This window comes from Saccharibacillus alkalitolerans, from assembly GCF_011090185.1.
In the GTDB taxonomy this organism is placed as follows: domain Bacteria; phylum Bacillota; class Bacilli; order Paenibacillales; family Paenibacillaceae; genus Saccharibacillus; species Saccharibacillus alkalitolerans.
This window is the reverse complement of the sequence record NZ_JAAFGS010000001.1, coordinates 57,672-173,014: the sequence shown is the minus strand read 5'-3', so window position 1 is coordinate 173,014 and position 115,343 is coordinate 57,672. Positions and strand designations below refer to the sequence as shown.

97 protein-coding genes, 1 tRNA gene and 2 riboswitches (2 of these 100 cut by a window edge) are annotated in these 115,343 nt (G+C 58.0%); of the genes, 22 read left to right on the top strand and 76 right to left on the bottom strand.

The window, feature by feature from the left end:
- The 9 genes from GYN08_RS00720 to lepA form a co-directional block, all read right to left on the bottom strand.
- Window positions 1-970, bottom strand: the 5' portion of a protein-coding gene (locus tag GYN08_RS00720) for a DHA2 family efflux MFS transporter permease subunit (RefSeq protein WP_166271551.1). Its footprint begins 557 nt before the window's first position; the window shows 970 of its 1,527 coding nt (coding positions 1-970); its start codon is at window positions 968-970; its stop codon lies off the left edge, out of view.
- Window positions 951-1,409, bottom strand: a complete 459-nt coding sequence (locus tag GYN08_RS00715; protein WP_166271549.1) for a MarR family winged helix-turn-helix transcriptional regulator — start codon at window positions 1,407-1,409, stop codon at window positions 951-953. Before GYN08_RS00715 ends, GYN08_RS00720 begins: the two co-directional genes overlap by 20 nt.
- A 1,401-nt stretch (window positions 1,410-2,810) precedes the next feature.
- Entirely contained in the window at window positions 2,811-3,938 is a 1,128-nt protein-coding gene (dnaJ, locus tag GYN08_RS00710) for a molecular chaperone DnaJ (protein ID WP_166271547.1), read from the bottom strand.
- 161 nt (window positions 3,939-4,099) lie between these two features.
- Entirely contained in the window at window positions 4,100-5,947 is a 1,848-nt protein-coding gene (gene dnaK, locus GYN08_RS00705) for a molecular chaperone DnaK (protein ID WP_166271545.1), read from the bottom strand.
- A gap of 123 nt (window positions 5,948-6,070) precedes the next feature.
- Window positions 6,071-6,661: a nucleotide exchange factor GrpE gene (grpE, locus tag GYN08_RS00700; RefSeq protein ID WP_206023562.1), complete on the bottom strand. Its 591-nt coding sequence runs from the start codon at window positions 6,659-6,661 to the stop codon at window positions 6,071-6,073.
- A gap of 170 nt (window positions 6,662-6,831) precedes the next feature.
- Window positions 6,832-7,860, bottom strand: coding sequence for a heat-inducible transcriptional repressor HrcA (hrcA, locus tag GYN08_RS00695; protein WP_166271543.1), 1,029 nt, complete (start codon window positions 7,858-7,860; stop codon window positions 6,832-6,834).
- Between the two features lie 166 nt (window positions 7,861-8,026).
- Window positions 8,027-8,497 (bottom strand): N-acetyltransferase, encoded by a 471-nt coding sequence (locus tag GYN08_RS00690; RefSeq protein ID WP_166271541.1) that lies wholly within the window; start codon window positions 8,495-8,497, stop codon window positions 8,027-8,029.
- 362 nt (window positions 8,498-8,859) lie between these two features.
- A complete protein-coding gene (gene hemW / locus GYN08_RS00685; protein ID WP_166271539.1) occupies window positions 8,860-10,050 on the bottom strand; it encodes a radical SAM family heme chaperone HemW in 1,191 nt (396 codons plus the stop codon).
- 293 nt (window positions 10,051-10,343) lie between these two features.
- The gene (gene lepA / locus GYN08_RS00680; protein WP_166271537.1) at window positions 10,344-12,158 is read right to left on the bottom strand and encodes a translation elongation factor 4; all 1,815 of its coding nucleotides are present in this window, start codon (window positions 12,156-12,158) and stop codon (window positions 10,344-10,346) included.
- Between the two features lie 241 nt (window positions 12,159-12,399).
- Between lepA and rpsT the strand changes: the two genes are divergently transcribed.
- Window positions 12,400-12,675, top strand: coding sequence for a 30S ribosomal protein S20 (gene rpsT, locus GYN08_RS00675; protein ID WP_166271535.1), 276 nt, complete (start codon window positions 12,400-12,402; stop codon window positions 12,673-12,675).
- A 223-nt stretch (window positions 12,676-12,898) separates the two neighbouring features.
- Here rpsT and holA read toward each other — a convergent pair whose 3' ends face one another.
- The 7 genes from holA to leuS all read right to left on the bottom strand — a co-directional run bounded on the left by holA (window position 12,899) and on the right by leuS (window position 23,418).
- Window positions 12,899-13,918 (bottom strand): DNA polymerase III subunit delta, encoded by a 1,020-nt coding sequence (gene holA, locus GYN08_RS00670; RefSeq protein ID WP_166271533.1) that lies wholly within the window; start codon window positions 13,916-13,918, stop codon window positions 12,899-12,901.
- A gap of 233 nt (window positions 13,919-14,151) precedes the next feature.
- Window positions 14,152-15,588: an anti-sigma factor family protein gene (locus tag GYN08_RS00665; protein ID WP_166271531.1), complete on the bottom strand. Its 1,437-nt coding sequence runs from the start codon at window positions 15,586-15,588 to the stop codon at window positions 14,152-14,154.
- Window positions 15,589-16,134, bottom strand: coding sequence for an RNA polymerase sigma factor (locus GYN08_RS00660; RefSeq protein WP_166271529.1), 546 nt, complete (start codon window positions 16,132-16,134; stop codon window positions 15,589-15,591).
- A gap of 361 nt (window positions 16,135-16,495) precedes the next feature.
- Window positions 16,496-19,237: a ComEC/Rec2 family competence protein gene (locus GYN08_RS00655; protein ID WP_166271527.1), complete on the bottom strand. Its 2,742-nt coding sequence runs from the start codon at window positions 19,235-19,237 to the stop codon at window positions 16,496-16,498.
- Window positions 19,238-19,241: 4 nt separating this feature from the next.
- On the bottom strand, window positions 19,242-19,844 hold the full coding sequence (locus GYN08_RS00650; protein ID WP_166271525.1) for a ComEA family DNA-binding protein: 603 nt from the start codon (window positions 19,842-19,844) through the stop codon (window positions 19,242-19,244).
- Window positions 19,845-20,232: 388 nt separating this feature from the next.
- Window positions 20,233-20,748, bottom strand: a complete 516-nt coding sequence (locus tag GYN08_RS00645) for a deoxycytidylate deaminase (RefSeq protein ID WP_166271523.1) — start codon at window positions 20,746-20,748, stop codon at window positions 20,233-20,235.
- Between the two features lie 213 nt (window positions 20,749-20,961).
- Entirely contained in the window at window positions 20,962-23,418 is a 2,457-nt protein-coding gene (leuS, locus tag GYN08_RS00640) for a leucine--tRNA ligase (RefSeq protein ID WP_166271521.1), read from the bottom strand.
- Between the two features lie 512 nt (window positions 23,419-23,930).
- Between leuS and GYN08_RS00635 the strand changes: the two genes are divergently transcribed.
- A complete protein-coding gene (locus tag GYN08_RS00635) occupies window positions 23,931-25,007 on the top strand; it encodes a HEAT repeat domain-containing protein (RefSeq protein WP_166271519.1) in 1,077 nt (358 codons plus the stop codon).
- Between the two features lie 408 nt (window positions 25,008-25,415).
- Here the strand turns inward: GYN08_RS00635 and GYN08_RS24015 are convergent, their stop codons facing one another.
- From GYN08_RS24015 to GYN08_RS00595, 8 genes are all read right to left on the bottom strand, one after another.
- On the bottom strand, window positions 25,416-26,279 hold the full coding sequence (locus GYN08_RS24015) for a methyl-accepting chemotaxis protein (protein WP_166271517.1): 864 nt from the start codon (window positions 26,277-26,279) through the stop codon (window positions 25,416-25,418).
- Window positions 26,280-26,367: 88 nt separating this feature from the next.
- A complete protein-coding gene (locus tag GYN08_RS00625) occupies window positions 26,368-27,087 on the bottom strand; it encodes a hypothetical protein (RefSeq protein ID WP_166271515.1) in 720 nt (239 codons plus the stop codon).
- A complete protein-coding gene (locus GYN08_RS00620) occupies window positions 27,084-27,974 on the bottom strand; it encodes an ATP-binding cassette domain-containing protein (protein WP_166271513.1) in 891 nt (296 codons plus the stop codon). Before GYN08_RS00620 ends, GYN08_RS00625 begins: the two co-directional genes overlap by 4 nt.
- 190 nt (window positions 27,975-28,164) lie before the next feature.
- Window positions 28,165-29,733, bottom strand: coding sequence for an ABC transporter substrate-binding protein (locus GYN08_RS00615; protein WP_166271511.1), 1,569 nt, complete (start codon window positions 29,731-29,733; stop codon window positions 28,165-28,167).
- Between the two features lie 135 nt (window positions 29,734-29,868).
- On the bottom strand, window positions 29,869-30,789 hold the full coding sequence (locus tag GYN08_RS00610; RefSeq protein ID WP_408015037.1) for a carbohydrate ABC transporter permease: 921 nt from the start codon (window positions 30,787-30,789) through the stop codon (window positions 29,869-29,871).
- 18 nt (window positions 30,790-30,807) lie between these two features.
- A complete protein-coding gene (locus GYN08_RS00605; protein ID WP_166273052.1) occupies window positions 30,808-31,746 on the bottom strand; it encodes an ABC transporter permease in 939 nt (312 codons plus the stop codon).
- A gap of 293 nt (window positions 31,747-32,039) precedes the next feature.
- Window positions 32,040-33,113 carry a LacI family DNA-binding transcriptional regulator gene (locus GYN08_RS00600; RefSeq protein ID WP_166271509.1) on the bottom strand — a complete coding sequence of 358 codons (1,074 nt, stop codon included), beginning with the start codon at window positions 33,111-33,113 and terminating at the stop codon, window positions 32,040-32,042.
- A gap of 187 nt (window positions 33,114-33,300) precedes the next feature.
- A complete protein-coding gene (locus GYN08_RS00595; RefSeq protein WP_166271507.1) occupies window positions 33,301-34,083 on the bottom strand; it encodes a helix-turn-helix domain-containing protein in 783 nt (260 codons plus the stop codon).
- A gap of 122 nt (window positions 34,084-34,205) precedes the next feature.
- Between GYN08_RS00595 and GYN08_RS00590 the strand changes: the two genes are divergently transcribed.
- Both GYN08_RS00590 and GYN08_RS00585 read left to right on the top strand, forming a co-directional pair.
- The gene (locus GYN08_RS00590; RefSeq protein WP_166271505.1) at window positions 34,206-35,177 is read left to right on the top strand and encodes a glycoside hydrolase family 43 protein; all 972 of its coding nucleotides are present in this window, start codon (window positions 34,206-34,208) and stop codon (window positions 35,175-35,177) included.
- Window positions 35,178-35,366: 189 nt separating this feature from the next.
- Window positions 35,367-35,440 (top strand) — tRNA-Pro (locus tag GYN08_RS00585).
- A gap of 79 nt (window positions 35,441-35,519) precedes the next feature.
- On the opposite strand, the gene GYN08_RS00580 is transcribed toward GYN08_RS00585, so the two are convergent.
- The 5 genes from GYN08_RS00580 to GYN08_RS00560 form a co-directional block, all read right to left on the bottom strand.
- The gene (locus GYN08_RS00580) at window positions 35,520-37,496 is read right to left on the bottom strand and encodes a methyl-accepting chemotaxis protein (RefSeq protein ID WP_166271503.1); all 1,977 of its coding nucleotides are present in this window, start codon (window positions 37,494-37,496) and stop codon (window positions 35,520-35,522) included.
- Window positions 37,497-37,907: 411 nt separating this feature from the next.
- Window positions 37,908-40,064, bottom strand: coding sequence for an HD domain-containing phosphohydrolase (locus GYN08_RS00575; RefSeq protein WP_166271501.1), 2,157 nt, complete (start codon window positions 40,062-40,064; stop codon window positions 37,908-37,910).
- A 44-nt stretch (window positions 40,065-40,108) separates the two neighbouring features.
- Window positions 40,109-40,420, bottom strand: a complete 312-nt coding sequence (locus GYN08_RS00570; protein ID WP_166271499.1) for an STAS domain-containing protein — start codon at window positions 40,418-40,420, stop codon at window positions 40,109-40,111.
- A 31-nt stretch (window positions 40,421-40,451) separates the two neighbouring features.
- On the bottom strand, window positions 40,452-42,527 hold the full coding sequence (locus GYN08_RS00565; protein ID WP_166271497.1) for a FapA family protein: 2,076 nt from the start codon (window positions 42,525-42,527) through the stop codon (window positions 40,452-40,454).
- 29 nt (window positions 42,528-42,556) lie between these two features.
- The gene (locus GYN08_RS00560) at window positions 42,557-43,687 is read right to left on the bottom strand and encodes a PP2C family protein-serine/threonine phosphatase (RefSeq protein ID WP_166271495.1); all 1,131 of its coding nucleotides are present in this window, start codon (window positions 43,685-43,687) and stop codon (window positions 42,557-42,559) included.
- 196 nt (window positions 43,688-43,883) lie between these two features.
- Between GYN08_RS00560 and GYN08_RS00555 the strand changes: the two genes are divergently transcribed.
- The gene (locus GYN08_RS00555; RefSeq protein WP_166271493.1) at window positions 43,884-44,024 is read left to right on the top strand and encodes an SEC-C metal-binding domain-containing protein; all 141 of its coding nucleotides are present in this window, start codon (window positions 43,884-43,886) and stop codon (window positions 44,022-44,024) included.
- Window positions 44,025-44,114: 90 nt separating this feature from the next.
- Here GYN08_RS00555 and GYN08_RS00550 read toward each other — a convergent pair whose 3' ends face one another.
- Together GYN08_RS00550 and GYN08_RS00545 are read right to left on the bottom strand one after the other, a co-directional pair.
- Window positions 44,115-44,654 carry a chromate transporter gene (locus GYN08_RS00550; protein ID WP_166271491.1) on the bottom strand — a complete coding sequence of 180 codons (540 nt, stop codon included), beginning with the start codon at window positions 44,652-44,654 and terminating at the stop codon, window positions 44,115-44,117.
- An 18-nt stretch (window positions 44,655-44,672) separates the two neighbouring features.
- Window positions 44,673-45,320, bottom strand: a complete 648-nt coding sequence (locus GYN08_RS00545) for a chromate transporter (protein ID WP_328802192.1) — start codon at window positions 45,318-45,320, stop codon at window positions 44,673-44,675.
- 289 nt (window positions 45,321-45,609) lie between these two features.
- Between GYN08_RS00545 and GYN08_RS00540 the strand changes: the two genes are divergently transcribed.
- Window positions 45,610-46,797, top strand: a complete 1,188-nt coding sequence (locus GYN08_RS00540) for an ROK family protein (RefSeq protein ID WP_166271489.1) — start codon at window positions 45,610-45,612, stop codon at window positions 46,795-46,797.
- A 155-nt stretch (window positions 46,798-46,952) separates the two neighbouring features.
- On the opposite strand, the gene GYN08_RS00535 is transcribed toward GYN08_RS00540, so the two are convergent.
- Window positions 46,953-47,828 (bottom strand): helix-turn-helix transcriptional regulator, encoded by an 876-nt coding sequence (locus tag GYN08_RS00535; RefSeq protein WP_166271487.1) that lies wholly within the window; start codon window positions 47,826-47,828, stop codon window positions 46,953-46,955.
- A gap of 188 nt (window positions 47,829-48,016) precedes the next feature.
- Between GYN08_RS00535 and GYN08_RS00530 the strand changes: the two genes are divergently transcribed.
- Both GYN08_RS00530 and GYN08_RS00525 read left to right on the top strand, forming a co-directional pair.
- Window positions 48,017-49,993: a glycoside hydrolase family 127 protein gene (locus GYN08_RS00530; RefSeq protein WP_166271485.1), complete on the top strand. Its 1,977-nt coding sequence runs from the start codon at window positions 48,017-48,019 to the stop codon at window positions 49,991-49,993.
- A 314-nt stretch (window positions 49,994-50,307) separates the two neighbouring features.
- Window positions 50,308-52,890, top strand: coding sequence for a beta-L-arabinofuranosidase domain-containing protein (locus GYN08_RS00525; RefSeq protein WP_166271483.1), 2,583 nt, complete (start codon window positions 50,308-50,310; stop codon window positions 52,888-52,890).
- A gap of 124 nt (window positions 52,891-53,014) precedes the next feature.
- On the opposite strand, the gene GYN08_RS00520 is transcribed toward GYN08_RS00525, so the two are convergent.
- From GYN08_RS00520 to GYN08_RS00505, 4 genes are all read right to left on the bottom strand, one after another.
- Window positions 53,015-53,989 (bottom strand): glycoside hydrolase family 43 protein, encoded by a 975-nt coding sequence (locus GYN08_RS00520; protein WP_166271481.1) that lies wholly within the window; start codon window positions 53,987-53,989, stop codon window positions 53,015-53,017.
- 39 nt (window positions 53,990-54,028) lie between these two features.
- Window positions 54,029-54,886, bottom strand: coding sequence for a carbohydrate ABC transporter permease (locus GYN08_RS00515; RefSeq protein WP_206023591.1), 858 nt, complete (start codon window positions 54,884-54,886; stop codon window positions 54,029-54,031).
- 25 nt (window positions 54,887-54,911) lie between these two features.
- The gene (locus GYN08_RS00510) at window positions 54,912-55,805 is read right to left on the bottom strand and encodes a carbohydrate ABC transporter permease (RefSeq protein WP_166271479.1); all 894 of its coding nucleotides are present in this window, start codon (window positions 55,803-55,805) and stop codon (window positions 54,912-54,914) included.
- A 99-nt stretch (window positions 55,806-55,904) separates the two neighbouring features.
- Window positions 55,905-57,239 (bottom strand): ABC transporter substrate-binding protein, encoded by a 1,335-nt coding sequence (locus GYN08_RS00505; RefSeq protein ID WP_166271477.1) that lies wholly within the window; start codon window positions 57,237-57,239, stop codon window positions 55,905-55,907.
- 539 nt (window positions 57,240-57,778) lie between these two features.
- Between GYN08_RS00505 and GYN08_RS00500 the strand changes: the two genes are divergently transcribed.
- Window positions 57,779-58,741 carry an ArsR/SmtB family transcription factor gene (locus GYN08_RS00500; RefSeq protein WP_166271475.1) on the top strand — a complete coding sequence of 321 codons (963 nt, stop codon included), beginning with the start codon at window positions 57,779-57,781 and terminating at the stop codon, window positions 58,739-58,741.
- A 105-nt stretch (window positions 58,742-58,846) separates the two neighbouring features.
- Here GYN08_RS00500 and GYN08_RS00495 read toward each other — a convergent pair whose 3' ends face one another.
- Both GYN08_RS00495 and GYN08_RS00490 read right to left on the bottom strand, forming a co-directional pair.
- Window positions 58,847-59,584, bottom strand: a complete 738-nt coding sequence (locus GYN08_RS00495) for an SDR family oxidoreductase (protein WP_166273049.1) — start codon at window positions 59,582-59,584, stop codon at window positions 58,847-58,849.
- 33 nt (window positions 59,585-59,617) lie between these two features.
- Window positions 59,618-59,878: an Atu4866 domain-containing protein gene (locus GYN08_RS00490; RefSeq protein ID WP_328802183.1), complete on the bottom strand. Its 261-nt coding sequence runs from the start codon at window positions 59,876-59,878 to the stop codon at window positions 59,618-59,620.
- A 235-nt stretch (window positions 59,879-60,113) separates the two neighbouring features.
- Here GYN08_RS00490 and GYN08_RS00485 point away from each other — a divergent pair, with 235 nt between their 5' ends.
- Window positions 60,114-61,064: an AraC family transcriptional regulator gene (locus GYN08_RS00485; RefSeq protein WP_166271473.1), complete on the top strand. Its 951-nt coding sequence runs from the start codon at window positions 60,114-60,116 to the stop codon at window positions 61,062-61,064.
- 42 nt (window positions 61,065-61,106) lie between these two features.
- Here GYN08_RS00485 and GYN08_RS00480 read toward each other — a convergent pair whose 3' ends face one another.
- From GYN08_RS00480 to GYN08_RS00470, 3 genes are all read right to left on the bottom strand, one after another.
- The gene (locus GYN08_RS00480) at window positions 61,107-61,967 is read right to left on the bottom strand and encodes a carbohydrate ABC transporter permease (protein ID WP_235945795.1); all 861 of its coding nucleotides are present in this window, start codon (window positions 61,965-61,967) and stop codon (window positions 61,107-61,109) included.
- A 112-nt stretch (window positions 61,968-62,079) separates the two neighbouring features.
- Window positions 62,080-63,042 (bottom strand): ABC transporter permease, encoded by a 963-nt coding sequence (locus GYN08_RS00475; RefSeq protein WP_408015036.1) that lies wholly within the window; start codon window positions 63,040-63,042, stop codon window positions 62,080-62,082.
- Between the two features lie 99 nt (window positions 63,043-63,141).
- Complete coding sequence (locus GYN08_RS00470; RefSeq protein ID WP_166271469.1) at window positions 63,142-64,761, bottom strand: type 2 periplasmic-binding domain-containing protein; 1,620 nt, start codon at window positions 64,759-64,761, stop codon at window positions 63,142-63,144.
- A gap of 343 nt (window positions 64,762-65,104) precedes the next feature.
- Between GYN08_RS00470 and GYN08_RS00465 the strand changes: the two genes are divergently transcribed.
- Together GYN08_RS00465 and GYN08_RS00460 are read left to right on the top strand one after the other, a co-directional pair.
- The gene (locus GYN08_RS00465; protein ID WP_166271467.1) at window positions 65,105-65,962 is read left to right on the top strand and encodes an AraC family transcriptional regulator; all 858 of its coding nucleotides are present in this window, start codon (window positions 65,105-65,107) and stop codon (window positions 65,960-65,962) included.
- Window positions 65,963-66,056: 94 nt separating this feature from the next.
- Window positions 66,057-66,254, top strand: coding sequence for a DUF6199 family natural product biosynthesis protein (locus tag GYN08_RS00460; RefSeq protein WP_166271465.1), 198 nt, complete (start codon window positions 66,057-66,059; stop codon window positions 66,252-66,254).
- Window positions 66,255-66,361: 107 nt separating this feature from the next.
- Here GYN08_RS00460 and GYN08_RS00455 read toward each other — a convergent pair whose 3' ends face one another.
- From GYN08_RS00455 to GYN08_RS00400, 12 genes are all read right to left on the bottom strand, one after another.
- Window positions 66,362-67,138, bottom strand: a complete 777-nt coding sequence (locus GYN08_RS00455) for a class I SAM-dependent DNA methyltransferase (RefSeq protein ID WP_166271463.1) — start codon at window positions 67,136-67,138, stop codon at window positions 66,362-66,364.
- Between the two features lie 87 nt (window positions 67,139-67,225).
- Window positions 67,226-68,140: a CvfB family protein gene (locus GYN08_RS00450; protein WP_166271461.1), complete on the bottom strand. Its 915-nt coding sequence runs from the start codon at window positions 68,138-68,140 to the stop codon at window positions 67,226-67,228.
- Entirely contained in the window at window positions 68,137-68,484 is a 348-nt protein-coding gene (rsfS, locus tag GYN08_RS00445) for a ribosome silencing factor (protein ID WP_166271459.1), read from the bottom strand. The genes GYN08_RS00450 and rsfS overlap by 4 nt, the downstream gene beginning before the upstream one ends.
- A gap of 3 nt (window positions 68,485-68,487) precedes the next feature.
- Entirely contained in the window at window positions 68,488-69,108 is a 621-nt protein-coding gene (gene yqeK / locus GYN08_RS00440; RefSeq protein ID WP_166271457.1) for a bis(5'-nucleosyl)-tetraphosphatase (symmetrical) YqeK, read from the bottom strand.
- Window positions 69,080-69,682 (bottom strand): nicotinate-nucleotide adenylyltransferase, encoded by a 603-nt coding sequence (locus GYN08_RS00435; protein WP_166271430.1) that lies wholly within the window; start codon window positions 69,680-69,682, stop codon window positions 69,080-69,082. Before GYN08_RS00435 ends, yqeK begins: the two co-directional genes overlap by 29 nt.
- Window positions 69,683-69,735: 53 nt before the next feature.
- Window positions 69,736-70,026, bottom strand: a complete 291-nt coding sequence (yhbY, locus tag GYN08_RS00430) for a ribosome assembly RNA-binding protein YhbY (RefSeq protein ID WP_166271428.1) — start codon at window positions 70,024-70,026, stop codon at window positions 69,736-69,738.
- A 70-nt stretch (window positions 70,027-70,096) separates the two neighbouring features.
- A complete protein-coding gene (gene aroE / locus GYN08_RS00425; protein ID WP_328802173.1) occupies window positions 70,097-70,972 on the bottom strand; it encodes a shikimate dehydrogenase in 876 nt (291 codons plus the stop codon).
- A 31-nt stretch (window positions 70,973-71,003) separates the two neighbouring features.
- Window positions 71,004-72,128 carry a ribosome biogenesis GTPase YqeH gene (gene yqeH / locus GYN08_RS00420; protein WP_166271426.1) on the bottom strand — a complete coding sequence of 375 codons (1,125 nt, stop codon included), beginning with the start codon at window positions 72,126-72,128 and terminating at the stop codon, window positions 71,004-71,006.
- The gene (locus tag GYN08_RS00415) at window positions 72,125-72,652 is read right to left on the bottom strand and encodes a YqeG family HAD IIIA-type phosphatase (protein WP_166271424.1); all 528 of its coding nucleotides are present in this window, start codon (window positions 72,650-72,652) and stop codon (window positions 72,125-72,127) included. The genes yqeH and GYN08_RS00415 overlap by 4 nt, the downstream gene beginning before the upstream one ends.
- A 105-nt stretch (window positions 72,653-72,757) precedes the next feature.
- Window positions 72,758-74,995, bottom strand: coding sequence for a transglutaminase TgpA family protein (locus tag GYN08_RS00410; protein ID WP_166271422.1), 2,238 nt, complete (start codon window positions 74,993-74,995; stop codon window positions 72,758-72,760).
- Window positions 74,992-76,257, bottom strand: coding sequence for a DUF58 domain-containing protein (locus GYN08_RS00405; RefSeq protein WP_166271420.1), 1,266 nt, complete (start codon window positions 76,255-76,257; stop codon window positions 74,992-74,994). Before GYN08_RS00405 ends, GYN08_RS00410 begins: the two co-directional genes overlap by 4 nt.
- A gap of 3 nt (window positions 76,258-76,260) precedes the next feature.
- The gene (locus GYN08_RS00400) at window positions 76,261-77,217 is read right to left on the bottom strand and encodes an AAA family ATPase (RefSeq protein ID WP_166271418.1); all 957 of its coding nucleotides are present in this window, start codon (window positions 77,215-77,217) and stop codon (window positions 76,261-76,263) included.
- Between the two features lie 307 nt (window positions 77,218-77,524).
- Between GYN08_RS00400 and GYN08_RS00395 the strand changes: the two genes are divergently transcribed.
- From GYN08_RS00395 to GYN08_RS00385, 3 genes are all read left to right on the top strand, one after another.
- Entirely contained in the window at window positions 77,525-78,598 is a 1,074-nt protein-coding gene (locus GYN08_RS00395; RefSeq protein WP_166271416.1) for a M42 family metallopeptidase, read from the top strand.
- 116 nt (window positions 78,599-78,714) lie between these two features.
- Window positions 78,715-78,972: a helix-turn-helix domain-containing protein gene (locus GYN08_RS00390; protein ID WP_166271414.1), complete on the top strand. Its 258-nt coding sequence runs from the start codon at window positions 78,715-78,717 to the stop codon at window positions 78,970-78,972.
- A gap of 228 nt (window positions 78,973-79,200) precedes the next feature.
- The gene (locus GYN08_RS00385; protein ID WP_328802168.1) at window positions 79,201-79,956 is read left to right on the top strand and encodes a YwaF family protein; all 756 of its coding nucleotides are present in this window, start codon (window positions 79,201-79,203) and stop codon (window positions 79,954-79,956) included.
- Here GYN08_RS00385 and GYN08_RS00380 read toward each other — a convergent pair.
- From GYN08_RS00380 to GYN08_RS00375, 3 genes are read right to left on the bottom strand one after another with little or no spacing between them, the layout of a single operon-like run.
- Window positions 79,953-80,738 carry an SDR family oxidoreductase gene (locus tag GYN08_RS00380; RefSeq protein ID WP_166271410.1) on the bottom strand — a complete coding sequence of 262 codons (786 nt, stop codon included), beginning with the start codon at window positions 80,736-80,738 and terminating at the stop codon, window positions 79,953-79,955. The two genes, GYN08_RS00385 and GYN08_RS00380, sit on opposite strands and share 4 nt — an antisense overlap.
- 53 nt (window positions 80,739-80,791) lie before the next feature.
- Entirely contained in the window at window positions 80,792-80,917 is a 126-nt protein-coding gene (locus GYN08_RS23905; protein WP_268952831.1) for a hypothetical protein, read from the bottom strand.
- Between the two features lie 18 nt (window positions 80,918-80,935).
- The gene (locus tag GYN08_RS00375; RefSeq protein WP_166271408.1) at window positions 80,936-82,738 is read right to left on the bottom strand and encodes a glycoside hydrolase family 13 protein; all 1,803 of its coding nucleotides are present in this window, start codon (window positions 82,736-82,738) and stop codon (window positions 80,936-80,938) included.
- Between the two features lie 247 nt (window positions 82,739-82,985).
- On the opposite strand from GYN08_RS00375, the gene GYN08_RS00370 reads away from it, so the two are divergent.
- Window positions 82,986-83,987 (top strand): Gfo/Idh/MocA family protein, encoded by a 1,002-nt coding sequence (locus GYN08_RS00370; RefSeq protein ID WP_166271406.1) that lies wholly within the window; start codon window positions 82,986-82,988, stop codon window positions 83,985-83,987.
- A 1-nt stretch (window position 83,988) separates the two neighbouring features.
- The gene (locus GYN08_RS00365) at window positions 83,989-84,981 is read left to right on the top strand and encodes an AraC family transcriptional regulator (RefSeq protein ID WP_166271404.1); all 993 of its coding nucleotides are present in this window, start codon (window positions 83,989-83,991) and stop codon (window positions 84,979-84,981) included.
- Between the two features lie 179 nt (window positions 84,982-85,160).
- On the opposite strand, the gene pulA is transcribed toward GYN08_RS00365, so the two are convergent.
- The 3 genes from pulA to gcvH form a co-directional block, all read right to left on the bottom strand.
- The gene (gene pulA / locus GYN08_RS00360) at window positions 85,161-88,283 is read right to left on the bottom strand and encodes a type I pullulanase (RefSeq protein ID WP_166271402.1); all 3,123 of its coding nucleotides are present in this window, start codon (window positions 88,281-88,283) and stop codon (window positions 85,161-85,163) included.
- A 311-nt stretch (window positions 88,284-88,594) separates the two neighbouring features.
- Window positions 88,595-89,458 carry an SDR family oxidoreductase gene (locus GYN08_RS00355; RefSeq protein ID WP_235945685.1) on the bottom strand — a complete coding sequence of 288 codons (864 nt, stop codon included), beginning with the start codon at window positions 89,456-89,458 and terminating at the stop codon, window positions 88,595-88,597.
- Between the two features lie 198 nt (window positions 89,459-89,656).
- Complete coding sequence (gene gcvH / locus GYN08_RS00350; RefSeq protein ID WP_166271400.1) at window positions 89,657-90,046, bottom strand: glycine cleavage system protein GcvH; 390 nt, start codon at window positions 90,044-90,046, stop codon at window positions 89,657-89,659.
- Between the two features lie 246 nt (window positions 90,047-90,292).
- Window positions 90,293-90,419, top strand: a riboswitch (glycine riboswitch).
- A 3-nt stretch (window positions 90,420-90,422) separates the two neighbouring features.
- Window positions 90,423-90,536: riboswitch (glycine riboswitch) on the top strand.
- A gap of 127 nt (window positions 90,537-90,663) precedes the next feature.
- Between gcvH and gcvT the strand changes: the two genes are divergently transcribed.
- The 4 genes from gcvT (at window position 90,664) to def (ending at window position 95,576) form a co-directional block, all read left to right on the top strand.
- Window positions 90,664-91,848, top strand: a complete 1,185-nt coding sequence (gcvT, locus tag GYN08_RS00345; protein ID WP_166271398.1) for a glycine cleavage system aminomethyltransferase GcvT — start codon at window positions 90,664-90,666, stop codon at window positions 91,846-91,848.
- The gene (gene gcvPA / locus GYN08_RS00340; RefSeq protein ID WP_166271397.1) at window positions 91,845-93,200 is read left to right on the top strand and encodes an aminomethyl-transferring glycine dehydrogenase subunit GcvPA; all 1,356 of its coding nucleotides are present in this window, start codon (window positions 91,845-91,847) and stop codon (window positions 93,198-93,200) included. Before gcvT ends, gcvPA begins: the two co-directional genes overlap by 4 nt.
- Window positions 93,197-94,717 (top strand): aminomethyl-transferring glycine dehydrogenase subunit GcvPB, encoded by a 1,521-nt coding sequence (gene gcvPB, locus GYN08_RS00335; RefSeq protein ID WP_166271395.1) that lies wholly within the window; start codon window positions 93,197-93,199, stop codon window positions 94,715-94,717. The genes gcvPA and gcvPB overlap by 4 nt, the downstream gene beginning before the upstream one ends.
- Before the next feature lie 265 nt (window positions 94,718-94,982).
- Window positions 94,983-95,576 carry a peptide deformylase gene (def, locus tag GYN08_RS00330; protein WP_166271393.1) on the top strand — a complete coding sequence of 198 codons (594 nt, stop codon included), beginning with the start codon at window positions 94,983-94,985 and terminating at the stop codon, window positions 95,574-95,576.
- Between the two features lie 412 nt (window positions 95,577-95,988).
- Here the strand turns inward: def and ptsP are convergent, their stop codons facing one another.
- The 13 genes from ptsP to GYN08_RS00270 all read right to left on the bottom strand — a co-directional run bounded on the left by ptsP (window position 95,989) and on the right by GYN08_RS00270 (window position 110,697).
- Entirely contained in the window at window positions 95,989-97,701 is a 1,713-nt protein-coding gene (gene ptsP, locus GYN08_RS00325; RefSeq protein WP_166271391.1) for a phosphoenolpyruvate--protein phosphotransferase, read from the bottom strand.
- A complete protein-coding gene (locus GYN08_RS00320; protein ID WP_166271389.1) occupies window positions 97,694-97,969 on the bottom strand; it encodes an HPr family phosphocarrier protein in 276 nt (91 codons plus the stop codon). Before GYN08_RS00320 ends, ptsP begins: the two co-directional genes overlap by 8 nt.
- 143 nt (window positions 97,970-98,112) lie before the next feature.
- Window positions 98,113-100,179, bottom strand: coding sequence for a glucose-specific PTS transporter subunit IIBC (gene ptsG / locus GYN08_RS00315; RefSeq protein ID WP_166271387.1), 2,067 nt, complete (start codon window positions 100,177-100,179; stop codon window positions 98,113-98,115).
- Between the two features lie 296 nt (window positions 100,180-100,475).
- Window positions 100,476-101,312, bottom strand: a complete 837-nt coding sequence (glcT, locus tag GYN08_RS00310) for a glucose PTS transporter transcription antiterminator GlcT (RefSeq protein ID WP_166271385.1) — start codon at window positions 101,310-101,312, stop codon at window positions 100,476-100,478.
- A gap of 99 nt (window positions 101,313-101,411) precedes the next feature.
- Window positions 101,412-102,263 carry a YitT family protein gene (locus GYN08_RS00305; protein ID WP_166271383.1) on the bottom strand — a complete coding sequence of 284 codons (852 nt, stop codon included), beginning with the start codon at window positions 102,261-102,263 and terminating at the stop codon, window positions 101,412-101,414.
- Between the two features lie 250 nt (window positions 102,264-102,513).
- Complete coding sequence (locus GYN08_RS00300) at window positions 102,514-104,094, bottom strand: flotillin family protein (RefSeq protein ID WP_166271381.1); 1,581 nt, start codon at window positions 104,092-104,094, stop codon at window positions 102,514-102,516.
- A gap of 1 nt (window position 104,095) precedes the next feature.
- Window positions 104,096-104,635: a protease gene (locus tag GYN08_RS00295; protein WP_166271379.1), complete on the bottom strand. Its 540-nt coding sequence runs from the start codon at window positions 104,633-104,635 to the stop codon at window positions 104,096-104,098.
- Window positions 104,636-104,794: 159 nt separating this feature from the next.
- On the bottom strand, window positions 104,795-105,121 hold the full coding sequence (locus tag GYN08_RS00290; protein ID WP_166271377.1) for a hypothetical protein: 327 nt from the start codon (window positions 105,119-105,121) through the stop codon (window positions 104,795-104,797).
- A gap of 44 nt (window positions 105,122-105,165) precedes the next feature.
- On the bottom strand, window positions 105,166-105,297 hold the full coding sequence (locus GYN08_RS23900; RefSeq protein ID WP_268952830.1) for a hypothetical protein: 132 nt from the start codon (window positions 105,295-105,297) through the stop codon (window positions 105,166-105,168).
- Between the two features lie 113 nt (window positions 105,298-105,410).
- Window positions 105,411-106,574, bottom strand: a complete 1,164-nt coding sequence (locus GYN08_RS00285) for an iron-containing alcohol dehydrogenase (protein WP_166271375.1) — start codon at window positions 106,572-106,574, stop codon at window positions 105,411-105,413.
- Between the two features lie 142 nt (window positions 106,575-106,716).
- A complete protein-coding gene (locus GYN08_RS00280) occupies window positions 106,717-108,393 on the bottom strand; it encodes a UDP-glucose--hexose-1-phosphate uridylyltransferase (RefSeq protein ID WP_166271373.1) in 1,677 nt (558 codons plus the stop codon).
- Window positions 108,394-108,417: 24 nt separating this feature from the next.
- The gene (galE, locus tag GYN08_RS00275; RefSeq protein WP_166271371.1) at window positions 108,418-109,404 is read right to left on the bottom strand and encodes a UDP-glucose 4-epimerase GalE; all 987 of its coding nucleotides are present in this window, start codon (window positions 109,402-109,404) and stop codon (window positions 108,418-108,420) included.
- Window positions 109,405-109,521: 117 nt separating this feature from the next.
- Entirely contained in the window at window positions 109,522-110,697 is a 1,176-nt protein-coding gene (locus GYN08_RS00270; RefSeq protein WP_166271369.1) for a galactokinase, read from the bottom strand.
- A 167-nt stretch (window positions 110,698-110,864) separates the two neighbouring features.
- Here GYN08_RS00270 and GYN08_RS00265 point away from each other — a divergent pair, with 167 nt between their 5' ends.
- Entirely contained in the window at window positions 110,865-111,746 is an 882-nt protein-coding gene (locus GYN08_RS00265; protein ID WP_166271367.1) for an AraC family transcriptional regulator, read from the top strand.
- 182 nt (window positions 111,747-111,928) lie between these two features.
- On the opposite strand, the gene mgrA is transcribed toward GYN08_RS00265, so the two are convergent.
- From mgrA to GYN08_RS00245, 4 genes are all read right to left on the bottom strand, one after another.
- Window positions 111,929-112,933 carry an L-glyceraldehyde 3-phosphate reductase gene (gene mgrA / locus GYN08_RS00260; RefSeq protein WP_166271365.1) on the bottom strand — a complete coding sequence of 335 codons (1,005 nt, stop codon included), beginning with the start codon at window positions 112,931-112,933 and terminating at the stop codon, window positions 111,929-111,931.
- 94 nt (window positions 112,934-113,027) lie between these two features.
- Window positions 113,028-113,783, bottom strand: coding sequence for an NAD-dependent protein deacylase (locus GYN08_RS00255; protein ID WP_166271363.1), 756 nt, complete (start codon window positions 113,781-113,783; stop codon window positions 113,028-113,030).
- Between the two features lie 82 nt (window positions 113,784-113,865).
- Window positions 113,866-114,648: an HAD family hydrolase gene (locus tag GYN08_RS00250; protein ID WP_166271361.1), complete on the bottom strand. Its 783-nt coding sequence runs from the start codon at window positions 114,646-114,648 to the stop codon at window positions 113,866-113,868.
- An 85-nt stretch (window positions 114,649-114,733) separates the two neighbouring features.
- Window positions 114,734-115,343, bottom strand: the 3' portion of a protein-coding gene (locus tag GYN08_RS00245; RefSeq protein WP_166271359.1) for an alpha/beta fold hydrolase. It continues 224 nt past the right edge of the window; 610 of the gene's 834 nt are visible here — the last part of the coding sequence; the start codon falls outside the window, past its right edge; it ends in the stop codon at window positions 114,734-114,736.

Here is a 115,343-nt window from a genome sequence, read left to right as displayed (position 1 = left end):
TGATGCCCATCAGGATCGCGCCCGGCAGCAGCATCAGACCGGATTCGACCGGCGTGAAGCCGCGGACGCTCTGCAAATACAGCGGAAGCAGAATCATGCCGGAGAACAGAGCCATCGTCGCGATGACGTTAATGACGGTCGTCAGCGAGAAGACGTCGTATTTGAACACGCGCATTTCCAAAATCGGGATATCCGATCTCAATTCGCGGATGACGAACAACAGCAGCGCCAAAGCACCGATTGTGAGCGTCCAGACGACCTCGGCAGCGCCCCAACCTTCGGAACCCGCTTGGCTGAATCCGTACAGGATGCCGCCGAACCCGATCGTCGACAAAATGACGGCCAGCACGTCGAGCTTAGGCCGCGACGTTTCCGTCACGTTGCGCATGAACAGCACGCCCAGAATGATCGACAGAACGCCGAACGGCAGAATCAGATAGAACAGGTAATGCCAATCGTAATGTTCGACCATCCAACCGGACAGCGTAGGACCGATCGCCGGAGCGAAGATCATGGCCACGCCGACGAGTCCCATGGCGGAACCGCGCTTTTCGATCGGGAAAATGGTCAGGATCGTAAACGTCATCAGCGGCATCAAGATACCGGCGCCCGCGGCTTGAACCATGCGACCTGCCAGCAGAATGCCGAACGTATCGCTGAATGCGCAAAGAACGGTACCGAGCGTAAATAAACTCATTGCGGTGATAAACAGATTTCTCGAGGTAAAGCGGGCCATCAGGTAAGCCGTTACCGGTACCATGACGCCGTTGACGAGCATGAAGCCCGTACTCAGCCATTGAATGACGGTCGTCTCGACTCCGAGGTCCTTGGCCATCGTAGGCAGCGCCACGTTCAGCAGCGTCTGGTTCAGCAGGGCGACGAAAGCGCCGATCAGCAGAGCGACCAGAATCGGACCTTTTTTGAGGGTTTGAATGTCTTGCACGGCAGTTTTACTCATGGTGGTTTTCATCTCTCACTTCTTCTAGTTTTTTGATAATTTTGCGGTGTGCCCGAAGCATCGCCTTCACTTCTTCCGGGTCCAGGTCATTGAGACCGGACAAGTAACTGCGATAAGCGTCATCCGCTTCTTCCAACACCTGTTTGCCTTTCGGCGAAAGCTTCAACACGAGCGCGCGCCGGTTATGAACCGGTCGTTCGCGTATGACCAACTCGGCTTTGACCAGACGGTCTATTACGCCGCTGACGGTACTGCTTCCGAGCCGCATATTTTCCGCCAGTTCGCCGAGCCCGATCTCGGGACGATCGCGCAGCGCCTTCAACGTCATCAGCTGAATGCCCGTTACGCCGAACCGGCACGACATTTCCGACATCAGTTGAAAAAAGAGCTGTTTCACTTCGCGGAACGAGTCGACAATCTCATGCAGTTCAATCTCTTTGTTCGTGTTCAAGTGTATCGCTGTCCTTTCTCACCGCCTGAACGTTCTCCTGCGAAATGTTCGCATGTAAATATTTCGTGTACGAATAATTATACTGCATATTTTTTCTGTGTCAAGATTTACATACAACATTTCTGAAAATACGCGCAGGATTTTCAGTGCTTCGCTCCGGTTGTTTTCCTCTCGGGAATCGGTTCGATTCCGCGAGTAGAAGGAAAGCCAAAAGTCGCTCAGCCCTGAAAATCCTGCGCCCTCCCGGTAGGGAGGCAGGCGGCCCCTCCTTCCGGGCCGCCTAGAGGGAGGGCAGCGGCTTCGCCGGCCGCAAGAGCCGATGGCAGCGGCTTCGCCGACCGCAAAAGCGAATGGCGGCGGCTTCGCCGACCGCAAAGGCCAATGGCAGCGGCGAAGTAAAACTTAAAACGGCGAGCAAGAAACTTCTCAAAAATAAAACAGCCGCTCGGCAGAAGCCGAAGCGGTCGGAAATCACAATCAATAAAATTAGTGGTATTTTATATTTAAGCCGGACGCAAAATTCTAATCGTATTTAGCCGAAAAAAGTCGCGTTTAAAAAATAGCTGCATAGAAGCAGTTATTTTCGCCAAAAAGCGAGTTAACGACAAAATAAGTGCGTAGGAGCAGTTATTTCAATAAATTCAGAGGTTTAAGGCGGAAAAAAGTAGAATTAAGTGCTCATATGCAGTTAATCTCTGCAAAAACACAAAAAAAGCCAAAATAAGTGCGGCTGCGCATCTATTTTGGCTTTTCATTTGGACTAAAGGACGCCGGGGCTTCAGAACAGACAAAGCGAACAATCTTCAAGAAAGCCTGACCCATCAAATTCGTCTGTCGAATACCGTTCGCCGCAAGTTCGCTTTATAGGAGACACGAAGCTATCCGTTTTCGGGCCGCGCTGAACCCGCCTTGCCGGGGCAGCGGTGCCGCTATCGGGTCCGCTTCGCGCAGCACGACTGCACCGTCCCACCCCCGCTTCGCTTTGCCCCTTCATAACACGGTTGTCCCGCCGGCTTTCTGCCCCGCCATACCCCCGCTTGGCTTTACACCTCGGCAGCCATGCTGCCGCGCTGCCGCGCTGCCGCTCACTCCACCTTCCACCCCCAGACTCGCCGGGAGGGTGGAAGGTTCCCGGGCCGTCCGTGACGGCAGCTTGCGCCGGGAGAGAACTCCCCTCATCCAATCGACAACTTCAAAAGCAGCAAAAAGCGCCGGAAAGTCCATACGGACTTTTCGGCGCTTCGCGAAAGGGCTGAAGCCGTTCTTAGATTCGGAAAAACACGATCCGCGAAAGCAAACGTGAACTTCCTCTTCCGATTTTGCGGATCAACTGCCTTTTTTCGGTCAACCGCCTCTTTTTCGATCAGCGGCTTTTTTTTCGGTCAACCGCCTCTTTTCCGATCAGTCGCCGCGAAAAGCGCGCTTCATCTTGTCGAAGAAGGACTGGTCCTGCTCGTGCGTATGCTCGCCGCTGAGGCCGGAGAACTGGCGCAGCAGGTCTTTCTGCTCGTCGCTCAGCTTGCTCGGAGTCACGACGACCACTTTGACGTGCTGGTCGCCTTGTCCCGTTCCGCGCAGGCGGGGAACGCCTTTGCCTTTCAAACGGAAGTACGTGCCGGTCTGGGTGCCGGCCGGGATCTTCAGTTTGACCTTTTCGGTCAGCGTCGGAATTTCGATCTCGTCGCCGAGCGCCGCCTGAGCGAACGTCAGAGGCACTTCGCAGAAGATGTCGTCGCCTTCGCGGTCGAAGAACTCGTCCGCTTTTACCCGGATGACGATGTACAGATCTCCTGCCGGGCCGCCGCGCAGGCCGCCGTCGCCTTCGCCGGTCATGCGCAGCTGCGCGCCGTCGTCCACGCCCGCCGGAACGCGGATGTGTACTTTACGCTGTTTTTTCACATGGCCGCTGCCGCTGCACGTCGAACATTTTTCCTTGATGATCTTGCCGCTGCCGCCGCAGTTCGAGCAGGCTCTGCGGTTGACCATGCGGCCGAAAGGCGTGTTTTGCACGACTTCCTCCTGCCCGCTGCCGTGGCAGACGGAACAAACTTCGGGCTGCGTGCCCGGCTTGGCGCCGCTGCCGTGACACGTGTCGCAGCTTTCGGTACGGGGAATGTTGATGTCCATTTCTTTGCCGAAGACCGCTTCCTTGAACTCCAGCGTCATCGTGTACTGCAGGTCGTTGCCGCGCTGCGGCGCGTTCGGGTTGCGGGTTCTGCCGCCCCCGCCGCCGAAGAACATGTCGAAAATGTCGCTGAAACCGCCGCCGCCGAAATCTCCGCCGCCGAAACCGCCGAAGCCCTGATTCGGGTCCTGGTGGCCGTACTGGTCGTACTGGGCACGCTTCTGGCTGTCGCTCAAGACGTCGTAGGCCTCTTTGACTTCCTTGAACTTCGCTTCGGCATCGTCCGCCTTGTTGACGTCCGGGTGATACGTGCGCGCCAGCTTGCGGTAAGCCGACTTGATATCCTGATCGCTCGCGCCCTTTTCGATGCCGAGCACCTCGTAATAATCGCGCTTGTCCGCCATCGCTGCACTCCAACTCCTTTATGCTGAATAATCGTTCCTTTATAACCCAAGAAAAGGGAAGCCCGGTCCGGGATGACCCGGCCTGACCTCCCCCAGCCGGCCCGGCCGTCTCTGGACGGACGGGCACACATGCTATTCACGTGAATCGCCGCTGGCGGCGATTAGTCTTTCTTGTCTTCGTCCACGACTTCGTAGTCGGCGTCGACCACGTTGTCGCGGCCCTGCGAGGAAGCCCCGGCTTCCGGACCGCCGGCTTCCGCGCCTTCGCCGGCAGCGTTAGCCTGCTCGTACAGCTTCACGGACAGCTGCTGAATGATCTGCGTCAGCTCTTCGGTCGCGGATTTGATTTCGTCCACATTGTCGCCTTCCAGCGACTTTTGAACTTTCTCTTTGGCCGCGTTCGCTTTTTCGATCTCCGAAGCGTCGACTTTGTCGCCCAGGTCTTTGATCGTTTTGTCGACTTGGTATACGAGCTGATCGGCGTTGTTTTTCGTTTCGACCAGTTCTTTGCGCTTTTTGTCTTCTTCGGCGTGCATTTCGGCATCCTTCATCATCTGTTCGACTTCCGCGTCGCTCAGGCCGCTCGAAGACGTGATGGTGATCTTTTGGCTCTTGCCCGTGCCTTTGTCGGTCGCCGATACGTTGACGATGCCGTTGGCGTCGATGTCGAACGTAACTTCGATTTGCGGCACGCCGCGCGGCGCCAGCGGGATGTCTCCCAGCGTGAAGCGTCCCAGCGTTTTGTTGCCGGCCGCCATTTCGCGCTCGCCCTGCAGGACGTGGATCTCTACGCTAGGCTGGTTGTCGGCATACGTCGAGAACACCTGCGATTTGCTTGTCGGGATCGTCGTGTTGCGCTCGATCATTTTCGTGAATACGCCGCCCGCCGTTTCGATACCGAGGGACAGAGGCGTTACGTCGAGCAGAACCACGTCTTTGACGTCGCCTGTCAGGACGCCCGCTTGAACGGCCGCGCCGAGAGCGACGACTTCGTCCGGGTTAACGCCTTTGTGCGGATCTTTGCCGGTCAGCTTCTTGATCGCTTCCTGTACGGCAGGAATACGGGTCGAACCGCCGACGAGAACGATCTTGTCGATGTCGTTCGAGGACAGGCCCGCATCTTTGAGCGCCTGACGGGTCGGAGCGAGAGTGCGCTCAACGAGCGTCGCCGACAGCTCTTCGAATTTCGCGCGGGTCAGGTTGACTTCCAAGTGCTGAGGCACGCCGTCGACCATCGTGATGAACGGCAGCGAGATCGTCGTCGTCATAACGCCCGACAGTTCTTTCTTCGCTTTTTCCGCCGCGTCTTTCAGACGCTGTACGGCCGCTTTGTCCTTGCTCAGGTCTACGCCCTGCTCTTTTTTGAATTCGGCTACCAGGTAGTCGATGATGACTTGGTCGAAGTCGTCGCCGCCCAGGTGGTTGTCGCCGCTCGTTGCTTTAACTTCGAAGAAGCCGTCGCCCAGTTCCAGGATCGAGACGTCGAACGTACCGCCGCCGAGGTCATAGACGAGAATCGTTTGATCTTCGGATTTTTCCAGACCGTAAGCCAGGGCCGCGGCCGTAGGCTCGTTGACGATCCGCAGCACTTCGAGGCCCGCGATTTTGCCCGCGTCCTTCGTGGCTTGGCGCTGCGCGTCGTTGAAATAAGCCGGAACGGTAATAACCGCCTGCGTCACGGATTGACCCAGGTAAGCTTCGGCGTCGGATTTCAGCTTTTGCAGAATCATGGCCGAGATTTCCTGAGGCGTATAGTCTTTGCCTTCGATCGTTTCTTTGTGCGTCGTGCCCATGTGGCGTTTGATCGACGCGATCGTGCGGTCCGGGTTCGTGATGGCTTGGCGTTTCGCCGTTTCGCCGACGATCCGCTCGCCGTCTTTTTTGAAGCCTACGACCGAAGGGGTCGTACGCGCGCCTTCCGGGTTAGGGATGACGACGGCTTCGCCGCCTTCCATAACGGCTACGCAGGAGTTGGTGGTGCCAAGGTCGATACCGATTACTCTACTCACAGTGAATATCCTCCTCAAAAGGTACGATTGATTTTAAAGTTGCGATATATGGACGCGTTTCTCCCATGTTTCGGGTTCTACGCTCTATCATAACGGTTTGGGGCGCGTTTTCAAACTCGCCGGTCAGCCGCTGACTTTTACCATGGCCGGACGAAGCACTTTATCTTTCAGCATGTAGCCTTTTTGAAGCTCTTCGACCACGATGCCTTCTTCGTACTCGTCGCTCTCCACCTGCATGACCGCTTGATGGAATTCCGGATTGAAAGGCTGTCCGACCGTCTCCATCGCCGTCAGGCCTTCCGCCTGCAGCACGTTCTCGAACTGGCGGTGGATCATCTCCACGCCTTTCACGAACGATTCGGAGCCTTCGCCTTCGGGACGGGTGTCCAGAGCGCGGCTGAAGTTGTCGATGACCGGAACGAGCTCCGTGATCAGCTTGGCCGAAGCGTACTTGCCCAGTTCTTCCTTTTCGCGGATGGTGCGCTTGCGGAAGTTGTCGAAGTCGGCCTGCGAGCGCGCAAGACGCTGCATATAGTCTTCGGACTGCGCGGTCAGCGCGGCAATTCGTTCCTGCAGCTGCTCTACGCTCATATCGGAAGTCGAAGCCGCTCCCGCCTCCGCTTCTTCCGTCGTTTCTCCGGCTGTTTGTGCATCCTGCTGTTCTTCCGTGATTTCGGCTTCCGTTTCCGGATGGTTCGATTGTTCTTGACTCAAGATGCGTTCACCTCCTTGTATGGATCGCACGGGTGCTTATCGGGCTTCTGGCCTCGCAAGTCTTTACCCGTAAAAATAATAAATACCTCGGCGCATGCGCAAACGACGCGCGGCCTGGACGAATCCGCGCCTGCATCCGGCGCCGTCCGGATGACGGGAACTTCGGCCGGCTACGCGCCGTAACGCCCCGTCAGCGCGCGGCTCATGGCGCGCGACAGCAGATCGAGCGTGCCGATTACCTTCGCGTACTCCATGCGCGTGGGGCCGAGAATACCGATCGTGCCGAACGATTCCCCTTCGAGCGAATAGGTCGCCGTGATCAGGCTGCAGTTAACGAAAGCCTGATGCACGTTCTCGCTGCCGATTCGTACCTGAATCCCTTTGTGTTCGGAGTTCAGCAGACGCGTCAGCGTGGGCGTCTCTTCCAGCAGATCGAGCACGGTCTTCAGCTTGCCGATATCCTTGAACTCCGGCTGGATCAGCATATTGGTCGTCCCGCTGAGGAACACCTTCTGATCCTTGCCGGCGGCAAGGGCGTCGTCGAGCAGCTGCATCAGCTTCTCGTAATGATCCGCATGACGCTGGATTTCCTGCCCGATTTCCGAATACAGCCGCGCTTTCAGCTTATGCATGGGCACGCCGGCCAATTTGGCGTTGAGCAGGTTCGCCATCACTTCCATATCGGAAGCGGAGACGCCTTCCGGAATCGTAACGGTCTTGTTCTCGACTTCGCCGGTGCTGGTGACAATGATGGCGACCGCCGTCGTCTCGCTCAGCGGAAGCAGCTGAAAATGGCGCAGCGAGGTATTGAACATTTCCGGTCCGAGCAGAATCGACGTATAGTTGGTCATCGTCGCCAGAATCGTTCCGGCATGCTGAATGACTTCCTCCACGGCGTTCAAATTCTCGGCGGCCAGCTGTTTGAACAGTTTTAAATCTTCCGCTTTCAGCGGATTCAAAGGCGCCAGATGATCGACGTAATATCGGTACCCCTTATTGGAAGGAATCCGCCCCGCCGACGTATGAGGCTGTTCCAGAAAACCCAACTCTTCCAAATCCGCCATTTCGTTGCGGATGGTTGCCGGACTGAAAGCCACATCGCCCCGCTTGGAGATGCTGCGGGACCCTACCGGTTCGGCAGAACGGATGTAGTCGTCCACAATGGCGTTCAAAATCATGCTCTGACGTTCGCTTAACACGAGATCCCCTCCTGTCCGGATCGATAAGAGTCCATCGGAACCTTCTTCCGTTAGCACTCTATTCAAATGAGTGCTAAACTCTACTACAAAAATACCAAACCGGACTCCGCATTGTCAAGTTCGGTTTGGCGGGTATGCGCGTTTTTCGACGTTCGGATTCGGACGCTCAGCCGATCATTTTGAGGACGGCGATTTCGTCGCAGCGATCGCGCTTGGGACAGTGAATGCAGTCGGTCCAGACTTTTTCGGGAAACACGTCCATCGGAACGACGGTAAAGCCGTTTTTTACGAAAAACGAAACTTCGTACGTCAGCGCCATGATTTTCGGGATGCCCTGTTCGATCGCGAGCTCGATCAGACGGTCGACCAGTTTGGAACCGACTCCCTTGCCCTTGTTGCCTTCCATAATGCCGAGCGAGCGAATCTCCACGAGATCCGGACCCAGCAAACAGAGCGAACCGCATCCGATGACCTTTCCGTCTTCCTCCGCCACGACGAAATTATCGATCTGGCGCCGCAGCACCTCCCTGGAGCGCGGGAGCATGATCCCCCTGCGGGCATATTCTTCTATCATCAAATACAGCGGTTCTACGTCTTCCAGGTTTGCTTGTCTGCATACAACGGTAACGGCGGGCATCGGCCGTTCACCTCCCTATTTCGTTCGCGACGCATGCGCGCCGGATTTTCGTTCAAGATTTGGATTGGATAAATATACATCAATGCGCATAGTTTTTCAATACCTTTACACAGGGAAAACAAATTTTTTTGGCGTTTTCACATCCGACGCGCATAGAGCTTTGTTTACCCGTTCTTTCGCCTTCGTAACAGCAGGAAAGCAGGATAAAAGACGGCGAAGCGGCCAAAAAAACAGGTAAAACGCAAAAAAAAGACCGGCTTTCGCCGGTCCTTCCGTCCGTTATTCGATTGTCTTTTATTCACCGGACCGCTCCCTCCGGCGCTCTACCTTCCGGCCGGACTCGAGTTTCTCGTTCGGAACCGTTACGCGCCCACCGTCAAATAACCGATGAATTCGCCGAATACGTCATTTCCGAACAAAATTCCTTTTTCGCTCAGCTTGTACCCTTCGATGTCGGTCCGGCGCTCGATCAGCCCGAGGTCCGTCATTTTTTTGAGCGGCGCGGCGAACATGTCTTCCACCGGCACGCCGAATTGTTCGCGGAAACGCCCGCTCTCCATGCCGTCCAGCATGCGCAGTCCGACCATCATGAAGTCTTCCATCGCTTCCTCGCGCGGCACTTCGAATTCTTCGAGCCTAGGCAGCCCTTTGAACGCGGCTTCGTTGTAAGGGTTCACGCCTTTAACGTTGATGTGCCGCTTGCGGCCCACGTATCCGTGCGCGCCCGCGCCGAACCCGTAATAATCCTCGTTTTTCCAATACGTGATGTTGTGGCGGCTTTCTTTGCCCGGCTTGGCGAAGTTGCTGATCTCGTACTGCTTATAGCCCGCGCCCCGCATCCGGTCCATCAGCAGCCTGTACATCGCCAGCTCGTCGTCTTCGCTCGGAAGCGGCAGCTTGTTTTTCTGAAACAGGGTATGGAACAGCGTGTTTTCTTCGACTTTGAGACTGTAAATGGAATAATGCGGCAGCCCGAGCTCCAGCGCTTTCGTCACGCTCTCGTCCAGCATCTCCACCGTCTGGTTCGGCAGGCCGAACATCAAGTCGATCGACAGATTGTTCAAGCCGGTCTTCTGCGCATTTTCCAGCGAGCGGTATACGTCGTCCGTATTGTGGATGCGTCCGATCTCGCCGAGCAGCGTATTCTGAAACGCCTGCACGCCGAAGCTCACCCGGTTCACCCCGCCGTCCTTCATAACTTTCATCTTGTCCAGGTCGGTCGTACCCGGGTTCGCTTCCATCGAAAATTCGATGTCGTCGGCCCAGTTCGGGAAGTGCTTGCGCACGGAACTCAGGAAAAAGGCCATTTCGTCCGGCTTGAGCACGGTAGGCGTGCCGCCTCCCACGAAAATGGTCTTGATTACGCCCGGCGGCGTGATCGCCACGGTCTGCTCCATCTCCCGATCCAGCGCCCGCAAATAATCCATCACCGGCTGGTCTTTGAGCACATAAGAGTTGAAGTCGCAGTAAAAGCATTTGTTGGTGCAAAACGGAATATGGATATAAACGGCTTCCGGCGCCTTGGCCGGGATCCGAGTGTGTTCTGTCGTCATGGTAAAGCCTCCTAGTACCTGTATAAGGCGCGGCGTCGGGCGAGAGGCGCTGCGGAAAAAGCGAACTTCCGCCGATGCCGTACGTACACGTTTGGATAGATAAAACAACGGCCTGGCGCTGGCTGCGCTTCTTCTTGAATCGACATCAAGTTTTATGGCGGCTTACGCGAAATTTCCGATAATCTTCAAAAAGGAAAGCCGCGAAACGGCTTTCCTGAGTCAGTCGCTTAAAATTAAATTCCAGAATACCGAAGCGGCACCTGCAGTCTTAAGCCTCCGAGCGAAAAAGAAGCTTATTCGTCCAGCTTCAATACCGCCATGAACGCTTCCTGCGGCACTTCGACGTTGCCGACCTGCTTCATGCGCTTTTTGCCTTCTTTCTGCTTCTCGAGCAGCTTGCGCTTACGCGAGATATCGCCGCCGTAACATTTGGCGAGGACGTTTTTGCGCATCGCCTTGACGGTCTCGCGCGCGACGACTTTCGTGCCGACGGACGCCTGGATCGGCACCTCGAACATCTGGCGCGGAATCAGCTCGCGCAGCTTCTCGCAGATGACGCGGCCGCGCTGGTAAGCGCGTTCCCGGTGCACGATGAACGACAGGGCATCGACCTGTTCGCCGTTGAGCAGAATATCCATTTTGACCAGATTGGACTTGCGGTAGCCCGAAACTTCGTAGTCGAACGAAGCGTATCCTTTCGTGCCGGACTTCAGCTGGTCGAAGAAGTCGTAGACGATTTCGGACAGCGGAATCTGGTACGTCAGCGTAACGCGGGTCGTGTCCAGATATTCCATGTTCACGAACTCGCCGCGCTTGTTCTGGCACAGCTCCATGACCGTGCCGACGAAGTCGTTCGGCACGATGACCGACGCCTTGACGTACGGCTCTTCGACGTATTCGATGCGGCCCACTTCCGGGTAGTGCGACGGGTTGTCGATCGAAATTTCGGAACCGTCGGTCAGACCCACTTTGTAAATAACGCTCGGCGCGGTCGTGATCAGGGCGATGTCGAACTCGCGCTCGATCCGCTCCTGGATCACGTCCATGTGCAGCAGGCCGAGGAATCCGCAGCGGAAGCCGAAGCCCAGCGCGCTGGACGTCTCCGGCTCGAACGTCAGGGAAGCGTCGTTCAACTGCAGCTTCTCGAGCGCTTCGCGCAGATCGTTATAATCCGAAGACTCGATCGGGTACAGGCCGCAGAAGACCATCGGGTTGATCTTGCGATAGCCCGGCATCGGTTCGAGCGTCGGGTTTTTGGCATCCGTAATCGTATCGCCGACGCGCGTGTCGCCGACGGTCTTGATGCCGGCCACGACGAACCCGACGTCGCCGACGTTCAGTTCGTCCACCATCGTCATGCGCGGCATGAACGCCCCGACTTCGATAACTTCGAACGTCTTGTCCGTGGCCATCATTTTGATTTTGGAGCCGGCTTTAATCTTGCCGTCCAGCACGCGGATATACACGATGACGCCTTTGTACGGATCATAGTGGGAGTCGAAAATCAGCGCCTTGAGCGGCTCGTCCGGATTGCCGGTCGGCGCCGGCACCTTCTGCACGACCTGCTCCAAAATTTCCTTGATGCCGATGCCCGCTTTGGCGGAAGCCAATACGGCGTCGCTGGCGTCGAGCCCGATGACGTCCTCGACTTCCTGCTTGACGCGTTCCGGCTCGGCGCTCGGCAGGTCGATCTTGTTGATGACCGGCAAAATTTCCAGGTTGTTGTCCAGTGCCAGATAGACGTTCGCCAGCGTCTGCGCCTCGATGCCCTGCGCGGCGTCGACGACCAGCAGCGCGCCTTCGCACGCGGCCAAGGAACGCGACACTTCGTACGTGAAGTCGACGTGTCCCGGCGTGTCGATCAGGTTCAGCAAATATTCTTCGCCGTCGTCGGCTTTATACGTCAGCCGGACCGCCTGCAGCTTGATCGTGATGCCCCGCTCGCGTTCGAGCTCCATCTGATCGAGCACCTGCTCCTGCATCTCGCGGGAAGTCAGAGCGCCCGTATATTCGAGAATCCGGTCGGCAAGCGTCGATTTGCCGTGGTCGATATGCGCTATAATGGAAAAGTTCCTTATTTTCTTCTGTCTTGCCGCAATGTCAGTCATTCCTTACCTCCGCCTCGATTTAAGACTCGATTATACAAGCCGAATCAATCCATACATTATAGCAGTTGGGAGAAATCCCAGCAATCCCGCAGAAGGGCGAAACATGCCCCGCAAGCCGATTTTGCAAAAATAACCTTCTAAAATATCGCAGAACGGTTGCTTTTTGAGCGCTGTCATGCTAAGATACTTTAAGTTGTGAAACTTTCGATGTTTCGTATATGCTTTACAGGAGGTGAATGCAATGCCTAATATCAAATCCGCCATCAAACGCGTAAAAACGAACGAGAAACGCCGTGCGCTTAACGCTTCGCAAAAATCCGCACTTCGCAGCGCAGTAAAAACCGCTACGACAGCGCTGGAAAGCAATGATGTGGAAACTGCACAAGTTGCAGTTAAGAACGCTTCGCAAAAGCTGGATAAAGCCGTAACTAAAGGCCTGATCCACAAGAACGCGGCAGCGCGCAAAAAATCCCGTCTCGCTAAAAAAGCGAACGCCCTGAAAGCTGAACAAGCCTAAGGTCTTCGCACTTTGCGATATAACACCACTTATGAAACCCCGAAATCCGCGAGGAGATCGGGGTTTTTAAGTTTTTCGGCAGGTTCTTCGCCCGGGCGGCAAAAGACTGCGTCCGCCGCGGCATCTCCCCTGCTTGATCCGCGGGGCGCAGGCCCGAAAAGCCGGAAGCTCGTTCGCCCCGGCTTTCTTGAGTTCCCGTTCCTCTTCTTCTCTTCGACCGCGTTCAAACTCCGAGCTTCAGCAAAAACATTTCCAGCCCGAACACCTTATCGACCGCGCCCGTCTTGATTTCATGGTCCAGTTTGGCGATCGAAGCCAGAATGCCCCGCAGCCTCGCCGTATCGAAACGCCGCGCTTGTTCGGCCGCGATCTTGACGGCGTACGGATGCAGGCCGAGCTGTCCGGCCATCTGCTGCTGCGAATAGTTTTGCCCGGACATTTCTTTGACCTGAAGCATGATGCGGAATTGGCGGGCGATCAACGACACGATCTTGATCGGCTCTTCGCGCTGCTTCAGCAGGTCGTAGAATACGTTCAGCGCCTGCTGAAGCTTCAAGTTTGCAATATGCTCGACGAGGACGAACACGCTCTGCTCCGTCCCGATCGCCACCAGCTTCTCTACGTCGCTCGCCCCGACCGTCCCTCCGCTGCCCGCGAACAGCGACAGCTTTTCGATCTCCGCCGACAGCGAGCCCAGCGAGGTCCCCGCCCGTTTCAGCAGCGCATCCACCGCATCCGAACCGATCGACACCGAATTTTTCCCGAACTGCTTCGTTACCCACCCGGACAGTTCCGTCTCGCTCATCGGCGCAAAAGACAGAACCGGAGCCGCCGCTTTGAACGCTTTGACCACTTTTTTGCGTTCGTCGAGCTTCTCCGCGTAGGCGAGAAAGACGAGTACGCTGTAGTCCGCCGGATTGCCCAGATAATCGAGCAGCTTTTCCACTCGATGCTCGACCTTCGCCGATTCCTTGCCTGCCGTAAAAAGAGCGCTGTCCCGCACGACGATCAGCTTGCGTTCCGCCAGGAACGGCGCCGTCTCCGCTTCCTCGACCACCAGTTCCACCGGCGTTTCGGCCAGGTCGTAACGCGCCACCGCGAATGCCCGCTGATCTTCCGCGATCAACTCGTTTTCCAGCATCGCGACGAATTCCTTCATTCTATATTTTTCGGTTCCGTAGCAAAGATACAAGGGCGATACTTCTCCCCCGCGAATTTGCTTGACCGCCGTTTTTAAATCCATAGTCCTTTTACCTCTTTCCGTTCTGCCCTCCGCCTGACGCATCGGGCGCTTTGAACGGAGCGGCCGCTGGGGCCGTACTTCTCCGCCGTTACCATTGTACCGGATTGCGGCGAAAAAGACACCCGGTAAGCGGAAAGCGAAACGGACGAAAAGCAAAAAGACCGGCCAGAGGCGCCCTTTGTCCGCCGGCGGCGGCACTTCGGACGGTCACGGACCGGTCTTCGGTTCATTTTTTATTTTCCGCCCTGTTCGAGCGTCGTTTCTTCGACTTTCCATGTTCCCTGTCCGGTCGTTCCGTCCGGCTTGGCCAGATCGTACGTAAACGTCTTGCCGTCGGCGGACCATACGCCCCCGATCACGTCGCCGTCCACCTTCCGGTTTCCAAGCTCTTTCGTGCCGCTGCCGTTAAGAAGCTTCAGCACGTTTCGGGAGTAAGTGACCCGATAAGTGCCGTTCGGCGACTTCCATTCGGAAGGAGCAACCGTCAACCCGTAAATTCGGCTGTCCGCCTCCCGGTTCTCCGCGGATTCCGAACTTCCTTCTCCTTGCCCGGCACTCTCCTCGGACTTCTGTGCAGGATCTTCTTCAGAAAAAATTCCCATGCTCTCGTTCGGCAGGGCTTCTTCGTCCGAAGCGGACGGCGGGGAAGCGGATTCCGGAGCCGGATCGGTCGCAGCGTCTTTTTTCTCCGTCCCCTTCGGTTTGGCGTTCGCCGAAGAATCCGGCTTTTTTTCGGTTTTCGCTTCGGATTTTGCTTCGGGTTTTGCTTCGGGTTTCGTTTCTGTCTTTTCTTTCTGCGTCTGCGTATTTCGGGCAGTTCCGTCCTGGGTGCCGCCTTCGGACTCCTGCGACCGGTTAGGGTCCGCCGAGTCTCTCGGCGTCTCTTTGCTCGAAGGCCCTTCGGATTTCGAACCGGAAGCATCCGAACGTCCGCTTTCGCTCTTGCCGGACGGCTGCGGCACGGACGACTCTTCCGGCGGCGCCGGAGTCGGTTCGGCCGTGTCCGGCGAATCGGCTTCCGTTCCCGGCCGGGTTTGAGTTCCGCCCTGCGCCGGCTCGCTATCCGGTTCCGCTTGGCGGCTGCCGGATTCCGTATTGACGTTCGGCTGGATCGCCTTCGCTTCCGTGCTCGGATCGGTTCCGTCCGCCGCCGCATCGCTCTCCGTCTCCGAACCCGCCGAAGGCACAAGCGTATCGTCCGTCGTGCTCGTAACCGCCGCGCCGGTCGTCATTTCCGCGTTCGGCATTTCCTTCGGTTCGTAAGTGGCGACGAAAATGCCGAGCACCGCAGCCGCAACGGCCGTGCCGCCGACGGTACGCCCGAGCGCCGAGCGCCAGAAAGAAGCCGGTCTGCGCCGATTCGGCGCTTCTTCTCCGAACATCCGCTTGCTTTCCATTTCGGACAGCATCTCCGGCGCCGCCTTCGGTTCGGCGGCGTTCGCCGCACGGTTGATTTCGTTCAGGCGCGGCAGGATCGAATCGACCAGACTGATCGGCGGCTGCACGTCGGGCAGCGATTCCAGCTTATCGGATAACCCTTTAAGGAATTCGAAATCTTCTCTCGCTTCCGGAGAGTCGCCGAGATGACGGAACAATTCTTCCGTTTCTTGTTCGCTGAGGTCATGGTCGAGGTAACGGTTCATATATTCCAGCGCTTCTTCGCGTCTCATCTACAGCGCACCTCCTTTCTGATAATCTTGCAGCAGCTGCTGAAGCTGGCCCCTGGCTCTGAACAGATACGATTTTACCGTATTCAGGGGCAGATCGAGGCAACCGGCGATTTCGTTGTACGACATATCCTGCACGTACCGCAGGACGACGACCGTTCGGTGATGCTCCGGCAGGAGGTTGATCGCCCGGTCGATATCTTCGCGGGTGTAGGCCCGCATGACTTCGCCTTCGACGCTGTCGTGCCCTTCGAACACCATTTCATGCTCTTCGATCGACACCGTAGGTTTTACGCGTCTGAATTTGTCGATACAAATATTCGTCACGATTCTCTGCACCCAGGTCTTGAACAGCGCTTTTTCTTCGTAGGAACCGATTTTCGTGTAAATGCGGATCAGCGCTTCCTGGGCTGCATCCATCGCGTCCTGTTCGTTGTTCAGCGTATAATAAGCCGTCTTGTACACGGCCGGTTCAATCTCTCGCAATAGGGTGATGAGAGCGTCGCGATCGCCCGATTGAGCGGCTCTGATGAGTTCCTGCTCGACCACTAAGGGTCCCCCTCTCTTGCACCTTTTCAGACGAGTCTTCTCTCCGAAAGGTTGCGTTCTTTTTCTCTTTTCGTAAAAAAATTGTTTCAAATTAGGTTGAGCGCTTTCTCTCTGCTGTCCGAACCGCCGGGTGCCGCCATTCCCGGTCCGAAGCATATCTCCAACCAGTCTACCAGAAACGCATTTGGGAGTCATCTGCTTGCCGCCTCCGCAGTCTCCCTTATCTTATATAAAACGCAAAAAGCTCCCTTCTCTCCGAAATGCGGGAAAAGGAAGCCCGGGCCCTTCAAGGAGCGTGACGCATCCGGGGTACGGAAAGAAGGTGTTCCGGCAGCTTTCCGAAGCATCATTATGCGAAAGTCTACTCGGCTTCGCCCCGGCGCCGGTTTTTCGGAAACGCCGAAGCGCCGTCCAGCTTCGTTCTGACGCGCAGCGGCTCTCCCGCCGGCGAATGGATCTGGATCTCCCCGTCGAGATCCGTTCGCCGAACGGCCGAACCGGCTTGTTCCAGGCGCTCGATGATCCCTTCGTTGGGATGGCCGTATGTATTTTTCGCTCCGACGGAGATCAGCGACAGCTTCGGCGACCAGCGGCTTACCCAATCTTCGGTAGACGAATGCTTGCTGCCGTGGTGGCCGACTTTAAGCACTTCCACCGCCTCGCCGTCCCCTTGTTCGTCCAGACGGGCCAAGATTTCCTGTTCCCCGCTCTCGCCGATGTCTCCCGTAAACAAAAAGGAGTGCCCGTTCATGCCGAGTTTGAATACGACCGAGTATTCGTTCTGCTGCTCCAACTCGGGCAGCCGGCCGGCGAACGCTCCGGACGGATTGAGAAATCGCAGTACCGTCCTGTCGTCGGGGCGCCAAACGTCGCCGTCTTGCGGCGCATAAATTTCCGCTCCTCCCCGCAGCGCCGAGAAGAGCAGCTTGTCCAGATCTTCGCCGCCGCTTCGGGTGCCGTTCATGATGAAGCGGTCGACCGGAAGCTCGTCCAGCACGGCAAGCAGCCCACCGTAATGATCGCGATCCCCGTGCGTCAGAATGACCGCGTCCAGACGATGCACGCCGCGCTTTTTCAGCAGCGGCACGACGATGTCCCGCCCCACCTCGTAAGGATCGAGCCGGCGGCGCCACTCCTGGCCGGGACGCTCGAACGTTACCGTGCCGCCTCCGTCGACCAGCAGATGCCTGCCGGACGGCGTCGTAATCAGGATGGCGTCCCCTTGGCCGACATCCAGCATCTGCACCGAGCCCGCCGGATCGGGGCGGGGATGATAGGCGGCCGCGAGCAGAACGGCGAGCAGAGCGAAAGAGGCGGCGGCAAGCGGCGGCCGCATCCGGTTCCGGCGGCTGTCCGGCAGGGCGCCGTAGCGCACGGAGGGCGCGTAAGGCTCGGCAGCGCCGGAGCGGCCGAAGCGCGCGCGCAGAGCGGGCGCGCCGGGCTGCGGCCCGAGCGGCGCCGTGTCGCCGCCGGGGCCGGGAACGGAGGCGGAGCTCCGCGCCGCCTCCCCGCTCTGCCCGTCCGCCCGCGCGGGGGCGGACGAACCGGGATGCCGCGCGCTCCGCAGCGCGGCGAGCAGGAAGATGCCGCCGAGCAGGGCGGCATAATAGAGCGCGATCCAGGCGGGCGACGGCGACGCCCAGACGGTACGCGCCCAGCGGAAGGAGCCGCCGCCGTCCGCGCACCAGAACACGGCGGCGTTGACCAGCCGGACCGGATAGGCCGCCCATCGGGCGCCTTCCATCCAGAAAGTTCCCAGAATCAGGGACGCCGTGCCGAGCGGGATCGAAACCAGGCTGATCAACGGCACAAGCAGCAGATTGGCCGCCACTCCGAGCAGCGGATACTGGTTGAAGTAGTAGATGCCGAGCGGAAACGATACGAGGTCGGCAACGAGCGAAATGGCCGCCGCTCCCGATACGGCCTTCGGCAGGAAGAACAAAATGCTCCGCATCGGACGGACAAGCAGAATAATGCCCGCCGTCACGGCAAAAGACAGCTGGAAACTGACGGCCGTCAAATAATAGGGGTCCCACAGCAGCATCAGCAGGGCGGCCAGGCACAAAATATGCAGGCCGTCCTTCAACCAGCCGCGCCTTGCGGCGTATAAACCGATCATGCCCATCAGTCCCGCACGAACCGCGGACGGCGACGAACCGGTCAGCAGGACGTAAGGCGGAATGGAACAGAGCGCGGCCGTAAGGGCGGTTTCTTTGGAAAGTCCCGATCTGCGCAGAAGAAGCAGTACCGCTCCGACATACAGCCCGACGTGCATTCCGGATATGGCCAGCACATGCGTCATGCCGAGCCTTACGAAGTTCGTATACGTGTCGGGATCGAGCCCGTCTTTCAGGCCGAGGAGCAGGCCCTGCATGTATCCGGCTCCGATGCCCGGATACAGCTCCGCCAGCTTATCCGCAAGACCGGCCCGCAGCTCGTCGTTCCGGCGCAGCAGGAGCAGCCCGTCCGCCGCGGCCTCTTCGGTCTCCACGCTCGAAGCGCCGGCGGCTTTTGCGACCCAATGAATCCGTTTGTTCCTTAAATAGGAGCGGTAATCGAACGCCCCGAAATTCCGGGCTCCCGCCGGAAGTTCCAAGTCGCCCGATACGACCAAGCGATCGCCTCTTCCCCATTCCGCGGCTTCCCGCCGCTCCGACTCGGCCGCCAGCTTAACGCGCACGACAATGTTTTCCGCCCGCCGCAGCTCGGCGAACGAAGCTCCGTCTCCTTCGGAACCGGCGGCGCGTTCCGTTCGCAGTTCGAACATGGCCAGGTCTCCGTCGATTTTGGCCGGGCCCGCCATCGTTCCTTGCAATCTTATGCCGGCATATCCGCCTTCGACCGGATCGCCCAGCACTTCCGGCAGCACGGACGCGTTGCGCGCATCGCGGAACGCTCCGTAGCCCGCCGCCAGCCAAATCGCGAGTCCGAAAACAAGCAGCGCTTTGCCCGAAATCCGGCAGAAGGAAGAGACCGCCAAGAGCAGCAGCGTCAAAGCCGCCAACACGGCGGCCATGCGCAGGCCTTCGTACAGATGAGCCGCAGCCGCTCCGCCTATCCAACAGACCGTGAATGCGACCAGAGGTCTTCGATTCGTTCCCATCGGGCTACAGCGCCAGGTCCGGCAGCATTTTTTCCAGCATCTTGGGACCGATTCCTTTCACTTTGACGATATCCGTCACGTCGCGGAAGGGGCCGTGCTGCGCCCGGTAATCGAGGATGGCCTGCGCCTTCTTCTCCCCGATTCCCGGCAGTTCCATCAGCGCGGCCGCGTCGGCGGAATTGAGCCGAATCTTCCCCTCGTCGGCCGGCGGGGAAACGGGTTCGCCGGAATCCGCCGCCGGTTCAGCCTCGGAGCGGCCCGCCGGCAGCGCGGAGCCGGTTCCGCCCGCCGGCGCAGAAGCGATTTCTTGAACGGCGGTTTTCGCCTCGGCGTCCGCTTCTTTTTTCGCGCTTGCCGTGCCGGATGCTTTTTTCGGGGCATGGTCGGATTCCGCGATTTTTCGCACGTCATTTTTCGGATTTGCCGCTTCCTCCTTCCTGCGGTCTTCCTGCGACGCCGTACCCTCGCTGGCGCTCAAGACCTGCTGTATTTTGGCGTTCAACGGTTCCCAAGGGCCTCCTTCAGGCTCCGTTCCTCCCGCGAACAGCAGCACTCCCGCTCCCAAAACCGCCGATAAGCAGCCCGCCCACAGCCATTCTTTCTTCATCTGCTTCGCCTCCCGAATAAATTCACTCTGCAAATTCGTCAGCCGCCCGCCAATCCGGTTGGCCCGCTTCCCGTTGTTTCCGCTATGCGGCGTCCTGCTCGGCGGTCAGGCTTCGACGCCCGAGACGGCTCAAGCGCCCTCGAACCGTCTTTTTGCGACGCAAAAAGGCCCCCCGTCTCTAGCGCATAAATCGCTAGGGACGAGAGGCCGTGCTTCCCGCATGTTCCCCTAGTGGACGGCCGTGCGTGCTTCGCCCGCCGTCTACTGGTTCATCCGGTAACGGGGATGAGCCGCTGTCCATAAGAACAGAGCAGTAATTGCCGATTGCCTCCATTATAAGAAAAGCACCCGCTTGAAGTCAACGTCTCTAAAATGCTTGAACCGATTCTTACGATACGGGTTCCGAAGCCGGGGTCGGCGGCCGGTAATGCCCGACTTCGCGGAATACGATTCCTTTTTGCGCCATCATCGCATGCACTTTGCCGCTGTCCTTCGGATAGGCCCGGCAGAAGACCACTTCCGTGATACCGCTGTTCGCCAACATGTTGGCGCAGGTCCAGCAAGGCTCGTCCGTAACGTATACGGTCGAGCCTTCGCGGTCGGCGCGGTCGGTAAACAGCAGCAGATTCTGCTCCGCATGGATAGTCCGGACGCAGCGCTGCTTTTTGACGACCTTCTCCTCGCCGCCGCCTTGGACCAGCTCGTATTCTTCGGCGATCATGCAGCCCGCCTCCGAGCAGTCCGGCACGCCCATCGGAGCGCCGTTATAGGCCGTTCCGAGCAGCTTTTTTCCCTGCACCAGCACCGCTCCCACCTGACGCCTCGGGCACTGCGAACGCGTCGACACCATGAAGGCGATATCCATAAAATACGTATCCCAATCTTTGCGCGGATTGCTTCCCATCCCGATCCCCCCGTGCTTCCGTAATCGACCGATCGCATGCCGCAGCGAAACGAACGCGCCCGCGATCGTGCTTTACTCCCCGCCGAAAACGCCGGACGTCGGCCGCTCCGCCGGCAAGCTCCCGGAACAAGCAAAGGGGAGACGGGCAAAGTCCGCCTCGCCTCCCGCTTTTCCCGCATGCTTGCCCGCAGCCGGTTCCGACCGTCTCCCGCGTTAGTTCGCGACGATGTTGACCAGCTTGGCCGGTACGGCGATCACTTTGCGGATCGTTTTGCCGGCCAGAGCGTTCTGCACGTTTTCCAGGCTCATCGCGTGATCTTCCAGCGCCTTCGCGTCCCAATCTTTCTGAACGTTGCTGCGCTGCACGATCTTGCCGTTTACCTGCACGACGATCTCGACTTCGGATTCCGTCGTCCAAGCTTCGTCGAACTGCGGCCATGCGGCATAGGTCAGGCTGTCCGTGCGGCCCATTTTCTCCCACAGCTCTTCGGCGATATGCGGCGCCAGCGGAGACAGCAATTGAATAAAGGCTTCCATCGCTTGACGAGGCAGCTCTTCCTGCTTATAAGCGTCGTTCGTGAAGATCATCAGCTGGCTGATCGCCGTGTTGAAGCGCAGAGCTTCCATGTCTTCCGTCACTTTTTTGACCGTCTTGTGCCAAGTGCGCTTGAATTCGTCCGTACCGGCTGCCGTATCCGAAATTTTCGCGCTCAGGCCGCCGTTATCGTCGACGAACATCCGATATACGCGTGCCAGGAAGCGATGCGCGCCCTCCACGCCGTTCGTATTCCACGGCTTGGTCGCTTCCAGCGGTCCCATGAACATTTCGTAAATGCGCAGCGTATCCGCGCCGAACTCGTTCACGATCTCGTCCGGGTTGATGACGTTGCCGCGCGATTTGCTCATTTTTTCGTTGTTCGGTCCCAGAATCATTCCCTGGTTAACGAGTTTTTGGAACGGTTCTTTCGTGCTGACCACGCCGATATCGTACAGCACCTTATGCCAGAATCTCGCGTACAGCAGGTGCAGCACCGCGTGCTCCGCGCCGCCGATGTAGAGATCGACCGGCAGCCAGTAGTCCAGCTTTTCCTTGGAGCACAGTTCGTCGTCGTTCTTCGGATCGAGATAGCGCAGATAGTACCAGCAGCTTCCCGCCCACTGCGGCATCGTATTGGTCTCGCGGCGCGCTTTCATGCCCGTTTCCGGATCGATCGTGTTGACCCAATCGGTCGCGTTCGCCAGCGGCGATTCGCCCGTGCCCGACGGCTTGATCTCGTCCATCTCCGGCAGCAGCAGCGGCAGGCTCTCTTCCGGCACCGCCTTCATCGTTCCGTCTTCCAGATGGAGGATCGGAATCGGCTCGCCCCAGTAGCGCTGGCGGCTGAACAGCCAGTCTCTCAGACGGTACGTCGTTTTGCCTTCGCCTTTGCCGCTTTCCTCGAGCCACTGGATCATGCGCGCGATCGCGTCTTCCTTGTTCATGCCGTCCAGGAATCCGGAGTTGACGTGCTCGCCTTCGCCCGTGTACGCTTCCTGCTCGATGTCGCCGCCTTTGACGACTTCGATGATCTGAATGCCGAACTTCTTGGCGAATTCCCAGTCGCGGGTATCGTGGCCCGGAACGGCCATGATCGCGCCGGTACCGTAAGCGGCCAGCACGTAATCCGCGATCCAGATCGGCAGCTTCGCTCCGTTCACCGGATTGACCGCGTAAGCGCCCGTGAACACGCCGCTCTTGTCCTTGTTCAGATCCGTACGCTCCAGATCGCTCTTATGCGACGCTTTCTCCTGATACGCTTTGACCGCTTCCTTTTCGTGCTCCGTCGTGATGGCGTCCACCAGCGGATGTTCCGGCGCCAGCACGCAGTACGTCGCGCCGTACAGCGTGTCCGGACGGGTAGTGAAGACGGTGATGTTTTCGTTCGTGCCTTCCACCTGGAACGTCACTTCCGCGCCCTTCGACTTGCCGATCCAGTTGCGCTGCATATCTTTCAAGCTTTCCGGCCAGTCCAAATCTTCCAGATCGTCCAGCAGGCGGTCGGCATACGCCGTGATTCTCAGCATCCACTGGCGCATCGGCTTGCGGATGACCGGATGGCCGCCGCGTTCGCTCTTGCCGTCGATGACTTCTTCGTTCGCCAGCACCGTACCCAGAGCCGGACACCAGTTGACCGGAATTTCCGCCACGTAAGCCAGATCGCGCTTATACAGCTGCAGGAAGATCCATTGGGTCCATTTGAAATATTCCGGGTCGGTCGTGCTGATCTCGCGATCCCAGTCGTACGAGAAGCCGAGCGACTTGATCTGGCGGCGGAAGTTGTCGATATTTTTCAGCGTGAATTCGCGCGGATGGCCGCCGTTGTCGATCGCGTACTGCTCCGCCGGAAGCCCGAACGCGTCCCAGCCCATCGGGTGCATGACGTTGAAGCCCTGCATCCGCTTGTAGCGGGAAACGATATCCGTGGCCGTGTAGCCTTCCGGGTGGCCGACGTGCAGCCCCGCGCCGGACGGATACGGGAACATGTCCATCGCGTAAAACTTCGGCTTGCCGTGGTCCATGTCGTCCGTTTTGAACGTTTTTTCCTCGTCCCATTTCTTCTGCCATTTCGGCTCGATCGTCTGTGCGCGGTAGCCCTGCGAACCGGCTCCCTGCTCGTTTCTTTCGCTCATCGTCATCTGTCCCTTCGCTTCTGAAATCAAAAAAGCCTCCCGCCCTCCGGCGTTATAAACGCCAGGGACGAGAGGCATTGCTTCCCGTGGTACCACCCTGATTAGCGGACCGAATCTGATTCTTCCGCTCACTCAAACATCCGATATCGGGGATGAGCCGATGCGGCTGAACGTCTGCCCGCCGTAGTCGGGGCCGCCGTCTGTCCGCATATCTCCGAGGCGAGTTCGCGCAGGGTTCGCTGCCGGGCTCGCACCAACCGCCGGCTCTCTTGAAAACGTCCGCTGCCTACTGCTCCTCATCATCGACGAGTCTGTCTTCTTTTTCGCTTGCAATGCCCCTATTATATAGAAAACGAAAGACAAAAGTCAATGACTCGGCGCCTTGGCGTCTTAAGCTGTGGTATACTGATAGGCGCTCCCGGTCGCGTGCGCAAGCCGGACCCTGTCCCCGCCGCCGCGCCGGAAGCCGCATAGGCATACGCCCTTTTTATCGACAAGGAGGAATCCAATCCATGTTTACCCCTGAACAGGTCAAACCGTTTATCACGCATGCCGACCCTCTGGTCAGCAACGCGGCGATCCGCTTTTTGGCCGAGACGTATAAATACCCGCAGGATATTTCCGCGCTGGTTCTGGAGAAGCTCGTATCGGCCCCGCACAAGGAAGACGTCTACCTGCACCTTGCAGGCGCCTTTCCCCAGACCAAGGTTACCGTTCAGGCGATGCTGCATCTGCTGAATGCCGGCTTGGTAACGGGCAACGCCCGCGTGTTTCTGTCCCGCATGCTGCTCGGCAGCGACCCGGAACTGCTGAAGCCGGTGCTTCCGCAGATCAAGACGCTGGACGAAGATTGGTACGAAGAGGCGGCGGAGCGCGTGCGCGTCTCTGACCTGAGCAGCGAAGATGTACTGCGTCTTTTTAATGAAGAAACGCGGAAGAACAGCGGGCTAGACTACGGCGATATCGACTACGACAAGCTTGACTTCCTGTTGAGCGAATTGATCGAACGAGAGCTGCTGCAGCCGCGCGAAACGATGGACGAGCTGCAGGATCTGTACATGAAAGAACCGGAATCGATCCGCACGATCTATCTGATCCAGGCCGCCAGCAAGCTGAAGATCGCCTACGTGCTGCCGCTGCTGTACGATGCCCTGAAATCCGACAACGATCTGCTCGCCGAACAGGCCGCGGACGCCCTGGTACGGATGGGCAGCGACGAAGTGATCGAGTATCTCGTCAAAATGTACAACGAAGAAACCGACGGCTTCCTGCTGCTGGCGATCGCCGACGTATTCGCGCGCATTCTGCTGCCTTCCTCCGAAGAAGCGCTGATCGCGCTGCTGGAAAAGGAAGATCATTTTACCCGCATCGCCAAGCTGGCCGACGGTCTCTGCCGCCTCGGTTCCGAGAGCGCCGTTCCGGTCGTGCAGGAGCTGATCAAGATCGGCTACGACAAGGACTACGTCGAGCTGAAAGAATCGATCTACGTCAGCTGCGTCATGCAGGGCCGCGCTCTGCCGGAACTCGATCAATGGCGCCGGGAGATCGCCGAAGAGGACGAGGCCCGGGCGAAGAAGCTGCGGGGCTGACCCTGCCGCTTCGCCAAACTTATTATCCGCTGCAAAAAGCCGCTTCCCAAGGGAAGCGGCCAACTTGTCGAGAAAGTCCAGCGTAGCTAGAAGCGAGAAGACGGAGAGAGAAATTCAGTGAAGGAACGATAGTGTTCGCCTTTGAAATCGGGAAAACTCTGCTAAAATTCGATCTCTTTTCCCGATTTCAACACGCGACCTACAGCCTTTCGAAGAAAGGCACATCGGAAGCATACGCTAACGAATTTCTCTCGGAGTCTTCTCGCTTCCCGCATATACGCAGCTTTCTCGACAGCCTGAGCCGCTTCCCAAGGGAAGCGGCTTTTTGTATTCGCCAGAAATGTCCTTTCGCACGCTGTGCCCGAGACGCGAACGTATTCCGCCCCGCAAAGCGGACGACTTGCCGCTCTACAGCAGCTTGGCGATCGCTTTGATTTCTTCGGCCGATTCCGAAAACTGCTCCATCGAAGCCGCGATCTCCTGCGTGACGGCCGCCTGCTGACTGCTCTGGATCGAGCAGCGGCCCAGCGTGTCGTCGAGATTGGTGATCCGCTTGCGGATCGAAGACAGGATGCTTTCGATCTGGCGCGCCGAACTCGCGCTGGATTCCGCCATCTTGCGGATTTCCTGCGCGACGACGCCGAATCCCCGCCCCTGCTCGCCGGCATGCGCCGCTTCGATCGCGGCATTGATGCCGAGCAGCGTCGAATTTTCCGACACTTCCCGAATAAAAGACAAAATTTCGTCCGTCTGCCGGAGTTCGGCTACGACGCTGTGCCCGATCTCCTGCAGTTCGGCGATCTCCGCGGCCAGCTCGGTCGCCGTGCCGGCAATCTCGTCCGTCGCTTTGCGAATCTGTTCGGAACTGAGCACGAGATGTTCTGCCGCCCCGTCCAGCACTTCCTGGCTGCGCAGGCTGATCCCCAGCGTCAGCACGCCGGCCGGACGCCCGTCGGGCATTTTCCCGAGCGGCTTGGCTATCGACTTAAACGCCGCTCCGTATACTTCGGCCCCGATGCGGCCGCTGAACGTCCGCCCTTCGTCGAGCGCCCGGCGAATGCCTCCCTGCGGCGGAATCGGCGCCCCCGGTTCGACAGGAAGATGAATTTCTTTGCCCGGCAGATGCGCACGGAATTTCTCCTGATCCGTCAGCGCGAACATGACGTCGATCGGGAACAGTTCCTGCACAAGCGGCAGGATCAATTCAAAAGCCTCCTTTAAACGTTCGATGTCTTCCGTTCCCTGCTGTTCTTTCAATTGTACTGTGCTCATAATGCTCGCCCCTTTCCTCAATGCTGCGAATATAGCATTTTACGGCGAACTTGTATGCGCGCTTTGTCGCAGCGTTTCCGGAAATTTTCTACTCCCCGGGATAATCCAGCCTGCGCCGCCGCAGCACGAGAAGCAGAGCTCCCGCCGACAAGCCGGCATACAGCAGAACGGCGCCGATCGGCAGCCACTTCTCGCCGAGCGACAGATCTCCGTAGTACGTCAGCGCATGCAGCGTCAATTGAACGGGCGGCAGGATGTAGGTAAGCCAATCCCATCCTGCGGGCAGCGCGTTTCCGATTCCTCTCGCCCCGAATGCCAACGCGATCCAGAGGACGAGTCCGAACATCGCGTAAAAGCGGGACTCGAACAGCTTGACCGTGAACCAGCCGGCGATCGAGATGCCGAGGCCGGCCAGCACGGTATGGTACAGCACACCCATCCCGAGTTCGCCGGGCATCGGCATGCGGTCGAATGTGCCGAGCAGCACGGGATAAAAGACGGCCAAGACACCGAGCGCCGAAGCAAAAGCCCAGGCATACAGCAGTTTTGCTGCGCTCAACCGCACAAGACTGCGGGCATGCAGCATCGTCGCCATCTCCTGATTGGCGGCTTCGACGTCGATCATCAGGCTGCCGATCGCCGCTCCGGCGACGAACAGCATGGAAGACGTGAACGCGTAGCTGTCCATGACCGGATTGCCGTTCGTGCTGTAAATAAGCGCGAGGATGGCCGCATAGATGACCGTCGGCGCTCCGTAGCGGTAAGAGCGGATGAAGCACCGGTGCAAATATTCCAGAAGCGCGATCATCCTCTCTTCTCCTTTCGTCTAAGCGACAATACCGTGCCGCCGGCAGCCCAAAAATTCTGCATGAAGACTTCGCAGCCGCCCGAAGGAATCAGGCAGCGCAGCGCATTGCCTGCTGCCTGCCACTGCACATCCGGAAACTGTTCGCCCAGCGCCGGCCGTGCTTCTTCGGACAGCAGGCCGTCCAGCTCGTAGAAAATAGGGTCCGTCTCCTCGTCCTCCGCGCCGGCCGCGTCTTCGCGAACGAGTACTCCGCCGCGCAGCCGGTAAGTGGCGCTTACCGCTTCCCAGGACGGAAGCGGATCATGCAGCGCCGTCACGATCGCCGTGCCGCGCGCCCGCAGACCGTGCAGCAGCGTGAGCAGCTTCTCCGACGAATCGGTGTCGAGCCCCGAAAACGGCTCGTCCAGCAGCAGCAGGTCCGGCTCGCCCAGACAGGCCTGCATCAAGTTGACTTTTTGCAGCATGCCTTTGGAATAATGGATCAGCATCGACGAACTGCCCGCCGGCAGATCCAGCAGGACATGCAGCTCTTCGATCCGCTCTTCCAAAGCCGTGCGAGGCATCCCGGCGATCCGTCCCATATGGGTCAAGTATTCGTTCGACGTCATGCGCAGCTTCGGCAGCCGATCCGGCGCGAAGCCGACACGCAGGTCTCGGCTGCCCGGAACGACGCGTCCCGAGCTGGCCGGAATGATGCCGGCCGTCATCTTGAGCAGCGTGCTTTTGCCGGACCCGTTCCCTCCGCGGAGGATGACGCTTTCTCCCTGCCGCAGTTCCAGCGAAATGCCGTCCAGCACCCGGCGCGCGCCGTAGCTGCGGCCGGCCGCCTGCAGCGCGATGACCGGGTCCGCGCCCTGTCGGCGGCGAATCTTTTTTTGCATAACCATGGACATCTCCACCTCCTCTTCCATCTTACGGCAAGGAGACAAGCATTTCAAAAAAGCCCATTGCGGGAATAAGTCTTCATAGCGTTTTTCGAAAACCGAAAAAGCCCCGGCTTCCCGTATGGGGAGCCGGGGCCGTCAAGGCCGCATCCGTTCTCGGGCGGCGTTTCCGCGCCGAAGAACGGTCTCATTTTCACTGCTGCGCTTCCATCTTCGCCTTGTATTCGTCGAGCTGCTTTTGCAGTTCGGCTTTGACCTTGTCGTAGCCGGCCGTCTTCAGCTTATCGCGGAATTCTTCGACCGCCTTGACGGGATCGTCCACCTTGCCGAAGTTGAGCGCCGGACCGAGTTCGCCCGTTACCTGCGAGATGGCTGTCAGCTCGCTTTCGACCGGCGTCTTGTCGAACACGAATTGTCCGTACGGATAAGGAATTTTGATCTTGTCGTACTCCGCGTACAGGTCGCCGATCTTGTCCCAGGTCGTATCGCTCGGAATTTCGAACTTGTCGACCCGGCCGCCCCAGAAGTCGGAGTAAAATTGGTCGCGGGTCTCGTCGTAACCTGCCGGACGCGTCCGCTTGCCGTCCTTGATTTCGTACTGCACGCCTTCGATGCCGTAGTTCAGCAGATGGTAGATCTCTTCGTTGTTGCGGATCAAATCGTACGCCATCAAGGCGCGTTCCGGATTTTTGCTGTGCGCGCCGAGCGACGTGCCGCCGTGCGTGATCGACAGTTCCGTCAAGTTTTTGCCGCCCGTCATGTTGAACGGGAACATCTGCAGCTCGGAACCCGGCTGCGCCTTGTCCATTTCGACGCGCAGACCGGAGAACGTCTGCGTATGGTGCTGATCCAAGCCCGACAAACCGGCTTTAAGCGCGACGCGGTTGTCGTTTTTGTTGTTCAGGGCGTCTTCGCGCCAGAAACCTTTGTCCGCCCACTCCTTCATCAGCTTCGCGTAATCGAGCATTGTATCGCTGAATACCGGCTCCGCGACGGTATATTTCTCGTCGTTCGATTTCGCCGTGAAGACCGGCATATAGCCTGTCGAGATCGGCAGCTCCAGATTGTCCGTATAGGATTGGACGTAGCCGCCCCAGGTCTGCGCGCCCGAAGCCATGTCCCACGGAATGACGTCCGGCTTGTTGTCCTTGATGTACTGCAAATACTGCCCGATTTGCTCCCAATTCTTGATCGGTTCGGCGATGCCGGCCTCCTTCGCCCAATCGCCGCGATAGAAGAAGCCGTGGTTGACCCACTGCGTGTAATCGTTTTCAGGAATGAGAACGATCTTGCCGTTGTATTTGCTTTCGTTCCAGTCTTCTTCCGAAACGGACTTCCACGTCTCCGGCGCGTATTTCGGCAGCAGTTCGTCGAGATTCGTGAACGCCCCGCGCTGCGCGTTGGCCCACGTATCGAGCCAATCCGTGCCGATCGTGATCAGGTCGACCGGTTCGCCGGACGCCAGCAGCAGATTGTATTTGGTCTGCCAATCCGCCCATTCGACCCATTTCCATTCCAGCTCGGCGTTGATTTTTTCCTTCATGATCGCGTTGACCTTGTCCATCACTTTCTCGAACTGCCCGTTCGTCGGCTTGTCGCCGAGCACCACGTAGCTGATCTTCACGAACTTCGACGTATCCGGCGTGCCGTCGGCGTTCGTTCCCTGCGCGGACGATCCGCCCGACCCTCCGCCGCACGCCGTCAGTGCGATCAGCAGCACCGCGCTAAGCAGCGCGGCCATGCTTTTTTTCCATCTCGACATTCGTATACCCCCTCGGAATAATGTGGGATGTCCCAAAGCGTTCAAACCGGCCGGCTTACGGCACGCCGCCTTGCGGCGGCGTTCCCGGCGCGGAGCGGCGAAATGCCGGCGCGCCTTATGTGACGGAAGCGGCGATCAACCTTTGACCGCGCCTACCGTAATGCCCTTGATGAAGTAACGCTGCACGAACGGATAGAACAAGATGACCGGCCCCGTCGCGATGACGGCGATCGCCATTTTCATCGTTTCGATCGGAACGTCGCTCAGCGGCACGTTCGAAGCGGCGGCCGAGTTCCGAATGGCGTCCGCCTTGGTCACGACGTTATACAAATACAGCTGGAGCGGCCGGTACTGCATGTCCGCGGACAGGAACAGCATGGAGTTGTACCATTCGTTCCAGTAGCCCAGAGCGATGAACAACCCGATCGTGGCCAGAGCCGGCGTCGTCATCGGCAGAATCAGCTTGACGAAGATGGTAAAGTCCCCGGCTCCGTCGATCTTCGCCGATTCGGTAATCGCATGCGGGATGGAGCGGACGAAGCTTTTCATCATGATGATCAGAAACGGGCTGAGCAGCCCGGGCAGCAGCACCGCCAGATAGTTGTCCTTCAAATGCAGGTACTGGGTGATCAGCAGGTAGAACGGCACCAATCCCCCGGAGAACAGCGTCGTAAAATAGATGAAGAACGAAATTTTGTTGCGGAACAGGAAGTCGGGACGCTGAAGCGCGTAGCCCGTCATGGCGACGATGAGCAGGCCCACGGCCGTGCCGACTATCGTGATGCCCATCGTCACGGCGTAAGATCCCAGAATCTGTCCCGGATTCTCCAGCACGATTTTATAGGCGAACGTGCTAAATTCCTTGGGCCAAAAATTGAATCCGTACTTTTTGACGGCCGCTTCCGATGTCAGCGAGGTACCGAGCACCAGCAGGAACGGAAGCAGGCAGCACAGGGCGAACCCGCCGATGCAAATGTAGCTGATGCCCCGGATAATGAGGCCGCTGCGGTCCGTCGCTCTCCGGCTGCTTTGCGTTTTTTCGTCTATCATGTCCATCGCATACCCCTCCTCTGCTTAAAAGAGCGAATTTTCCGGCGACAGCTTGCGCACGAGCCAGTTGGCGGTCAATACGATCGCGAATCCGAACAGCGACTGGTACAGGCTGACCGCGCTGCCCAGCGAGAAATTGAAGTTGGTCATCAGCGAGCGGAACACGTAAGTCTCGATGATATCGGTGGTGGCGTAGAGGGCCGTATTGTTCGCGCCGACCAGGTTGTAGATCAGGCCGAAGTTGCCTTTGAGGATGCCGCCGAGCGAGAACAGCAGCAGGATGATGAAGGTCGGCTTCAACCAGGGGAGCACGATATGGCGGATGCGCTGGAAGGCGTTCGCCCCGTCGATCTCGGCCGCTTCCACGATCTCGTTGTCGAGGCCCATGATGGCGGCGAAGTAGACGATCGAACCGTAACCGGTCGCCTGCCAGAGGTAGGTGAGCACGATGATGAACGGCCAGGCGTTCGGGCTGGTATAGACTTTGAGCGGCTCCATGCCGAGCGACTGCAGGATGCCGTTCAGCAGACCGTAGTCGTAGCTGAGGATATTGTAAGCGATGAGGCCGATCAGGACGGCGGAGATGAAGTGCGGCAGGAACATGAGCGTCTGCGAGACTTTTTTGAACCACTTGCCTCTCAGTTCGTTGAGCAGCACCGCCACCGCGATCTGCAGCACGTTGCCGAGCAGGATGAAGGCCAGGTTATACGCGACGGTATTGAACGTGAGCCTCCACAGATCGCCCGTCATGACGAGGAAACGAAAATTTTCGAAGCCCACGAAAGGACTGCCGAAGATCCCGTCGGAATAGTTGTACTTGATAAAAGCGAGATACAGTCCCGGCATCGGCAGATACGCAAAAACGACGAAAAACGCGACGGCAGGCAGACACATAATCAGCAGCGTGCGGTTGTTTTTGAACTTCTTCCACCACGATCCCGTCCGCTTCTCGGCATGTTCCATGCTCGCTTCTTTCTCGGTTAACACGGACAATCCAATCCCTCCTCCTCAGGTCGGCACAGCAGATGCGAAATGAAACCGATTACATTTTAACTGCGACAAATAGGGAACCTTTTTCCCGGCTTATGCGTGCTTCTCATACCGATCATACGAGTTTAGGCGATAATCCCGAGCGGTTCCCTGGTTTGCGGCGAATTGCAGTGAAACCCGTTTCATTCTCAAACAAAATGTAAGGGCTTTCTTTTGACAACAGAATAATCCTAGTTTCCGGCGATGTCAATCCTTTTCGCAAAAAATCAAGCCCCCGGAACATCCGGGGGCGGCGCGGTCGTTTCCCGTACGATCAGCTCCGGGACGATTGATTGAAGCGCCGGAACTTTTTTTCCGGCGATCATTTTATCGAGCGTTTTCGCGGCTTGGCGGCCGATTTCCTGCGATTTGAGCGAGACGGTCGTCAGCTCGGGAATACTGTAGGTGGCCTGCGGAATATCGTCGTAACCGACGATCGACAGCTCTTCCGGCACGGCGATGCCCGCGCGGTGCGCCGCCTTCAGCGCTCCGATCGCCAGCAGGTCGTTCAAGCAGAACATGGCCGTCGGGCGGCGCTTCATATTCAGCAGCCGGGCGGCGAATTCCTGCCCTTTTTCCACGGAAAATCCTTCGGTCAGCGTCCATTCCCTGCGTACCGCGAGTCCCGCGTCCTTCATCGCCGAACGGAATCCGGACAGCCGCTGCTGGGTATTGCTCATCTTCGCGTAGCCGCCGATCAAGGCGATATCCCGGTGCCCCAAACCGATCAAATGCTGCACGGCAAGCTGCGCGCCCAGCTTCTGGTCGGCGGACACCCGGTTCAGCTTCGTTTTCGGCAGACTTCCGTTGAGCAGCACGATGGGGACCCGCTTGGCGAGCTCCTCCACTTCCCTCGCCAGCTCGGGGTCGGGTTTGGCCAAATCGACGCGGCCGCCGATCATGACGATGCCGTCGACCTGCTTTTCCATCAGCAGTCCCAAATACTGCGATTCCCGCTCGTACTGGCGATCGTAGAGCCTCTGATTCTCTTCGTTCGTGGAAATCGTGTCGCATAAAAAATACGTATAGCCGAGCCTGCGCGCTTCGGAGTCGAAGCCGGACAGCACCTCGGGGAAAAAGGGATTCGTGATATCGGGCAGAATGAATCCGATCATGCCGGTCTCCTTGCGCGTCAAGCTGCGGGCCAGCGCGTTCGGCTGAAATTGATGCTTGTTCATCAGCGCGACGATCCGGTCCCTCGTTTCCTTTTTGACGGGCGCGGTATTGTTCAGCACTCTCGATACGGTAGCTACCGAAACATTGGCTTCCCTTGCGATATCGTATACGGTTACCGGTCGCATCTTCTATTCCTCTTTCCCCGTGGATTTGTCCACTCGATGGATTGTTTTCATGAAACAGGTTTCATTCTGGCTTCGATTATACGCGCCGCGCATACCGGAAGCAATTGGAAGCTGTCCGCGCCGCGAAACCTTTTCTTTCTTGCTTGGGAGATTGGCGATGCTTCGGTTATTTTCCGGTCTGCCGAATTTACCTTACGCTCTTCCTGTAAGCGCCCGGCGTCATGCCCGCGAACTGCTTGAACTGACGCATGAAATGGGTTTCGTTGTCGTACCCGCACAATCTGCCGATCTCCCCGACGGAACGCTTCGTGCTCCCGAGCAGATACTGGGCATATTCCACGCGGCCGCGAATCATATCCGTAAGAACGGAGCAGCCGAACAGTTCTTTGTACAAGTGCTGAAAATACGACTTGCTCAAATTCAACCGGCCCGCCAGTTCCTCCACCGATACCCGGGCATCCGGCGAACCGTACAGCTCGCCGCGCAGGCGGGACAGCATCTCCGCGTAACGGTCGGTGCGGGCCGGCACGGACCGCCTCGCCAGCGCGTTGCCGAGTTTCGTGAACAACCCGCGCAGTTCCAAATCGACGATGCGATCGCGATACGGACCGAGTTCCCGCTCCGCCCGCCGCAGTTCGAGCATATGCCGCGGCACGAGCGACGGATCGGAGGCCCGGATCAGCCGGTCCGTCGGAAAATCGAGCTGCCCGAGCAGTTCGTCCAACTCTTCCCCTTCGCAGTGAAACCAGTCGTTGACGAAAGGCTTTTCCAGGTCCCGGTACGCATGCGGCGCGCTGGGCGAGAACAGGATATACGAATTCGGCTCCGCCTGCTCCAGTCGGCCGTCCACCCTGATCTCCGCCCGCGAACGGAAAAACACGAACGCGTAATTCCCCGCGCCCCGCGGGCGCTCGATCTCGATTCCTTCGCGATGCGCAAAGCGGCATCCGCAGCCGATCAGCCGAATCATCGCCTTCCTCCTCCCTATACGTTCGAGCACGATCCGTCAGTTTTTAACCAGTATAATTCATTGTTCTTCGCTTCGGCAAACGGCTATACTGGGAGCGATATTTCCCGAAGGAGCTGAACGGATTGGACGCTTATCTTTTCGTGCATTTCAAGGAAAAAACGACGCCGGACGGCGAGCAGGTCTATTTTGCGCTCAGCCGGGACGGATTTCACTGGGAAGCGGCAAACGGCGGGCAGCCGATATTGGAAAGCACGCTCGGCGAGCGGGGCGTGCGCGATCATACGATCGTTCGCACCGACGAAGGCAAGTTTTACCTTCTCGCTACCGACCTCAGCCTGGCCAATTCTTTTCGCGGCAAATATAAAGGGGATTGGGCGAATATCGGAACGGGCGGCAGCAAATGCCTGTCCCTGTGGGAATCCGACGATCTCGTAAACTGGTCGGCGCAGCGGCTGATCGAACTCGGCGACGAGAATTTCGGCTGTCTCTGGGCTCCGGACATTATCCGCGATCCGGGGGAAGGCGACTACGTCGTGCACTGGTCGTCTTCGCACGCTTCCAACGGCTACGGGCCGAAAGCGATCTATTATTCGCGCACCCGGGACTTCGAACGTTTCACGGCGCCCGAGCTGCTGTGCCGAAAATCCGACAGCGGCATTATCGACTCCGCGATCTACGAAGAAGACGGCTTCTTCTATCGCTTCCTCAAGAGCGAGGCCAATCCCGAGACGCTGATCTTGGAAAAAGGAAGCTCGATCACCGGAGACGATTATGTGCGCGTTCCGGCGTTCGATGAAGAAATGGCCAAGCTGCAGCAGGGCGTATACGAAGCGCCGACCGCTTTCCGGCTGCCGGACGGCAGATGGTGCCTGATGTTGGACTTTTACGGCGTACAGGGCGAAGGTCAGGGCTACGTTCCGTTCATCGCGGATTCGCTGGCGGAAGGCCGTTTTATTCGCTCGGACACAAGCTTCGGTTTTCCGTACGGCTTCAAGCACGGAACCGTGCTGCGCATTACCGAAAAAGAATACGGGCGAATAGAAGCACGATACGGCGCAGGCTCGATCCCGGCCGCAGCGAACGAAAACGTTTAGCCCGCGGACACGACTGGCCGGGCGAATGCTTCGTCCCGAATCTCCTCCGTATCGACGGCTGCGAGCCGCGCGTAAATTCCTTTCGACCGGACGCCTTTACGGGCAGCCCGGTCTTTTTTTGCGCAAAAAAAGATATTGACACCAATTTAGCTCGAGCGTATAATCTATTTTTGTAAGAAATCACTTCTTCGAGACGTAGCTCAGCTTGGTAGAGCGCTTGCTTCGGGAGTAAGAGGCCGCAGGTTCGAATCCTGTCGTCTCGATTCGAAGAAACACAAAAATCGCGGTCCATGCGGACCGCGATTTTTTTATGCTTTTTATTGGCGCAACGCCGGAGGACGTTTAGACTTTAAAACGTCCCACCGTCTGCTGCAGCTCCTCGGCCATCGAACTGAGCGCCGTCGAAGAAGAGCTGATTTCTTCCATTGCCGCAAGCGTTTCCTGCGCGGCGGCGGCGATTGTCTGCGTACCGGCGGAAGCTTCGTCGGCTACGCCGGAAATCCCGTCGATCGCCTGCATCATCGTTTGAGTCCCCTGCGAGATCGCCTGCGAGCGGTCGAACACGTCCTGAATCTGCTCCGTAACCAGTACGACGGATTCGCGGATTTCTCCGAAGATTGCCTGCGTCTGCGTAATGACGCCGATCCCGTCTCCCACTTCTCGCGTTGCCGAATCTACGGATCGCACGACGCCTTCGATGTCCTGCTGGATCCCGCCGATTAGCTCTTCGATCTGCTTGGTCGACTGCGACGACTGCTCCGCCAGCTTACGTACTTCGTCCGCCACGACCGCGAAGCCTCGGCCCTGTTCGCCGGCACGCGCCGCTTCGATCGCGGCGTTGAGCGCCAGCAGATTCGTCTGGCTGGAGATGTCGTGGATCACGCGAATGATATCCCCGATCTGTTCGGATCTCTGTCCAAGACCCTGCACCACTTGGGAAAGGGAGGTAACCGTATCCGAAATGGAGTTCATCTGCTCGATCGCGGTTCCGACCGAACGCCCGCCTTCCTCGGATTTGACCGACGTATCGGCCGCGGTCGCGTATACCGCCTGCGCGCTCGCCGCGATCTCCTCGACGCCGGAAGCGGTGGCCCGTCCGGCTTCGCTCGACGATCTCGCCTGGAGGCTCTGGGCATCCGCTCCTTCGGCCATATCCTGGGCGTAGCCGGCAATCTGTTCGGTCGCCCGAGTCGTCTGCTCCGAGCTCGCGGCCAGCTCTTCCGAGGAAGCCGCCAACTGGTTGGTCGTATCCGTGACGCTGACGATTACTTCGCGAAGCGAATCGACCATGCGGTTAAAGCTTTGGCCAAGCTGCCCCAGTTCGTTGCTTCCCGTATACTCCACCTTTTGCGTCAGGTCCCCGCTTCCGATTACCGCCGTCGTTTTGTTGAGCGAGCGCAGCGGAACGAGAATGGAACGGATGACCGGGAAGGCAACTGCCGTCCCTCCGAAAAGAGCGACAATGATAACGATCAGGGTCGTATTCAGCACGCCCGAAGCGGCTTCTCCGAATTCCGACGTATACAGGGTTCCGGCGATTTTCCAGCCTGTCAATTCGTTCGTCGCGAACACAAGCTGCTTCTGCGAACCTTCGTACTCGTACCGAAATTGGCCCGAGTCCGCGGTATAGACTTGATCGTAATAGTAAGCGTCGGGCGCTTTGCTGCCGGCTTTTTGTGTCGGGTGATAAACATACTTCTTCTCGCCGTCCAAAATGTAAACATAGCCTTTTTCGCCGATTTTGACGTTTTTGGCAATCTCTTCGATCTGGTTCAGCGCCACGTCGACGGCCGCCACGCCGCGTCCGTCGCTCGTCGCTTTCGAGAAAGTGACGACCAAGTTGCCGGAAGCGCTCGATACGTAAACGGGACTGACGGTTATCTTGTCTTTGGCCTCTAAGGCCGCGGCATACCAAGGACGGGTTCTGGCATCGAAGTCCGCCGTATTTTTCATGCTGGAAGGCGAATTGATATACAGGCCGCTTTCCGTGCCGATATAAGCCAGTTCCGCTTCCGGATGTGCCTCTTTGTATAAATCCAGTTCTCGCGATACCTGCGCGCTGATACCCAGGTTTTGTCCCGAGGGAGCGTTCACGGAGCCGAGTTCCACCGAGTTGGCCAACAGATTCACTTCCTGCTCTTTGGCCTGAACGAATTGCTCGATCGCCGCGTTCAACAGCTCGACGCTGCTGTCCGCTTTCCGAATCACTTGATCTTCTACCGTGCGCGCGGCTTCGCCGTAAGCGAAGTATCCGATCAGTACGCTAGGAATAAGCAGAACCGCGACAAAAGAAGCGATCAGTCGAAACCGGATAGACATGTTTCTCAGCGAAAAGCTGCGGTTTCTTTTATTTCTCTCTCTTTTTCTCAAAAAAATCGATCCCCTCGCTTGATTGATAAATACACGGCTGTTTACAGACCTGACCCGTCTATTTAAACAGACAAATAAGTATATCGACGAAAAAGGCAGGGATTGAATAGCCATTCTTCATTTTCAGGCAATAATATTAACGAAAACGTTTATGAAATTCCAAAACCCTTCAACTTCGTTTGTTTTTTCGGTTTAGTCAGGTTTTTTATTTCGAATTTTTCATATATTGATTTTTAATTTTTGCTTCATTTGAAGTCGAAGATTGCAGACGCCATCTTTGACGCACAATAAAAAAGAACGAGCCCCGACTCGCTCTTTCCGATGTTTTCTTTTTCGTCTTCCTGCACATGTACAGTTAGGCTAGGACGGAATTTGCGATGACGACTCAAAAAGAGCTCTGCCGCGGCTCCCGTTCGCCCGTCCCGAAATTCCGTCAAATTCCAGCAGCAGCCGGGTGCCGTCCGAGTCGGTGTACAGAAAAATCCGATCCGTGGAAGCATACATGAGACCGAATCCGCGTCCGAGCGAACGCTTGCTGCTGTACCCCGAAACGACGAACGTTTTGGGCAGATCGTGCAGCGCGATGCCGGAACCTTCGTCGCGCACGAAAATTTGCAGCACGTTTTCGCGCGCGAACACCGTCACTTCGCCGCCCAACGCATGCTTGAGCATATTCGTCGCGGCTTCGGATACCGCCAGTTTGACCTGCATAAGCCGCTTGGGGTCGCCCGCCTCCATATAACTTGCCGCCAAGTCGCGGCTGCGTCCGATATCCGCTTTCCCCGCAACCGTTACGCTGTCCAATCGAGCCCCAAGACGCGCAAGCAGCTCTCCATCCGTCTCGCACAGCCGTACCCTTCCTTCGGACAGCGCGGATATGATTTCGCGGTACGCGCTCAGCGTCTCCGTACGCAGACGCTCCCGATAGGCGAGTGCCGGCGTAATGTCCGTCAGCGCGATCCGAACCTCTCGGTTCTCCGGATAAAAATGAGCCTCATACGTTCGGCTCTCGCAGGATAACAGCTCGTAGAAAGAAGTTTGATCGGCTTCCGCGCGGCGGGCCAACCGTACGATGGGAGCTTCCAGTTCCGGCTGCTCCAACCCGTACAGCAGGCCGTCCGCGCCCAGCTTCAGCATGGTGCTCAGGCCGACAAAGGAGCCTTGTTCTTCGGCCAATACGGCACGCGCTTCTTCGGCCTGTTCCGGCAGGGTAGACCTCTTGTTTCCATTCTCCTGCAGCGGGCCCGACACTAATCCTCTAAGCTCCAGCCGCTCTCGAGCAGTCTGCACGAAATGGAGATCGACCTGCGCCGCCAGAGCCGGATCGATTTCGCGGCCGGACAGCTTGGCGACGTAGGCGCATACCGCTTGATCGTCGCCTTCGCGTCTGAGCAGATGATCGAGCCGGCTGCTCAGCGCCAGGATGCGCGATTCGTAAGGAATGTTTTTTCCGCGCAGTCCCGCCGGAAATCCTCGGCCGTCCCAACATTCATGATGGTGCCGGACCCATAACGCCGCCCGGTCGTCTTCGATCAGCGTCCGGACGATCTCCGCGCCTTTCTCGCTGTGGGAGCGATATTCGTCTTCTTCGGACAATGAGAGGGCACCCCGTTTGGTGAACAAATAAGCGGGCAGCGCCGATTTGCCGATGTCGTGCTGAATCGCGGCCTGGATGAACACCCGCTTTTTCTTTCGCGGATAAGACAGCCGTTCCAACAGATGATCGGCAATGACGCCGGTCCGGATGCCGTGCCCTTCGAGATCGGGCGACAACCGCGACTCGAACAGCAGGCTGAAACGTTCGAATGTGCGGCGCCAGCCGGCGACCTCCCTGATATACACACCCGAGAAATACAAAATGAAAAACAGCAGCAGCCCCGTGTAAATCAGATCGCCCAACATTTCTTTTTCCAGCAGGTTGCGCAGAAAATGCGGAATGACAACGACGCACAGCAAAATCGGCACAAGCGCTTCCTTCAATCGTTCCCGGACGCCCGACAGCAGCGCCTTGCCCGACAGCATCTTGCGCATGCCGGCATCGAGCGGAAGTCTCACCGCTTCGAACATCAGCGCGGCGGCGGCGGCCTGCGCATAAAGCGGGGCGTCCGTCCATACGGCATGCAGCCCCTGAAGCGCGAGCGCCGCTCCGCAGGTGCTGAGCGTATAGATACCGAGGCGGACCAGCCAGCGAACGGGATCGAACGACGCCGGGCGAAACCCGCACTGTCTGGACTCATTGGCCAGACAGCTGATGAACACGCCCAGCAGCGCCGTGTAGAGGCCGAAACCGATCAATAGGGACAAAAATCCGATCAGGCCGGCACCGAACTCTTCTCCGCTGATCAAACGGATCGGAAACAGGTCGAGCAGCAGCGTCAGCAGCAGAATCGGCAGCATGTGCATCCAGGACACCTGCCCGGCTCCGACGGCAAGAATCGCCCCGTAAAGAAACCCGGCCAATGCCCAAAACGGATAAGGCGCTTTTTTTCCGTTTGCCGCATTCGGTGGTATATTCAAGCTCATCGGTTCCTTTCATATGGAATGGCCGGACGGGAGATCGCTCAGTCGAAGGCTTCCTCGCCGAGAATTTCGCGAATCTGCAGCAGCTCGAACACTTCCATGACCTCGGGACGCACGTGCTCGATCTTGACGGAGCGTCCTCTTTCCCGCAGTTCGTCGACCGTGCGAATGATCAGTCCGATGCCGGAAGAGTCGACGAAATACACTTCGCCGAAATTCAGCCGGATATTCGGATATTCCGAAACGGCGGGCAGAATGTCTTCTTCCAGCACCTCGCCGCTTTCGATATCAAGGTCGCCTTCGAAAATAACGACCGCTTCGTCTTCGTTTCTGTTGATCTGGTAAGCGAACATGCGGTTCCTCCTCTTTTTTGAACATGACGACTTAGAACAGCAGCAGTTCTCCCGAAGGATCGAGCCGGGCATGCACGTTCGACGCCGCCTCGACAAACTGGAACGAGCGCCTTCCGATTTGGACGACCGTTCCTTCCATCACCCTGCCTGCGCGAATCGCGGACGTTTCCGACACCTGCAGCTTCGTCGCCGCGCCGCCCGGCGCGCCGACTTCCTTGACCTTCATGCCGCCGGCCGCAAAGTACATGCCTCCCCGCAGCGTGCCTCCCGCCTCCAAAGCGCCCTGACAGTAAATCGTCGAATTGTATCCGCCCTTGGCCGCCCGGACATTGCCTCCGCAGTATACGTGGCTGTTCTGCACATACTGCAGGTCCGCAAAGACCGTCTGGTCTCCGGCGCCGCAGAACGATTCGTACAGCTCCAACGTATGCCGGCGAAAGCGCTCCAGTTCGGCTTCGTCGCGGAATCCGCCCTGCCGCAGATCGAGAAATCCGCTTCTGAGCCGGTTGGCATACCCATTCCATTCCTCGTCGAGCTGGGCTTCGTTTTTGGCGGCCTGCTCGGAGAAGCGCATGAGCACCGCATGAAATCCTTTAAATTTACCGCGAAGAAGGACGCTCAGCAGCGTGCCCAGGCCCGTCTGCTTCAGGTCGTTCAATTTGAATGCGGCCGTCCGGCCGAGCTGCTCGATCGCCGACTGCAGAAGCTGCGTCTGCACCGAGATTTCCAGCAGCAGCGGTTCGATCTGGTCAAGAAACTCGTTTCGTTTGCCGACATTGACCTGGGCACCGATCACGCTGCCCGAAGCGATCAGCGAATAAGAAGCATCAATGACCGCCGAACCGACCGGCCCCCGGATCGCGATGCTGCCGAAGGCCTCGACTTTCATGCCGTTTTGGACGCCGCCGGAAATTTCCACATCGCCGCGAAAACGGATGTTGCCCGATTTCAAATCGACGTCACTCGTATGAGATAGCTTCGGCATGACGGAGACATGGACGCGGAACCCTTGATGTTTGAGCTTCGGCATGCCGGGACGGAGCGCCACTACCCGTCGACCGTCCTCCGTCACGGAAGCGCCTTCACCTGCCGCCAGCACGATCGATTGGACAGGCCGCGGCTCGATCGGACGATCGAACAGATCGCGGCCGGGACGGCCGGGACGCGCCGGCAGCGTGCGAACCAGCACTTGGCCTTCGGCGACCGTCGGAAACTGTACGACTTCGCGATAGTCGATCGTGCCGTCTTCGCGGCTTTTCGGACTGAGACGCTTCGTTTCGACTTCGAAATTGGTCTCGAATTTGCCGTCCGCCCCTTCCTCCGCCGGGGTGCCTTCCGCCACTGCGAAAACGCCCGAATGCTCCGAGGCGCAGGCTTCCGCGATCGTTTCGCCGCGAATGCCGTAAACGACGCCCATTTCTTTCAGCCGGCCTCTTACCGCGGCCGCATCGATCGGCAGAAATGTCCGGGTCTCCGAGACCGGCACGATCAAATGCGGCTGCGGCAGGCAGTCCATCAGCTTGTATCTGCGTTCGAAGCCCGGACGAACGTGCAGATCGGCGCGCAGCAGCGATTCGTCCAGTTCGATCCGCCATACCGGTTCTTCGACCAGAGGTTCCTCATCCAGCTCCAGCTCGTCTCCCGGAGCGAGCGGCACTTTCCCTTCGACCCGTGCGCCGTTCTTATACAGAGTCGCACGCAGCGGCGGCGTCAGCATCGGCAGCCGGCTGCCCGGCGCCCGGATCCGAAAACGGCCGTCTTGGATGCCGACTTCCCCCTCCTGCATATCTTGGACAGTCGGCCTTTCGCCAAGACCGCTCCCGCCTAGTCCGTCATCCGACTTTTCGTAAGTTTTTGCGGAAGAAAAATCTGCGGATACGGAGGCTTTTACGGCCGCCGCGGTTCTCGCCTTGTCCTCTTCTTTTTGCTCAGGCTCCGTCACGCTTACCTTAACCACGGCAAGGCGGGCGCCGATTCCCAGCACGCCGCGGCCGCCCGGTTCCAAAATTTCGATTTGTACCGATTCCCTGGAGACGGAGAGCAGATGCAGCGCTTCTTCGACGGCGGCTTCGGGGTTTTTGGCTCTTGTGATAATGGTTCTTTTCATAAGGCGTCATCCTTTCCGCTATGTCCGCTTCAGTTCAATTGAATGGACACGATGCAGACGTCGTCATTCTTGTCCCGGCCGAGCACAGCCAGCTTTTCGGTAAATCGATCGTTGGGCAGATATCGGATTCGGGAAGCGTAGGTTTCCAAATGCTTGATTCCTTCGCGGATCGACCGTCTCGGCGTTTCGACCAGTCCGTCGGTGTACAGCAAAATTTTGCCCGGACCGTCGTAGCGGAATATGCCGCCCGCACCGTCGATCGTTTTGCGGACGCCGAGCGGAATGCCCGTATTTTCCAAATGCTTCGCGGGGCGGTCCGTTTGAAAAAACAGCCCCGGGGGATGACCGGCGTTGAAATAACGGATCTCGCGGGCTTCCTGGTCGATCAGCAAATAAATAGCCGTCAAATAGATGGAACCCCGGCTGCCTCCGAATAAGCTGCACACCTGCTTGTTCAGCTCCCGGCAGACTTCGGACGGGTCCGTGATGCTCTTGACCATGCCGGACAGCAGAGAGCGAACCGACATGCTGATGAGCGCGGAGGACAAGCCGTGTCCGGCCACGTCGATCAGCATGACTCCGCAGCGTCTCTCGTCGATTCTCGTCCAGTAGAACATGTCGCCGGACACTTCGTCCGACTGGATGTACTGCGCGTGAATCTCGATGCCCGGTTCGATCAGCGGCGCGGGAAGCACCGTCTTCTGAATCCGTTTCGCCAGCTGCAGTTCTTTGACGAGACCCGCTTCGCGGCTTTTGCGAATGTCGGTTTCTTTTTTGAGCCGAATCGCCGACTGTACGCGCGCAAGCAGCTCGTACTCGGGGGCCCCTTTTTCGATAAAATCCATGCCTCCGGCCCCGAATGCTTCTTTAAAATGCCTGCGATCGCCGGTAAGAAAAATGATCGGCAGATCAACGTAAGGGGCGCAGGCCTTAATCAGGCGGCACGCCTCGATTCCGTCCATATCCGGCATGACGATATCCAGCAGAATCAAGTCGAATGCGGCGGCTTTACGAGGAATCCGGCCTTCGCTCATGCCAAGCCGTTCCAACGCGTCTTCCGCCGAAGAAGCCGTCTCGATCTCCGAGTAGCCGGCCTCCGACAGCACCTGCTTAAAATAAGCCAGGTTCATCATCGAATCGTCGACGATCAGTATGCTCATGTTGTCTCTCCTTCGGCGTCATAATCGCATTGACTGACTTGCTTATAGGCAAAAAGAGCTAAGCTGCTTTACCTATATCATCGACGTAAGAAACCCGATTGTTGAGCGGATTCCCCCTTTTTACGCAAAAAAAGGACTCCGCAGCCGCTCCGGCCCCAATACCCAAGGACGGGATTATTTTTGCGAAAGTTACCGAATGCTTTACGCCCACGCCGAAGAACGCATGCGCGAAGTCGCCGGGAGGCTGATGCGGCAGATGAACGTCAAGCGTCCGGGACGCAATGAACCGTGCTTGTGCGGAAGCGGACGCAAAGCGAAAAAATGCTGCGGCGTCTGAAGAATTCATGCCAAAAAAGCTTATGGAAAAGCCTCGATTTCCCGGAAAGGAATCGAGGCTTTTCGTATTCGTACAGATAGACGGGCTCGTTCAAAAAATGACGATTCCGGCAGCCGCGGACGCCAGAATCACCGCGAACGGATGCCATTTATATTTGACAATAGCGAACAGACATCCTCCGCAAATCAGCAGCGTCCCGAAGGTCTGCCAGTTGAGAAGTTCTCCGATTTTCGAATGATGGCCGAAACCGAAGTTGATCGCCGCGTAAACGATCAGCGCGGTGACGATCGGTCTCAGCCCGTAAAACGCGGAACGGACCCCGAGGCGGTGCTGAAGCTTGATAAAAAAAGCGGCGAGCAGCATGATCAGCAGCAGGGAAGGCAGCACGATGCCGACGGTGGCGACCAATGCGCCGGGGATACCGGCCTGCCCGTAACCGATCAGCGTCGCGCTGTTCGTGGCGATCGATCCCGGCGCCATCCCGGACAGGGAACCGATTTCCTGAAATTGTTCGACTCCGACCCAGCCTTTGTTCTCCACTTCGCGCTGGATCATGCTCATCACCGCGTATCCTCCGCCGAAGGCTATGCAGCCGACTTTAAAAAAAAGAACGAAAAGTTCCCAAAGCATAAACGTCCACCTTCGATCCTAAATATAATATTCCGGCATCATAGGCTCCTGGTCGTCTTCTCTGCGTTCCGGTTCCGTCCGTACTTCCATGTTTCTCAATCTGCGGATCCACACGGCAGCCATGCCGACGATCGGACCGCCGAGAATCAACCAGACGGAATGCAATCCCGTGAACAACAGAACGGCCACGGAGGCAGCGGCCAGAATCCAGGTAATGCTGTCGAACAGCGAAGAACGCATCATTTTCCAGGCGGCCACAAGAATCAGCGCGACAACGGAGGCATGAACGCCCTGCAGCGCGGCTTCTACCTTTGCATTCTCCTTGAATGCCGAATAAGTCAGACTCAGCATCAGCACGATCGCCAGCGTAGGAAGCGTAATGCCGATAACGGCCGCCAAAGCGCCAAGCACGCCTCCCAACCGGTAACCGATAAAAGCGGCCGAGTTGACGGCTACTCCGCCGGGCGCCGAACCGGCAATCGACACCATGTCCCCCATTTCCTCGTCGTCCATCCACCCTTTTTTATGCACGATTTCGCGTTCGATCGTAGCCAGCATCGCATATCCTCCGCCGAAGGTAGAGGGTCCGATTTTTAGAAATACCGCAAAAATTTGTCCGATCAGCTTGAACGGAAAGGTTCCGTTCGTTCTCATTGCCAATTTCACGCGCGTTCGCCTCCCGCCGCAACTCAATTTACCGATAACCTGTAACTGTCACCTTTATTATAACACGTTAATTTCATTTTGGATTTAAGTTTATGTATCTTTTGCGTTCATTTCAAAAAAACTTTGAAAAACATAATTATTCGATCCTTTGAACAGCGGTAAAATAAAAGTAAATTCCTTTTTGAGATTAAGTTAATTATTCCTATGCTTTTAATGTGGAAAACAAAAAGTCATTCCCTTATAATGAGACGAACCCGACTTATCGACTCGGAAATGGAGAGGTCCAATCATGATTACCCGTACGCAATTTTCGATCAAAAAAGAAGTTTATCGGCGCATTCTTCATCTCGGCACGGTATCGAAAGCCGATTTGATGAAAGACTTCCCTATAACCAGCAGCAGCATGACGAGGCTTCTCGACGAAATGACCAACCAAGGCATGATCCGAATTTCGGGTCTGGGCAGTTCCACGGGCGGCCGCAAGCCGATCCTGTTCCAGACCAATCCGTTTTACCGGTACATATTAGGTCTTGAAATCTCCCGAATTTATTCGACTATGGGTCTTTACGATATGCATTTGAACCTGCTGGAATCCAAACGTTGGAAAATGGATCAGCGGATGACGCCGGAAAATCTGGTCGAATCGGTCGGGCAGGAAGCCACGCAATGGCTTGACGAAAAAAATCTGACGACGAAAGACATACTCGGAATGGGCGTAGGAGCGGTAGGTCCGCTGGATCGTTCAAGAGGGATCATCAAAAGAGCGGAGTTTTTTCAAGCTTCCGGCTGGAGCGGAGTCCCGATACGCGAACTGCTCGAGAAACGCTTGAACGTTCCCGTTCGAATCGATAACGGTTCCAACACGGCTCTGCTCGCCGAACATTGGGCCATGCGCGGCAGCGAAATTCGGCATCTGCTGTACGTGCACGCGGGAATCGGCATACGGGCGGCCATGATGTCGGACGGCAGATTGATTCGGGGCGCGGTCGATCCCGAAGACGCCGTCGGACAAATGGTGATCGACACCGGCGGTCCGAGATTGGAAGAGCGCGGGAATTACGGGGCTTGGGAAGCGTTCGTATCCGTGCGGGCCTTGGAAAAACGCGTCCAAGCTCAATTAAAGCTGGGACGCGGAGGAATGCTTCGGGACCGAAACCCGGAAGAGCTTCGTTTTGCGGATTTGACCGAAGCCTTGTCTGCCGGCGACGCGTTCATGCGCGAACAATTTATCGAAAGCGCCGCCTATCTGGGCATCGGGCTGGCCAATCTGATCAATATTTTGCATCCGGAATGCATTGTTCTGGGCGGTCCGCTGGTCGAAGCCGGAGAGTTGGTGTACGAGACGGCGATCGAAATCGCGCAGAAGAATCTGTCTCAGACGCAGGATTACTCTCCCCTCTTCTCGCGCACGAAGCTTCAAGGCAACGCGGTCGCGGCCGGCGGCGCGTTTATGCTGATGAACGAGTTGGAGTTCTAAGCAGATCCGCACGCATTCTTGCGTGCCAAAAAAGACGCCCTCCGCAAAGGAGCGTCGGAGTTTCGAGAAACCCAGCTCTCCAAACGGAGAGTGGGTTTCTTTTGCGTTTTGTATCTCTTTTTTCCTCGGCCGACAGATTCAGCCGTGTCCGCGCATCACCGCATATGCCGCTGGCGGAACCTCAGCGGCGAGATGCCGAATCGCCGGGCGAAGCGGCGCGAGAAATAAGCCGCGGTCTCGAATCCGACCCGCTCCGCCACCGCCGCCACGGAAGCTTCCGTCCGCAGCAGCAGAAGACGGGCCTGTTCCAGCCGATACTCCTCCAAGTATTCCATCGGGGTCATTCCGTTCACCCTTTTCATGCACCGGGTCAGGTAATTATAGTGAAAATGCAGGGCCTCCGACAGCGAAGCGCCGGTCAGCGTCTCCGCGTAATGCGAGCGGATATAACGCTCGGCCCGTTCGGCGACGCTCTCCGCCGGGCTGCCCGAAGGCTCGCGCCGGCGAAGATCGAGCGAGCGCAGCAGTTCCTCGAACAGACGCTGACGCTCCCATACCGCGCCCGACAAGTTTCGCTTCTCCAGGCGCAGCAGCCGTTCGCCTTCCCCGCTTCCACCCGGCGCGCCGGGCAGCATTCCGAACTGCGGCAGGCGAATCGTGTACGCCGCCGTGCCGTACGCCGACGCGTGAAGTTCCCGGTCCGCGAAAGTCGGCTCCGACCCGCCCGCCGCTCCCCATTCTCCCAGCGCGCGGAAATGAATCCAGACAAAAGCCGTTTCTTCCTCGCAGGGTCGTACCGAATAGTGGTAGCGATCCGGCAGCAGAAGCAGCGTCCGGCCCGCTCCCACTTCCCACCGCCGCTCTTCTTCCCCGATAAACAGCGTTCCCCGCTCGACAAGAATCAGATCGAACATGCCGAGGTCCCGTCTGTTCGGATGGGCGTCGCCGGGCGCGTAAACGGTTCTGCCGCATCCCATGAAATAAGGGAAAGGCGGAGCGGCCAAATAAACGACAGGTTCACCATGCTGCATCTCCTCACTCCTTCCTCATCTTTTCGAAAACGTATTCCCAAGTGTGAAATCGGACAAAAAATCGGGGTATTTCATGAATCGCCGCTTCTTATTGTAAGGAATATAATGAAGCTGTACCAGGCTCAAATCGCGCACTTCGCCAAAAGCCGCGAACAAACGCGAATTCCATATCCGAAGGGAAGACGTCCATGAATCCGATTCCGAATAAAGCCTCCTCGCCGACAAGCGTCAGACTGAACGATCCGTTCTGGTCCCGTTATACCGATCTGGTGCAGAACGTGGTTATTCCGTATCAATACGAAGCGATCCACGACCGTGCGCCGGGCGCGGAACCGAGCGGAGCCGTCCGGAACTTCCGCATTGCCGCCGGGCAGGCCGAAGGGGAATTCGTCGGCTGGGTGTTCCAGGACAGCGATCTCGCGAAATGGCTCGAAGCCGTAGGCTACTCGCTTCAGATCCGCCGCGACGCCGAGCTCGAACGCCGCGCGGACGAACTGATCGAACTGATCGCGGCGGCCCAGCAGCCGGACGGTTACCTGAACACGTATTTTACGATCAAGGAGCCGGGCAGGCGATGGACCAATCTGACCGACTGCCACGAACTGTACTGCGCCGGCCATATGATCGAAGCGGCCGTCGCTTACTACGAAGCGACGGGCAAAGACAGGCTGCTTCAGGTCATGAAGCGCATGATCGACCATATCGAGACGGTATTCGGTCCGGAAGAAGGCCGGCTGCGCGGTTACGACGGCCATCAGGAGATCGAACTGGCGCTGGTAAAATTGTATAACCTGACCGGCGAGGAGCGCTACTTGAAGCTGGCCGCCTTCTTTATTAACGAACGCGGCCAGGAACCGAATTTTCTGATCGCCGAATGGGAGCGCCGGGGACGACGGGGACACTTCAATCCGAACGTTCAGGAAAAGCTCGACGTCTCGTATTTTCAGGCGCATATGCCGGTACGCGAGCAGTCCGAAGCGATCGGCCACGCCGTACGGGCCGTCTATATGTATACGGCGATGGCCGACCTGGCCCGGCTGACCGAAGACGCCGAACTTGAAGCCGCGTGCCGCCGGCTGTGGCACAACGTTACCCGGACGCAGATGTACGTAACGGGAGGTATCGGCTCGACGCATCACGGCGAGGCGTTCACGTTCGACTATGATCTGCCGAACGATACCGTCTACGCGGAGACGTGCGCGTCGATCGGCTTGATCTTTTTCGCCCAGCGCATGCTGCTGCTCGAACCGAAAGCCGAATATGCGGATGTGATGGAGCGCGCGCTGTACAATAATGTCCTCGCTTCCATGGCCCAGGACGGCAAGCATTATTTTTACGTCAATCCGCTGGAAGTCTGGCCCCAGGCCTGCTCCTGCAACCCCGGCAAGCATCACGTCAAGCCGCAGCGTCAGGCTTGGTTCGGCTGTGCCTGCTGCCCGCCGAACGTGGCGCGGCTGCTGACGTCGCTGAACCGCTACGTCTATACGCAGCGCGGCGATACGCTGTATGCCAATCTGTACATCGGCAGCGAGCTATCCGCGGAGCTCGGCGGAAATGCCGTTACGCTCAAGCAGCAGGCCGAACTCCCGTGGAGCGGCTCGGTGCGATTCGAAATCGGCACGGACCGGGAGACCGAGTTCGCCCTGGCGCTGCGTCTGCCGGCCTGGTGTCCGGAGATGACCGTATCCGTCAACGGCGAAGCAGTGAATTTCAGTCGGCACGAACTGCGGGACGGTTACCTGCCGCTGCGGCGCCGCTGGCAGGACGGCGACGTCGTCGAAGCGGTCCTGACGATCGAAACGCGGCTCGTTTACGCAGATCGCCGGGTGCGCGCCGATGCGCACAAAGCCGCCATTCAGCGCGGACCGCTCGTGTACTGCGCCGAGAGCGCCGACAACGCCGAGCCGATCGCCGCCCTTCGCCTGCGGCAGGATGCGGCATTCGCCGAACGTTCGGCTGCCGGTCTGCCGGGCGGGGCTGTCGCGATCGAGACGGACGCTTTCCGGATCGCCGCGGACGAAAAGAACGGGGCGGGAACCGAAAGTCTGCTGTACCGGACCGAACCGCCGCGCCTGGAATCCGCGAAGCTGACGGCGGTTCCGTATTACTTATGGGGCAACCGGGGGTCCGGAGAAATGGCCGTATGGCTCATGGCCGGCCTATGATGCGCCACGGCGGACCGCCGAAGCGGCGGAAGCGTTGTCCGGCTTTCGATAAACTGACTTTTTGACACCTTTCCATTCCGACCAACCTTACGTTTCGGCGAAAAAAAAGCCCGATATATGCGGTTTTCTAGCATGTTTCGGGCTTTTCTCCTGACTATGCCCGGCAATTTACAGGAACAAAAATCTAACGTTTTTACACTTATTCAAACGTTGCGCCATTTACTCGTCCGCCTGCCGCCGATAAGCTGGGAATACGCAGGGAAATTTGCATCCCGGCTTGTTTCCATCAACTTCGAAGATCGGAGAGAACTGCCATGTCCATCGACTTTATCGCATCGACGGCGCTGCTGGACGATTATCCGCTCGGCCGCGTACGGATCGACGACGCTTATTTGCAGAACGCTTTTGCCAACGAAATTCGCTATTTGAAAAGTTACGATATCGATCGCCTGCTCGCCGGATTCCGCGAGACGCGAGGCCTGCCTCCGCTCGCGGACAAATACCCCGGCTGGGAGAACACGGAGATTCGCGGCCATACGCTGGGCCATTATCTGAAGGCGCTGGCTCAAGCATACGCCGTATCGAACGACGCCGAACTGCTCGAGCGATTGAACGAGCTGCTCGGCGGGTTGGCCGAATGTCAGCTGGAAAGCGGCTATTTGTCCGCTTTTCCGGAAGAGCTGTTCAACCGGGTCGAGCGCAGACAGCCGGCCTGGGTTCCCTGGTACACCATGCATAAGATCGTGGCCGGCTTAACCGCCGCCTTCGAATGCGCCGGCAGCAGTCTGGCGCTCGAGCTGGCTTCCCGTCTCGGCGACTGGATTGCCGCACGCACGGCGGCCTGGACGCCGGATGTTCAAGCCGCCGTCCTGTCGGTCGAATACGGAGGCATGAACGACTGCCTATACGACCTCTACAAGCTGACCCGCAGCACGGATCATCTGGACGCCGCTCATCGCTTCGACGAATTGTCGCTGTTCGGTCCGGTACGCGAAGGACGGGACATTCTGACCGGCAAGCATGCCAATACAACCATTCCGAAATTTCTCGGCGCGCTGAACCGCTACCGGACACTTGGCGAAAGCGAGCGCTTCTACTTGGAGGCGGCCGAAAGTTTCTGGTCCATGGTCGTCGAACATCACAGCTATGTCACCGGCGGCAACAGCGAGTGGGAGCATTTCGGCGAGCCCGACAAGCTGGACCGCGAGCGCTCCAACTTCACGGCGGAGACGTGCAATACGTACAATATGCTCAAGCTGTCGCGCGAGCTGTTCAAGCTGAGCGGCGATCCGAAATACGCCGACTTTTACGAGAACACGTTCCTGAACGCCATCTTGTCTTCGCAGCATCCGCATACCGGCATGACCATGTATTTCCAGCCGATGGCGACGGGGTATTTCAAAGTCTACAGCTCGCCGTTCGAACATTTCTGGTGCTGTACCGGTACCGGAATGGAAAGCTTCACCAAACTGAACGACAGTGTGTACTTCCGCGCCGAAGACGGCATCGTCGTCCATCAATACATCTCCTCCGAGCTCGATGCCGAGGAATTCGGTCTCAAGCTCACCCAGCGCTCCGCTCTGCCGGAATCCGATACGGCGGTCTTCGCCGTGTCTCTTACCCGCCCGCAGACCCGCCGGGTGTCGCTGAGCTTCCGTCTGCCGGAATGGCTGGCGGGCGAAGCGCAGCTGACGCTGAACGGAGCGCGCGCCGAGTACGAAGCGCAGGGCGGCTTCGCCGTCGTCGACCGCGTCTGGAGCGACGGCGACGAGCTCGAGCTGCGCCTGCCGATGACGCTGCGCGCGATCGGACTGCCGGACGCGCCGCGGGCCGTCGCGTTCAAATACGGCCCGGTCGTGCTCAGTGCCGGACTCGGCCGCGAAGACATGACCGAGTCCGCCACCGGCGTCGCGGTCAGCGTGCCGACGCGAAACATGCTCGTCAAAGACTTTCTCACCGTAAGCGGCAGCCCCGACGAATGGTTGAACGCGTTCCCTTCCAACTGGGAGAAGCGCGGCCGCAAGCTGGAATTCGTTCTCAAAGGAACCGACGAGGACGATCGGCTGGTGTTCACGCCGCATTACAAGCGGCACGGCGAACGATACGGCATTTACTGGCGAATCGTCGAAGCGGATTCTCCAGAGCTGCAGCGCCATATTTTGGAACGCAAACGCAAAAGCCGCGCGGAAGACGCCACCGTCGACAGCCTGCCGGTCGGCAACGACCAATACGAACTCGAGCACGGCATTCGCGGCGATAAAACGTTCGTCGACGTCTGGGACGGCAGCACGACCCGCCGCGCCGAAAGCGGCGGCTGGTTCGGCTATACGCTTAAGGTTCGTCCGCACGAAGAGCAGGTGCTCGAAGCGACCTTCTTCTCCGGCCACCGCGGAGACCGCCCGATCACGATCGAAGCCGGCGGTACGGTAATCGCCGACGGCGTCCCGCCGTCCGAAATCCCGCGCGGCTTCCATACTCACCGTTATACGCTGCCGGTGGAACTGATCGGCGGCCGGGACTCGCTGGATCTCACCTTCAAGGTTCCCGGCGAAGAAACGGGCATTTTCGAAATTTTGCGTACGATGACTCCGTTCGACGGCGATCCGTCGCTGCGCAGGCTGGAGTTCGATAGCGGTACGCTGAATGCTCCGTTCGAGCCGTCCCGCATGCGCTATACGCTCCGCGTTTCGCCCGATACGGACAGCCTTTCCTTCCTCGCTGTCCCGGCGAAAAAAAACGGGCTGGTGTACGCGGACGGCATCCTGATCGAAGATTCGCTGCGCCGAAAAATCCGGCTGCAAGGCGATGTCACGCTTCTCCGTCTGACGGCATTGGCCGAAGATCACGAAACGGCGCGGGATTACGTCATCGAGATCGCGCGCGGCGCCGGCGTCTGAGCGGAACGGCTTGCCAGGCCTTTTCCCGCCGGTCTCGGATCCGACAAAAAAAAGCTCTTCCCCATCTCCCGATGGCGAAGAGCTTTTTTTCGTAAACCCGTTCCTCACGGTCTCTTTTATCCCCTTAATCCTGCTGCATGACCGGCGTATCGGCTGTCGGAACCCCGAAGTCCGGCATGCCGTCTTCCTTCCAAGTAAAAGCCTTTACTCTCGTATGCCGGTTGGGATCGTACAGCGGGTCGCCGACAATCTCTTTGTAGCTTCGCGCATGATAAACGAGCAGGTCCTCCCCGTCTTCTCCCGTCGTGAAGCTGTTGTGTCCGGGGCCGTACTGGCCGTTCTCCTCGCTCGTGCGGAATACCGGTTCCGGCAGCTTGGTCCACGAGGCCGGGTTCAGCAGGTCGGCGTCTTCGTCGGCATAGAGCAGTCCCATGCAATAATTGAAATCGGTGGCGCTGGCCGAGAAGGTCATCCAGATCCGGCCCCCGCGCTTCAATACGGCCGGTCCTTCGTTGACGAGAAAACCGATCTTTTCCCAGTCGTATTCGGGCGTCGAGATCATGGCCTGCGGCCCTTTGAGCGTCCAACCGTTTTCCATTTCCGAGATGTACAGATTCGAGTTGCCGGGAATATTCGGGTCTTTTTGCGCCCAGACGTAATAGCGTTTGCCCAGGTGTTCGAACGAAGTCGCATCCAGCGCGAACGATTCCCACGCCGTCTTTATCTGTCCTTTCTCCGTCCATTGTCCTTCCAGCGGATTGTCCGACTCGTTCTCCAGCACGTACATGCGGTGATCGAACAGCCCCTCGTCGGTCTCCGTCGTGTGCGCCGCCGCAAAGTAGATGTACCATTTTCCGTCCATACGATGCAGCTCGGGGGCCCAGATATTCGCGCTCATGGGACCGCTCTCGCGCTTGCGCCAGACTACGACCGGATCGGCGTCGCGCAGTCCTTCGAGCGTCGTCGCACGCCGCAGCTCGAGCCGATCATATTCGGGAACGGAAGCGGTAAAATAATAATAACCGTCGTCATGCTTGTAAACAAAAGGATCGGCCCTCTGCTCGATCAGGGGATTGGCATACATTCTGGATACGTCCATCGTCATCGCTCTCCTTGCCCGGTAGGAATTAAAGGAAGTTCAACCTTTTACGGCACCGGCGGTCATCCCGTCGATGAAATACTTCTGGAAGGCCACGAACAGAATAAAGATCGGAATAATCGAGAAAAACGAGCCGACAATCAGCAGATCGTAGTTGTTGCCGTACGGCGTAAGCAGCGTTTTAAGGCCGATCGGCAGCGTATATTTGCGTTCGTCGCTGAGTACCATGAACGGCCACAGAAAGTTGTTCCAGCTGTTCATCCCGTTCAGAATGGCCATCGCCGCGAAGGACGGCTTCATGATCGGCAGGATCAGCCGCAGATAGATGCCGTATTCGCTTGCTCCGTCCACGCGGCCCGCCGCGATAATCTCTTTCGGGATGCCGCTGAGGTACTGACGGAAAAAGAAGATCGTCGCGGCGCTGGCGATACCCGGCAGCACGATCGCGGAGTAAGTGTTCATCATGTGCAGGTTAAAGATCAGCGTGTACAGCGGAAGAAGCAAAATTTCGAACGGCACCATCATAATGAGCAGCACGCAGATGAACAAGAAGTTTTTCCCTTTGAACTCGTAAGCGGAAAATCCGTAGGCGACCGTCGCGCTTATGAACAGCGTAAGCGCCACCTGCACGACCGTCAGCAGCAGCGAGTTGAAAAACCAGGTGAAATAGGCATGCTGTCCCGTAAACAGATAGGTGTAGTTGTCGAAACTCATGACCGACAGGTCGAACTTCAAGTTCAGTCCGTAGCGAATCAGCTCTTCTCCCGGTTTGAAAGAGGCCAGCGCGATGGCGTAGAACGGAATCAGAATCAGCGCGCACAGCAGCGTAAACAGAACGAACAGGCCGATTTTGAGCGGCAGGCCCTTTTTCACCCGGATCGCCGAGCCTTCGTTCATTTTCAGCGTCGCTTCTTTTTTCATGTCAATCCTCCTTCTTGAACATGCCGGAGAAGGCGAGCTGGATCATGTTGATCGTCATCGCCAGCACCAGAAGCACGATGCCGACAGCCGCGGCATAACCGAGATTGCTCTTCTCGATGCCCTGGCGGTACAAATAACCGACGATCGTCAGACCGATGTTTTTCGGGGAGTTGTTGCCGTTCCACAGCATCAAGCTTTCGATAAACATGGCCAGGCCCGCGTAGATGCTGATCGTCAGCACGTAGATCGACGTCGGTTTAAGCAGAGGCATGGTGATCATGCGGAATTTTTGCCAGGCCGAGGCTCCGTCGATCGAAGCCGCCTCGTAATAATCGTCCGGAATATTTTTCAGACCCGACAGGAAGTACAGCATGTTGACGCCGAGCCAGCGCCATGTCGCCAATGCCAGCAGAGCGATAAAGCCCGTAACCTGGCCTTTGAGGAATTTGACCGGGTCGATGCCGAACCAACCGAGGAAGCTGTTGATCAGCGAGCCGTCCATTTCTCCGAACATCAGACGGAAAATGGTACCGGCGACGACGACCGAAGTCAGCGCCGGGAAGAACAGCGAGGATTTGAAAAATTCGCGGCCCCACATGAGCTTGCTGTTAATCAGCACGGCGAGCAGCATCGGCAGCGGAATGAGAATCAGCAGCGTACAGATCATGTAAACGGCGCTGTTCATGACCGCTTTCAAAAATATGGTATCGCCCAAAAGCTTGGTATAATTGTCCAGTCCGATCCACTGCGATTCCTGTCCCAGCGAGATTTTCTGGAAGCTCATGCTGACGGAACTTCCCAGCGGATAGACCCAGAAAATCAAAAAAACGAGCACGAACGGCATCACGAAAACGTAAGGAGCAACCTTCTGTGAATAAAGGAATCTTTTTATCATCGCTTTGCACCTTCTTTTAAACGGTCTCCCGCACGGCCGCTATCGCCCGAAAGCGATGCGGCCGGCGGGAGACCCGTCAGGATGGAAAAACGCTTCGCGTTACTGAAGTTCCTGCTCGATCTGCGCCTGGGCGTCGTCGAGCGCCTGCTTGATGTCTTTGCCGTCCTCGAATATCTCGTTGAGCGTGACGGTGCAAAGCACGTTGTTGATCGTCGGCGAAGCCGGAACCGACTTGACGTATTTGATTTCGTCGCGGATTTCGTTCAGGACGTCGAACGGATTGTTTTTGAAGTATTTCACGAATTCGTTTTCCGGGTCATGGGTCACGTCTTTCATGTCCCATACTTTCATGTTGACCGGGTCGAAGCCCAGCGTTTTCCAGATTTCGATGTTCGCGTCTTCGGACAGTTTGGCGTAAGCGAGGAAGTCTTTGGCCAGCTGCACGTCTTTGGCCGTCTTGGTGACCACCGTGCCGGTACCGCCGCCGCCTACCGAACGCGGCATGCCTTTTTCGATAACCGGAAGAGGCGCGATAGCCACTTTGCCGGCGAGATCCGGCATGTAGTTCGTATAGCGGGACATCATCCAGAGCGGCATGAAGGCGGTTGCATAGCTGCCGGAGTTATATTCGCCGTAAGCTTCTTCCGTATCCGGCTGTCCGCCTGCGATCGTGGCGATCACATTGCTGTCCTGCAGATCTTTGAGCACCTGCAGTGCTTTGACCATTTCCGGCGAGTTGATCTTCGGATTGCCGCTTTCGTCGGTGAAGTCCGCCCCCTGCTGAGCCAGCAGCATCGATTCCTGCCATGCGGCGCTGGTATCGGCGGTTCCCATATATTTGCCCGTTTTTTCGTAGACCTGTTCGCCGGCTTTTTTGAAGTCGTCCCAGGTTTCAATCTTCGTGTAGTCGACGCCGGCTTCTTCGAGGATTTCCGTATTGTAGAAGGCGACGGAAGCGCCGACGTGCGTCGGGATGCCGTAATTTTTGCCGTCTTTGCTGTAAATGTCGATGCGGGATTGTACAATGGTATCACGGTAAGGATCGATGACGTCGTTAAGCGGTTCGAGCTGAGGAGTGCCTTTGAGGAAATCCGGGAACTTGCCGAGCTCGATATCGGCGATGTCCGGCGCGCCCGTACCCGTCTGCAGGGCGATCGACAGTTTGTTGTGCATATCGTCGTAAGGCATAACCGTTACGTTCAGCTTGATCTGACGGTCCGGATTTTCTTTATTCCACTTTTCGAGCATTTTCTCGAAGTGCTTGCCGTGCAGTTCGACGAATGTCCAGTAGGACAGCTCCGTGGCATTTTCGCCCGCTCCGGCATCGATGACCGACTTCTCGCCGCCCGATGCGTTGGTCGACGAATTGCCGCATCCCGCCAGCGCCAGCAGAAGCGCACATAGCGTCAACACGATAAATCCTTTTTTCATCATTTTAGACCCTCCCGATTAGGTTTTATCCTTGTTTCATCGCGGTCCGCGCGGCTGAAAGCAGCCTTGTCTGCTGGAAGTATTATGTAGAGGATATGGAGTCAGCAGTCTTGCGGCCCAATATTCTTCCTGTCCTTCAAACCCCATTGCCGGTCCGTGCTCTGGATGTGCGAAAAATTTCTCCCCTTTCTTTTATTTCAGTATAACTTAAAACAATTTATGTTATACTGAATGTATCCGCTTACAGGAATAAAATAGCACACCTTTTGAATGCTGTAAACAGAAAAATCTAAACCTTTTTAGCTTAACCTAAAGCTTTATTTGCACTTTTCGTTCGAAATGTCTTGATTTTTCGTCGTTCGATTCTTTCGTTTTGCTTTACTCTATTTTGAATGAAATCGGTCTTTTTTACGCTTGAGCTTTTAAAAAATCATTTTCTCCTACTTTTTTTCTCCAATTTTTCTTTTTAACCGCCTTTAAGTTTATAATAAGTTAAAACACTAAAACGTTTCAGGCATTCCTTGGAAGGAGAGAAATCGCTTATGATTTATATCAAGGATTTGAGGAGCGGAATCGATATTTTTAAAGCTTTGAGTTCGGAGATCCGTCTGCAGATTTTGGAACTGCTGGCCAACAACGAAGAATTAAATCTGAACGAGCTCGCCGGCAGGCTGAATCTCAGCAACGGGGCCATTACCCTTCACGTCAAGAAGCTGGAAGAGTGCGGCCTGATCGAAATTCGGACCGCGGGCGGCAGACACGGCATTCAAAAGCTTTGTTACCTCAATAAAGACAAATTGATGGTCGATCTCAAAAGCAAGGATGCGGATAATCTGTACGAAGTCGAAATCCAGGTCGGTCACTACAGCGACTACAAAGCGCTGCCGACCTGCGGGCTCGCGACCAAAGACAGCATCATCGGCGATTTCGACGATCCGCGTTATTTCGCCGATCCGCAGCGCATCCATGCGGAGATCATCTGGCTGGCGGAAGGCTTTCTCGAATATCGCATCCCCAATTACCTGAAGGCCAATCACAGCTTCCGGGAAATTCAATTCTCGCTGGAGCTCGGATCGGAAGCTCCGGGATTCAACAACCATTATCCGTCCGACATCCATTTTTCTATCAACGGCATCGAAATCGGAAGCTGGACCAGCCCGGGAGACTTCGGAGACGTCAGGGGAACGTTCAATCCCGATTGGTGGCCGCCGCACCTCAACCAGTACGGCATGCTGAAGCTGATTCGGGTCAACAGCGAGGGCAGCTTTATCGACGGCTGCCGAATCTCCGACGTTACGCTGGAAGATATTCGGCTCGACTACCGCAGCGAGCTGACTTTCCGGATCGCCGTAACGGAGCAGCCGCCGAACAATCGCGGACTGACGCTGTTCGGCCGCCACTTCGGCAACTATGCGCAGCATCTGCTCGCCCGCGTCCTGTACAATGTGCATGAAGGCGAAGTGTCTCCCGCTCAGGAGGCGGCCGAGCCGCTTACGGCGAAGTAAAGAAGCGCCCATTCGCTGCCGCTGCCGACGCAAACCGCCGCAAAACCCGAGAAAGGGCTGCCGAGATCACCTCGGCAGCCCTTTTTCGGAGTTTGCGTACATGTCTTAGCCCGCGTCTTTGGCGGGACGAACAACCAGTTCGTTGACGTCGACGCCCGTAGGCTGGGAGACCGCGTAAGCGATCGCTTCCGCGATAGCCTGCGCCGGCAGCGCCACGCGGCGGTATTCCCGCATCGCCGCGCGGGCATGTTCGTCGGAAATGCTGTCCGCCAGCTCCGATTCCGTCACGCCCGGGGAGACGAGCGTAACGCGTATTTCTTTTTCCGTCTCCATGCGAAGTCCTTCCGAGATGGCCCGGACCGCATACTTCGTGGCGCAGTATACGGAAGCGGACGGCGTTACTTCATAAGCGCCGATCGAAGCGACATTCACGAACTGTCCCCCTCCGGCTCGGCGCACGGCGGGCAGGCCGGCCGCTATGCCGTGCAGCACGCCGCGAATATTGACGTCGATCATCCGATTCCATTCGTCGACTTTTCTTTCTTCGAGGTTGGAGAGCGGCATGACGCCGGCATTGTTGACGACCGCGTCGATCCGCCCGAACGATTCTTCGGCATGCCGGACGAACGCTTCCATTTCCTGCAGGTCCGTGACATCGAGCTTGCGGTACTCCGCGGTGCCTCCTGCCGAACGAATTTCGGCGCTCAGCGTTTCCAGACGTTCCGTTCTTCTCGCCCCCAATACGACTTTCGCGCCGCGTCCGGCCAGAAGCCGAGCGGTCGCTTCGCCGATGCCGCTGCTCGCTCCCGTAATCAGAACCACTTTTCCTTCGATTCCTTGCATCTGCCGATTTGTCATATTCTTCGTCCCCTCTCCTTAACGTTCCCGATAAAAAATCATGCCTGCATGGTACAGAACGTCGTCCCGGAATTCCCCGTCCGCCGTAAATCCGGTGTCATCCACGTAATCGATGATAGATCCCCGAATGCTGTAGCTGCCGGTATAGGCGCTTTTCCTGTTTCCCCGCGCTTCGTCGTAACGTCCGTTCGGCAGCAGTTCCTGACGAATCCGTCCGTCCGCCGTCACCCACATTCCGACGTAAGCATGCGCCCGATCAAACCGATCCGCTTTGTTCACCCTGCATCCTCCTCTCGTTCTTGCTTCTTCTTCATTATGAGCGCTCGAGTCGACGGAACGGTAGAACGATCGGCGCAAAGAATTGCCCGTTTCGCGCAGCGCGCTTCGAAGAGAACGGAATTTATCGTATAATCGAGAAAAAACCGCGCGACAACAAAGATCGGCATCCGCAGCCGGATGCCGATCTTGGTCTCTTGCCGCTCCGTGTTAAAACCATCAATCAAGGAGGATGCCCATGAATGCCGAATTCCCCGTTTCTTCCCGTTCTCTCGCAAAGCGGGAAGAATTGGCCGGGCTGATTGCCCGGTTCGCCCGAACCGACGGTACGCACGCTGCCTGCTTTCCGCCGCTCTCGTTGATCCGCGCCTCCGGGGAGACCGCTCCTTTCCACACGGTCTATGAACCTTCCATCTGCCTGGTTGCGCAGGGGAGCAAGCTGGTGCTGCTGGCGGACGAGACTTATCGCTACGGACCTTCCCAATATTTTGCCGTATCGGTCGATCTGCCGATCTCGGGCCGGATCATCGAAGCTTCGGCGGAGCGGCCGTATCTGGCCGTCCGGCTTCGGATCGAACCTCAGCAGATTCTGGAACTGATGAGCGAGGCCGATAAAAGCGGCGCAAGCGGCATGTCCCGTACACCTTCAGCACGCGGCATTTACGTGAACAGCGCCGGGGAAGAACTGCTGGATGCTTTTCTTCGGCTGCTTCGAATGCTGGAAACGCCCGAGGATCTTCCCGTGCTGGCCCCTATGGCCGCGCGCGAAATTTTGTATCGCGCGATGCGCGGCGACCAGGGACAGGCGCTGCGGCAGATGGCGCCCGGGGCGGGCCGCGCCGCTCTCGTCGCCGAAGTGATCCGGCGGATCAGGGAGACGTACAACGAGCCTCTCCGCATCGGCGAATTGGCCGAGGAAGCCGGCATGAGCCCTTCCTCGCTGCATCGCCACTTCCGGGACGTGACCGCCATGAGTCCGCTTCAATTCCAGAAGCAGCTCCGTCTCCAAGAAGCGCGCAGAATGCTGCTGACCGAGCCCGTACAGGCCGCGGAAGCGGCTTTCCGAGTCGGGTACGAGAGTCCGTCGCAGTTCAACCGCGAGTATGCCCGCCTGTTCGGCATGCCTCCGCTCAGCGATATTCGCAGGTTAAAGTCGCTTCCTCCGGAAGAGTGGGCGGGAGAAGCCTGAAGCTTCCCGCTTCCGTCCAGCCGGCCGCCTTCAAGGTTTGAATCAGCCTTTGACCGAACCGATCATGACGCCTTTGTCGAAATATTTCTGAATGAACGGATAGACGAGCAGGATCGGCAGCGTCGAGACGATGATAACCCCGTATTTGACCTGATCGGCGTACTGCTGGGCGTAACCGCCCGAAGCTCCGCCGGAGCCCGCGCCCTGGGAGAACACCTGATTCGACAGCAGAATGTCGCGCAGCACGATCTGCAGCGGCTGCAGATCGTTGCTGCGGATATAGATCAGACCGGTGAAAAAATCGTTCCAGTGCGCCACCAGGTAATACAGCCCGATTACCGACACGACCGCCTTGGACAGCGGCATGACGACCGAGCCGAAATAGCGGAAATGCGAGCAGCCGTCCATCGACGCCGCTTCGTACAGTTCTTTCGGAATGGAACTTTCGAAAAAGGTTCGCGCGATGATCAGGTTGTACACATTGACGCTGAACGGCAGGATGAACACCCACATCGTGTTGATCAGATGCAGATCCTTCATCAGCAGGTAGGTCGGAATCAGACCGCCGCCGAAGAACAGCGTCAGCACAAAAGCGAACATCAGAAAGCGTCTGGCGCGAAATTCGGGTCGGGACAGCACATAAGCCGCCGGCAGCGTGAACAGCAGGTTCACCGCCGTGCCGAGTACGGTATACAGAATCGTATTGCCGTAACCGGTCCAGATGCGCTGATCTTTGAAGATTTCCGAATAGCCGAAAAAGCTGATATCTTTCGGAAAAATCGTAACCTGCCCCGTCGAGACGAGTGTCGAATTGCTGATCGAGGCGATGATGACGAAATACAGCGGATAGACGATGCTGAGAATAATCAGCAGGCAGAAGGCGAAAATGAACGCGTCGAACATCCACTCTCCGACATTTCGCTTATGCGCCGCCGTTTTTTGTTTTTTTTGCACGAGCTGCATCAGGATGACGCTCCTTTCTTCGCGAACCGGCCGCCGACCACGATACGCGCGGCTACCATAGGCTCGTTTCGGACGTCTTTCTCGCGATCAGGTTCATCGTATAGAGGAAGAAGAAATTGATCAGCGTGTTGAACAGCCCGATCGCCGCCGAATAACTGAACTGGTTGCTTACGATCCCGATCTTGTACACGTAAGTCGCGATGACTTCCGAGACGGGCAGGTTGAGCGAATTCTGCATGAGGAAAATTTTCTCGAATCCGGTGCTGAGCACGCTGCCCATGCTGAGCACGAACAAGATGATGATCGTCGGGATCAGCGCTGGAATTTCGATATTTCGAATGGTCTGCCAGCGGCTCGCGCCGTCGATCTTCGCGGCGTCGTACAGCTGCGGATCGACCGTGGACAGCGCCGCCAGGTAAATAATGCTGTTCCAACCGCAGTGCTGCCAGATCTCCGAGAGGACGTAAACGGGCACGAATGTCGAGGTGGAACCGAGCAGATTGACGTCGCCGAGTCCGATCGACTGCAGCAGATGGCCGATCACGCCGGAGTTCGGCGACAGCAGTACGTTCAGCAGGCCGACCATGACGACGATCGAGATGAAATGCGGCAGGTATACGGTCGTCTGCAGCGTCTTCTTGGCTCTCTTCCAGCGCAGCTGATTGATGAGCAGCGCCAGAATGATCGGAGCCGGGAAGCTGAGCACGACCGTCGAGAGACTGATGACGACCGTGTTTTTCATCAAGTCGGCGAACTGGTAGCTTTCGAAGAACTGCTTGAAATAAAACAGCCCGCGCCATTCCCCGCCGGTCAATCCCTTGGCGAAGTTATAGTCGCGAAACGCGAGCTGGATACCGTACATCGGAATGTAGTTAAAAATAAAAATGACGACGATCGCCGGGAAAATCATCATCCACAGCTGATAATCCCGTTTGAACGTGTTCAGCACCGTCGGCTTTTTGCGTTTGTAAGGCCGCAAATTGACCGGATGCTCGTAAGGATTTTTCGGAACCATAGGCAGTTCGCTCCTTTCGCGAAACCGGAGGCCGCCTCCGGGCTGCGGGCGACGGCTTCCCCGATTCAAAATATCGATTCAAAGCTTCCGGCCAAACGGTCACTTTTTGCTCATGTAATCGTCGTAGTACTTTTGGATAATTTCGATGTTTTTATCCACGCCGGTCTTTTTCACGTTATCCACATAGCCGTCCCACTGCTCTTCCACGCCGCCTTTTGTGATCCATTCCGCCCATTTGGCCATCGTAAGCGACAGCATGGCCGTGTTGTTAAGGGTCATCGCGTTGTTGTCTTCGACGCTGTATTTGATGAACATGCCCGGCAGCACGTCTTTTTCCTTGTCGATGCCGTCCAGCGCCGCCTTGAGCGGTTCCGTCTGCGAACCGACCGACTGCATGTCCGTGCCGAGTTCCAGTTTGAGCGAATCCGCGATGTACATGGGGCCGTTATCCGCCCAGGTCGTCGTCCATTTCCACGTGCCCGGGTCCATCGCTTTGTCTTCCGGAGGCAGTACCGAGTAAGAGCCGTCTCCGTTGTCTTTGATATTGGTGCCGAGCGAGCCGAACAGCACCTGCATGCTCACGTTCGGATCGTAGAGCTCGTTGATGAATTTCATCGCGGCGTCTTTGTTTTTCGACGTGGAAGCCAGCGACACCATGTTGACGCCGTAGTTCAGCGAATTGTAATCGTACGACCACGACGGCTGCTCGGTCGAAGACGCGCTTTCCTTGAGCGGGGCCAGCGATTCGTACTGCGGCGCGAGCGTATTGCCGACGCGGTCGGTCACTTCCCACCCCCAGGTGAAGCCGACGGCCGCCGTATCGCCGCTTCCGCGGGCTACCGATTGATATTTCGTGTAATCCTGCGTGAACACTTCCGTGCTGATCAGCCCCGCCGCGTAGCATTTATGCAGGAAAGCCACCAGATCTTTGTAACGCTCGTCGATGAAGAAGTTCTTGACCTGGCCGTCTTCCACGAAGTACCCCTGCCCGCTGTTGTCCGTCAGCGTCATGCCCTGGCTGCCCAGCAGCACCGTCGGCATGAAAGCCCCGAAGCCGCCCGTGCCGCTCGGCGCGAAGTCCATCGGAATCTCGTCGTTCGGATCGCCGTTGCCGTTGGCGTCTTCCTGTTTGAAGGCAAGCAGCACATCGTACAGCTCGTCCCAGTTCGTCGGTTCTTTCAATCCTAGATTGTCCAGCCACTGCTTGTTGATGAACTGGCGCGTCGTCGTCTCCGGCCAGAAACGCTGGTATTTCGGCAGACCGTAAATCTTGCCGTCCAGCTGCGTGGCGATCGCTTTTGTCTCCGGTTTCTCGTCGAACATCTTCTGCACATTCGGCGCGTCGGCCGCGATCAGCGGAGTCATGTCTTCGAACAGCCCGGGGAACTGCGCATAATCGGCGTCCGTAATCGCGTTGGGTCCGATGATCAGATCGGGAACGTCGCCGCCGGCAAGCAGCGCGCCTTTTTTCTGATCCCAATCCGCGCTGACCTCCTGCCACTCGATCTGAACGCCCGCGCGCTCCTGCGCCTCCTGCAGCCATTTCATTTTGGAAAACTCCTGCGTCAGCGGGTGCTTGGTCATGATCGCCGTCAGCTTGACCTTCCCGTCCGGCGTCGTCTGCCCGCTGCTTCCGCCGTCTTCGTCCGAACCGCCGCAGCCCGAGAGCAGACCGGCTCCGAGAGCTAGAACCGCCAGAATCGACATGCTTTTTTTCATTCCGATTCCCTCCGTTTTCGTTCGCTGCAACGACGCGGGAAAGCAGTAAAATATGTATATATGACACTTCCCGTTTCGCTGCAGACCCCTTTGAATTTTGAATGCCTATTGAACTCTCCATGCTGAAATCCGCTTCCGAACCAACTTTGAATCCGCTTTCAAACCGATTTGACGACTCTAGCTTAATCTCATTTTTACAGCAAAAAAATAGTTTAAAGTTCGAATAAGTGTCAAAAAGTCAGGTCTGCAAGATGATTCTCTAGCGATTGGAAGCGTTTTATGATAGCTTTACACTAGGAAAAATCGTTTGTAAAACGTAAATCAAACAAAGGAGGTTGCGTTGATGATTGCGTACGAACTGTCCGTCGACACTCCCGTCGAGCTGGCGATTACCGGAAAATTCGTTGCGCCCGACGCCAACTGGATTCATCTGAGCCGCACCCTCGTCGATTATGAGCTGATGGTCGTGACGGAAGGTGTGCTGTACCTGGCCGGCGGATCGCAGCGTTTTACCGTATCGCAGGGCGAATATCTTCTGCTTCCCCCCTCGACCGAGCAGTACGGCTACCAGGTCTCGGCCTGCAGCTTCTACTGGCTGCATTTCTCCGTCAAAGATCAGACGATTGTCACCGTCGACGCGGCCGCCGGACTGCCGGACAAGCGCGAACAGAAGATCGTGCTGCCTCGCTACGGCAAGCTCAAAAGCCTGGAAAAGATGGTCGTCATGATGAAGCAGCTGCAGGACTCCGTCCGCAGCTACGACACGTCGGCGCTCAATAACTACATGTCCACCGTCATTCTATGCGAGCTGTACAATCAGCTTTTCCATACCGATTCCGTCGCGGTCAAGAAGACGAGGCAGGAGCAGCTGTACCACGACATCGTCGATTACATCAAGTGGAGCCGCGGGGAACCGATCAAAGTCTCGCAGATCGCGGAAACGTTCGGCTACAACGAAAAATATCTGTCCCACCTCTTCTCCTCGATTTCCGGCGTATCGCTGAAGCAGTACATTTTGCAGCAAAAGATGGAACTGGCGAAATACCTGCTGACCGACACGAATCAAAATATCAGCGAGGTATCGGTTCAGCTCGGTTATACCGACTCGCACAATTTCATGAAAGCGTTCAAAAAAATCGTGGGGTTGACGCCGAGCGACTTCCGGAACGCTTACGCGAAACGTCTGCTGTTTTACGAATAAATCCTTTCGAAACCAAGCGAAGCAACAGGAACTTTCTGCCTTTTCCCGCGTATAACGAGGACAACGCTTTTCCGGAAAGGGGCTGACGGAACCCATGTTCCTGCTTTTCTTTGTGCTGGTGGCGATCGGAGCGGTGAATGTGCTGACTCCGCAGCTCGTCTGGCGCATGCGTTACGGGCGCACCGCCGGGGGAAGTTCTCAACCGAATTCGTCCTTCCTGGCGCTGAGCCGGATGGCGGGCATGGTCTTTCTTCTGATCGCGACGCTGCTGCTGCTGATCGACGGACTGTAAAAGGGCGAAAGCGGCGGCTCTATAAGACGCGAACGCCGATGCCGATCGCGCGCAAGCAAAAAAAGCTTTCCCCGGAAGGGGAAAGCTTTTTTGCTGCTGCCGGTTTCCTATTTTACCGCCACGAAAAACAACCGCTCCGCGTCTTCGTCCGGCGCCCGCCATTCGAAGTCCGCGTAGCATTCGGCCTCCGAAAAACCGACTCGAAGCAGCGCCTCCCGCAGCCACTGCGGGTCGTAGGCGCGTTCCACATGCACTTCGTCGAAGCGATCATAGACATGCGCCGCGGCCGCGTCATTGTCGCGGCGCACGAAAATCCGCAGATGATGCTCGATCTCCTCGCGTTCCTCGTCCATGCCGCATGTCCAAATGTACGAGATGCCTTCTTCGTCCAGCACGAACGGCTGCTCTTCCTCATAGCGCCGCAGCGTATTCTGATGATGCACGTCGAACAGGAACGTTCCTCCGGGCTTGAGCCCTTCATAAGTCGCGCGGAACGCCGCTTCGACCTGCTCCGGTTCGGTCAGATAGTTCAGGCAGTCGCAGAACGAGATAACCGAATCCGCGGGTTCCGGCGTCATCCATTCCGTCATGTCCTGACGCACGAAGCGCAGACTCCCGCTGCGCAGCAGTCCCTGCAGCGGCGGGCGCTCCTCCGCTTTGTCCTGCGCGACGGCCAGCATATCTTCCGACAGATCGATGCCGATCATGCCGTAACCCTGCTCGGCGAGCATGACCGTCAGCGTGCCGGTGCCGCAGCCCAGCTCGACCACGTTCCGCGGATTCCCGTGCTTTTCCCACGCTTCGAGCGCGAATCTTTTCCACTTGGCGTACGGCATGTCCTGCATCAGCTCGTCATAGACGTACGCGAATTTTCCGTAAGACATTTCCCTGCCCCTTTCCGCAAAAAAACGGCTCTTTCCTGATCGGGAAACGAGCCGTTCTGTTCGTGCCGTATAAATCCGCTGTTCCGCTTAGTTTTCCGAACCGGAAGCCTCTTCGCCGCCCGTCTTCAAACGCGTCCAGTTATCTTCCTGCTCGATCAGGCCCTGTTTCATGAGCCGGCCCAAAGCGCGCTTGAACGCCGCTTTGCTGATGCCGAATCGAAGTTTGATGATGTCGGGAGCGGTGCTGTCCGAATACGGCATTGCGCCGCCTTCGCGTCCGCGCATAAACGCCAAGATTTTCTCGGCGTCCTGGTCCATGCCGATCTCTTTCGGCTGAGCCATCGACAAGTTGGCCCGGCCGTCCTCTTCGCGGATGCGAGCTACCCGCACGTCTACGACTTCGCCCAAACGAAGCGGACGCGGCCGTTCGGACGAATGAATCAGACCGATCGCGCCGAAGCCCAGCACTCCGCCGTCGATAATGACGAACGTGCCCATCTGCAGCGGCCGGTAGACCGTCGCTTTCATCCACTGATTCTTCCACGATTCCGGCGCGTTGAAGCACAGCGGCGACAGCTCTTCTTCCCCGCAGCTGCGGGCGAGCAGACGGCCCTGCTTATCGCGATCCATGCGCACGAAGACGCGGTCGCCCACTTCGGGCTGCAGTTCCGGCATTTCCGGCATCTCGCGCTTCGGCAGCAGCAGCTGACGGCCGAGTCCCATTTCCAGGAAGCAGCCGAGCCGAGGATGGATATCCGCCACTTCCAGCGCGGCGATCTCCCCGAACGTCAGCAGCGGTTTTTTCATCGTCGCGATCAACCGGTCTTCGGAATCGTGGTGAATGAACACTTCCGTCTCCTGTCCCGGGCGAAACTTCATATTGCCGGTGCGTTCCGTATACGGAAGCAGCACCTCTTCCTCGCCGTCCGTCATGAAAAAGCCGTGCGGCGATACTTCCCGCGCCACCTTCAGCCTGACGACGGTGCCCGCTTCCAAACTCATACCGTTTCCACCACTTTCGCATCCGACCAGACGCGCTCGATGTTGTAGTATTCGCGTTCGTCGCGATGGAAGATATGCACGATTACATCGCCCAGATCCATCAGCACCCAGCGTGCCGAATCCATGCCCTCGATGCCGCGGATATGCGCGCCGGCGTCCTGCGCGCGCTTGCGCACTTCGGTGGCGATTGCCTGCACCTGCGTATCGGAGTTGCCGTGGCAGACCACGAAATAGTCCGCGACGAGCGAGATGCCGGTCAGGTCCAGCGCGACGACGTTCATCGCTTTTTTATCCGAGACGGCCTCCGTCGCGATTTGAAGCAGTTCTTTTGGGTTTACACTCATTCGTTATCCTCCCCTGTTTTCGGCGACCGGCTTCGACTGTCCCGCCTGCTCGCGCTCGGCAAGCTGACGGATCAGATCGTTTCGGGCCAGCACCGTTGTCGGAAATATCGTTTGTCCCCGTTCGACCAGCACGCGCAGCGTGGAGTCGAAACCGGCAATCAATCCTTCTTCCAAGCTGAGCCTAGCTTTTTCCCGAATCAAATCCACACCCGGAAAATCGCGGCCCGGCTCGATATAGTCGGCCAAGCATACTATTTTGTCCAGCAGGGTCATGCCTTCGCGGCCCGACGTATGATAGCGGATGGCGTCGACGACTTCCCGGTCTTCGATGCCGTATTCGTGCTCCGCCACATAAGCGCCCACTTCGGAATGCCACATCGGAGCGTCGTAGTTCAGCAGATCGGCATTCAGGCCGTTGTCCGCAATGACCGCGGCCTGACGCTGAATCGGCCAATATTTCGCGACGTCGTGAATGATCGCCGCAAGCTCAGCCCGCTGCGGATCGGCGCCGTAGCGCTCCGCCAGCTCGATCGCGGACTGCATGACGCCCAATGTGTGTTTCCAGCGTTTGGCCGGCATCTGGGAAGAGACTTCCTCAATCAGTTGTTCCCGCGTATGCCGCATGACTCCCGCTCCTTTGCAAATAATCGTGTACTTTCTCCGGCACGAGATAGCGGGTCGACCGTCCCTTTTTCAACCGTCCGCGAATCTCCGTCGAAGAAAGCTCCAGCTGCGGCATGTCGAAATAGTCGATCACTTCCGCCACCGCGGCCGGAAGATGCTCCTTATCCAGCTCGTATCCCGCTCGGCCGACCGCCGCAAAGCGGGTCAGTCCGGCCAATTCCTCGATCCGTTCCCATTTCGGCAAGTAGTTGACCATATCCGTGCCGATAATGAAATGAAAACGAGCATCCGGATATTTTCCCGCCAGCTCGCTCATCGTATCCACGGTGTAAGAGACGCCTCCCCGGCGCAGTTCGATGTCGAGCGTACGGAATGCCGGCTGGGTACCGATTGCCAGTTCCACCATATGCATCCGTTCTTCGCCGGAAAAACCGGCTTCGGCTTTATGCGGAGGGATATGGGACGGCATGAACCAAACTTCGTCCAGACCGAGCCCCTCGCGCACCGTTTCGGCGGCAACCAGGTGTCCGATATGGATGGGATCGAACGTGCCGCCCATGATTCCGATCTTCATACGCCTTCACTCCTCCGACTCGCTCCGGGCTTTCCCGAAGCGCCGCCGCTTGGTTACGGCAGTTCGATTTGCTTGTGTTCCCGCGATTCTTTGTACAAAATGATCGTCCGGCCGATCACCTGCACCAGTTCCGCTTCCGCGGCTTCGGCCAGTTCCGGACCGAGTTCTTTCGGTTCTTCGTCGCAGTTGTTCAATACCGATACTTTGAGCAGTTCGCGCATTTCGATCGCCTCGTTGACGTGACGTACGAGCTGTTCGTTGATGCCTCCCTTGCCGATCTGGAAGATCGGGTTGAGATGATGCGCCTGCGAGCGCAAATAGCGTTTCTGTTTGCCTGTCAGCATAAGTGTAATGGACTCCTCTTTTTTGAAAAATGCCGCCGCTCCCTTGCGGGGCGGAGCGGCTGTATGATTCTTACCGTTCTTTTACCCAATTTGTTCCCGTATTCATGCTCTCCAATACCGCTCTGCGCATCGCTTCCGCCGGAGCGGAAACTCCCGTCCAGTATTCAAACGCATAAGCGCCCTGATACACGAACATGCCCAGGCCGCCGTGAATGCGGCATCCCTTCTCTCCCGCCAGGCGAAGCAGCTTCGTCTCCAGCGGATTGTAGATCAGGTCGCTGACGATTTCCGTGCCGCGAAGCAGCGACGGATCGATCGGCACTTCGTCGACATGAGGATGCATGCCGACGGAAGTCGTGTTGATCACGATGTCCGCATCCCTTAGCGCTTCCGCCGCGCGATCGGACGGCAGCGCCGCGATATCGGCGAGATCGCTCCATTCCCGGGCCAGCGCTTTTGCGCGCTCCGTCGTTCGGTTGAGCAGCGTGACGCGCTGCGGGGCTTCGGATGCCAGCGCGTAAACGATCCCCCGCGCGGCGCCGCCGGCGCCGAGCACGACGATGCGGCGGCCCGCAAGTTCGGCCGCCGCCTCTTCCTTCAAGGAACGGACATAACCGATCCCGTCCGTATTGCGGCCGATCAGACGGCCGTTCTCGTTCACGATCGTGTTGACGGCTCCGATCCGCAGGGCGTCTTCGCCCAGCTCGTCGAGATACCGCATGACCTGCTCCTTGTGCGGAATCGTTACGTTGATCCCCCGGTATTCCTCTTCGCGGACGGCCGCGATCGCGGCTTCCAATTGTTCCGGCTTCACATGCAGCGCTTCGTAATCGCCGGCAATGCCGCGTTCGCGAAGAGCTGCCGCATGCATGATCGGCGACTTGGAATGGGCGATCGGATCGCCGATCACGCCGAGCTTCAGCGGACGCATCGTTCCTTGGTTCACGCTTCTTCCTCCCGTCGGCGGCGCTTTCGCTTTAGACGAGCGAGCCGCGCATAATCACTTTGACGCCCTTCGGCGCGTGTACCGCCACTTTCGCTCCGCTCTGGCCGTTCGCCCGGACCCAGCCCAGGCCCGAAATGAACAGATCCTGCGCTCCGCCCTTCGGAACGCGGAATTCGTGGCGCGTCCATTCGGGCAGATCTTCCAAATGCTCGCGGGAAGGAGGCGTCAGCATTTCGCCGATATGATCGGCGTACAGTTCGTCGGCGCGGCCCAGCTTCGTCCGGTGCAGCTTCAGCGCTCCGCTCGTATAGAACGTGAACGATTGATGCTCCCCTTCGATAAAGTCGAAGCGCGCCAAGCCGCCGATAAAGAGCGTCTGACCTTCGTTGAGCTGATAAACGGCCGGCTTGAGCGGCTTCTCCGGCATGATCTTGACCAGATCGCCCGGCGTGACCAGTTCCGTATAACGGGACGGATACACGATTCCCGGCGTATCGACAATATAATGCCCGTCGTCGAGCGGAATATTAACCATATCGAGCGTCGTTCCCGGATAACGGGAAGTCGTCAGCTCTTCTTCCAGGTCGCTGTAATCGGTAATCAGGCGGTTGATCAGCGTGGACTTGCCGACATTGGTCGCGCCGACGACGTATACGTCGCGATCGCCGCGGCGCTCCGCCACTTCCTGGAGCAGCCGGTCGAACCCGAGATTTTTCTTCGCGCTGCACAGCACGATCTCCTCGGTTTTCAGTCCCAGTTCCTTCGCCTGCTTTTGCACCCAATTCCGAACTTTGTTCCAGTTCGTGACTTTGGGCAGCAGATCGATCTTGTTGACCGCGAGAATAACCGGATTGCTGCCGACGAAGCGCTGCAGTCCGGTAATGACGCTGCCCTGGAAATCGAACAAGTCGACAATGTGGATCACGAGCGCTTTGCGTTCGCCGATCTGGCCGAGCATGCGCAGAAACTCGTCCTGGTTTACCGCAACCGAGGCGACTTCATTGTAATTTTTGATGCGGAAGCAGCGCCGACAGATCTGCGCCCCCTCTTCTTTCAACTGCGGAATATAGCCGACAGCGGCCGGATCTTCCGTTTGAAGCGGAGCTCCGCATCCGCTGCAGCGGATTACCGCGGAGCCTTCAAGTCTTTCCGTCATTTCTTTTTTTCCTCCTTGAGCCATTTGCCCATTTTGCGCAGACGCGCAATCGCGATCCGTTCGATCCGGCGATTAAAGCGCGTGCGCCAGCCTTCGTCGCCGATCGCGATCGGAAGCACAAGCACCGTGTACAGACCCAGCCTGTTTCCTCCGAGCACGTCGGTCAGAAGCTGATCGCCGACCACGATCGTCTGCTGTTCGTTCAGTCCCATCAGTTTCATCGCTTTGCGGAACGGGGCATGGGACGGCTTTCGGGCCCCATGCACGAAACGGATATCCAGCGGCGTCGCGAAGACGGACACGCGGTTCATATTATTGTTGGATACAATCACCAGCTGGAAGCCGAGTTCCTTTACTTTCGCAAACCATGCGATCAGTTCGGGCGTGGCGTTCGGAGCTTTCGCGCCGACCAGGGTGTTGTCCAGGTCCGTCACGATTCCCCGGTAGCCTCGCTTATACAAGTCCTCCAGATCGATATCGAATACCGTGTCGACCTGAAGCTTCGGCAGCAGTGTTTCGAACAAATTCGGGTCACCTCGTTAGCCCCTACCCCGAACGGCGGCTTGCGCCTGCCCGGAGCAGTCTCAGTAGTCTTTAAACTCAAACTATATCACAGCGAACGTTCCGCGTCAGCTATGGGATTGCGGCAAATTCGGCGAAACCGGATAATAACCTTTCCAGCTCTTCTTAAGATCCGACGACAAGCGCTGCATTTCCGTCCATTCGGCTTCGGTAATGCGCTCCGGACTGTACCGGGCTTTTTCGAACAGCATCAGGATCGGCGCCAGCGCGGCTTCCGCTCCCGTTACCTTCTTGTCCCAGCGCGCTACCGATTCCCTGAGCGTTTCGTGCGCTTCGCGCTTCAAGCCTTTGCGCTTCAGGAAGCGAAGGAACCGTTCCGTCTCCAACACGATCTTCTGATCCGCAGTGAGCGGTCCGCCCATGCGCAGTCCCATCAGGAAGAAGTAGATCGAGCGGCGGCGAACCCACATCAGATAGACGCCCCAGGCCGCCACGACGGCTGCCGCCGAGGCGACGATGATCGGCACGAGATTCGAGTCTTTATCCTGCGGCGATACGGCCGCGGCTTCCTCGACCTCTTCTTCCGGCTGTTCCGGCTGCTGTTCCTGCTGCTCCGTGACGTCGGCATCGGCCGGCGCGGCCGATTCCTGAAGCAGAGGCATGCTGAAACCGCGCGTCGCCTCCACCGGCACCCAGCCGTAATCGCCGAAGTACACTTCCGCCCAGGAGTGGGCGTTGGCGTTCGTCACTTCGTACTCCAGGCTGTTTTCGCTGAATCGCTCCGGCATGTCGCTCGACGGATTGCCCGGCGAATAGCCTTTGACCCAGCGGGCCGGAATGCCCTGCGAACGGGCCATCATGACCATCGCGGTCGAGAAGTAATCGCAGTAACCTTCCTTGATGTCGAACAGAAAACTTTCGACGAAGTCGTCGCTTTGCCGGCGCGACAGCGGCGGATTATTCGTATACAAGTAATTTTGCTGCAGGTACTGCTGAAGCAAATACACTTTTTCGTAAGGCGTTTGCCCCTTTTCCGTCACCTGCGAAGCCAAATCCGTCACCCGCTGCGGGAATCCGCGCGGCACTTGCACGTAGCGAGGATCGACCCCGTCCGGATACAGTTCTTCGAATGTCGCCGCGCCGAGCTTTTCCGTCGGAATCACCGGCACCTCGGACGTAATCGTGTACGTCTTCGGATACACTTTGGCTCCGCGGCCCGCCCGCTCCTGCCAATGCAGTTCGCCCTGCTCGGGCTTCCACTGCATGCGCGCTTCGCCGTTTTCGATATCGACGCTTTCCAGCCGGTCGATCGAATAGGCGCCGAAAAGCACCGGATATGTCGAGTCGCTTTGCATCGTTACCCGCTGCCGGATCGTTTTCGTCGGCATCAGCGGAGCGGCTTCGCGTTCAAGCTTCTGTTCGCGGATGACGTTTTCGAGCGCTCCCCAGCCGCTGTCGGAATCCCAGCCGCTGCCGGTGTACGTCATCCTCGTTTCTCCGCGCCAGTAGCTTCGTTCCGTCGTTTCGACCGTCATAACCGGGGTATAGTCGAAATTGAAACCGCCGCCGAGCTGCCCGTCTTCCCGGCTGTAACCGGAAGCGGATGCCTGTCCCTGCAGCAGCCCGCTCGCGTTGAACGCCACGTTCGACGTGCCCTGCATCTGTCTCCAGGCCGTATACGGATCGGTCAGCACCGGCTGCACGAACGGCATGTTGACGCCGGCCAGAATGACGAGCGAAAAGACGACGGCCGTATTGATCAGAAGTTTGAACGGGTTGCGCCGGATCGCTTTCCAACCTCGCGGAAAACGCGACTGGAAACGCTGGAAATGATCGCATACCAGCCATCCCATCGTCGCGAAGACGATCCAGGCGACCTGCTTCCAAAGCGAGACGACGGTAAACGAATCCAGCGCCGCCATAGGCACGATGTTCAGAAATGCGAAAACGAGGATGCGCCGCTGGCTGTTTACCGCCCGAATGCAAAATTCAAACAGCAGCCAGGCGAGCAGGGCGAACCAAACGTAAGGGAACATCGCTTCGGCGAATTGTTCCAACGCGGAAGCCCATCCCCCTTCCGGCTCAAAAACATCGTAACGCTTCAGCGTCGCGTACATGACGACGACGAAAGTCGCCGCCTTGAGTCCCAACCGGAACCAAGAAAATCTCGGCAGCAGCACGTGAATAACGGCTATTGCCGTCAGTACGCCCAATACGAGCGCATTCGTTTCGTCGAACCAGATGGTTCGCGTATAAGTCAGCCATTGAATGGCAATAATCAGCAGCCATACGGTAGATACCGCCGTATACCAGGACGACTTGAACGATTCGGCCCACTTCTTCATCGGGTTCCTCCTTCCAGCACGGCCGGCAGCTCATCCAGGCTGCCCGTCCGATAAGCGGCGATTCCTTTGGCCCGCAGCGAAGACGCCCACTGACGGGACGCCGCCGCGCTTTCCCCTTCGGAAGATGAAGCCGCGGCGATTTGAATATGACAAAGGCTCATTTGATGGGTCTGCGCGAATCGTACCAGATCCATGACGGACCCGTCCGCGAGCGGCGTAACGACGATGAGAACGGCCCCTCTCGGCAGTCGGGGCAGCGCCGATTCGAGCCCCGTCAGCAGCGAACCGCCGCCCTTCGGATCGAGATCGACCAGATGATCCATCATCTCGTGCAGACGCGAGCGGCCCTGCCCGGGCTCGAACACGCGAACCTGCTGCCCGATCGAGCACAGCCCCATCGGGATCGACTGCCGTCCTCCGTATTCCAGCAGCGAAGCCGCGGTCGACACCGCCGTCTCGAACTGCCTGGAAGATCCGTAATGTTTTTCGAACGTATCGAGCACAAGCATCGTTTTGGGAATCGACTCGTATTCGAACTCCTTCGACTTCCATTCTCCGGTCCGCGCCGTCGCGTTCCAATGGATGCGCGAGATGCGGTCGCCGTAAACGTAATCCCGGACTCCGCCCACCTGATTGGTCTCGCGGCCCGAAGTATGGCCGGTCGACTGAGGCCCGAGCAGGCGGTTGCGTCGGTCAAGCAGTTCCCATTTGCCGATATGGACCGTTCGCGGCAGCACGCGGAACTCGCCGCGCGCCGTGAACGAGCCCCGGTGTTCGATCAATCCGAAAATGTCCTCGGTCACGCATTCCGTCTCGGAAAACGCGTAACGTCCGCGCTCCAGCGGAGGCGTCTGAAACAGCAGCTCGCCCCGGCCGTTCATGCTGGGAACGAGACTCTCCTCGAACGACCAGGTCTCGCCGCCGTGGCGCTTGAGCGTCTCGCGCACGATAACGTAAGGCAGGGGCAAAAAGCCGGGAATCTCCAGGCGCAGCCGCACCCGGATCTGGTCTCCGGCATGAAGAACGCCGCCCCATTCTCCCAGCTCCCCGGAAAACTGACGCTCGCCGCGGGTCCGGCCGATTCCGTTAAGTCCGCCGAACAGCAGGTACACGCCGAACAGCGTAACCATCGCAAACAGCATGATGGAGGTCTTGCCTCCCTGGAACAGCAGATAAAACAAACAGCAGATCCAGATCGAGAGCAGCATCGACAATTTGGCCGGAGACAGCTTCGGTTTGAAAAGATTCCAAATCTCCCGCATTCCTTAACGTCCCATCGATACCGGCACGCTGCTGGCCGCCAGCAGATTGCGGATCAGCGATTCGGCGTTCAAACTGTCGAGTCGGGCTTCCGGACGGATCAGGATGCGGTGCGGCAGCACGAAAGGCGCCAGTTCTTTGATATCGTCGGGCAGGACAAAGTCGCGTTCGTTGATAAAAGCGTAAGCCTTGGCGGCCAGCGCGAACGAAATCGAAGCCCGCGGGCTCGCGCCCAGCAGAACGGAAGGATGTTCGCGGGTAGCCCGGATGATGTTCAGCATGTACGAAGTGACCGCTTCGTTCATGTGCACCTCGCGCACTTCGCGCTGGATACCGGCGATCGTGTCCATATCCGTCACGGCCCGAAGCTGGTCGGCCGGCTGACCGACGCGATTCGCGCTGATCAGATTTTTCTCGGTCTCGAGATCGGGATATCCCATATGCAGCTTCATCATGAAGCGGTCGAGCTGCGCTTCCGGCAGCACGTACGTGCCTTCGAAATCGATCGGGTTCTGCGTGGCGCAGAGCATGAACGGATGCGGCAGCGGATGGGTCTCGCCGTCGACGGTCACGCTGCGTTCCTCCATCGCCTCGAGCAGCGCGGACTGCGTCTTGGTCGTGGCCCGGTTGATTTCGTCGGCCAACAAAATGTGGGACATGATGGGGCCCGGGCGGAATTGAAAGCGTTCTTCGCGGGGATGATAAATGGAAACGCCGGTAATGTCGGTCGGCAGCAGGTCGGGATTGCACTGAACCCGCCGGTACACCCCTTCCATGGAACGGGCCAACGCTTTGATCATCTGCGTTTTTCCCGTACCCGGCACGTCTTCGATCAGCACGTGGCCTCCGGCGAGAAGAGCCGTCATCAGCAGTTTTATTTCAAAGGTTTTCCCTAGTATGCAGGATTCAAGATTGGTTCTTACGGCGGTAACGATCTGCATGGACTCGGAACTTACGGACATGTGGACAACCTCCTAAGTCATTCTCCTACAGGGTATGAGCAAATCGCGGCTCGGCCGGTCGGCCCGCAGCGAACGGTCGTGTTTCGGTTTAAAACGCAGGACGGCGAAGCTCTTTTCGAAGAAAGGCGCCGCCCAAATGGTTATGCCTATATATTGTACATGATCGAAGCATTGAACGCACATATCCGGCCGGAAAAAGCCGATTTGTCGGCCGAACCGTGACAATTCTTCCCCGACCCTGCATACTGTAAGGATAGCGGACGCGGGCATCCCGCGCTTCCGATTTTTCCGATGGGAGAGTGCAAGCATGAATAACGAAACGTTGGCATTGTTCAAAGAACTGACCGAATTTCCCGCAGCGCCGGGATTCGAACGCGATCTGCGCGCCTTGGTGAAGGAAAAACTGTCGGCTTATACGCAGGAATTCGTACAGGACCGGATCGGCAGCCTGTTCGGCGTCATGCGCGGCCGGGAAGACGGACCCAAGGTCATGGTTGCCGGCCACTTCGACGAAGTCGGCTTCCTCGTGAACGGCATTACCGAAACGGGATTGGTCCGCTTTCAGCCGCTGGGCGGCTGGTGGAGCCAGGTCGTACTCGGTCAGCGCCTGCAGATCATTACCGAAAACGGTCCCGTTGTCGGCGTGGTCGGCTCCACGCCGAAGCACCTGCTCGGCGAAGCGGAAGCGAGCCGCCCGGTCGACCTGAAGACGATGTACATCGATCTGGGCGCCGACGACCGCGCGGAAGCGGAAAGCTTCGGCGTCAAAGTCGGCCAGCAGATCCTGCCGATCTGCGAGTTCACGCCGCTGTCCAATCCGAAAAAAATCATGGCCAAAGCCTGGGATAACCGTTACGGCGTCGGTCTGGCTATCGAATTGATGAAGGAACTGCACGGGGAACAGCTGCCGAACACCGTATACAGCGGCGCCACCGTTCAGGAAGAAGTGGGGCTCCGCGGCGCGCGAACGGCGGCGAACCTGATCCAACCGGACATCTTCTTCGCGCTCGACTGCAGCGCCGCCAACGACATGACCGGAGACCGCAGCCTGTTCGGCCATCTCGGCCAGGGCGCGCTGCTGCGCATTTACGATCCGACCATGATCACGCATCGAGGCCTGCTTGAATATGTGCAGGATACGGCTTCCACGCATAAAGTCAAAGTTCAGCCGTTCATTTCACCGGGCGGAACCGATGCCGGACAAGTCCATCTGAGCGGAATCGGCGTGCCGTCCACCGTGATCGGCATCTGCGGCCGTTATATCCATACGTCTTCTTCGATCATTCATACGGACGACTACGCCGCCGCCAAGGAGCTGTTGGTGCGCCTTGTCCGCGGATTGGACCGCACGACGCTCAATACCATCGTGGAACGGGCTTAAAGTCAAGCAGGCAGCGCCGAAAAAATAAACTTTTTATATTTTTTTAACCTTTGGTTCCCAAAAACCATTAGAAAAAGACAGGTACCATCCGATATAAGTCTTAAGGGGTGGTTTTAGTGGCAACCAAAGGTCAAACATTTTGCAAGTACAGCTACGAAACGAAGCTTAGAGCCGTCCAAATGCGTATGGACGGAATGACCAAAAAGCAGGTGGCGAAAGAGCTCGGCATCTATGATCTTAATCGTCTGAAAATTTGGATGCGCAAATATAAGGCTGAAGGCGAACTAGGTCTAATTGACCATAGAGGCAGACGGGAAGAGGCGTTTTTGGAGCAGGAATTCGTTGAGAACGAGTTGACCGCCCAGAGCGTTTGATGCATCGTCGCATCGCTTTTCATCGCTTTATGCACAAAAAGCGGCAGACCCGAATCCAAGCTGACATACAGCCGGGGAAGCCGCTTTTTGGCATGCGCTTTTTTCGCTTGTCCAAGTCATTGACGCGCCGGCGGGAATCCGGGAAGATGATGGAGAAGCTTCATCGTTTCCGGAGACGGCCGGCCTGCCTGACCGAATCAGATTGGAGCGTGAATGGAGGACTGTTTCGTGTTCGCTTCTTTTTTTTCGTCGTCCGTTTCCGAGCCGTTTTCCGCTTTTTCTCCGGCTCACTTGATCTCGCTCGCTTTGTTCTTGGCCGCGGCGGCGGCGCTGTTCCTTTTTCGGCACAGCATTCGCGCAAGGCCGCGGCTTGCCGGCGGCCTGCGCTTCTTCCTGCTGATCGCTCTGATCGCGTCGGAAGCGTCGCTTCACATCTGGTATATCGCGCAGGGCGTATGGGACGCCCGTTATACGCTTCCTCTCGAACTATGCAGCCTGATGCTGCTGGCCGCCATTCTCCTGCTGATTACCCGAAGCCGGTTCCTGGCGGGACTTGTCTTTTTTGCCGGAATCGGCGGAGCGCTGCAGGCGCTGCTCACGCCGAACCTGGCTTACGGCTATCCGCATTTCCGTTTCGTGCAGTTTTTCGCCGCTCACGCTTTGATCATTTTGTCCGCGCTGTACATGGTCTGGATCGAAGGCTTCCGGCCGACCTGGCGGACCGTGCTGACGGCAATGCTCTCGCTTAACGTTATCGCGCTGGCCGTCTATATGCTCGACCGGCTGCTGGACGCGAACTACATGTTTCTGCGCGGCAAACCGGATACGCCGTCCGTTCTCGACAGGCTCGGCGATTACCCGCTGTACATCCTTGCCGAGGAACTGCTTGCGCTGTTCACGTTCAGCGCGCTGTACGCGGTTTTCTTTCTGATTCCGGACGCGCTGCGACGGAAAGCAAACGCTCTAGGTTCCCGAAAATTTTAAAGCAGCGATTCGGCGCCGTCGACGAAAATGTCGGTGCCGCTGACATGCGACGATTCGTCGGAAGCGAGAAAGAGAACCAGCTTGGCGACTTCCTCGGGTTTGCCGGGTCTGTCCTCAAGCGGATGGCTGCCTTCCGGATACTCCACCGGAATCTCGATTTCTTTCAAATCGTCGCTCGGGAATGTATTTTTTCCAATATTAGTGTCGATAGCGCCCGGGCAAATGGAGTTGACGCGGATTTTGTACCGGGCCAGTTCCAGCGCCGCCATTTTGGAAAAAGCGGTTTGTCCGGCTTTCGAAGAAGAGTAGGCCGCAAAACCCGTTCCCGAGAAAATGCGGTTGCCGTTGACGGAACTTGTGATGATGATGCTTCCGCCCTGCTTTTTCAAATAAGGAATCGAGTATTTGACCGTGACGAACGTGCCGCGCAGATTCGTCTCGAGCGTTTTGTTCCAATCTTCCACTTCCATCGTTTCGATCGGAGCGGCCGCGCCGTTAATGCCCGCGTTCGCGAACACGACGTCGATCCGGCCCCATTTTTCTCCGACTTCGCCGATCGCGCTTTCGACCGCTTTCGGATCGGATACGTCGCATTCGAGCACAAGCGCTTCGCCGCCGGCCCCCTCGATTTCCCGCTTCGTTTCTTCTGCGGTATCGGCCGTCAATTCCAGTACGGCCACCTTCGCTCCCTCTTTCGCAAAACGGATGGCGCTCGCTTTGCCGATCCCCGACCCCGCTCCCGTCACTACCGCCACTTTGCCGTTCAGTGCTCCCGTCGTCATGATGCCAGTCCTCCTTCGTCGCATTGAATGCTGGTGTATGGGCAAGTTGTCCATCATGTATCGGTTACCCGCCTGCTTTTTTGTGAAACCGTTTTAAAAAGCATCCGCGGATTTTTTTCCGGGCTGCCGCGAAAAAGAAGCGTCTCCGGCAGGAGACGCTCTTTATCCCGTTCGCTCATCTCGATCCGCTTCCGTCCTTACGGCTTGTCGGGGAGGCGATATACCGCGGATTGATACGGCAGCAGACGCAGACGGTATTCGCCGTTTTCAAGCCGGAAAGGCGTACCGGCTCCCGACGCGCCGGCTTGGACGGGCGCGCTGCCGACGAGCAGTTCGCCCGCTTCGGCCAAGCGCGCCCATTCCGCGTGAACGCCGCATTCGCGTTCTTGGTCCGAGAAGCTGACGAGCACCATCCAGCGTTCGTCCTTCGTTTCCCGAATGTAAGCGAACATCCACTCGTCTTCCAGCGGAATCATCGTCAGGGCGCCGCGCGCCGGAACCGGAGACTGCTTACGCAGTTCGATCAGCCGCCGGTAATGATGGAACACCGAAGCCGGGTCGTTCCGTTCGTCTTCCGCGTTCGCTTCGCGGCCTGAGGGGTTCAGCGGAATCCACGGCGTCCCGCTTGTGAATCCGGCCTGCTCCCCTCCCGTCCAGTGCATGGGCGATCGCGCCCCGTCGCGGCTGCGGGCATGCAGGCTCGCCAGCACGTCATCCGCCGCCTCTCCTTTTTCCGCGCGCCGTTTGTACGCGGCGATCGTCGCCTTGTCGCGGTAATCGCCCGGAGAGCGGTAATCGGCATTGGGCATGCCGAGCTCCTCGCCCTGGTAGACAAGCGGCGTGCCGGGCAGCGTATGCAGGAATGTGCCGATCGCCTTGGCCGCCGCGTCGTTCATTTTTTTCGCCGCTTCGCCGCCTTTTCCAGACAAGTCTCCGAACAAGGTTCCCAGCATGCGCGGATGGTCGTGCGTACTCATGTAGAGCGCGTAGCCCCCGCGGCCGAACACTTCCTCGTACCAGCGAACGATGCTTTCCTTCAGCGTGACCGGCGACCAGTTCGGGTCCGTTTTCCACGGATCGCCGAAGTCTTTCCCCAACCGGATCAGCTCCATCTGAAGCACCATGTCCATCTCGCGCCGCTCCGGCGCCGTGTAGCGAACGACCTCGTCCATCGTTACGGTCGGCGCTTCGCCCAAAGTCAGCGTGCCCGGGTAGCGGCCGAACGTCTCGTCGTGCAGTTCGCGCAGCAGTTCGTGAATGCGCGGCCCGTTTTTATAAAACTGCTGCCCCCTCGGATGGCGGGCGTCTTCGGGCGCGTCGGGAAAATCGGGATGCTTCGAAATCATGTTGATGGCGTCCAGACGAAAACCGTCCACCCCTTTGTCGAGCCAGAAGGTGATCATTCGATAGAGATCGCGGCGCATCTTCTCGCTTTCCCAGTTCAAGTCCGGCTGTTTTTTATCGAAAATGTGCAGGTAATATTCGCCCGTCGCTTCGTCGAACTCCCAGGCGGACTCTTCGGAGAACGAGCGCCAGTTGTTCGGCGGACCGCCGTCCGCCGCGGCCGGCTTCCAAATGTAATAATCCCGGTACGGATTGTCTTTCGAAGACCGGGAAGCCTCGAACCACGGATGCTCGTCGGAAGTATGGTTGATGACCAGGTCCAGGATCAGACGGATGTCGCGTTCATGAAGTTTCGCGATCAGCTCCTCCATCTGCTCCATCGTGCCGTACGCGTCGTGAATTTTATAATAATCCCGAATGTCGTAGCCGTTGTCCTCCATCGGCGAATCGCATACCGGTCCGATCCAGACGGCGCTGACGCCGAGTTCCGCCAGATAGTCTACCTTCTCCAGCATCCCGCCGATATCGCCCCAGCCGTCGCCGTCGCTGTCCTTGAAGCTCGGCGGGTACAGCTGATACAGCACGCCTTCCTTCCAATAAGCGCTGCTGCCGCTCTCTTCCACCTTGTTCGCTTTTTTCGTTCGTTCAGTTGCCATCGTTCTCCTCCTTATCCGCCGGTCCGGCCCCGCGCCGTGCGGCCGTCCTTCTTTGTAGGGGATAACCGGAAAAGGTCACAGCTAAACAGCGGGCGCGAAGGAGAAGGAAAAAAAGGGAAAATAATCAAGCCGATGTCGTGATATTGAACATTAAATGTCGCATCGTTTTAGTGAACTGCGGCTCTGCCTATGCTATTTTAAGTAGAGAAATGTCAGAATATTGGATAATCGGCAGGGAGGGACGACTATGGGAATTCGCATAGGCAAAGCCAGCCTGTGGCATGTGCATGCTTGGGATTATATCGGTCAGGCGCAGAACCATCCCGATACGGATATCGCGGCCGTATGGGATGAGGATCCGCGGCGCGGAAGCGAGGCGGCCGACAAGCTCGGCGTGCCTTACTACGAAAAGCTGGAGGAAATGCTGGATTCCGGGCAGGTGGACGCCGTCATCGTGGACGCGCCGACCAACCGGCACAAGGAAGTGATGATCGCCGCCGCGCGGGCGGGCAAGCATATTTTCACGGAGAAGGTTATCGCGGCTTCCGAAGCCGAAGTCAAAGCGATCGTCGAAGCCGTCGAAAGCGAGGGCGTCAAGCTGACCGTCTCGCTGCCGCGGCTGAACGAGGGTTACACGCGGGCGATACGGGATATTCTGGAACGCGGGCTGCTGGGACAGATTACATACGTACGGGCAAGATTGTCGCATGACGGCGCGTTGGCGGGTTGGCTGCCTGACCATTTCTACAATGCCGAACAATGCGGCGGCGGCGCGCTCATCGACCTGGGCTGCCATCCGATGTATTTATCCGCCCTTTTCCTGAGAGAACCGGTGACGGCCGTGGGCGCCAATTTCGGCTATATCACGGGACGGGAAGTCGAAGACAACGCGCTGGCCACGCTGTACACGGCGTCCGGGGCCATCGCTTCGGTGGAAGCGGGTTTCGTCAACGCCCATTCGCCTTTCGCGATCGAAGTGCACGGCACGGAAGGTACGCTGCTGTACGGCACGCCGGAAAACAGGCTGCTGATGCGCACGAAGCGCGATGAAAAATACGCCGAATGGACGGAGCATCCTATGCCTCCCGCCCGGGAGAGCGCCTTCGATCAGTGGGTTCGCCATATCCGGGAAGGCACCGAAGCTTCGGAAAATATCGCGGTCGCGATCGAGCTTACCCGTTTGATGGAAGCGGCCAACCGTTCGGCCCGCGAAAGCCGTATCGTGCAGCTCGGGGAGTTGAATTTCTGATATGTCGGAACGTTTTGCGCACGCCGTCTCTTTTCCCTATGCCCCCATGTTCGAAAAAGCAGACCTGCTGGAACGCCTCGATATCGCGGTAGTCTGGGGCCATTACGAAATTCGCGTACTGCGCTTCCATCTGACGTCGTTCGAGTCCGGCCGAGTCATCAATTTTCACAATCACTCGACTTACGAATTTCATTTCATTCCGCGCGGAGCGGGACGGGTCATTCTGGGCGATCAGCCGTACTCGCTGTCCGAGGGCATGCTCTACCTGACCGGTCCGGGTCTCATGCATTACCAGGAAGCCGATCCGCAGCGGGCGATGGACGAATTGTGCCTGCATGTGGACATCGTGCGCAAGCCCAACCCCGCGGCCGATCCGTGGGAAGCCGCGGAAGCCGAAGAATGCATGCAGAAGCTGAAATCGCTCCCGGCGCGGCCGACCCAGGACAGCTACGGCGCCATGCCGTGCTTCCTGGAAGCCTACGAAGCGTGCGAAAGCAAACGGATCGGTTACTATACCGATATCCGCATGCAGGTCGTCGGCATTCTGCTGAAAACGGTTCAAGCTTACGATTCCGGTGACATCGGCATGGAAGCGCCAAGCCGCGACATGGTGGCGTACCGTTACGAATATGCTGTCCGATACATGGAAGCCAATTACACGTCGGGACTGCGTCTGGAAGACGTCGCGGAAAAACTCGACCTCAGTCCCCGTCAGCTTCAGCGAATCTTTCGCGATGTCGACCCGAATCGCCCGTTCAGCCGGGTGCTGGAAGATATCCGTTTGCGGGGGGTGTGCGACCGGCTGCGCACCGGCAGTCTGTCCATCGAGCGGATCGCGGAGCTGGAAGGCTTTTCGACGGCGGCTTATCTGCATACCGTTTTTCGCAAACGCATGAATATGTCGCCTTCCGTCTACCGCAGGGCCAAGCAGTTCGAGCTGCATCGGCATCCGGCGGAGACGCTTCCCCGAGGGGTTCCCCGTTCTTCGGAATGAGACGAACAATACGAAATTCAATGCAGAAAAGCGGCATGGCCGGCTGCCGGGAACGCTCATCCGGAAAAACGCGAAAGAACTCCCGCCCTTCATCCCGGGCGGGAGTTCTCGAAAATCGGTACGGACCCGACCACCGGATTCGGGTCCGTTTTTTTGCCGTCCGCTCGGTCAGGGCGTCTTCAGATGCCCGCTCCGCGGTCTTCTCCGTCCTTCGGCGCATCGGTACCGCCGCTGTTCTCCGCATCGGCCCCGTCTTCCGGCTCGCCGTTTTCCTGTTCCTGCCCGCCGCTCGGCTCGCCCCCGTCTTCCCGCGCGCCGGCGGAATCCTCGGCTTCCGCTTCGGCAAGTGCCGCCCGCTCGGCCGCCTCCCGTTCCAGCCGCGCGAATTTCTCCTGCTCCGCCGGAATATTTTCTTCTTCCAGCGCTTCCGCCGATACGCGGAACTCGCCGCTGCGAATCCGGATGCGGACCCATTCGCCGGTAATGGCGCCGAGGTCGATATAGCGGTCGGCCGCGATGTCTTTTTTCTCCCACTCTTCGTGCCGGACGATAAAACCTAAACTGGTCACGTCCGGCGCGACTTCCAGCAGCGCCTCCGCCACCCCGTTATCGCTGCCGACGAAGTCGACTCTGCGGCTGCCGAACGAAGCGCCCCACATCCACAGATTCCAGCCTTCGTAATCGCCGTCTTCGCGCTCGTATTCCAAAATCAGCTTGCGCGGCGTATATTCGCGGACTTCCAGCGCCAGCTGCGCCTGCACGCCGTCGCCCGACACCGAGATGACCGCGCGGCCCGGCTTGATGCCCGTCACCCGGCCCGCCTGGTTGACCGTCGCGATGCCGACGTCGCTGGATCGCCATTCCAAGCGCGATGCCGACATCGGATTGCCGAACGGGTCTTTCGGTTCCGCCCGCAGCTTCAGGCTGCGTCCTACGTAAAGGCTGCGCACTTCGTCGTCCATCGCAATGCCGATCTGGTGCAGCGTCCGGCGCTCGATCAAGATCGCCGTACTGCTCTGCATATCGCCGCATACGGCGGTAATGAGCGCTCGGCCCATGCCGATCGCCCATGCCGAACCGTCGCGCCGGATGATGATCTTTTCCGGATCGGAGGAGTGGTACGACACTTCCGCTTCCGGCATCCGCCGCCCGCGCTGATCGCGCACGGTCGCCTGCAGGAACAATTTTTCGCCCGGCTGAACGACTCCCGGCATGTTTTCCCACTCCAGCAGCGAAGGCTCCGGCGTATAGTCGTCCTCTTCGTCGTAGAGCACCATGCTCGACAGCGCCGGGACTTTCACGTAATCGGCGGCTTCTCCCAGCGCTTCGGTACCGGCACGGCGATGATCGACGACGATTTTCCAAGGACGTCCGCGTGCCGGAAGCTCGATCGTCTGCTCCGTCTCCGAAGCGTTATGCACGACCGCGATCGTCCGCCACAAGTCGCCGCCCGCATGATCGTTCAGCGTAAAGCCGACTACGCCGCCGTGCATGCGGAACACGTCCATATGCTTCTCGATGTCGCCGCGCGTCTTGAGCCGGAACGCGCGGTGCGACCGCCGCAGCTCGATCAGCCCGCGGATATAGTCCGTCACCCCGTGGAAGCGGTCCTTGTTGCTCCAGCGGATCGCGTTGACGGCGTCGGGGCTTCGGTAGCTGTTATGGTCGCCGAACTTGCTGCGCAGCAGCTCGTCGCCCGCGCTGATGAACGGCACGCCCTGCGCGGTCAGCACGAGGCCGTAAGCCAGCAGCTGCCGTTTGACCAGATCGTGCTCCAGCGGGTCTTCGCCGATTATCCGGTACGGATCGCAGGCCGCCACCGCGTCCGCCGCCGGGACGCCGGACGCGGGTTTGCCGTTGTCGAACTCGATCAGCCCCGCCGCTTCCCATTGCCCCCGCGACTTGACCAGCTTGTCCCACAGGATCAGGTTGTCGTGCGCGGTCACGTAATTGACGCTCTCCGCCGGCTCTGCCGCAAAGTCGTGCACCGAACCGCGCAGCCCCTGCGCGATCTCCCCTTCTTTGCCCGGCGCGCCGCTGACGAATCCGGTACCCCAGCCGTCTCCGTCTCCTTTGAGCGCGTTGCGGAAATTGTCGTTGAATACCGCGAATCCGCCGCCCCTTTGCGCCCCTTTGAGCGTCAACTCCCGCAGCGGAGTATCCAGCGCCGTCCAGGGCTCGCCGTAGATCAGAATCGTCGGATCGACCTTTTCATGCAGTACCGAAGCGATCGTGCGCATGGTGGTCGTGTCGATCAATCCCATCAAGTCGAAACGGAAGCCGTCCACATGGTACTCTTCCGCCCAATACAGGAGCGAATCGAGAATGTATTTGCGCACCATCGGCCGTTCCGTCGCCAGCTCGTTGCCCACACCGGAGCCGTTGCTGAGCTGCCCGTACTTGTTGAAGCGGTAAAAGTAACCCGGCACCACGGGATCGAACGGCCCGTCCTCCACCGAGAACGTATGGTTGAACACGACGTCCACGACGACCCGGATGCCGCGGGCATGCAGCGCCTGCACCAGCTTTTTCAGCTCGCGGATTCGCGCTTCGGGGTTATGCGGATCGGACGAATACGAACCTTCCGGCACGTTATAGTTCTGCGGATCATAACCCCAGTTGTACGACTCCGGCGTCACATCGCATTCGTTGACCGTGCAAAAATCGTAGACCGGCAGCAGATGCACATGCGTCACGCCGAGTTCTTCCAGATGATCGAGACCGATCGGCCGTCCTTCTTTCGTCCGGATGCCCGATTCCGTAAAAGCAAGGTATTGGCCCGAATGATTCATTTTCGCGTCCTCGGAAGAAGAGAAATCGCGCACATGCAGCTCGTACAGCACCGAATCGACCGGATGGCGCAGCGGCGGACGGACGTCGTTTTCCCAGCCTTGCGGATCGGTACGCTTCATGTTGACGATCGCGCCGCGCTGGCCGTTGGCCGATGCCGCTTTGGCATACGGATCGACCACATAGCGGCTGTTCTCGTGCTCGCCGATCTTGTACGTAATGTGGTACATATAATAATGACCTTCCAGATCTCCGGGAACGACGATGCTCCACACGCCGTATTCGTCTTCTTCCATCGTCAGCTCGCGCCCGCCGCGGTGATCGGTTACCCGGCCGTCCGCATCGTACTCTCCCTCGTCCTCATAAATGGCGATCCGCACTTTTTCGGCGCCGGGCACCCAGACTTTGAACGTGCAGTACTGCGGAGAAAAGGTCAGTCCCAAGTCGCCGTAAGGATAAGCTTCGAAATCGGGACAGTCCAACGTATCGTTAAAGCTCAGCATATCGGCCATCTCTGTACACCCCTTATCGAGTTCTTCGCTCTAATCTGCATTTTATCCGATATTATTTTACCAAACATTCGTTCCTGCGCATAAAAAGCCTGCTCCTTCGAACGGACATTATCGCGGCGTCGAAGGTCCTTAGTCCGAAGCTTAACCGCCGGGGCACCGGACGTTCGCACGCGCCCTTTTGATTCCTTGCTTACCTGGCTCCTTATATATTTGGACGAAAAAAGCCCCGAGGACGCACAATCTTCATACATTCTTGCCAAGAAGCCGTTTCGCTCGCCTACATAAAAAAACGGAGTGTCGTCGACACTCCGTTAAACGCCTTTCGTTCCCTGCAGTCCGACTTCGCGCTCGCTCCACTCCCACAGCTTGGCGGCCGCCTCGTCGTCTTCCGCTTTTCCGCCGAGGCGTTTCGGTCGGCTGCGGTAAAAATACTCCCGCGAGATGCCTTCGACTTCCGGGCTGTCCGCGAGGTACACCGCTGTCGAAGCGCCTTCCTCCGGCGTCTGAAACGAAGGCAGCCCGCCGAGCATGCGGTAGACGCCCTGTCCGAAGCCGGTGCCGCGATTGACGCCGAGCTGCGTCAGCACGGCGCCGGGATGCAGCGCGTTGACCGCAATTCCCGCGTCGTACGTGCGCAGCGCCAATTCGCGCGCGAACAGAATGTTGGCCAGCTTCGATTGACCGTAGGATTTGACCACATTGTAGCTTCGGCGCAGATGAGGATCTTCGAAGTGGATCCGTCCCGCCTTATATGCGCCCGAAGCTACGACGACAATCCGTCCGCGGCCTGAAGCCTTTACCAGACCGAGCAGCAGGTTCGTCGCCAAAAAGTGACCCAGATGATTGACGCCGAGCGCCAGTTCGAAGCCGTCTTTCGTCTCCTGCCGCTTGGGGCTGACCACGCCGGCATTGTTGATGAGCACGTCCAAAGTGTCGATCCGTCCATGCACGTCGCCTGCGAAGCGCCGGATCGAGGAGAGATCGGCCAAATCGCACAGCACCAATTCCGCCGAGCCCGATCCTCCGCTTTGTTCCACTTTGCGAAGCGCCTCTTCGCCGCGTTCGCGGCTGCGGCAGGCCATCAGCACCCGGTAACCCCGTTTCGACAATTCGATCGATGTCGCCAAGCCCATTCCTGAATTCGCGCCCGTGACGAGCGCCGTTTTTCCGGTCAATCCGTTCTCCTCCTTCGGATCGTTCAGATGATGTTTCGACCGATTCGGCTTAGTCCCCATCATAAACCAGCGCGCCGCCGCCTGACAATCCGCCGCAGAGCAAAAAGCCTGCGCAGTCACGCAGACTTTAGACGGCCTTGATCGCCCTATCGGTTAGAAAAGCATTCGTTCGAGAAGCATAAACGCTGCGGGAGAAATTTACTCCTGCTCCGCTTCGTACTGTTCCGGCGTCAGCAGGCCGGCCAGCAGTCCTTCCGCTTCGCCGTCCGGCTGAATTTCGATCATCCAGCCCTCGCCGTAAGGCGCGCTGTTCACCAGTTCCGGCTCGGTCTCAAGCGCTCCGTTGACGGCCGCGATCGTGCCGCCCACCGGGCAGAACAGATCCGATACCGTTTTGACCGATTCGATCGAACCGATGCTCGCTTCAGCCGCGACTTCGGAGCCCTGCTCCGGCAGTTCGACGAATACGATATCGCCGAGCTGATGCTGCGCGAAATCGGTGATGCCCAGACGAAGATTTCCGTTCTCCAGCTTTTCCAGCCATTCGTGATCCTTGGTATAGTACAGGCCCGCTTTTACTTCACTCATCGTCCGATCCGCCCCATTCACTGTATTGCCGAACATTCGGCTTATTATAATCCTTGCTTGTTCGGGAATTTTCCGCGCTTTTAGCTTAAGCCAGCCTTTTTCGCGTGTCAATGTTCCTGACAATATTTTTTGTAAAATTCAAACTTTTGTTGACAACACGCAGGCGCATCCCTTAATAATTAGGATAAAGCATTTGATCCGCATTTGGCAAAAAAAACGAACGTTCGACCGAATCTACATAGGCGAATGAAAGCACAGGGAGAGAGCACCGGGAAGCGAAGCTTCCGCGGGTGCCGCCGAAGGAGTAAACCGATCGAGGCGCTGAAGCAGCGTTCGCGGCGAATCTCTCAGGCAAAAGGACCTTTGCCGGACGCCACTCTGGAGAGCATCCGCGCAGCCCGGATCAAGTCCCGGCCCTGCAGGCGGATCACCCAAGGGGAAACCTGTTTCTCTCACGAAGCGGGGTAACTCTCAGGTATCAAGGACAGAGCCCTTACGATCAGGCCTTTCTTTTCCTTCGCGGAAAAGAGGCCGGTCTTTGGGGACCTGTCCTTTTTTCGCGCCCTGCAAAAGCGAGAACGGCACAACCAAATCCGAGTACGAGGAGAATGCTAACGATGACTTCCCTTAAGCGAACCCCGCTCTATCCGCTGTACGCGGAAACCGGCGAACCCCGCTGCATCGATTTCGGCGGCTGGGAGCTGCCCGTCCAGTTTTATGGCATCCAAAAAGAACACGAGGCCGTGCGCGAGCGCGCGGGACTGTTCGACGTATCGCATATGGGCGAATTCATGCTCGGCGGCGAAGGCGCCTGCGGCTTCATTTCCAGCCTGACTACCGGAGACATCGCCGCGCTCGAAGACGGACAGGCCGTATATACCTTTATGTGCTACGAAAACGGCGGCGTGGTGGACGATCTGATCGTGTACCGTCTGCAAGAAGAGCAGTATATGCTGGTCGTCAATGCCGGCAATCTCGACAAAGACGCGGATTGGATCAAGAGCCGTCTGCCGCAGGGCATCGAATTCCGGGACGTATCCGGCGACACCGCCCTGATCGCCCTGCAGGGGCCTGCCGCTCTGCAAGTGCTGCAAAAGGTCTCGGATACGGAAGGGCTGCAGCAATTGAAGCCGTTCCGCTTTATCCGGCGGGGCGCCGTCGGCGGCGCGCCGGCGCTGATCTCCCGCACCGGCTATACCGGCGAAGACGGCTTCGAACTGTATGTCTCCTCCGCGGAAGCGGCCGGAATCTGGCGTGCGTTGATCGCCGCCGGCGAAGAATTCGGCCTGCTGCCGTGCGGACTCGGCGCGCGCGACACGCTTCGCTTCGAAGCGAAGCTGCCGCTGTACGGCCAAGAGCTGTCGGCGGACATTACGCCGCTCGAAGCCGGCCTCAGCTACTTCGTGAAGCTCGGCAAAGGCGACTTTGTCGGCCGCGAAGCGCTGGCCGCCCAGAAGGAAGCCGGCGTGCCGCGCAAGCTCGTCGGCCTGGAGATGATCGACCGCGGCATCGCCCGCTCGCATTATCCGGTATTCGCCGAAGGCCGCCAGATCGGCGAAGTGACGACCGGCACGCAGTCGCCTACGCTTAAGCGCAATCTGGCGCTGGCGCTGATCGAAACGGAGTTCGCGTCGATCGGCACGGAAGTCGAAGTGGAGATTCGCGGCAAAAAGCTGAAAGCCGAAATCGTCAAAGCCCCTTTTTATAAAAATACGCCCGCTCATAAAGAAATGATATCCAAAGCGAACGCCGGCTCGGCCGATACGCAAAACGAATCCGAAAAGGGAGTGAATACGCCTTGAAGAAGCACCGCTACATTCCGATGACCGAACAGAACGAACGCGACATGCTCGCCGCCGTAGGCGCGGAAAGCATGGAGGACCTGTTCGTCGATATCCCGAAAAACGTCCGTTACGAAGGCACGCTGCCGATGTCTTCCGCGCTCGACGAAGCCGCCCTGCTGCGCCACATGACGCGGCTCGCCGGCAAGAACGCCGACAGCGACCGCTACGCCAGCTTCCTGGGCGCGGGGCTCTACGACCATCAGGTTCCGGTCGTGATCAACCACGTCATCTCCCGTTCCGAATTTTACACGGCGTATACGCCTTATCAGCCGGAAGTCAGCCAGGGCGAACTGCAGGCGATCTTCGAATTCCAGTCTTATATCTGCGAACTGACCGGCATGGAAGTCGCCAACGCCAGCATGTACGACGGCGCGACGGCGATGGCCGAAGCGGCTTCGCTCGCCAGCGGGGCGACAAGACGCAAAAAGATCGTCATCGCGAGCACCGTTCATCCGGAAACGCGCGCCGTCGTGCGCACCTACGCTTACGGTCTCGGCATCGAAGTCGTCGAAGCGGGCTTCGACAACGGCGTGACGGACCTGAAACAGCTCGAAGAGCTGATCGACGGCGAGACGGCCGCCGTGCTCGTGCAGTCGCCGAACTTCTTCGGCGCCGTCGAGAACGTCAAAGCGATCGGCGATCTGGTCCATGCCCAGAAAGGCCTGATGGTCGTCAGCGCCAACCCGCTGTCGCTCGGTCTGCTGGAAGCGCCGGGCCGGCTCGGCGCGGATATTACCGTCGGCGACGCGCAGCCGCTCGGCATCTCGGGCTCGTTCGGCGGTCCGACCTGCGGCTACTTCGCCGTATCGAAGGCGCTTATGCGCAAAATTCCCGGACGGATCGTCGGCCAGACGACCGACAAGAACGGCAAACGCGGCTTCGTGCTGACGCTGCAGGCGCGCGAGCAGCATATCCGCCGGGACAAGGCGACGTCGAATATTTGCTCCAATCAGGCGCTGCTGGCGCTGTCCGCTTCGGTCTATCTATCCGTCATGGGACGCCAGGGACTGATCGACGTCTGTGAGCTCAACTTGAAAAAATCGCACTATGCCGCCAAGCAGCTGGGCGCGATCAAAAACGTGACGCTCGCCTTCACTTCCCCGTTCTTTAACGAATTCGTCCTGACGCTTCCGGAAGGCACGGATACGGACGCGCTGAACGAAAAGCTGCTGGAAGAAGGCTTTATCGGCGGATATAACCTGTCCCGCGAATATCCGGAACTGGGAAGCGCCATGCTGATTGCCGTAACGGAAAAACGTTCGAAAGAAGACATCGACCGCTTCGCGGAAATTTTGGAGGGAAGTCTATGAACACGAGCCTCGATTCCAAGCTGAATCCGACGCCGGAAACGAATACCGGAACGAAGGAAGACTGTGCCCTGATTTTCGAACTCAGCCAGCCCGGCCGGGTCGCCTATTCCCTGCCGGAATGCGACGTGCCCGTAAGCGAAGAGGAAGCCGCCGATTGGCTCCCCGCCGAATTCAAACGTACCGATGCCGCCGCGCTGCCGGAAGTGTACGAAGTCGACGTTATCCGCCACTATACGGGATTGTCCCGCCGCAACTTCGGGGTGGACAACGGTTTCTATCCGCTCGGCTCCTGCACGATGAAATACAATCCGAAAATCAACGAAGACGTGGCCCGCTACGCCGGCTTCGCCAAGATCCACCCGTATCAGCCGGTATCGAGCGTGCAGGGCGCGCTGGAAATGATGCATACGCTGCAAAGCGACCTGGCCGCGCTGACCGGCATGGATGCCGTTACCCTGCAGCCGGCCGCCGGCGCCCACGGCGAATGGACGGGCCTCATGATGATCCGCAGCTACCATGAAGAACGCGGCGAACATCAGCGGACCAAGGTCATCGTGCCGGACTCTTCGCACGGCACCAACCCGGCCAGCGCGACCGTGGCCGGCTTCGAGACGGTAACCATTCCTTCGAATGCCAAAGGCATGGTCGATCTGGATACGCTGCGCGCCGCCGTCGGTTCCGACACGGCCGCGCTGATGCTGACCAACCCGAGCACGCTCGGATTATTCGAAGAGCAGATCGTCGAAATCGCCCGGATCGTGCACGAAGCGGGCGGCCTGCTGTACTATGACGGTGCCAACTCCAACGCCATCATGGGCATTACCCGTCCCGGCGACATGGGCTTCGACGTCGTTCACCTCAATCTGCATAAGACGATGAGCACGCCGCACGGCGGCGGAGGCCCGGGCGCGGGTCCGGTCGGCGTCAAGTCGATCCTCGTTCCTTACCTGCCCGCTCCGATGGTCGAAAAGCTCGAAGACGGATCGTACGGATTCGCCGATCCTTCCCAGGCGTCGATCGGACGAGTCAAAGCGTACTATGGCAACTTCGGCATTCTCGTCCGCGCTTATGCCTACATCCGCACTTACGGACCGGAAGGCCTGCGCCGCGTGTCCGAATGCGCCGTGCTGAACGCCAACTACATGATGGCCCGCCTGAAAGATTATTACGAAGTTCCGTTTGCCGGCCCGTGCAAGCACGAATTCGTCATGAGCGGCAGCGGCCTGAAAAAATACGGCGTGCGCACGCTCGACGTCGCCAAGCGGCTGCTCGATTTCGGGTACCACCCGCCGACCATCTACTTCCCGCTCAACGTCGAGGAATGCATCATGATCGAGCCGACCGAGACGGAAAGCAAAGAAACGCTCGACGGCTTCATCGATACGATGATCCGCATCGCCAAGGAAGCCGAAGAAGATCCGGAGCTGCTGCTGAACGCGCCGTATACGACGCCGGTTACCCGTCTCGACGAGACGAACGCCGCGCGCAAGCCGGTGCTGAACTGCGCCTGCAGCTGATTATCGGTACGGACGGTGCTTCGCGAGGCCGCCTGCCTGTCGGCGATCAAAGCAAAGCTATCCGGCGGGACGCCGACTGCCTCTTCGGCCCCTCTGCCGCGCCGCATCTCGCTTTTTACCGCCGCTTCCCCTCTTTTCCGGGAAAGCGGCTTTTCTTTTGCCTCCGTTGACTTCATAATAGAAGAAGGTCCGTCCGGCAGCGCGCAGCGCGAAATCCGGCGGCATTTTCCACAAAATTTTCAGGAAGACGAGGTATGCTGCGATTATGTCACTCACCGATAAAAATTACCGAATCACCATGAACGATATTGTCCGCGAAGGCGATCCGATTTTGCGCCGCAAAGTCGAGGAAGTGAAGTTTCCGCTCTCCGACGAAGATCGCAATGCCATGGACGCCATGATGCGTTATTTGATCGAAAGTCAGGACGACGAACTGGCCGAGAAGTACGGGCTGCGTCCGGGCGTGGGCATCTCCGCCAACCAGGTCGGTCTCGACCGCCGCATGTTCGCCGTGCTCTTCACGGACGTCATGGAGGAAGAAAATCCGACGCTGTACCAATATAAGCTGTTCAATCCGAAGATCGTCAGCCATTCCGCGGCCATGACGTATCTGCCGGACGGCGAAGGCTGCCTGTCCGTCGACCGCGAGGTCGAAGGCATCGTGCCTCGCTACGAGAAGATCAAGCTCAAAGCTTACGACGAGAACGGCAAAGAAATGCTGCTGAAACTGAAAGGCTATCCCGCCATCGTCATGCAGCACGAATTGGATCACCTGAACGGAGTCATGTTCTACGATCATATCAACGCGAAAAACCCGCAGCAGGAACCGACGGGCGTGGATATCCAGAGTTTATGGTAAAAGGGAAAACAAAAAGAACCGGCCGAATGCCGGTTCTTTTTGTTTTGGGAAAGGAGGAATGAAAAACAGAATTCCTCTGCTGCTTGCCGTTTAACCTTCGGATTTCCTATCAAGCGTCACGATCTGGGGGCCTGTGCTGCTGAAAGGCGTTTGATAATTGGATAAAGAGAATTCGCTGCTGTAGGATTTGGACCGGCCGCCGAGGACGTAGCTGATTTCCACTTTTACTTTTGTGCGATTGTTTACCTGCAGGTTCTCATGTAGATCTCCGCATTCATACAAACTCGCAAAAAAATCCGGCTCCTCGAGGGGAACCGGACGGACGCAGCTGCGGCGTGCCAAACTGCTCGGCGCGCACGCCGGAGCGACAGAGATCGTACATTCGATGCGGATGATACGAAATGCGTCTAACTTAAACTTGAATCGCTTCGACCAGAGCCACGACTTCTTCGGCCGTCGAGCATTCCAAAGCCTTGGCGGCCAGTTCCTGCATGTCCGCGCGGGACAGTTTGGAGATCTGGCTGCGCGCCGGCAGGATGGAAGTGGCGCTCATGCTGAATTCGTCGAGACCCAGACCGAGCAGCAGCGGAATGGCAACGGAATCGCCGGCCATTTCGCCGCACATGCCGGCCCATTTGCCTTCTTTGTGAGCGGCCTTGATAACCATGTCGACCAAGCGAAGGATCGCCGGGTTGTAAGGCTGGTACAGGTACGACACGCGTTCGTTCATACGGTCCGCGGCCATCGTGTACTGGATCAAGTCGTTGGTACCGATGCTGAAGAAGTCGACTTCCTTCGCGAATTGATCGGCCAGGACCGCAGTCGAAGGAATTTCGACCATGATGCCTAGCTGAATGTCGTCCGCGACGGCAATGCCTTCGCTCTTCAGGTTGGCGCGTTCTTCTTCAAGCAGCGCTTTGGCTTGACGGAACTCGACCAGGGTCGCGATCATCGGGAACATGATGCGCAGATCGCCGTGGACGCTTGCGCGCAGCAGCGCTCTCAGCTGCGTACGGAAGATGTCCGTGCGATCCAGGCACAAGCGCACGGCGCGGAAGCCCAGGAACGGGTTCATTTCTTTCGGCAGGTCAAGGTAAGGAAGCTCCTTGTCGCCGCCGATATCGAGCGTGCGAACGACGACCGGCTTGCCTTCCATTTTCTCCAGTACCGTCTTGTAGGCGTTGTACTGGACGTCTTCGGAAGGAAGCTTGTCGCGGCCCATGTACAGGAACTCGGTCCGGTACAAGCCTACGCCTTCGCCGCCGTTATCGAGAACGCCGGCCACGTCGTTCGGCGTGCCGATGTTGGCTGCCAGTTCGACGTGAACCCCGTCCGTGGAGACGGTCGGCTCTTCGCGAAGTTTGCGCCATTCGGCGCGCTGTTCGTCGTACTTCGCCTGCTTCTCGCGGTATTCGGCAATGACTTCTTCGCTAGGATTCACGATCACGTTGCCTTCAAGACCGTCAACGATCACCATATCGCCCGGCTGCACCTGCTCCATGACGTTCTTCGTTCCGACGATAGCCGGGATTTCGAGCGAACGGGCCATGATAGCCGAGTGCGACGTGCGACCGCCGATGTTCGTCGTGAAGCCTTTAACGTATTTGCGGTTCAGCTGCGCCGTGTCCGAAGGCGTAAGGTCTTCGGCGATGACGATGACTTCTTCGCTGATTTCGGCCGGATTTTGCACGTTCAGGCCCAGCAGGTGTCCGAGGATGCGCTTCGTTACGTCGCGCATGTCCGCCGCACGCTCCTGCAGATACGCGCTTTTCATGTTCTCGAACATGGACACGAACTGCTTGGACGTTTCGTTCAGCGCGTAATCGGCATTGACCTGATCGTTCATGATCATGTCTTTGACCGGGCTGATCAGCTCGGGATCGTTCAGAATCAGCAGATGCGATTCGAAGATCTCGGCTTTTTGCGCGCCCAGTTCCTGCAGAGTGCGTTCCTTGATGCGTTCAAGTTCGACCTGCGACTTCGCCAGGGCGTCGTCGAGCTTTGCCACTTCCGCTTCCGCGTTTTTAACGGTTTTCTGGGTTACGGTGTAATCCGGATGCTCCAGGCGAAAAGCTTTGGCAATGGCGATGCCGGCCGAAGCCGCGATTCCGGAAATGTTAAGCATTGACTTCGCCCAGACCTTCTCCGACCATCACGTCTTCCAGAGCTTTCAAAGCTTCCGCTTCTTCTTCCCCCTGCGTGATCAGAGTCAGTGTCGAACCTTTTTCCAGGCCCAGGGACAGAACGCCCAGGATCGATTTCAGCGTTACGCGCTTGCCGTTGGCTTCCGCGAACGATTCCGTCGATTTGAATTTGTTAGCCGTATTAACCAGCGCCGTTGCCGGGCGTGCGTGGATACCGTCTTCGTCTACGATTCTGAATGTTTTTTCCATGATTGAGTTCCTCCAATTGTCCTTTTTTAAAGTAACCATACTTATTATAGCTTACCTGCCTGCATTTTGCACGCTTGCCTGCTATTTGCTGTATTAACTTCTTTTGCGTGCTTTACTGTTCCACAATTCCGGACGGCTTCGGCTTACTTGATCGATACGATCTTCTCTTCGCCCGCCTTGACGGTTCCCGTCTTGAGCAGGGTCACTTTCGCGCCTTCCGGCAGATTCGAGAAGATGACCGGAGTCATAATCGAAGGAGCATGCTCCTGTACGTAAGCCAGGTCGACTTCGAGAATCGGCTGTCCGGCCATGACGGCATCGCCTTCCGCTACCAATACATTAAACCCTTGGCCTTTGAGTTTAACGGTGTTCACTCCGATGTGAACCAGAATTTCTTTGCCCGCTTCGGACATGATGCCGATCGCGTGCTTGCTCGGGAAGACGTTGAACACCGTGCCGTTGACCGGCGATACGATGTTTCCGTCCGACGGGAGCACCGCGAATCCGTCGCCCGTCATTCTCTGCGAGAAGACCGGATCCGGCACGTTCGAAATGTCCTGCAGTTCGCCGTTGGCCGGCGACACGATGATTTCTTCGTCCAGGACGTTGACCGCTTCCGCGGCATCCGAAGCTTCGGCGTTCTTTTCCGGAAGCTCGACCGCGGCGGCCGGAGCTTCTACCGGAGTGCGTCCCGCCATAATATCCTGGATCTGCGATTTGATCGTGTCCGAACGGGTACCGAAGATCGCCTGGATGTTGTTGCCGACTTCAAGCACGCCCGCCGCTCCGAGGTTTTTCAGGCGGTCCTTATCGACGCTGCCGACGTTGTTGACTTGAACGCGAAGACGCGTGATGCAGGCATCGAGGTTCGAAATGTTTTCGCGTCCGCCGAGCGCCGACAGGATGTTCTGCGGCAGTTCGCCCGCCGTTCCCTTGCCCGCCGCGGCGTTCGCCGATTCTTCCGTCGGTTCCTCGCGGCCCGGCGTCTTCAGGTTGAACTTGCGAATCGCGAAGCGGAATCCGAAGTAGTAGATAACCGCCAGAATCAAGCCGACGATGATAACGTTCCACCAAGGCGTGCGGTTCTGCAGCACCCCGAACAGCAGGAAGTCGATCAGGCCGCCGGAGAAGGTCATACCGATTTTGACGCCGAGAATTTGCATCGTCATGAACGACAGACCCGCGAAGATCACGTGAATACCGAACAGGACAGGAGCCACGAACAGGAACGAGAATTCCAGAGGCTCTGTGATACCGGTCAGGAACGAAGTCAGAGCAGCCGAACCCATGATGCCGGCTACGTATTTCTTGTGTTCCGGACGCGCTTCATGGTAGATCGCCAATGCCGCAGCCGGAAGACCGAACATCATGAACGGGAATTTACCGGTCATGAACATGCCGGCCGTAAAGTCCACGCCGTCGCGCATTTGAGCCATGAAGATCCGCTGGTCGCCGCGGAACACTTCTCCGGCTTTGTTGACGTATTCCCCGAACTCGTACCAGAACGGCGAGTAGAAGATATGGTGCAGACCGAACGGAATGAGCGCGCGTTCGATACAGCCGAAGATGAAAGCCGACAATGTCGGGTTGCCGTTGATCATCACGTTCGACAGCGAGTTGAGCGCGTGCTGGATCGGAGGCCAGATCACGACGAGCAGCAGGCCGACCAGAATGGAAGTCGCGGCCGTCATGATCGGAACGAAACGTTTACCCGCGAAGAAGCCGAGATAAGAAGGCAGTTCGATGCGGAAGAACTTTTTGTACATGACCGCCGCCAGTATGCCGATTATAATACCGCCGAATACCCCGGTCGACAGCGTCGGAATGCCCAGCACGCTGGCGTATCCCAGTCCCGTTTCGCTGGTCAGGGCCGGCGTTACGCCGACGACGACGCCCAGCGTCACGTTCATGATCAGGAAGCCGACGATGGCCGCGAGGCCCGCTACGCCTTCCCCGTCGGATAAGCCGACCGCTACCCCGACCGCGAACAACAGCGGCAGGTTGGCGAAGACGATGTCGCCCGCCTTCATCAGCACGGTTGCTACCGATTGTACCCACTGCACGTCGAGCGCAGGCGCCAGTTCCAGGAAGTCCGGGCTGACGAGCAGCGTGCCGATCGCCAACAGCAGACCCGCGGCCGGCAGAATGGCGACCGGAAGCATAACCGCTTTGCCGACTCGCTGCAGGAGGCCGAATAGTTGTTTGAACATTGAATGCAACTCCCTCTTTGTATGTGATGTTTTTTCATTACATTTTAACCAGATCTTGAACGATATCTCCGTATCCGAACGCAAAAAAGGCATGAACGTACGAAAAATAAAAGGAATACTCTCAACTCGGGCTCCCGGGTACAGCTTCGCCCTTGTGAGTATGCTTTTTATTCTCCGTAGCGATTCATGCCTGATCGTATCAGTGACACATCGTTACAAAGATCGTATTCGGTTGGCTTACGTGGGTCATTATAGCACCGCTTTCAGCAGTTGGCAAGCCCTTTCACAAATAAAAATTATAGGCCTTCTCTTTCCGCCAAACGCTGCAGATGAACGGTCAGATAGCTGGCCTCCGCCTGATAAACCGGCAGTCCCAGCCTTTTCTCCATGACTTTCGTCAGCTTCCAGGCAAGCGAATACATTTCGGGATACTCGCGTGCCAGCAGTTCCGCCAGCCGGTCGGTCGCCCGAACTTCTTCCCCGCGGCAGATCCGTTCGATAGCAAAACGCAGGTGGGTCAGCAGCCGCGAGTAATCGAGACTCGTCCGGTTCAGCCCGCCGTCCAGATTCTGCTCGATCAGTTCGACCAGATCCGAGATCAATTCCGAATGGACCCGCACTTCGTTAATCGGACGGTTCGTGATCGCGCTGTGAATATGCAGAGCGACAAAACCGACTTCGTCGGGACCCAGCGACGTGCCGAGCCGATCCTCGATCAAATTGACGACGTACTCCGCCAGCTCGTATTCTTCCGGATATATTTCTTTTGTCTCGTATAAAAAAGGATTTTGGAACGTAAGCCCTTTTTCCATTCGTTTGAGCGCAAAAGCGATATGGTCGGTAAGCGCGACGTGGATGTGCTCGTTAAGCGGCGAGGAAATGCGATTGCCGATGGTCCGGATCGCTTCGTTCATGACCTCGATCAGTTTTTCGTCGACCTGCGGCAGCAGCTGTTTGTACTGTTCCTGCTCGCGCCGGCTGCGCAAAATAAACATCTTTTCGGCCGCTTCGGAGTCGATATGATCGCGCTCGGCGCGTCCGAAACCGATGCCTTTGCCGATGACGACCACTTCGCCGTACTGCGGGTCGTCCGCGATAATGACATTGTTGTTCAATACTTTGGACACCTGCATCCGCTTGCTTTCGCTCCTCTGTGTTCTCAATTCGCTATGCCGAATAGATTATCAAAAATATGCTTAAACTTCAATCTTGCGAAACGCTTTCAGCCGCCTTTAATGCGAGATATCCACAAACCCTTCGCCGAACACGTCCCGCACATCGTGAATGGTCACGAAAGCGTCTTTGTCGGCTTCTTTGACGATCTTTTTAAGCTGCGACACTTCTTGTTTGCTGATGACGATGTACAGGACTTCTTTGGCTTCTTTCGTATAAAATCCGTGCCCCGACAGCACCGTCACTCCGCGATCCATCACGAGATTCACCTGTTCCGCGATCGTGTGCTGATGTTTGGAGATAATCATGACCGCCTTTTTCGGGTTCAAGCCTTCGATGATAAAGTCCATTACTTTCGTTCCGACATACAGAAGCACGATGGTAAACATAAAGTTTTCCACCTTGATTACCGTCAGCGACGCGATCGCCACCACGACGTCGAAAAACAGCAGCCCGTAGCTGATATTCCAATCGAGATATTTGTTTGCGAGCCGGGCCAGAATGACCGTTCCCGCGGTCGTGCCGCCTACCCTCACGATCATGCCGATTCCGATCCCCGCGAAAATGCCCGCAAAAATCGCGTTGACCGTTTTTTCCGTCGACTGGATGTCCCAGCTCTCCGTCAGATGCAGGAACAAGGAATTGAAGCCGACCGCCAAAATTGTATAAATAACCGTCTTCCGATCCAAAAAACGATAGCCTACCACCAGCAGAATCGAGTTGATGATCAGATTGACCAGACCCGGCGACCAATGAAACGCGTAAAACAGAATGATCGTGACGCCTGTGACTCCGCCTTCGCCAAAGTCGTTCGGGATGACGAAAAGATTGACCGCCAGCGCAAAAATGAAGGCGCCGAGCGCAATGAAAGCGACGTCGGTAATCGTTTTGGTCACTGCTTTTTTCTCCATAGATTTATTCCCGTCCTTTTTCCGGCAATTCGTCCGCAGGGCGCACCTCCCAAAACCTATACGTGCGCACGCAATCCCCTAATTCTATCCCATAAAAAAAAGAGCCGTCAACCCGCATTTTCTCTGGGAAAATGGGGCTTTCGGCTCTTCATGCATACTTATTCGAAAACGGTGCAAACGATGTGCGCGAACGATCGTCGGACGGGGCGGAAGATCGGCTCGCCAAAGGATGCGATCGACCGTCCCAACATTAGGCTTCCCCGTCGGAGGACGGACGCTCTGGGCGAGGCAGCGTGCTTACCGCCGTCCGGTCGGCCGCCAGCTTCGCTTCGACCGCGGCGTCGCTCGGGCCTTTGTTTTTGCCGCCTACGGTCAAGTTCTGAATCATCTGCTCCAAGTCGAGCCCGGATACGCTCTTCAGCATCTCCGGCGCCGTCGCCATCAGTTCGGTCACATAGCCGCTTACGCGCGACGCGCCTCCGCCTTCGCCGCGTCCCGTGTCCACGACCGTAATCTTGTCGACGGACGCGATCGGTTCGGCGATTTTGCCGGCCAGCTCCGGCAGCATATTGACGATAACGTCCAGAATCGCCGCTTCGCCGTAATGTTTGAACGCTTCCGCCAGCTTCTCCTTCGCTTCGGCTTCCGCCAGGCCGCGCAGGCGGATGACTTCCGCTTCCGCCGTACCTTTGGCGCGTTCCGCATCGGCGGACGCGATCCCGTCAAGGCGCTTCTGCTCCGCGGACGCTTTGGCCTGCGTTTCGATCGAATACTGCATCGCGTCGGCTTCGCGCATCCGGCGAGCTTTGTCGGCTTCCGCGGCGACTTCGACGGCATAACGGTCGGCGTCGGCTTTCTTTTTCACTTCCGCGTCGTACTGCTTCTGACGAACTTGAATTTCTTTCTCCTGCAGGTCGATTTCGCGGTCCTTACGCACCAATTCGACGCGCATTTGCTCTTCGACCGCGATCTGCTTGGCCCGCGCTTCTTGGATCATATACGCCTGGTCGGCATCGGCTTTAGCCGTATCCTGTTCGCGCTTGAACGCCGCGACCTTGAGTTCTTTCTCTTTTTGACCTTCGGCGATATTCGTATCCCGGATCAGTTCCGCTTTCTGGCCTTCTTCTTCGGCGCGCGCTTTCTGGATACGGGAATCCCGGATCGCTTCCGCTTCGGCGATTTCCGCGTCGCGCTTGACCGCGGCGATCCGCGGCTTGCCGAGCGACTCCAGGTAGCCGTGCTTGTCGCGCACGTCTTTGATGGTGAACGACACGATCTGCAGGCCCATCTTCTTCAAATCGCGGGCCGCCACGCTCTGCACTTCCTGCGCGAACCGGTCGCGGTTGCGGTACATTTCTTCAACCGTCATGGAACCGAGAATGGAACGCAGATGCCCTTCGAGCACTTCCTGGGCTTCCGCTTTGAGCGATTCGATCGGCTTGCCCATGTACTGCTCGGCAGCGGTCGCCACATCTTCGGTCGAGCTGCCGATCTTGATGATCGCCACCCCGTCCGCCAGCACGGGAACGCCCTGTTCCGTGTACACTTCCGGCGTCGTCACGTCCAGCTTATGCGACAGTAGCGAGAGATACTCGGCTTTTTGGAAGACCGGAAGAATAAAAGCGCCGCCGCCGCGCACGATTTTGATCTTACGTCCGGCCTCGTCGTCGGCAATATTTTTGCTGCCGAGGAACGAGCCCGTCACCACCATCGCCTCGTCGGTACTGACCGTTTTGTAACGCGCCCAGAAAGCAAGCCCCAGTACGAGCAGTACCACCACTACGATACCCGGAATCAGCATATAATCCGGAATTTGATCAAAAATCCCCATCTTACTCCAACCCCTTTTCTTGTTTGTCGAGTTCGCTTACGCCAAGCGTGCCGTCTACAACGTCGATGACGACTATCCGGACGCCCGACGGAATCCAATCGCCGTCGAAGCTGAACGCCGTATGCAGCGTGTTGCCCGAGCCGCCCATGTGCACCATGACTTCGCCATAACCTTTTTCCGGCACGGGAACGGTAATCTCCCCGATCTTTCCGACCAGGTCGTTCATCGAGTAGCCCACCGAATTCTCGCTTCCTCGCATCGGTTTGACGTAGCCGAAGTACAGCAGCAGGCCTGAAGCCAACCCGCAGAGTACCGCCGCTGTCATCCCCAGAGCGGGCGTTAGATTCGCATAGCGCTCGATCAGGATACCCGCTCCTCCGAAAACGGTCACCATACCGGCGAGTACGATCGGCTGCAGGAACTCGAACGACAGCGCGTCGAACGCACCGCCGAGCGCGTCGCCGATCCAATCCCCGAACAGAACGCTGATCAGCGCAAACAAGGCGCCGCCCGCCAGACAGCCCAAATAGAGCGTTTCCATTTTCGCATCCCTCCTACGCGATTGAAGGTGCTCATCCGGACTCGGAAGCTCGGCGCAAAAAACGGCGAGACTTCAGAGCTTTTCCAAATGAGTATAAGATTACATACGGTTGATTGCCGATTCGGTTTCATTTTTCGGGCGGCGGGATCTCGAATTGGTTTATTCGCTTGTTCCGCGCGCTATTTTCGCCAATATGTCCAGCATCCGATCTTCGTCGTAGGCCGGCTCGGTCGAGGACTGCAGCGTATAGGTGACATCGGCCGCTCTCGCGATCGCGTGCAGGCTTCCGTCCGGCGCCCGGGCGATCTGCATGTCGATGCCGTCGACCGAACGGCTTTCGCCCTCCTCCATGGTCGCGGGAAGTTCGCTGAGCGTAAGCAGCAAAGACGGCTCCCCGGAATACGGGCCGTACAGCAGCTCTTCGATCGGCAAAATTTGTTCTTCATCCGCCTGCCGAAGCTCTCCTCCGGATTCGCCGTAAGACATGACGATCGAATCTTTGCGCCCTTCGCTTTCGTCTTTTCCGGCTTTTAAAACTCTTTCCGTACTTCCTGTTCGGCGTAAGCCAAGCTTCCTACTTCGGGCGAATCATCGGAGCAGGCCGTCAGAAAAACGAGCAGGATCGCAAACAGGCCAAGCGGAACGACACGTCTTTTTCGCATCTTTTCTCCCTCCTTCGATGGATGAACGTGCGTCAAACGGTCATAGTTGGCAAATAAAAAAAGCCGCCTTAACGGCGGCTTTCGAAAAAAGGACTGCATCCGCAATAAACGGCTTACAGCGAAGCTTTGTAAATGGCCACAACGTCTTCGCGCTGCAGCTTGTTGAAGTTGCCGAACGGACCGAATTTCATCGCTTTGTCGGCCATTTCGTCGATGCGGCTGCCGTCGATCTCGTAATCGGCCAGCGTGCTCGGCGCGCCGATGGAGTTCCAGAACGCGCGCAGCGCTTCGATGCCTTCAAGGCCGGCTTCTTCGGCGGATTTGCCGGACGGGTCGATGCCGAACACGTTCACGGCGAGCTTCTTGAAGCGCTCCGGATCGACTTTGAGGCTGTGCTTCATCCAGTTCGGGAACAGGATAGCCAAGCCTCCGCCGTGCGGAATGTCGTACACGGCCGATACGGCGTGCTCGATGTTATGCGTCGCCCAGTCGCCGGTGCTGCCCATGCTCAGGACGCCGTTCAGCGCGAGCGTGCCGCTGTACATGACCGTTTCGCGCAGCTCGTAGTTTTCCAGATCTTCCACCAGTTTAGGACCGGCTTCGATGACCGCGCGCAGCACGGATTCGCAGAAGCCGTCCTGAACCGGCGTGTTGCCTTCCAGGTGGAAGTACGTTTCCAGCACGTGCGACATCATGTCGACCATACCGTAGACGGTCTGATCTTTCGGCAGGGAGTACGTAAACTCCGGATCGAGGATGGAGAACGTCGGGAACGAATAAGCGCTGCCCCAGCCGAGCTTTTCCATCGTCTGTTCGTTCGTGATGACCGATCCGCTGTTCATCTCGGAACCGGTCGCCGCCATCGTCAGCACGACGCCGAGCGGAAGCGCGTCCTGCGCGACCGCTTTGCGTTCCGCGAAGTCCCACATGTCGCCGTCGTATTTAGCGCCTACGGCGATCGCTTTGGCGCAGTCGATGACGCTGCCGCCGCCTACCGCGAGGATCAGGTCGACGTTTTCGCTTTTGCACAGGTCGACGCCTTTATGCACGGTCGAAAGGCGCGGGTTCGGCTCGACGCCGGACAGTTCCGTCACGTTCGCTCCCGTTTCTTTCAGCAGCGCGGTGACGCTGTCGTACAGGCCGGAGCGCTTGATGCTGCCTCCTCCGTAAACGAGCAGGATATTTTTGCCGTACTGCGGCACCAAGGTTTTGAGCTGTTCCAGCTGGCCTTTGCCGAAGATGAGGCGTGTCGGATTATAAAAGGTAAAAGACTTCATGATAGAGTCGTAACCCCTTCCTTTTCATAAGTATGTATTCATTATATACCGGATTATGGGCAAAACCAAATGGCCGCACCCCCGAGGATGCGGCCTTTCGATTTTCCCTTTGCCGACGAATCCGGCGAAGCGCGAAACCGTCTTATTGCCCGTCCGTCCGGCTCCAGCCGAGACTTTCGACAAATCGGAAAAACGCCCGGCGGCCCGCCGCGTCGGTCTTGTATACGCCGGCATGACCGAGAATCTCGGCAAACTTCGCGCCGACTTCGCGGCGAAGCAGTTCGAGCGAAGCTTCCGGCGTCAGGTCGGAACCGTGCGCCGCGATCAGCTCGCGCGTCCAGGGCAGATGCTGCGCCAGCGGATGCGAGGCGTCCGCTTCGGCTTCGGCCAGCAGCCGCGAGTCTCCGCTCAGGATGCGGCCGATCCGCTCCAGCTCGTCTTTCAGGCGGCCGGGCAGAATGGCGAGGCCCATCACTTCGATCAGGCCGATGTTTTCCTTTTTGAGATGGTGCATTTCCCGGTGCGGATGGAAAATGCCTTCCGGATGCTCGCCGCTCGTCCGGTTGTTGCGCAGCACGAGATCGAGCTCGTAGGCGCCTTCGCGGCGGCGGACGATCGGCGTCACCGTATTGTGGCGCACCGTCTCCCCGTCTTTTTCGCTGGACGCCAGCACGTCCACGCTCTCGTCGCTGTACGTCTTCCACGCCTCGTAAATCTCGTTCGCCGCTTCCAGCATTTCGGCCTGATCGCTGCCGCTCAACCGGATGACCGACATCGGCCAGCGAACGACGGACAGACTCACCGCCGGATACCGGTCATGCGAGAACACGGCTTCCGTCGCGGCGCGCTCGATCGCGAACGTGTGCTTGCCGCCCTGGAAATGGTCGTGCGTCAGAATGGAGCCTCCCACGATCGGGAGATCGGCGTTGGAGCCGAGGAAATAATGCGGGAACCGGTCGGTGAACTGCAGCAGCCGGCGCAGCGTGTCCTTCGTCAGCTTCATCGGCACATGATCGCGATGCAGCACGATGCAGTGTTCGTTGTAATAGACGTACGGCGAATACTGGAACAGCCACGGCTCGTCGTTCAGCGTAAGCGGAATGACGCGCAGGTTCTGACGCGCGGGATGGTTGATCCGGCCGGCATAGCCGACGTTCTCGCGGCACAGCTGGCATTTCGGATAAACCGGAGGCGGCAGCAGGCGGGCCTGCGCGATCTCTTCCGGCGTCTTCTCCGGTTTGGACAGATTGATCGTGATCTCGATCGGTCCGAATTCGGAATCGTGCGTCCAGTACAGATTCTTCGAGACCCGGTCCATCCGGATATAGTTGGAATCGATGCACCACTTATAAAAACGGTCGGTCGCCGCCGTGATGCCGCCACGTTCTTCCGTTTCGCGGAACTCGCGCACGATCTCCGACGGACGGGCCAGCAGCAGGCCCATCAGCTTGGCGTCGAGCAGGTCGCGGTGGGTATCGGTATTTTCCGGGATCATGCCCGTCTGCGCCGCGTAATCGATCAATGTGTCGAGCATCGGCTGAGGGCCCTTCGGCAGCGGCTCTTCATGCGCATCTCCGGCCGCATAAGGCTCGTCGAAGCCAAGCTGCTCCAGCAGTCGGTTGCGTCCGAAGTCGGCGTCTTCTTCCTCCAGCAGCTTCTCCCGCAGCGCGAACGCCGTCAGCCGCTCGATCGCTTTCAGCGCTTCTTCGCGGGAGACGCTGCCGGAAGTTTCGCTTCCCGCCGGCGCGGACGTCTGCGTTTCTCCCGGCTTTTCCCCCGCCGTTCCTTGCTGTACTCCGTTGTTCAACTGTTCGCTCATGGACGCTGCCCCCGTTATCGTTTTTTAATCGTTATAGCCGTCAGGCCGCGACTGATGCCAGTTCCAGGCGCTGGCGATGATCGTCTCGATGTTTTCGCGCGACGGATTCCAGCCCAGTACGCTGCGCGCTTTCTGCGAAGAAGCGATCAGCACGGCCGGGTCGCCGGCGCGGCGCGGCTCCGTGTTGACCGGAATGTCTTTGCCCGTCACTTTGCGCGCCGTCTCGATGATCTGACGCACCGAGAAGCCGCTGCCGCTGCCGAGGTTAAACACGTCGCTCTCGCCGCCGTTTTTCAGGTAGTCGATCGCCCGCAGATGCGCGTCCGCCAAGTCGCTGACATGCAGATAGTCGCGGACGCACGTTCCGTCTTCCGTCGGGTAATCTTCGCCGAAAACGGAAATGTGCGAACGCTGTCCGAGCGCCGTCTGCAGCACGATCGGAATCAGATGCGTTTCCGGGCGGTGGTCTTCGCCGATCTTGCCGCTGTCGTGCGCGCCCGCCGCGTTGAAGTAGCGCAGCGCGACGTAACGGACGTTCAGCACGCGATCGTACCAGCGGATCATGCGTTCCATCATCAGCTTCGTTTCGCCGTAGACATTGGTAGGTTCGGTGCGGTCCGTCTCTTCGATCGGCGTTTTTTCCGGCTCGCCGTAAGTCGCCGCCGTCGAGGAGAACACGATCCGGCGCACGCCGGCTTCGTTCATCGCTTCCAGCAGGCACAGCGTGCCGTACATATTGTTGTCGTAGTATTTGCCGGGATTCTGCATGCTCTCGCCGACCAGGGAATTCGCCGCGAAATGGATGACGCCTTCGATTTCGTTTTCCGCGAACAGCTTTTTCAGCAGCTCTTTGTCGCGCAGATCGCCCTCGTACAGCTTGCCGCCCAGCAGCGCTTCCTTGTGTCCCGTCTGCAGGTTGTCGATCACGACCACCTCGTCGCCTCGTTCGAGCAGAGCCGCCACGGTATGGGAGCCGATATAGCCGGCGCCGCCGGTTACCAAAATTGCCATTGTTAATTCCTCCTCGGATTGGGCGAACGGTCTGCGCGGTTTGCGTTCAGACGGAAACCGCGGCCGTTCGCCTCTTTTATTAGGATGGTCAAACCGTCATGCTCCGTCCGTCGAAGCTCAGTTCGAACTCAATTCCTCCACGCCTTCGCCTACGCCGCAGACGTAGAACTCGCCTTTCAGCCCCGTGCGCGCTTCGTAGTTCTCGCCCACCTGCCGCACGAAAGTCTCCACGTCGTCTTCGTGCACCAGCGACACCGTGCATCCGCCGAAGCCCGCTCCCGTCATGCGCGCGCCCAGCGTACCCGGAATTTTGCGCGCTTCTTCGACCATGACGTCCAGCTCCGCGCAGCTCACTTCGTACAGATCGCGCAGCGAGTCGTGGGACAGGTTCATCAGGCGGCCGAATTCCTGCAGGTCGTTCGCCGTCAGCGCTTCGACCGAAGCCAGCACGCGCGCATTCTCTTCGATGACGTGCTGCGCGCGATTGCGGACCGTCTCGTCGGTCAATGCGGACTTATAGTCTTCGAACTGCGAAGGAGTAATTTCAGCCAGGTAGTTCAGGTCGGCTTTGCAGCTTCTCAGACGATCGAGCGCGGCCGTGCACTGTTCGCGGCGCTCGTTGTACTTGGAATCGACCAGGCCGCGGCGCTTGTTTGTGTTGCCGATGACCAGCTTGTAGCTGCCCGTTTGGAACGGCACGTGTTTGTATTCCAGCGTGTCGCACATGAGCAGGATCGCATGGTCCTTTTTGCCGTTGGCGACCGCGAACTGGTCCATGATGCCGCAGTTGACGCCGACGAAGTTATTTTCCGCCGCCTGCGACAGCAGCGCGATCTGTACCGTGTCGCGGTCGTAGCCGCCCATCGACAGCAAGCCGTAGCCGGTCACGACTTCGATCGAAGCCGAGGAGGAAAGCCCCGCCCCGTTCGGGATTTCGCCGTGGTAGAACAGGTCGTATCCTTTGGACACCGGATAGCCGCGCCGGGCCAGTTCGACCATGACGCCGACCGGATAGTCCGTCCACTGCCCTGTCTTATTCAGTCCGATTTCGTCCACTTTGATCTGCGCTTCTTCCGGCAGGTTGGTGGAAGCCAACCGGATGACGCCGTCTTCGCGTTCGCGGACGACGAGCGTCGTGCCGAACTCCAGCGCCGCCGGCAGCACGTACCCTCCGTTGTAATCGATGTGTTCGCCGATCAGGTTCACGCGTCCCGGCGCGTGGAATACGCGCGGGGCGACTGCCGATTCGCCGAATTTTTGTATAAACATTTGCTTGATTTGCTGAGCATCCATTCTCGGATCACCTCGTGGGTTGTTTTGTATGCCTGTGCTTTCAGTATAAAAGATAGCGTTCTCCCTGATAATGTACCGATGTGCGGACTGCATGGACTTATGTGACTTCCGCATTCAAAGAGGTTATACTGAAAAAAAGGCTGGCAAGCCGGAAAGCGAGGAACGTCATGACGGAAAACCAATCGGGCTTCTCCTACTCCGTCGCACCGAACCCGGTATACGACGACAAAGGCATGCTGTATGTACTGTTCGCCGGCGAAAGCCAGACGCTGCCCGAACACCGGATCGGGCCGAAGATTTACGACTACTTCCTGCTGCACGTCGTCGAGGAAGGGCGCGGGGCTTTCGTGCACGAAGGCCAAGCGTACGAACTGGAAGCGGGCGACGCCTTTTTGATCCGCCCGGGACGGCTGGTCAGCTACGTCTCCGACGAGCGGAAGCCGTGGCGTTACCGCTGGATCGCCTTCGCCGGGCCGCTCGCCGAGGACGCCGTGCGTACGGCAGGTCTGACGCCGCAGCATCCGGTGTTCCGCCCGTCGGCGGAATCGGATATCCCGCGCCTGCTGTCCGATACGCTCGGAGTGTTCCGCTCCCGCCGCGCCGGCGCTCACCTCGCGTCGCTCGGCTACCTGCACCTGATTCTGGCCGCGGCCGAAGACGTCGTAAGGGGCGATTCGGCCGTCCCGGCCGCGGACACGGCGGGAAGCCTTGCGGTCAAGCAGATGATCCGCTATATGACCGATCAGTACGCGCATCCCGTCTCGATCGAAGACATGTGCCAGAGCCTCGGCTATAACAGGGCTTACCTGTCGCGCATGTTCAAAAAGGAAACAGGCGTCGCGCCGGTGACCTATCTGCTGAAGCTGCGGATCGACAAAGCGCGCGGCCTGCTGCGCGAGCGGCCCGATCTGTCGGTGCAGCAGATCGCCTCTTCGGTCGGCCTGACCGATCCGCTGTACTTCTCCCGTCAGTTTCAGCGGCTGCACGGACAGTCTCCGACCGCCTATAGGGAATCGGTGCTCGGCCGGCAGGCAAACGGGCATGTATGAGGCCGACGATTCTGAAGGCAGCGAGACATCGCGTCGTCTTCCCCTTTCTAACTAAACCCGAAAGCGCCCGGCAGAATCCGCGGCTCCCGCCGCGGAAGGCGCGGCCGAATGCGAATGTCCCCGGCAAAAATCCCCCGGTTTCCGTCCATGCGGCGGAATCCGGGGGACTTTCTTGGCGCGGTTTATTGATCGCTTTCCGTTTTCAAAATTTTCTCGATCCGCTCAAGCTCCTCGTCCGAGAACTCCAGCTGCTTCAGCGTATCGATATTCTCTTCGATCTGCGAAACGCGGCTCGCGCCGATCAGTACCGACGTGACCCGTTCGCCGCGCAGCACCCAGGCCAGGGCGAACTGTGCCAGACTTTGCCCGCGGGCGACCGCCATCTGATTGAGCGCGCGCACTTTGCGCATCGCTTCCGGCGTGATCTGATTCTGGTTCAGGAACGGAGAAGCGCTGGCCGCCCGGGAATCTTCCGGAATCCCGTTCAGGTATTTGTTCGTCAGCAGTCCCTGCGCCAGCGGACTGAACGCGATGCTGCCGACGCCGTGCTCGTCGAGCACGTCCTGCAGGCCATGCTCGATCCAGCGGTTCATCATCGAATAGCTCGGCTGGTGGATCGTCAGCGGCGTGCCGAGCTCCTTCAGAATGGCGATCGCTTCGCGGGTCTGCTCCGCCGAATAGTTGGATACGCCTATGTACAGCGCCTTGCCCGAACGCACGATATGGTCGAGCGCCATCATCGTTTCTTCGAGCGGAGTATCCGGGTCCGGGCGGTGATGATAAAAAATATCGACGTAATCCAATCCGAGCCGCTTGAGGCTCTGATCGAGGCTCGAGACCAAATACTTGCGGGAGCCCCATTCGCCGTACGGGCCCGGCCACATGTAATAACCGGCCTTAGTGGAGACGATCAGCTCGTCGCGGTAAGACCTCAGGTCGGTCGCCAGCAGACGGCCGAACATTTCTTCGGCCGAGCCAGGCGGCGGCCCGTAGTTGTTCGCCAGGTCGAAGTGCGTGATCCCCAGATCGAAAGCGCGGTGCACGATGCTCCGTCCGTTTTCGTAAGCGTCGACGCCTCCGAAGTTGTGCCATAATCCGAGCGAGACCGCCGGAAGCTTCAGTCCCGACCGCCCGCTGCGGTTATATTTCATTTGGTCGTAGCGTTCGCCGCTAGCCTTATATTCCATCGATTTCTCCACCCTTTCGTTTACAGCTTGCTTACATATTATCGCCGGGATTACCGATTGGCAAGAAAACGATTACATCTTTTTCAGTTCCTCTTTAGCGGCCGCTGCCGAGCAGCCGGCGCACCCTCTGCGCTACCGCGCCCATCGATTCCGTAATCAGCAGATCGGCACGGCTGTCGTACGGAGTCGGCGTTCGGTTGAGCAGCGCCAGAGGTCCGCCCGTGAACATGCCGACCAGGCTGGCGGCCGGCTGGACGGTCAGCGACGTGCCGCCGACCAGCATCAGATCGGCTTCTTCGATCGCCCGTACGGAAGCTTCAAGCACGTTCGAATCCAGCATTTCTCCGTACAGGACGACGTCCGGCTTGATCGCTCCGCCGCAGAGCTTGCAGGCGGGGACTCCGTCGCTGTTCATGACGGTGCCTAGTCCGTATTTCGCCCCGCATTCCGTGCAGGTATTGCTCAGCACCGAACCGTGCACTTCCAGCACCCGGCGGCTGCCCGCCTTCTGATGCAGCCCGTCGATGTTCTGCGTGATGACCGCGTTGAGTTTGCCCTGACGCTCCAGATCGGCCAGCAGCCGGTGCATGTCGTTCGGCTGCGCCTCCCGGTACACCATTCGTTCCCGGTAGAACTTATAGAAAATTTCCGGCTTTCGATAAAAGAAATCCCGGCTCAGCATTTCTTCCGGCGGATAGGGGAATTCGTCTTGTCCGCTCTCGTAAAGGCCTCCGACCGACCGGAAATCGGGAATCCCGCTCTCCGTCGAAGTGCCGGCTCCCCCGAAAAAGACGACGGTATCGGCGTTCCCGATCCAATCCGCCAGCACTTCCGCGCTGTCTCTCTCCATACGCTCTCCTCCTTCGCATTCGTTCGGGGCCCTCTGCCCGGCGCCGGCGGTCCGTCCGCCCTCTAGTCCGGCAGGGATCCGCTCAATCGGCCGACGTTTGAGCGGAAACCGCCAGCTCGTCGTAACCGGCGATCACGTAATCGGCAGCATCCAGGTGGCCGCGCGGCCCGCCGCCGGGCGCGATGCCGATCGCCAGCGCCGCTCCGGCGCGCCGGGCCATTTCCATGTCGGAGCCGCCGTCGCCGATAACGATCGTCCGCCGCGGCTCCGTGCCCAGCCGGCGGCAGGCCTCCAACACGAGATCCGGCGCGGGTTTGCCCTCCCGTACACGGTCACGTCCGCTGATGCAGTCGAACAGCCCTTCCAGCCCGGCCCAACGCAGATGCTTGACGGCGGAATCCGTCGTATCCGAAGTCGCCACCGCAAGCCGTATGCCCGCGCCGCGCGCCTGCTCCAGCAATTCGCGCAGCCCCGGCAGGGGGCGTACGGGTCTATCCTGCTCCAGACGCTCCTCCGCGGAAGCCGCGAAGTTTCGCACCGCGTCCACGCTCTCGTGCCACGGCAGCCCGGCGCCGTACAGCTGCCAGGCCAGAACGCCGATCATCTCTTCGGCGGTGGCCAGCGCAAGGGGCCCTGCGCGGTCGTAGTCGGCTATGCGGCCGTCAGGCCCCCGCTTAACGCCGAATGTCCGATCCGCGCCGCCCGTCCAGCTTCCTCCGGCTTCGAGCAGCTTATGCTCCGTCTGCCGCAGCATGTCGTCCGCCCAGCGTCCCCAGAGCTCCATGAAATCGAGCAGCGTGCCGTCTTTGTCGAAGACCAGCGCTTCGCAGGCGAAAGTTCGCCCCTCTACGGTCAGCTCGCCCATACTATCCCTCCTTTAACCAAAAATCGGGGCAATTCGCGGAAACCGGACGAAATTCGCTCGGGCTTTCGGACCCGATTTTTGACGATTACTCGGCTGTTGCCGGAATAGCGTTCAGCCAGGCCTCCAGCAGATCCGTTGTCCGCTCGCGCTGTTCGGTTTCGGAGATCGAAGCTTTCCCGTCCCCTTTTTGCTCGCCGTAGCTGCCGAACTGGGCATGGTTCCCTCCTTCGATCACTTCGTACTGCGCGCTGCCCGGCAGATAAGCCCGGCCCGCTTCATAACTTTCGCGGTTCAGGACGTTGTCCTCGGACGCCGTGATCGACAGAGCCGGCATCTGCGTGCCGCTCAGATCCCCTTTGCCCTCCGCATACGAAGCGAGGAAGAAAATCCCCGCGATGTCGCCCGGATGCTCCGATGCGTAGCGGGCGGCAAAAGGTCCTCCGAGCGAATGTCCGCCGATCGCGAAAGTCTCGTCCGGATATTTGTCCCGTACTTTCTCCGCTTCGTTTTGGCCCAGAAAGGCGAAGTTAAACGGCATTTTGACGACAAAAACGTGATGCCCGTTTTCTGCCAGAGCTCGGGCGAGAGGCGCGTAAGCTTCCGGTTTCACGCGTCCGCCGGGATAAAAGATCACCCCGGGCTGCTTCGCGCCTTCCGCCGCCGCCGGCCTGAATTCGATCCAATCGTCCGTCTGC

Coding starts and splice junctions, on each gene's coding strand:
- GYN08_RS00370 (WP_166271406.1), top strand. CDS start 82,986: ATGGGAATTCGCATAGGCAAAGCCAGCCTGTGGCATGTGCATGCTTGG.
- GYN08_RS00485 (WP_166271473.1), top strand. CDS start 60,114: ATGAATGCCGAATTCCCCGTTTCTTCCCGTTCTCTCGCAAAGCGGGAA.
- mgrA (WP_166271365.1), bottom strand. CDS start 112,933: ATGGAATATAAGGCTAGCGGCGAACGCTACGACCAAATGAAATATAAC.
- hemW (WP_166271539.1), bottom strand. CDS start 10,050: ATGACGACAGAACACACTCGGATCCCGGCCAAGGCGCCGGAAGCCGTT.
- GYN08_RS00560 (WP_166271495.1), bottom strand. CDS start 43,687: ATGAGCATACTGATCGTCGACGATTCGATGATGAACCTGGCTTATTTT.
- GYN08_RS00655 (WP_166271527.1), bottom strand. CDS start 19,237: ATGGGAACGAATCGAAGACCTCTGGTCGCATTCACGGTCTGTTGGATA.
- GYN08_RS00255 (WP_166271363.1), bottom strand. CDS start 113,783: ATGGAGAGAGACAGCGCGGAAGTGCTGGCGGATTGGATCGGGAACGCC.
- GYN08_RS00400 (WP_166271418.1), bottom strand. CDS start 77,217: ATGTCCGTAAGTTCCGAGTCCATGCAGATCGTTACCGCCGTAAGAACC.
- GYN08_RS00665 (WP_166271531.1), bottom strand. CDS start 15,588: ATGAGACGCGAAGAAGCGCTGGAATATATGAACCGTTACCTCGACCAT.
- leuS (WP_166271521.1), bottom strand. CDS start 23,418: ATGAGCGAAAGAAACGAGCAGGGAGCCGGTTCGCAGGGCTACCGCGCA.
- GYN08_RS00650 (WP_166271525.1), bottom strand. CDS start 19,844: ATGAAGAAAGAATGGCTGTGGGCGGGCTGCTTATCGGCGGTTTTGGGA.
- glcT (WP_166271385.1), bottom strand. CDS start 101,312: ATGCAGGTGTCCAAAGTATTGAACAACAATGTCATTATCGCGGACGAC.
- ptsG (WP_166271387.1), bottom strand. CDS start 100,179: ATGTTCAAACAACTATTCGGCCTCCTGCAGCGAGTCGGCAAAGCGGTT.
- GYN08_RS00580 (WP_166271503.1), bottom strand. CDS start 37,496: ATGTCTATCCGGTTTCGACTGATCGCTTCTTTTGTCGCGGTTCTGCTT.
- GYN08_RS00690 (WP_166271541.1), bottom strand. CDS start 8,497: ATGCCCGCCGTTACCGTTGTATGCAGACAAGCAAACCTGGAAGACGTA.
- GYN08_RS00635 (WP_166271519.1), top strand. CDS start 23,931: ATGTTTACCCCTGAACAGGTCAAACCGTTTATCACGCATGCCGACCCT.
- rpsT (WP_166271535.1), top strand. CDS start 12,400: ATGCCTAATATCAAATCCGCCATCAAACGCGTAAAAACGAACGAGAAA.
- GYN08_RS00540 (WP_166271489.1), top strand. CDS start 45,610: ATGATTACCCGTACGCAATTTTCGATCAAAAAAGAAGTTTATCGGCGC.
- GYN08_RS00600 (WP_166271509.1), bottom strand. CDS start 33,113: ATGCGACCGGTAACCGTATACGATATCGCAAGGGAAGCCAATGTTTCG.
- GYN08_RS00305 (WP_166271383.1), bottom strand. CDS start 102,263: ATGGAGAAAAAAGCAGTGACCAAAACGATTACCGACGTCGCTTTCATT.
- gcvH (WP_166271400.1), bottom strand. CDS start 90,046: ATGAGTGAAGTAAAAGCGGGCCTGTACTATACCAAGGATCACGAATGG.
- GYN08_RS00265 (WP_166271367.1), top strand. CDS start 110,865: ATGACGGAAAACCAATCGGGCTTCTCCTACTCCGTCGCACCGAACCCG.
- GYN08_RS00500 (WP_166271475.1), top strand. CDS start 57,779: ATGATTTATATCAAGGATTTGAGGAGCGGAATCGATATTTTTAAAGCT.
- GYN08_RS00645 (WP_166271523.1), bottom strand. CDS start 20,748: ATGGGAAGCAATCCGCGCAAAGATTGGGATACGTATTTTATGGATATC.
- GYN08_RS00510 (WP_166271479.1), bottom strand. CDS start 55,805: ATGATAAAAAGATTCCTTTATTCACAGAAGGTTGCTCCTTACGTTTTC.
- GYN08_RS00405 (WP_166271420.1), bottom strand. CDS start 76,257: ATGCGGGAGATTTGGAATCTTTTCAAACCGAAGCTGTCTCCGGCCAAA.
- GYN08_RS23905 (WP_268952831.1), bottom strand. CDS start 80,917: ATGAGCGAACGGGATAAAGAGCGTCTCCTGCCGGAGACGCTTCTTTTT.
- GYN08_RS00300 (WP_166271381.1), bottom strand. CDS start 104,094: ATGGGGATTTTTGATCAAATTCCGGATTATATGCTGATTCCGGGTATC.
- GYN08_RS00570 (WP_166271499.1), bottom strand. CDS start 40,420: ATGTTCGCTTACCAGATCAACAGAAACGAAGACGAAGCGGTCGTTATT.
- GYN08_RS00395 (WP_166271416.1), top strand. CDS start 77,525: ATGAATAACGAAACGTTGGCATTGTTCAAAGAACTGACCGAATTTCCC.
- GYN08_RS00455 (WP_166271463.1), bottom strand. CDS start 67,138: ATGTCTTACGGAAAATTCGCGTACGTCTATGACGAGCTGATGCAGGAC.
- GYN08_RS00620 (WP_166271513.1), bottom strand. CDS start 27,974: ATGGTTATGCAAAAAAAGATTCGCCGCCGACAGGGCGCGGACCCGGTC.
- GYN08_RS00595 (WP_166271507.1), bottom strand. CDS start 34,083: ATGATTCGGCTGATCGGCTGCGGATGCCGCTTTGCGCATCGCGAAGGA.
- GYN08_RS00435 (WP_166271430.1), bottom strand. CDS start 69,682: ATGAAGATCGGAATCATGGGCGGCACGTTCGATCCCATCCATATCGGA.
- GYN08_RS00295 (WP_166271379.1), bottom strand. CDS start 104,635: ATGGAAACGCTCTATTTGGGCTGTCTGGCGGGCGGCGCCTTGTTTGCG.
- GYN08_RS23900 (WP_268952830.1), bottom strand. CDS start 105,297: ATGCGAAAAAGACGTGTCGTTCCGCTTGGCCTGTTTGCGATCCTGCTC.
- GYN08_RS00450 (WP_166271461.1), bottom strand. CDS start 68,140: ATGAGTTTGGAAGCGGGCACCGTCGTCAGGCTGAAGGTGGCGCGGGAA.
- GYN08_RS00605 (WP_166273052.1), bottom strand. CDS start 31,746: ATGGAACATGCCGAGAAGCGGACGGGATCGTGGTGGAAGAAGTTCAAA.
- GYN08_RS00270 (WP_166271369.1), bottom strand. CDS start 110,697: ATGGATGCTCAGCAAATCAAGCAAATGTTTATACAAAAATTCGGCGAA.
- GYN08_RS24015 (WP_166271517.1), bottom strand. CDS start 26,279: ATGAGCACAGTACAATTGAAAGAACAGCAGGGAACGGAAGACATCGAA.
- GYN08_RS00460 (WP_166271465.1), top strand. CDS start 66,057: ATGTTCCTGCTTTTCTTTGTGCTGGTGGCGATCGGAGCGGTGAATGTG.
- GYN08_RS00550 (WP_166271491.1), bottom strand. CDS start 44,654: ATGCTTTGGGAACTTTTCGTTCTTTTTTTTAAAGTCGGCTGCATAGCC.
- GYN08_RS00285 (WP_166271375.1), bottom strand. CDS start 106,574: ATGAAGTCTTTTACCTTTTATAATCCGACACGCCTCATCTTCGGCAAA.
- galE (WP_166271371.1), bottom strand. CDS start 109,404: ATGGCAATTTTGGTAACCGGCGGCGCCGGCTATATCGGCTCCCATACC.
- GYN08_RS00535 (WP_166271487.1), bottom strand. CDS start 47,828: ATGCAGCATGGTGAACCTGTCGTTTATTTGGCCGCTCCGCCTTTCCCT.
- GYN08_RS00375 (WP_166271408.1), bottom strand. CDS start 82,738: ATGGCAACTGAACGAACGAAAAAAGCGAACAAGGTGGAAGAGAGCGGC.
- GYN08_RS00290 (WP_166271377.1), bottom strand. CDS start 105,121: ATGTCTTACGGCGAATCCGGAGGAGAGCTTCGGCAGGCGGATGAAGAA.
- GYN08_RS00610 (WP_408015037.1), bottom strand. CDS start 30,789: ATGGACATGATAGACGAAAAAACGCAAAGCAGCCGGAGAGCGACGGAC.
- GYN08_RS00410 (WP_166271422.1), bottom strand. CDS start 74,995: ATGAAGAAGTGGGCCGAATCGTTCAAGTCGTCCTGGTATACGGCGGTA.
- GYN08_RS00525 (WP_166271483.1), top strand. CDS start 50,308: ATGTCCATCGACTTTATCGCATCGACGGCGCTGCTGGACGATTATCCG.
- def (WP_166271393.1), top strand. CDS start 94,983: ATGTCACTCACCGATAAAAATTACCGAATCACCATGAACGATATTGTC.
- GYN08_RS00555 (WP_166271493.1), top strand. CDS start 43,884: ATGCTTTACGCCCACGCCGAAGAACGCATGCGCGAAGTCGCCGGGAGG.
- GYN08_RS00565 (WP_166271497.1), bottom strand. CDS start 42,527: ATGAAAAGAACCATTATCACAAGAGCCAAAAACCCCGAAGCCGCCGTC.
- GYN08_RS00280 (WP_166271373.1), bottom strand. CDS start 108,393: ATGAGCGAACAGTTGAACAACGGAGTACAGCAAGGAACGGCGGGGGAA.
- GYN08_RS00615 (WP_166271511.1), bottom strand. CDS start 29,733: ATGTCGAGATGGAAAAAAAGCATGGCCGCGCTGCTTAGCGCGGTGCTG.
- GYN08_RS00320 (WP_166271389.1), bottom strand. CDS start 97,969: ATGGAAAAAACATTCAGAATCGTAGACGAAGACGGTATCCACGCACGC.
- GYN08_RS00625 (WP_166271515.1), bottom strand. CDS start 27,087: ATGATCGCGCTTCTGGAATATTTGCACCGGTGCTTCATCCGCTCTTAC.
- yqeH (WP_166271426.1), bottom strand. CDS start 72,128: ATGACGGAAAGACTTGAAGGCTCCGCGGTAATCCGCTGCAGCGGATGC.
- GYN08_RS00380 (WP_166271410.1), bottom strand. CDS start 80,738: ATGACGACGGGAGCACTGAACGGCAAAGTGGCGGTAGTGACGGGAGCG.
- GYN08_RS00505 (WP_166271477.1), bottom strand. CDS start 57,239: ATGATGAAAAAAGGATTTATCGTGTTGACGCTATGTGCGCTTCTGCTG.
- GYN08_RS00515 (WP_206023591.1), bottom strand. CDS start 54,886: ATGAACGAAGGCTCGGCGATCCGGGTGAAAAAGGGCCTGCCGCTCAAA.
- gcvPB (WP_166271395.1), top strand. CDS start 93,197: ATGAACACGAGCCTCGATTCCAAGCTGAATCCGACGCCGGAAACGAAT.
- dnaJ (WP_166271547.1), bottom strand. CDS start 3,938: ATGGCGGACAAGCGCGATTATTACGAGGTGCTCGGCATCGAAAAGGGC.
- GYN08_RS00520 (WP_166271481.1), bottom strand. CDS start 53,989: ATGGACGTATCCAGAATGTATGCCAATCCCCTGATCGAGCAGAGGGCC.
- yqeK (WP_166271457.1), bottom strand. CDS start 69,108: ATGCGGCATACGCGGGAACAACTGATTGAGGAAGTCTCTTCCCAGATG.
- GYN08_RS00365 (WP_166271404.1), top strand. CDS start 83,989: ATGTCGGAACGTTTTGCGCACGCCGTCTCTTTTCCCTATGCCCCCATG.
- ptsP (WP_166271391.1), bottom strand. CDS start 97,701: ATGCTTAACATTTCCGGAATCGCGGCTTCGGCCGGCATCGCCATTGCC.
- gcvT (WP_166271398.1), top strand. CDS start 90,664: ATGACTTCCCTTAAGCGAACCCCGCTCTATCCGCTGTACGCGGAAACC.
- GYN08_RS00530 (WP_166271485.1), top strand. CDS start 48,017: ATGAATCCGATTCCGAATAAAGCCTCCTCGCCGACAAGCGTCAGACTG.
- GYN08_RS00480 (WP_235945795.1), bottom strand. CDS start 61,967: ATGTTCGACGCGTTCATTTTCGCCTTCTGCCTGCTGATTATTCTCAGC.
- GYN08_RS00495 (WP_166273049.1), bottom strand. CDS start 59,584: ATGCAAGGAATCGAAGGAAAAGTGGTTCTGATTACGGGAGCGAGCAGC.
- holA (WP_166271533.1), bottom strand. CDS start 13,918: ATGGATTTAAAAACGGCGGTCAAGCAAATTCGCGGGGGAGAAGTATCG.
- GYN08_RS00475 (WP_408015036.1), bottom strand. CDS start 63,042: ATGGTTCCGAAAAATCCTTACGAGCATCCGGTCAATTTGCGGCCTTAC.
- rsfS (WP_166271459.1), bottom strand. CDS start 68,484: ATGAGTGTAAACCCAAAAGAACTGCTTCAAATCGCGACGGAGGCCGTC.
- GYN08_RS00470 (WP_166271469.1), bottom strand. CDS start 64,761: ATGAAAAAAAGCATGTCGATTCTGGCGGTTCTAGCTCTCGGAGCCGGT.
- lepA (WP_166271537.1), bottom strand. CDS start 12,158: ATGACTGACATTGCGGCAAGACAGAAGAAAATAAGGAACTTTTCCATT.
- GYN08_RS00250 (WP_166271361.1), bottom strand. CDS start 114,648: ATGGGCGAGCTGACCGTAGAGGGGCGAACTTTCGCCTGCGAAGCGCTG.
- yhbY (WP_166271428.1), bottom strand. CDS start 70,026: ATGCTGACAGGCAAACAGAAACGCTATTTGCGCTCGCAGGCGCATCAT.
- pulA (WP_166271402.1), bottom strand. CDS start 88,283: ATGGCCGATATGCTGAGCTTTAACGATACGTTGGACTGTCCCGATTTC.
- GYN08_RS00465 (WP_166271467.1), top strand. CDS start 65,105: ATGATTGCGTACGAACTGTCCGTCGACACTCCCGTCGAGCTGGCGATT.